Source organism: Actinomycetospora sp. NBRC 106375 (assembly GCF_030269665.1).
Classification (GTDB): Bacteria; Actinomycetota; Actinomycetes; order Mycobacteriales; family Pseudonocardiaceae; genus Actinomycetospora.
Genome location: NZ_BSTS01000013.1, coordinates 1 through 114981, shown reverse-complemented (window position 1 = coordinate 114981; position 114981 = coordinate 1). Strand labels below are relative to the sequence as shown.

The 114981-nt window shown below is 73.2% G+C and carries 98 protein-coding genes, 2 pseudogenes and 1 riboswitch (1 of these 101 only partly in view); of the genes and pseudogenes, 44 read left to right on the top strand and 56 right to left on the bottom strand.

Going from position 1 to position 114981, the window contains the following annotated elements; all coding sequences use genetic code 11:
- Positions 1 to 1685 carry the 5' portion of a phage tail sheath family protein gene (locus tag QSK03_RS21860; RefSeq protein WP_285656627.1) on the bottom strand. 409 nt of this gene lie to the left of the window's left edge, so the window shows 1685 of its 2094 coding nt (coding positions 1–1685); the start codon lies at positions 1683 to 1685; its stop codon lies beyond the left edge, outside the window.
- Between the two features lie 314 nt (positions 1686 to 1999).
- Between QSK03_RS21860 and QSK03_RS21855 the strand changes: the two genes are divergently transcribed.
- On the top strand, positions 2000 to 2776 hold the full coding sequence (locus tag QSK03_RS21855; RefSeq protein ID WP_285656624.1) for an AfsR/SARP family transcriptional regulator: 777 nt from the start codon (positions 2000 to 2002) through the stop codon (positions 2774 to 2776).
- Positions 2777 to 5402: 2626 nt separating this feature from the next.
- Positions 5403 to 6761 (top strand): protein kinase domain-containing protein, encoded by a 1359-nt coding sequence (locus QSK03_RS21850; RefSeq protein ID WP_285656621.1) that lies wholly within the window; start codon positions 5403 to 5405, stop codon positions 6759 to 6761.
- Positions 6762 to 7500: 739 nt separating this feature from the next.
- Here the strand turns inward: QSK03_RS21850 and QSK03_RS21845 are convergent.
- The 3 genes from QSK03_RS21845 to QSK03_RS21835 are packed head-to-tail and all read right to left on the bottom strand — an operon-like array spanning position 7501 to position 11163.
- On the bottom strand, positions 7501 to 8901 hold the full coding sequence (locus QSK03_RS21845) for a BTAD domain-containing putative transcriptional regulator (RefSeq protein WP_285656618.1): 1401 nt from the start codon (positions 8899 to 8901) through the stop codon (positions 7501 to 7503).
- The gene (locus tag QSK03_RS21840; RefSeq protein WP_285656615.1) at positions 8898 to 9674 is read right to left on the bottom strand and encodes a hypothetical protein; all 777 of its coding nucleotides are present in this window, start codon (positions 9672 to 9674) and stop codon (positions 8898 to 8900) included. The genes QSK03_RS21845 and QSK03_RS21840 overlap by 4 nt, the downstream gene beginning before the upstream one ends.
- Positions 9667 to 11163 carry a serine/threonine-protein kinase gene (locus QSK03_RS21835; protein WP_285656612.1) on the bottom strand — a complete coding sequence of 499 codons (1497 nt, stop codon included), beginning with the start codon at positions 11161 to 11163 and terminating at the stop codon, positions 9667 to 9669. The genes QSK03_RS21840 and QSK03_RS21835 overlap by 8 nt, the downstream gene beginning before the upstream one ends.
- A 1077-nt stretch (positions 11164 to 12240) precedes the next feature.
- On the opposite strand from QSK03_RS21835, the gene QSK03_RS21830 reads away from it, so the two are divergent.
- Both QSK03_RS21830 and QSK03_RS21825 read left to right on the top strand, forming a co-directional pair.
- Complete coding sequence (locus QSK03_RS21830; RefSeq protein WP_285656609.1) at positions 12241 to 15018, top strand: cysteine peptidase family C39 domain-containing protein; 2778 nt, start codon at positions 12241 to 12243, stop codon at positions 15016 to 15018.
- Positions 15015 to 17120, top strand: coding sequence for an ATP-binding cassette domain-containing protein (locus tag QSK03_RS21825; protein ID WP_285656607.1), 2106 nt, complete (start codon positions 15015 to 15017; stop codon positions 17118 to 17120). Before QSK03_RS21830 ends, QSK03_RS21825 begins: the two co-directional genes overlap by 4 nt.
- 920 nt (positions 17121 to 18040) lie before the next feature.
- Here QSK03_RS21825 and QSK03_RS21820 read toward each other — a convergent pair.
- From QSK03_RS21820 to QSK03_RS21810, 3 genes are all read right to left on the bottom strand, one after another.
- Positions 18041 to 19060, bottom strand: a complete 1020-nt coding sequence (locus QSK03_RS21820; protein ID WP_285656606.1) for a PASTA domain-containing protein — start codon at positions 19058 to 19060, stop codon at positions 18041 to 18043.
- Between the two features lie 524 nt (positions 19061 to 19584).
- The gene (locus tag QSK03_RS21815) at positions 19585 to 20496 is read right to left on the bottom strand and encodes a toll/interleukin-1 receptor domain-containing protein (RefSeq protein WP_285656605.1); all 912 of its coding nucleotides are present in this window, start codon (positions 20494 to 20496) and stop codon (positions 19585 to 19587) included.
- A 1054-nt stretch (positions 20497 to 21550) separates the two neighbouring features.
- Positions 21551 to 22150, bottom strand: a complete 600-nt coding sequence (locus QSK03_RS21810; RefSeq protein ID WP_285656603.1) for a TetR/AcrR family transcriptional regulator — start codon at positions 22148 to 22150, stop codon at positions 21551 to 21553.
- 49 nt (positions 22151 to 22199) lie between these two features.
- Here QSK03_RS21810 and QSK03_RS21805 point away from each other — a divergent pair.
- A pseudogene (locus QSK03_RS21805) lies at positions 22200 to 23106 on the top strand (SDR family oxidoreductase).
- A gap of 75 nt (positions 23107 to 23181) precedes the next feature.
- Here QSK03_RS21805 and QSK03_RS21800 read toward each other — a convergent pair.
- The 3 genes from QSK03_RS21800 to QSK03_RS21790 all read right to left on the bottom strand — a co-directional run bounded on the left by QSK03_RS21800 (position 23182) and on the right by QSK03_RS21790 (position 26226).
- Positions 23182 to 23958, bottom strand: a complete 777-nt coding sequence (locus QSK03_RS21800; protein ID WP_285656602.1) for a maleylpyruvate isomerase family mycothiol-dependent enzyme — start codon at positions 23956 to 23958, stop codon at positions 23182 to 23184.
- Between the two features lie 68 nt (positions 23959 to 24026).
- A complete protein-coding gene (locus QSK03_RS21795; protein ID WP_285656601.1) occupies positions 24027 to 24743 on the bottom strand; it encodes a DUF899 domain-containing protein in 717 nt (238 codons plus the stop codon).
- A 37-nt stretch (positions 24744 to 24780) separates the two neighbouring features.
- A complete protein-coding gene (locus tag QSK03_RS21790) occupies positions 24781 to 26226 on the bottom strand; it encodes a DJ-1/PfpI family protein (RefSeq protein WP_285656598.1) in 1446 nt (481 codons plus the stop codon).
- A 200-nt stretch (positions 26227 to 26426) separates the two neighbouring features.
- Here QSK03_RS21790 and QSK03_RS21785 point away from each other — a divergent pair, with 200 nt between their 5' ends.
- Positions 26427 to 27422, top strand: a complete 996-nt coding sequence (locus QSK03_RS21785; protein ID WP_285656596.1) for a GlxA family transcriptional regulator — start codon at positions 26427 to 26429, stop codon at positions 27420 to 27422.
- Positions 27423 to 27534: 112 nt separating this feature from the next.
- Positions 27535 to 28428 (top strand): CHAD domain-containing protein, encoded by an 894-nt coding sequence (locus QSK03_RS21780; protein ID WP_285656593.1) that lies wholly within the window; start codon positions 27535 to 27537, stop codon positions 28426 to 28428.
- A 10-nt stretch (positions 28429 to 28438) separates the two neighbouring features.
- Here the strand turns inward: QSK03_RS21780 and QSK03_RS21775 are convergent, their stop codons facing one another.
- The 4 genes from QSK03_RS21775 to QSK03_RS21760 all read right to left on the bottom strand — a co-directional run bounded on the left by QSK03_RS21775 (position 28439) and on the right by QSK03_RS21760 (position 30686).
- Positions 28439 to 28618 (bottom strand): hypothetical protein, encoded by a 180-nt coding sequence (locus tag QSK03_RS21775; protein ID WP_285656590.1) that lies wholly within the window; start codon positions 28616 to 28618, stop codon positions 28439 to 28441.
- A 4-nt stretch (positions 28619 to 28622) separates the two neighbouring features.
- Positions 28623 to 29222, bottom strand: coding sequence for a hypothetical protein (locus tag QSK03_RS21770; protein ID WP_285656588.1), 600 nt, complete (start codon positions 29220 to 29222; stop codon positions 28623 to 28625).
- A gap of 109 nt (positions 29223 to 29331) precedes the next feature.
- A riboswitch (Fluoride riboswitch) is annotated at positions 29332 to 29396 on the bottom strand.
- A gap of 431 nt (positions 29397 to 29827) precedes the next feature.
- Complete coding sequence (locus tag QSK03_RS21765) at positions 29828 to 30184, bottom strand: hypothetical protein (protein ID WP_285656586.1); 357 nt, start codon at positions 30182 to 30184, stop codon at positions 29828 to 29830.
- A 1-nt stretch (position 30185) separates the two neighbouring features.
- Entirely contained in the window at positions 30186 to 30686 is a 501-nt protein-coding gene (locus tag QSK03_RS21760) for a thermonuclease family protein (RefSeq protein WP_285656584.1), read from the bottom strand.
- 16 nt (positions 30687 to 30702) lie between these two features.
- On the opposite strand from QSK03_RS21760, the gene QSK03_RS21755 reads away from it, so the two are divergent.
- The 3 genes from QSK03_RS21755 to QSK03_RS21745 all read left to right on the top strand — a co-directional run bounded on the left by QSK03_RS21755 (position 30703) and on the right by QSK03_RS21745 (position 33639).
- The gene (locus QSK03_RS21755) at positions 30703 to 31035 is read left to right on the top strand and encodes a hypothetical protein (RefSeq protein ID WP_285656582.1); all 333 of its coding nucleotides are present in this window, start codon (positions 30703 to 30705) and stop codon (positions 31033 to 31035) included.
- The gene (locus QSK03_RS21750; RefSeq protein ID WP_285656580.1) at positions 31016 to 32239 is read left to right on the top strand and encodes a cytochrome P450; all 1224 of its coding nucleotides are present in this window, start codon (positions 31016 to 31018) and stop codon (positions 32237 to 32239) included. The genes QSK03_RS21755 and QSK03_RS21750 overlap by 20 nt, the downstream gene beginning before the upstream one ends.
- A 188-nt stretch (positions 32240 to 32427) precedes the next feature.
- Positions 32428 to 33639: a serine hydrolase gene (locus QSK03_RS21745; RefSeq protein WP_285656577.1), complete on the top strand. Its 1212-nt coding sequence runs from the start codon at positions 32428 to 32430 to the stop codon at positions 33637 to 33639.
- Between the two features lie 9 nt (positions 33640 to 33648).
- Here the strand turns inward: QSK03_RS21745 and QSK03_RS21740 are convergent, their stop codons facing one another.
- Genes QSK03_RS21740 through QSK03_RS21715 form a run of 6 tightly spaced genes read right to left on the bottom strand, consistent with a single transcriptional unit; the run spans position 33649 to position 39076 of the window.
- Entirely contained in the window at positions 33649 to 34713 is a 1065-nt protein-coding gene (locus QSK03_RS21740; RefSeq protein ID WP_285656575.1) for a DODA-type extradiol aromatic ring-opening family dioxygenase, read from the bottom strand.
- Positions 34714 to 34727: 14 nt separating this feature from the next.
- Positions 34728 to 35492 carry an SDR family NAD(P)-dependent oxidoreductase gene (locus tag QSK03_RS21735; protein ID WP_285656572.1) on the bottom strand — a complete coding sequence of 255 codons (765 nt, stop codon included), beginning with the start codon at positions 35490 to 35492 and terminating at the stop codon, positions 34728 to 34730.
- Positions 35489 to 35989, bottom strand: coding sequence for an aromatic-ring-hydroxylating dioxygenase subunit beta (locus QSK03_RS21730; RefSeq protein ID WP_285656569.1), 501 nt, complete (start codon positions 35987 to 35989; stop codon positions 35489 to 35491). Before QSK03_RS21730 ends, QSK03_RS21735 begins: the two co-directional genes overlap by 4 nt.
- Positions 35986 to 37260 carry an aromatic ring-hydroxylating oxygenase subunit alpha gene (locus QSK03_RS21725; protein WP_285656567.1) on the bottom strand — a complete coding sequence of 425 codons (1275 nt, stop codon included), beginning with the start codon at positions 37258 to 37260 and terminating at the stop codon, positions 35986 to 35988. The genes QSK03_RS21730 and QSK03_RS21725 overlap by 4 nt, the downstream gene beginning before the upstream one ends.
- Positions 37257 to 38093 carry an alpha/beta fold hydrolase gene (locus QSK03_RS21720; RefSeq protein WP_285656564.1) on the bottom strand — a complete coding sequence of 279 codons (837 nt, stop codon included), beginning with the start codon at positions 38091 to 38093 and terminating at the stop codon, positions 37257 to 37259. Before QSK03_RS21720 ends, QSK03_RS21725 begins: the two co-directional genes overlap by 4 nt.
- Entirely contained in the window at positions 38090 to 39076 is a 987-nt protein-coding gene (locus tag QSK03_RS21715) for an amidohydrolase family protein (RefSeq protein ID WP_285656561.1), read from the bottom strand. Before QSK03_RS21715 ends, QSK03_RS21720 begins: the two co-directional genes overlap by 4 nt.
- A gap of 140 nt (positions 39077 to 39216) precedes the next feature.
- Here QSK03_RS21715 and QSK03_RS21710 point away from each other — a divergent pair, with 140 nt between their 5' ends.
- Positions 39217 to 39927: a FadR/GntR family transcriptional regulator gene (locus QSK03_RS21710; RefSeq protein ID WP_285656558.1), complete on the top strand. Its 711-nt coding sequence runs from the start codon at positions 39217 to 39219 to the stop codon at positions 39925 to 39927.
- Between the two features lie 4 nt (positions 39928 to 39931).
- Here the strand turns inward: QSK03_RS21710 and QSK03_RS21705 are convergent, their stop codons facing one another.
- From QSK03_RS21705 to QSK03_RS21680, 6 genes are read right to left on the bottom strand one after another with little or no spacing between them, the layout of a single operon-like run.
- Positions 39932 to 41593, bottom strand: coding sequence for an AMP-binding protein (locus tag QSK03_RS21705; protein ID WP_285656555.1), 1662 nt, complete (start codon positions 41591 to 41593; stop codon positions 39932 to 39934).
- A 17-nt stretch (positions 41594 to 41610) separates the two neighbouring features.
- Complete coding sequence (locus tag QSK03_RS21700; protein WP_285656553.1) at positions 41611 to 42237, bottom strand: TetR/AcrR family transcriptional regulator; 627 nt, start codon at positions 42235 to 42237, stop codon at positions 41611 to 41613.
- Positions 42234 to 42989: an SDR family NAD(P)-dependent oxidoreductase gene (locus tag QSK03_RS21695; RefSeq protein WP_285656550.1), complete on the bottom strand. Its 756-nt coding sequence runs from the start codon at positions 42987 to 42989 to the stop codon at positions 42234 to 42236. The genes QSK03_RS21700 and QSK03_RS21695 overlap by 4 nt, the downstream gene beginning before the upstream one ends.
- Positions 42986 to 43867, bottom strand: a complete 882-nt coding sequence (locus tag QSK03_RS21690) for an acyl-CoA dehydratase activase (protein ID WP_285656548.1) — start codon at positions 43865 to 43867, stop codon at positions 42986 to 42988. The genes QSK03_RS21695 and QSK03_RS21690 overlap by 4 nt, the downstream gene beginning before the upstream one ends.
- Positions 43868 to 43874: 7 nt before the next feature.
- A complete protein-coding gene (locus tag QSK03_RS21685; RefSeq protein ID WP_285656544.1) occupies positions 43875 to 45227 on the bottom strand; it encodes a 2-hydroxyacyl-CoA dehydratase subunit D in 1353 nt (450 codons plus the stop codon).
- Complete coding sequence (locus QSK03_RS21680; RefSeq protein ID WP_285656542.1) at positions 45224 to 46402, bottom strand: 2-hydroxyacyl-CoA dehydratase subunit D; 1179 nt, start codon at positions 46400 to 46402, stop codon at positions 45224 to 45226. Before QSK03_RS21680 ends, QSK03_RS21685 begins: the two co-directional genes overlap by 4 nt.
- Positions 46403 to 46590: 188 nt before the next feature.
- Between QSK03_RS21680 and QSK03_RS21675 the strand changes: the two genes are divergently transcribed.
- The 6 genes from QSK03_RS21675 (at position 46591) to QSK03_RS21650 (ending at position 51990) form a co-directional block, all read left to right on the top strand.
- Positions 46591 to 47745, top strand: coding sequence for a phosphotransferase family protein (locus tag QSK03_RS21675; protein WP_285656540.1), 1155 nt, complete (start codon positions 46591 to 46593; stop codon positions 47743 to 47745).
- Positions 47742 to 48236 (top strand): hypothetical protein, encoded by a 495-nt coding sequence (locus tag QSK03_RS21670; protein ID WP_285656538.1) that lies wholly within the window; start codon positions 47742 to 47744, stop codon positions 48234 to 48236. The genes QSK03_RS21675 and QSK03_RS21670 overlap by 4 nt, the downstream gene beginning before the upstream one ends.
- A 10-nt stretch (positions 48237 to 48246) precedes the next feature.
- Positions 48247 to 49086: a MaoC family dehydratase gene (locus QSK03_RS21665; RefSeq protein WP_285656536.1), complete on the top strand. Its 840-nt coding sequence runs from the start codon at positions 48247 to 48249 to the stop codon at positions 49084 to 49086.
- Positions 49087 to 49158: 72 nt separating this feature from the next.
- The gene (locus QSK03_RS21660) at positions 49159 to 49959 is read left to right on the top strand and encodes an enoyl-CoA hydratase-related protein (RefSeq protein ID WP_285656534.1); all 801 of its coding nucleotides are present in this window, start codon (positions 49159 to 49161) and stop codon (positions 49957 to 49959) included.
- A gap of 7 nt (positions 49960 to 49966) precedes the next feature.
- Complete coding sequence (locus tag QSK03_RS21655; protein ID WP_285656533.1) at positions 49967 to 51103, top strand: acyl-CoA dehydrogenase family protein; 1137 nt, start codon at positions 49967 to 49969, stop codon at positions 51101 to 51103.
- Complete coding sequence (locus tag QSK03_RS21650; protein WP_285656531.1) at positions 51100 to 51990, top strand: SDR family oxidoreductase; 891 nt, start codon at positions 51100 to 51102, stop codon at positions 51988 to 51990. Before QSK03_RS21655 ends, QSK03_RS21650 begins: the two co-directional genes overlap by 4 nt.
- Positions 51991 to 51992: 2 nt before the next feature.
- Here QSK03_RS21650 and QSK03_RS21645 read toward each other — a convergent pair whose 3' ends face one another.
- Genes QSK03_RS21645 through QSK03_RS21610 form a run of 8 tightly spaced genes read right to left on the bottom strand, consistent with a single transcriptional unit; the run spans position 51993 to position 59698 of the window.
- A complete protein-coding gene (locus tag QSK03_RS21645; protein WP_285656529.1) occupies positions 51993 to 52790 on the bottom strand; it encodes an enoyl-CoA hydratase/isomerase family protein in 798 nt (265 codons plus the stop codon).
- On the bottom strand, positions 52787 to 53839 hold the full coding sequence (locus tag QSK03_RS21640) for an LLM class flavin-dependent oxidoreductase (protein WP_285656528.1): 1053 nt from the start codon (positions 53837 to 53839) through the stop codon (positions 52787 to 52789). The genes QSK03_RS21645 and QSK03_RS21640 overlap by 4 nt, the downstream gene beginning before the upstream one ends.
- Positions 53836 to 54612, bottom strand: coding sequence for an enoyl-CoA hydratase/isomerase family protein (locus tag QSK03_RS21635; protein ID WP_285656527.1), 777 nt, complete (start codon positions 54610 to 54612; stop codon positions 53836 to 53838). The genes QSK03_RS21640 and QSK03_RS21635 overlap by 4 nt, the downstream gene beginning before the upstream one ends.
- A gap of 3 nt (positions 54613 to 54615) precedes the next feature.
- Complete coding sequence (locus QSK03_RS21630; RefSeq protein WP_285656525.1) at positions 54616 to 55374, bottom strand: SDR family NAD(P)-dependent oxidoreductase; 759 nt, start codon at positions 55372 to 55374, stop codon at positions 54616 to 54618.
- On the bottom strand, positions 55371 to 56636 hold the full coding sequence (locus QSK03_RS21625) for an acetyl-CoA hydrolase/transferase family protein (protein ID WP_285656523.1): 1266 nt from the start codon (positions 56634 to 56636) through the stop codon (positions 55371 to 55373). The genes QSK03_RS21630 and QSK03_RS21625 overlap by 4 nt, the downstream gene beginning before the upstream one ends.
- Positions 56637 to 56641: 5 nt before the next feature.
- Entirely contained in the window at positions 56642 to 57397 is a 756-nt protein-coding gene (locus QSK03_RS21620; RefSeq protein WP_285656522.1) for an SDR family NAD(P)-dependent oxidoreductase, read from the bottom strand.
- A 13-nt stretch (positions 57398 to 57410) separates the two neighbouring features.
- Positions 57411 to 58577, bottom strand: coding sequence for an acyl-CoA dehydrogenase family protein (locus tag QSK03_RS21615; RefSeq protein ID WP_285656520.1), 1167 nt, complete (start codon positions 58575 to 58577; stop codon positions 57411 to 57413).
- Between the two features lie 59 nt (positions 58578 to 58636).
- Positions 58637 to 59698 carry an acyl-CoA dehydrogenase family protein gene (locus QSK03_RS21610; protein WP_285656518.1) on the bottom strand — a complete coding sequence of 354 codons (1062 nt, stop codon included), beginning with the start codon at positions 59696 to 59698 and terminating at the stop codon, positions 58637 to 58639.
- Between the two features lie 67 nt (positions 59699 to 59765).
- Between QSK03_RS21610 and QSK03_RS21605 the strand changes: the two genes are divergently transcribed.
- Positions 59766 to 60524, top strand: coding sequence for a FadR/GntR family transcriptional regulator (locus QSK03_RS21605; RefSeq protein WP_285656517.1), 759 nt, complete (start codon positions 59766 to 59768; stop codon positions 60522 to 60524).
- Between the two features lie 5 nt (positions 60525 to 60529).
- Here the strand turns inward: QSK03_RS21605 and QSK03_RS21600 are convergent, their stop codons facing one another.
- Positions 60530 to 61708, bottom strand: coding sequence for an acyl-CoA dehydrogenase family protein (locus QSK03_RS21600; RefSeq protein ID WP_285656516.1), 1179 nt, complete (start codon positions 61706 to 61708; stop codon positions 60530 to 60532).
- Positions 61709 to 61794: 86 nt separating this feature from the next.
- Here QSK03_RS21600 and QSK03_RS21595 point away from each other — a divergent pair, with 86 nt between their 5' ends.
- Positions 61795 to 63480: an AMP-binding protein gene (locus tag QSK03_RS21595; RefSeq protein WP_285656515.1), complete on the top strand. Its 1686-nt coding sequence runs from the start codon at positions 61795 to 61797 to the stop codon at positions 63478 to 63480.
- Here QSK03_RS21595 and QSK03_RS21590 read toward each other — a convergent pair.
- Both QSK03_RS21590 and QSK03_RS21585 read right to left on the bottom strand, forming a co-directional pair.
- Positions 63470 to 64492: a phosphotransferase family protein gene (locus QSK03_RS21590; protein ID WP_285656514.1), complete on the bottom strand. Its 1023-nt coding sequence runs from the start codon at positions 64490 to 64492 to the stop codon at positions 63470 to 63472. The genes QSK03_RS21595 and QSK03_RS21590 overlap by 11 nt on opposite strands.
- On the bottom strand, positions 64489 to 65403 hold the full coding sequence (locus tag QSK03_RS21585) for a DUF7064 domain-containing protein (RefSeq protein WP_285656513.1): 915 nt from the start codon (positions 65401 to 65403) through the stop codon (positions 64489 to 64491). Before QSK03_RS21585 ends, QSK03_RS21590 begins: the two co-directional genes overlap by 4 nt.
- Positions 65404 to 65481: 78 nt before the next feature.
- Here QSK03_RS21585 and QSK03_RS21580 point away from each other — a divergent pair, with 78 nt between their 5' ends.
- Positions 65482 to 66315: a PaaI family thioesterase gene (locus QSK03_RS21580; protein ID WP_285656512.1), complete on the top strand. Its 834-nt coding sequence runs from the start codon at positions 65482 to 65484 to the stop codon at positions 66313 to 66315.
- Here QSK03_RS21580 and QSK03_RS21575 read toward each other — a convergent pair.
- The 3 genes from QSK03_RS21575 to QSK03_RS21565 all read right to left on the bottom strand — a co-directional run bounded on the left by QSK03_RS21575 (position 66312) and on the right by QSK03_RS21565 (position 70326).
- Positions 66312 to 67832, bottom strand: coding sequence for a class I adenylate-forming enzyme family protein (locus tag QSK03_RS21575; RefSeq protein ID WP_285656511.1), 1521 nt, complete (start codon positions 67830 to 67832; stop codon positions 66312 to 66314). The two genes, QSK03_RS21580 and QSK03_RS21575, sit on opposite strands and share 4 nt — an antisense overlap.
- 63 nt (positions 67833 to 67895) lie before the next feature.
- Positions 67896 to 69554, bottom strand: coding sequence for an AMP-binding protein (locus tag QSK03_RS21570; protein ID WP_285656508.1), 1659 nt, complete (start codon positions 69552 to 69554; stop codon positions 67896 to 67898).
- 70 nt (positions 69555 to 69624) lie between these two features.
- Complete coding sequence (locus QSK03_RS21565; protein ID WP_352232023.1) at positions 69625 to 70326, bottom strand: TetR/AcrR family transcriptional regulator; 702 nt, start codon at positions 70324 to 70326, stop codon at positions 69625 to 69627.
- Positions 70327 to 70430: 104 nt separating this feature from the next.
- On the opposite strand from QSK03_RS21565, the gene QSK03_RS21560 reads away from it, so the two are divergent.
- The 10 genes from QSK03_RS21560 to QSK03_RS21515 all read left to right on the top strand — a co-directional run bounded on the left by QSK03_RS21560 (position 70431) and on the right by QSK03_RS21515 (position 83150).
- A complete protein-coding gene (locus tag QSK03_RS21560) occupies positions 70431 to 71585 on the top strand; it encodes an acyl-CoA dehydrogenase family protein (RefSeq protein ID WP_285656507.1) in 1155 nt (384 codons plus the stop codon).
- A 22-nt stretch (positions 71586 to 71607) separates the two neighbouring features.
- On the top strand, positions 71608 to 73209 hold the full coding sequence (locus QSK03_RS21555; RefSeq protein WP_285656506.1) for an acyl-CoA carboxylase subunit beta: 1602 nt from the start codon (positions 71608 to 71610) through the stop codon (positions 73207 to 73209).
- Between the two features lie 45 nt (positions 73210 to 73254).
- Entirely contained in the window at positions 73255 to 75285 is a 2031-nt protein-coding gene (locus QSK03_RS21550; RefSeq protein WP_285656505.1) for an acetyl/propionyl/methylcrotonyl-CoA carboxylase subunit alpha, read from the top strand.
- Complete coding sequence (locus QSK03_RS21545; RefSeq protein WP_285656503.1) at positions 75282 to 76043, top strand: enoyl-CoA hydratase/isomerase family protein; 762 nt, start codon at positions 75282 to 75284, stop codon at positions 76041 to 76043. The genes QSK03_RS21550 and QSK03_RS21545 overlap by 4 nt, the downstream gene beginning before the upstream one ends.
- 1 nt (position 76044) lies before the next feature.
- Complete coding sequence (locus QSK03_RS21540) at positions 76045 to 76854, top strand: TIGR03084 family metal-binding protein (RefSeq protein ID WP_285656501.1); 810 nt, start codon at positions 76045 to 76047, stop codon at positions 76852 to 76854.
- Positions 76851 to 78620: an acyclic terpene utilization AtuA family protein gene (locus tag QSK03_RS21535; RefSeq protein ID WP_285656498.1), complete on the top strand. Its 1770-nt coding sequence runs from the start codon at positions 76851 to 76853 to the stop codon at positions 78618 to 78620. The genes QSK03_RS21540 and QSK03_RS21535 overlap by 4 nt, the downstream gene beginning before the upstream one ends.
- 3 nt (positions 78621 to 78623) lie before the next feature.
- On the top strand, positions 78624 to 80210 hold the full coding sequence (locus QSK03_RS21530) for a long-chain-fatty-acid--CoA ligase (protein ID WP_285656497.1): 1587 nt from the start codon (positions 78624 to 78626) through the stop codon (positions 80208 to 80210).
- Positions 80207 to 81778: a class I adenylate-forming enzyme family protein gene (locus QSK03_RS21525; protein WP_285656494.1), complete on the top strand. Its 1572-nt coding sequence runs from the start codon at positions 80207 to 80209 to the stop codon at positions 81776 to 81778. The genes QSK03_RS21530 and QSK03_RS21525 overlap by 4 nt, the downstream gene beginning before the upstream one ends.
- Complete coding sequence (locus tag QSK03_RS21520; RefSeq protein ID WP_285656492.1) at positions 81775 to 82557, top strand: enoyl-CoA hydratase/isomerase family protein; 783 nt, start codon at positions 81775 to 81777, stop codon at positions 82555 to 82557. Before QSK03_RS21525 ends, QSK03_RS21520 begins: the two co-directional genes overlap by 4 nt.
- A gap of 92 nt (positions 82558 to 82649) precedes the next feature.
- Positions 82650 to 83150: a universal stress protein gene (locus QSK03_RS21515; RefSeq protein ID WP_285656489.1), complete on the top strand. Its 501-nt coding sequence runs from the start codon at positions 82650 to 82652 to the stop codon at positions 83148 to 83150.
- Positions 83151 to 84126: 976 nt separating this feature from the next.
- On the opposite strand, the gene QSK03_RS21510 is transcribed toward QSK03_RS21515, so the two are convergent.
- A complete protein-coding gene (locus QSK03_RS21510) occupies positions 84127 to 85497 on the bottom strand; it encodes a M20/M25/M40 family metallo-hydrolase (protein ID WP_285656488.1) in 1371 nt (456 codons plus the stop codon).
- Between the two features lie 175 nt (positions 85498 to 85672).
- On the opposite strand from QSK03_RS21510, the gene QSK03_RS21505 reads away from it, so the two are divergent.
- The 7 genes and pseudogenes from QSK03_RS21505 to QSK03_RS33185 form a co-directional block, all read left to right on the top strand.
- Positions 85673 to 86797, top strand: a complete 1125-nt coding sequence (locus QSK03_RS21505) for a sodium:calcium antiporter (protein WP_285656485.1) — start codon at positions 85673 to 85675, stop codon at positions 86795 to 86797.
- Positions 86798 to 86844: 47 nt separating this feature from the next.
- Positions 86845 to 87111, top strand: coding sequence for a hypothetical protein (locus QSK03_RS21500; protein ID WP_285656482.1), 267 nt, complete (start codon positions 86845 to 86847; stop codon positions 87109 to 87111).
- Between the two features lie 2 nt (positions 87112 to 87113).
- On the top strand, positions 87114 to 88403 hold the full coding sequence (locus QSK03_RS21495) for an aspartate aminotransferase family protein (protein ID WP_285656479.1): 1290 nt from the start codon (positions 87114 to 87116) through the stop codon (positions 88401 to 88403).
- Between the two features lie 40 nt (positions 88404 to 88443).
- Positions 88444 to 89388 carry a Dyp-type peroxidase gene (locus QSK03_RS21490; protein ID WP_285656476.1) on the top strand — a complete coding sequence of 315 codons (945 nt, stop codon included), beginning with the start codon at positions 88444 to 88446 and terminating at the stop codon, positions 89386 to 89388.
- A gap of 33 nt (positions 89389 to 89421) precedes the next feature.
- Positions 89422 to 90279, top strand: coding sequence for an SDR family oxidoreductase (locus tag QSK03_RS21485; protein ID WP_285656474.1), 858 nt, complete (start codon positions 89422 to 89424; stop codon positions 90277 to 90279).
- Positions 90280 to 90438: 159 nt separating this feature from the next.
- On the top strand, positions 90439 to 91647 hold the full coding sequence (locus QSK03_RS21480; RefSeq protein WP_285656472.1) for a cytochrome P450: 1209 nt from the start codon (positions 90439 to 90441) through the stop codon (positions 91645 to 91647).
- 112 nt (positions 91648 to 91759) lie between these two features.
- A pseudogene (locus QSK03_RS33185) lies at positions 91760 to 91858 on the top strand (YrhK family protein); the annotation flags it as partial.
- Between the two features lie 52 nt (positions 91859 to 91910).
- Here the strand turns inward: QSK03_RS33185 and QSK03_RS21475 are convergent.
- The gene (locus tag QSK03_RS21475; RefSeq protein WP_285656469.1) at positions 91911 to 93284 is read right to left on the bottom strand and encodes a chloride channel protein; all 1374 of its coding nucleotides are present in this window, start codon (positions 93282 to 93284) and stop codon (positions 91911 to 91913) included.
- 126 nt (positions 93285 to 93410) lie between these two features.
- Here QSK03_RS21475 and QSK03_RS21470 point away from each other — a divergent pair, with 126 nt between their 5' ends.
- Entirely contained in the window at positions 93411 to 94106 is a 696-nt protein-coding gene (locus QSK03_RS21470; protein ID WP_285656467.1) for a DUF4386 domain-containing protein, read from the top strand.
- Positions 94107 to 94230: 124 nt separating this feature from the next.
- On the opposite strand, the gene QSK03_RS21465 is transcribed toward QSK03_RS21470, so the two are convergent.
- Positions 94231 to 95112 (bottom strand): methylenetetrahydrofolate reductase, encoded by an 882-nt coding sequence (locus QSK03_RS21465; RefSeq protein WP_285656465.1) that lies wholly within the window; start codon positions 95110 to 95112, stop codon positions 94231 to 94233.
- 152 nt (positions 95113 to 95264) lie between these two features.
- On the opposite strand from QSK03_RS21465, the gene QSK03_RS21460 reads away from it, so the two are divergent.
- Entirely contained in the window at positions 95265 to 96740 is a 1476-nt protein-coding gene (locus QSK03_RS21460) for a class I SAM-dependent methyltransferase (RefSeq protein WP_285656459.1), read from the top strand.
- 2 nt (positions 96741 to 96742) lie between these two features.
- Complete coding sequence (locus QSK03_RS21455) at positions 96743 to 97798, top strand: uroporphyrinogen decarboxylase/cobalamine-independent methonine synthase family protein (protein WP_285656457.1); 1056 nt, start codon at positions 96743 to 96745, stop codon at positions 97796 to 97798.
- A gap of 3 nt (positions 97799 to 97801) precedes the next feature.
- On the opposite strand, the gene QSK03_RS21450 is transcribed toward QSK03_RS21455, so the two are convergent.
- The 9 genes from QSK03_RS21450 to QSK03_RS21410 all read right to left on the bottom strand — a co-directional run bounded on the left by QSK03_RS21450 (position 97802) and on the right by QSK03_RS21410 (position 106355).
- Entirely contained in the window at positions 97802 to 98596 is a 795-nt protein-coding gene (locus QSK03_RS21450; protein ID WP_285656455.1) for an aldo/keto reductase, read from the bottom strand.
- Between the two features lie 22 nt (positions 98597 to 98618).
- On the bottom strand, positions 98619 to 99650 hold the full coding sequence (mtnA, locus tag QSK03_RS21445) for an S-methyl-5-thioribose-1-phosphate isomerase (protein ID WP_285656452.1): 1032 nt from the start codon (positions 99648 to 99650) through the stop codon (positions 98619 to 98621).
- A gap of 46 nt (positions 99651 to 99696) precedes the next feature.
- Entirely contained in the window at positions 99697 to 100716 is a 1020-nt protein-coding gene (locus QSK03_RS21440; protein ID WP_285656450.1) for an amidohydrolase family protein, read from the bottom strand.
- The gene (locus QSK03_RS21435; RefSeq protein ID WP_285656448.1) at positions 100716 to 101486 is read right to left on the bottom strand and encodes an NAD(P)-dependent oxidoreductase; all 771 of its coding nucleotides are present in this window, start codon (positions 101484 to 101486) and stop codon (positions 100716 to 100718) included. Before QSK03_RS21435 ends, QSK03_RS21440 begins: the two co-directional genes overlap by 1 nt.
- Positions 101483 to 102442: a VOC family protein gene (locus QSK03_RS21430; protein ID WP_285656445.1), complete on the bottom strand. Its 960-nt coding sequence runs from the start codon at positions 102440 to 102442 to the stop codon at positions 101483 to 101485. Before QSK03_RS21430 ends, QSK03_RS21435 begins: the two co-directional genes overlap by 4 nt.
- A 2-nt stretch (positions 102443 to 102444) precedes the next feature.
- Entirely contained in the window at positions 102445 to 103545 is a 1101-nt protein-coding gene (locus QSK03_RS21425; protein ID WP_285656442.1) for a 4-oxalomesaconate tautomerase, read from the bottom strand.
- A complete protein-coding gene (locus QSK03_RS21420) occupies positions 103538 to 104221 on the bottom strand; it encodes a 4-carboxy-4-hydroxy-2-oxoadipate aldolase/oxaloacetate decarboxylase (protein WP_285656439.1) in 684 nt (227 codons plus the stop codon). Before QSK03_RS21420 ends, QSK03_RS21425 begins: the two co-directional genes overlap by 8 nt.
- Before the next feature lie 104 nt (positions 104222 to 104325).
- Positions 104326 to 105009, bottom strand: coding sequence for a GntR family transcriptional regulator (locus QSK03_RS21415; protein ID WP_285656436.1), 684 nt, complete (start codon positions 105007 to 105009; stop codon positions 104326 to 104328).
- A 50-nt stretch (positions 105010 to 105059) separates the two neighbouring features.
- Positions 105060 to 106355, bottom strand: coding sequence for an MFS transporter (locus tag QSK03_RS21410; RefSeq protein ID WP_285656431.1), 1296 nt, complete (start codon positions 106353 to 106355; stop codon positions 105060 to 105062).
- Positions 106356 to 106490: 135 nt separating this feature from the next.
- On the opposite strand from QSK03_RS21410, the gene QSK03_RS21405 reads away from it, so the two are divergent.
- Together QSK03_RS21405 and QSK03_RS21400 are read left to right on the top strand one after the other, a co-directional pair.
- Positions 106491 to 107408 (top strand): amidohydrolase family protein, encoded by a 918-nt coding sequence (locus tag QSK03_RS21405; RefSeq protein ID WP_285656429.1) that lies wholly within the window; start codon positions 106491 to 106493, stop codon positions 107406 to 107408.
- Positions 107405 to 108784, top strand: a complete 1380-nt coding sequence (locus QSK03_RS21400; protein WP_285656426.1) for an MFS transporter — start codon at positions 107405 to 107407, stop codon at positions 108782 to 108784. The genes QSK03_RS21405 and QSK03_RS21400 overlap by 4 nt, the downstream gene beginning before the upstream one ends.
- A gap of 15 nt (positions 108785 to 108799) precedes the next feature.
- On the opposite strand, the gene QSK03_RS21395 is transcribed toward QSK03_RS21400, so the two are convergent.
- The 3 genes from QSK03_RS21395 to ypfJ form a co-directional block, all read right to left on the bottom strand.
- Positions 108800 to 109162, bottom strand: a complete 363-nt coding sequence (locus QSK03_RS21395; RefSeq protein WP_285656423.1) for a hypothetical protein — start codon at positions 109160 to 109162, stop codon at positions 108800 to 108802.
- Between the two features lie 118 nt (positions 109163 to 109280).
- On the bottom strand, positions 109281 to 110918 hold the full coding sequence (locus QSK03_RS21390) for a flavin-containing monooxygenase (RefSeq protein WP_285656420.1): 1638 nt from the start codon (positions 110916 to 110918) through the stop codon (positions 109281 to 109283).
- Between the two features lie 123 nt (positions 110919 to 111041).
- Positions 111042 to 112085, bottom strand: coding sequence for a KPN_02809 family neutral zinc metallopeptidase (ypfJ, locus tag QSK03_RS21385; protein ID WP_285656417.1), 1044 nt, complete (start codon positions 112083 to 112085; stop codon positions 111042 to 111044).
- 211 nt (positions 112086 to 112296) lie between these two features.
- Between ypfJ and QSK03_RS21380 the strand changes: the two genes are divergently transcribed.
- Together QSK03_RS21380 and QSK03_RS21375 are read left to right on the top strand one after the other, a co-directional pair.
- A complete protein-coding gene (locus QSK03_RS21380; RefSeq protein ID WP_285656414.1) occupies positions 112297 to 112848 on the top strand; it encodes a potassium channel family protein in 552 nt (183 codons plus the stop codon).
- Positions 112845 to 113417, top strand: coding sequence for a P-loop nucleotide/nucleoside kinase family protein (locus QSK03_RS21375; protein WP_285656411.1), 573 nt, complete (start codon positions 112845 to 112847; stop codon positions 113415 to 113417). Before QSK03_RS21380 ends, QSK03_RS21375 begins: the two co-directional genes overlap by 4 nt.
- A gap of 197 nt (positions 113418 to 113614) precedes the next feature.
- Here QSK03_RS21375 and QSK03_RS21370 read toward each other — a convergent pair whose 3' ends face one another.
- A complete protein-coding gene (locus QSK03_RS21370) occupies positions 113615 to 114640 on the bottom strand; it encodes an amidohydrolase family protein (protein ID WP_285656408.1) in 1026 nt (341 codons plus the stop codon).
- Between the last annotated feature and the right edge of the window lie 341 nt (positions 114641 to 114981).

Genomic DNA, 114981 nt, shown 5'->3' with positions numbered 1-114981 from the left:
AGGGCGTTGACCTCCCGTGGCAGCCGTCCGTGCTCGTCGTCGGTGAGCTCGACCGACAGCCCGGAGAGACCGACGAGCCCGGCCTCCTGTCCGGCCGGGGCCTTCCACACGCCCCGGCGGGCGTCGGTGTCGGCGATGGCGCCGGCCACCGCCCCGCACGGCGCGAACTCGCCGGTCGTCCCGTCCCGCAGGGCATCGGCTGCGCGCACCCGCGGGAAGTACAGGGCCGCGTTGCGGCTCGCGGTGCCGACCAGTCCGTGGGTGCGGGCCCAGGAGCCGATGTCGTCGGCGGACCTGCCCGGTGGCGGATCGACGAGCAGGAAGGCCCGGCGTTGCGCGCAGTAGGCCATCGCGTCGGCCCAGACCGTGTCCGGGAGCTCACCGCCCGGCGTCGACGGCGGGAGGCAGAGGAGGGTGAACAGGTCGAACGCTTCGAGCGCGTAGAGACCCCGCTTCTCGGCGAGGAAGCCGGTGCCGGTGTAGGCGTCCGCGGTCAGCTCGGTGCCGTCGCCACCGCCTGTCACCTCGCCCAGCACCCAGGTAGGAGCGGCCGGTCCGGTGGGGGTGGTCGGTGTGCCCGGGCCCGTGGGGGCCGTGCTCGTCCCGCCCGTGGCCAGATCGGACGGGGCGTCCGCGGCGGCGGTCGTCGTCGCGGGAGTCGTCGCGGGAGTCGTCGCGGGAGTCGTCGCGGGAGTCGTCGCGGGAGTCGTCGCGGGAGTCGTCGCGGGAGTCGTCGCGGGAGTAGTGGCGGGACTCGTGGCGGCCGGCGGGCTTGCCGGGAGCGTCGGCGGATTCGGGTGAACCGACTGGAGGCGGATCAGCCTCGAACCCTGCAGCACGAGATCGACCCGGCGCGGTCCATCGACGAACGTGACGTGCGGGTGCGACTCGAGCACCGTGGGCTGGGGCTCGACCCGGGCGTGGTGCTCGTCGACCGGCGAGCCCGCGAGGACGTCGAGATCCCACAGATCGGCGACGGCGACGCTCTGGCCCTCGGCGATCTCCTCGAGCAACGTGAGGGCGGCCAGGTCGACCGCGGCCGCCTCGGCGGCCTCCTCGGCCTCCGCGTGCTTCGCCCGGGCGGCGTCGACCTTCTGGGGCGCCTCGTCGGCCGCTCTGCGCTTGGTCGTCGCGTTGGATTGCTTGTTCTTGTTGGTCGCGGCGGCCGCTTCGGCCTCGCGTGCCGCGTCCTCGGCGTCCCGTGCGTCGGTCTCGGCCTCCTCCAGCTCCCGCCTGGCGATCTCGAGGGCCTCGGCCGCCTCACCGGCGTGGGAGCGAACCGCCTCAGGCGTGACACCGGGCGCCAGGCTCGGACTGGCTCGCACCACGCGACCGTTGGCCCATTCGCCGGGTTCGGTGGCGCGAAAGGTCACCCCGCCCACGACGGCGGTCGCCGTGACCGGCGCGCCGGTCACGGGGTTGCCGAGGCGCACGACGACCGCGTTGCCGCCGCCGTTGCGGTAGTAGTCGCGCACGGCGTAGCCGAGGCCGCTGTCCCGCCACAGCCCACCGAAGACGCGCTCGAACTCACCGAACGAACCGATGGCGACCGGCGTGTCCAGGGGCCCGGTGCGCGCGCGTCCGAGGAAGGCTGCGACGGCGGTCGCGACGCCGGTGATCGCCCGCGACGCGCTGGGGACCTCCTGGACGTACACACCCGGGGCGGACAGCTGCGGCGTGGTCATGAGGCTCCTCGGGCCGGTGGCGCCTGATGTCGGGGCACGCTCGCGGGCCGGCGTCACTCCGTCGTCACCCCGTTGTCAGCGCTACGTCAGCCAGGAGGTAGGCCAACCCGATGAGAGGCCGACACCACGAGGAGATGTGACTGTCAGTGTACAAATGCGACCTTCACGGGGTCGATCGCTTGCGGCATCACTCTTTCGGATGCTGTTCGTCTCGAACTGGCGGGGCATAGTCGAGGTCGATCACGCTCCGCACTCGGGAAGGACGTTAGGAAATGCGTCGATCGGGGGGAGTCGAAAGGACGTCGATCGCGCCAGTGGCTTTCGTCGAGAGCAAGGCGCGGCGACGGGCCCGGCCGCCCACTGACGAACATCGAACCGAGGCCGTCGAGCTGTCGCTGCTCGGCGTCTTCCGTCTGCGAATCGACGGGCGTCCGATCGAGCTTCCCGGGGCTGCGCAGCGACTGCTCGCGGTCCTCGCGCTGCATGGACGCACCAGCCGAGGCCGATTGGCCGGCACACTCTGGCCGGAGGCACCCGAACCGCGCGCCCTGGCCAGCCTGCGCACCGGTATCTGGCGAGTGAACCAGGCTGCGCCTGCGCTGGTGTTCGCGCGCGGGGACGCGATCGAGGTCGACGCCCACGCTTGGGTCGATGTGCGTGAGTTCGTCGACGGCGCCATGGCCGTCCTGCACGACGCTCCCGGGGACCTACCGACCTGGTGGAGTCCCGGGGACGACCTGCTCGTCGACTGGGATGAGCCCTGGCTGGTCCACGAGAGGGAGCGGTTGCACCAGTTGCGCCTGCACCTGCTCGAGACGATCGCAGATCGTTTAGCCGCTCAGGGGCAGTTCGGGCTGGCAATCGAGGCTGCGCTGGCTGCGGTGCGACGCGACGCGTTGCGCGAGAGCGCCCACCGCACCCTGATACGCGCACATCTCGCGGAAGGCAACCTTGGCGAGGCACGGCGCGCCTACCGCAGCTTCGCCCAGTTGCTCGACGAGGAGCTCGGACTCACTCCGACGGCTGAGATCAGCGCCCTGATCGACGACAAAGGTGATGCGGACGAACGAGCACGCATTATGTCCGGCTGAGCGAGTGCTGCCTCGACCCGCTCGGCGACCTCGCAGCACCATTTCTGTCGCTGGCCGCCCTCTAGGCGGCGCTCCACTAGGCGGTCGGGCTGACCGATGTGTGCGCTTCGCCTTCCACTTGGAGCGGGCCTCTCGACGCTCGCGCACGGCCTCGGCGATCGGTGCAGGGTCCGCGAAACGGCGTCGACCGCTTCGATGCCGCGCTCGTCGCCCAGGGTGTGTTCGATGAGCTTGAGCTTCCAGCGGTACTTGAGCAGCGCATAAATGCCGGGGAGGCCACCACCGCCGCTGATTGCGACGAGCCAGGGCGACATGAGTCCAGGTTTCTTCCCTCACCCAGTCCGGCCCACAACCCCGAAGCTCAAGCGGAACCACACGCGTGTCCGTGTGCTCGTCGAGTGCCGTTGGCCGGGGTGCTGGGAAGGTGTGACGAAGCAGTCGCGAACCTGAGAGATGGCGCTGCGATAGACTCCCGACAAGATGACGTTCTATCACACCCTGGCACCAGTACGGCAGTATATCCGGACGCGCTCAAGGCGACCAGGTCGCGCTCGACCGGGAGCGAGATAACGTGAATTCTCTTCGCCTCAGGGGGGGACTACTCTAGGAGGTCTAGGCGATTCTGACGGTGCCGCGCAAGGAGGATCGTCTCAAGGCGACGATCGACTCCGGACACAAGGAGCATCGATCGATCCGCCGTTTCGTAAGTCAATCCGTTCGTCGCGTCGCGCTGCAACGGTACTTGAGCGGCTTCCCCGCAGGCCTGCTGATCGTCGCCGTCGCGGTGTTCTATGTGTCGGTAATGCGTTTCCAAGTCGGCGAGCCTGGAGTCAACCGTCAGCTCGCAACTTGCCTAGGCGCCGGAGCGATCGGCGCCGTAGTGAGCGTTATGGTTCGTCTCACTCGTGGCCAACAGTTAGATATCGACACCGATCAAACCCACCTGATGACCGCGCTTGCAGGCGCATTCCGGCCCATCATCGGCGCGGTACTCGCGGCAGCCCTCTTCACTTTTATACAGGGTGGACTCGTACCAATCGCAGTACCGACCGTCGGCGCCGTAGCCGACGTCGGACTCTTCTTCTGCGCGCTTGCTTTCCTCGCCGGTTTCAGCGAGCGGTGGGCGCAGGACACAATTGTGCACAGCCTTCCCCCCGTCAGGATTGGCCGAGCCAGCAGTTCAAGGGGTTCGCGGATCAAGCTGATTCTACCGAATAGCCGCCGGCTCCGCGCTGCCGAGGACCGCGCCGTCGGCGGCGGGCGACACGCCGACGGGTCCGCCGAGACCGTCGTCCGCCTCGCCCGCTGGTGCGTGAGGTCCCGACGGGACGTCGCCAAGTGGCGCGCCCACGCCCGTGGCGGCGGGCGCGGTGCTGTGGGTGGGGCGGTCGGCCGTCGTCGCGGACCAGCCTCCACGGTCGCCTTGCTCGGCGTGGGCGCCGACGGCCCGCTGACGGACGCCGAGTCGCCCGCGTACCGGGCCATGGCTGCGGCGAGCAGCAGCGACGCCGGGTCCGGGGCGTCGCGCCGGCGGTGGTCGATTTCGGCGAGGTCGGTGCGCTCGCCCCGGGCCGGCGGCGGCTCTGGTTCCGCGAGGCCGCCCGGCGCGCGGGTCTCCCGAGCCTTCTCGTTCGGCGCTGTCCCGATCACCTCGACGGGGGCCCCTCCCAGTGCGCACCAGCGGATGACGACCCGCACCGCGCTCCGATGCCGCGCGACCTGTACCAGCGGGCGCTGCCCCGCCTGAACGAGATGCGCGCCCGGATCGCGGAGATCAAGCGGCCAACGGGGGTCGTAGCCCCAGCAGCCGCGCGCGCTTCGCCACCCGCCGTCACGGCGGGGGCGGGCGGGCTCGCCGAGGAGCTCGGCAAGCTTGCCGCCCTCCGCGACCGAGGGGTCTTGACCGACTCAGAGTTCCAGTGCGCCGAACAGCGGGTCCTTGGCGCGGATAGCGGACGATGGACCTCCGCTGGAGCCAGCACTGATCACGATCCGGCGACATCGCGATGCTTTGAGCACGAGCAGCGACGTGCCTCGGGCTGCCCTTGGGCACGAGTGTTCGCAAGGTCAATCTTCGCGCGTGACACGCCCCTTCAGTGATCGTTCCGACGCCCACGAAACGATCTCTATCTGGGTGCGGGTTAGGGTGCGAACTGGGGTCGCACCCCGCCGCGGGTGCGAGTTCTGCAACGTGCCCCGCCAGCAAAGTCCCTGGTAGCAGGCCCAGTGCCGGCCGTCCGCCGTCCTCCTAAAGCGGGTTGTCGCAGGTTCGAATCCTGCCGGGGGCACCCAGGTCGAGCAGGGCATCTGGTGCCAGCAGTGCGGCGCCGCGCGTATGTAACCGCGTCCTTGGGTGCGGTGCTTGGGTGCGAGAGTCGCGGCGCCGAGCAGTAGACGCGTGACCGGCCTTCCAGCGCGCCGGTGTCCGACACGGCGGTGGGGTTCAGCCCGGGGGGACCGGGTCAGTCCTCGTCCATCAACCAGGCGAAGGTGAGGGCGTCTGTGTCAGCCCCGATGACATCGCCCGTCGGAGGTGGCTCAGGTGCGGCGCGCCTCTCCGGAACACACGACACGGTCGTTTCCGGCTAGTGTTTCGTTCCGTCAGGTGTGAGCGAGAGGTCGCGCCGTGGTCGCGGTCGGAGAACGGTTCGGGCGATACAGGCTCGACGCCCTCCTCGGTCGGGGCAGCTCTGGGGAGGTCTGGCGCGCGGTCGATACAAGCCTGAACGACCGGACGGTCGCCCTGAAGGTGCTCCGGGAGGAGCTGACCGCCGACGACGAGTTCCGTGCCCGGTTCGCCCGCGAAGCGGAGATCGCGTGCCGGTTGAACGAGCCCCACGTGGTCCCGACCCATACCTACGGCGAGATCGACGGGCGCTTGTTCATCGAGATGCAGTTGGTAGACGGGGTCGACCTCGAGAAGGCGATCGCCGGGCGCGGCCTCACGCCGGAGATGAGCGTGAGCGTGGTCGAGCAAGTTGCCGCAGCGTTGGGGGCCGCGCACAGCGCCGGGCTGCTGCACCGCAATGTCAAGCCGGCCAACATCATGCTGGCGCATGCGCGAGGAGGCGGTCTGTCCGGCTTCGCCTACCTCATCGATTTCGGGCTCGGCCACGGTGTGGGCCATCGGGACGACCAGACGGTGGGCTACTTTGCCGCCAAGCTCTACATCGCACCCGAGGAAGTGCAGGACAGGCCGGTAGATCACCGCGCCGACATCTACGAACTGACGTGTGTCCTCTACGAATGTCTCTCCGGTTGCCGGCCTTTCCGCGGCGAGGCAGCCCTGGACGTCGTGCGGGCCCATCTCGATGCGCCTCCGCCGCGTCCGTCCGACACCTCGCCGGCGTTGAGGGCCTTCGACCAGGTCATCGCCCGAGGAATGGCCAAGACGCCGGAGGGTCGATTCCGGTCGGCTCACGACGTGGCCTCCGCGGCCCGCTCGGCACTGCGCGCGCCGACAGCGGCGGTCTTCATCAGCTACCGCCGGTCCGACACCGACCGTGCCGCCGAGCGCCTCGATAACCTCCTCCGGCAGCGGCTCGGTGATCCCCAGGTCTTCCTCGACGTGCGGTCGATCCGACCCGGAGCGGAATTCCGGGACGACCTCAGGAACGCGATCGCGCGCAGCGCCGTGATGCTGGTGATGATCGGGCGCGGATGGCTGCGAGCCGGGCGCAGGGGGCGGCGCCGCCTCGACGACCCTGCCGACCTCGTCCGGATCGAGATCGAACACGGCCTCCGCGCGCGGCTCCTCGTCATCCCGGTGCTAGTCGACGGCGCGGCGATGCCTCGCGCCGACGCCCTTCCCGAAGCGCTCGCTCCGCTGGCGAGCCGGAACGCCTGTCGTCTCGGAGGGCAGTCGTTCGACGACGACACCGCCGACCTCGTCGACTACCTCAACGGTTACCTCGCGTCGATCGCCGCCCGCGCCGCAGGTGTAACGCCCTCCACCATGGAGGCCTGGGGGCAACCGCGGGCATGAGCGTTGACCTCGGCGGCACTAGAGCACCAGGTCCCGGGACACTTTGCGCGGGGTTCAGGGGGACGATCTCCGATGTGACTCCAAGCCGGCGGAACGCTGCCTACTCGTGACGAGCGCAGCCGTAAAGATCAAATCTGGAGCGGGTATATGGCGCGCGGGCCGCGGGGTCAGTGCGGAGTGCGACCCCGCGGCCCTGGCCCGACGTTCTTCAGGCCAGCGATGCTGCACACATCGCGTGGTTCGATCAGGAGCGCCTGAACGGTCCTGCCTTGATCTCGGTCCGCGTGAACATGGTCACCCCCTCTCCCAATAGATCCATAGGGTCCCTCGGTGTCAGGCCGGTCTCGCCGAGGTCTGCCGCTTCCGACGCCTTTAGGAAAGGAGAACGACACTCGGCGGGCGAAAGGTCCCAGCACCTTGCGCTTTCAACCCTCGGGAGACTCGCATCGGTCCGCGTTCACGGCCTTCGCCTCCCTTTGCTTCGCTCGGTCCCGTTGAAGCATTTAGTAGTGGTAGTGCCATCAGCGGAAGTAGATGGCGGAACTGCATGTAGCGTCAGAATCGGCTGATCCTCGGGCCAGCTTTGACGTTCGTCGTTGCGGTCACGATTTCCTCCCCTCGCGTCCACGATCATCTTTCCGAATCCGCTGGTCTCGGCGACGAACAGAACGGTGCCAGAGGTCGCTGAAAGGGCGTTGAAACCACGGTCGGCACGTCGCCGTAGCAGCCGCGACGACGCTCAGGTCTCGAGTCGGAGCAGTCCAAGGGCGCGGGCCCGGTCAAGGAGGAGGTGATCTTGGTCGGGCGTGGGAGTGTCGGCGACGTCGAACTGTCGTCGCAGCCGGGCGAGCGTAGACGAGACCGCCTCGAGGGTCAGTCCGGTGCGGGCCGCCAGTCGCTGGGAGAGCTGGTGTGAGGTCGCCCTGGTGACATCCGATGAAAGCTCGTCTCGTAGCGCTCGGAGTAGGTCTCGGGACGGTTCGTCGACGTCGGCGTGGCGGGGCAGCGACGCGGCGCTGGTCGGGCTCGACTCCCCTACGACGACGGAGAGCTCGGGTGCGGCCTCCCGGAAGATCAAGACCGTTCGCCCGACCCGGATGACCGAGCCGTCGTGAAGCCGACAGCTACCCTCGACGCGGTCGCCATTGACGAACGTCCCATTGTGGGACGGCCCGTCGTCGACGAGGCCCCAACCGTCGACGCCCGGCTCGAGTCGCGCGTGGCTGCGGGAGACCTGGGAGTCACCGGCGAGGCAGATGTCGTTGGTCGAGCGCCGGCCGATGGTCACCGTCCGTGCCGGGTCGAGCGTCATCTGTCGGGTCTGCCCGTCGCTGTCCCGGAAGTCGACGGTCGCTCCATCCTTGGCGGGGAGAACCACGGCATCGATGACGTCGCCGTGCAGGATCGCCTGGTGCAGGTGGTTCAGGCGCTCACCGGGGTCAACGCCGAGCTCGTCGTGGAGCACGGCGCGGGCCCGCCGATAGACCTCGAGAGCATCGGCCTGGCGCTCAGCGGCATAGAGCGCGGTCATCAGCTGGGCATGGAACCGCTCGCGCAACGGATGCTGGTCGACAAGGCGTGTCAGGCGAGGGATGGCCGAGCCATGCCGTCCAAGGGCCATCTCGGCCTCGAGGCTCGCTTCGATAGCGGCGAGCCGGCTTTCCTCGATTGCCGGGATCTCTGTGGCCGCGAACGGCTGGTCGCCGAGATCTCCCAGCGCCGGGCCTCGCCACCGGCTCAGAGCCCGCTCGAACAACGCCGATGCCTCCGCATGGCGGTGGCGCTGGAGCAGGGCGTGAGCATCGGCAACCTCGGTGAGAAACATTTGCAGATCCAGAGGGTGCGCGCCGAGCTCGAGAACGTAGCCGCCACCTCGGGTACGGATCAGCTCGCGATCACGAGCGGGACGGTCGGGTTCGAGGGTGCGAGCCAACGTCGAGACGTACACCTGCACCGTGTTCTCCGCCGTGTCGGGCGGGCGCTCGCCCCAGATGCCGTCGACGAGCTCGTGTACGGCGACGACCCGACCGGCGTTGAGCAGCAGCATCGCCAGCACCGACCGTTGCTTGGGGCCGCGCAGGTTCAGGCTCTCCCCCTCGCGCACGACCTCGAGCTGCCCGAGGACGCGGAACTCGATCATCGAGGTGAGCGCGCCGGGCCGTGCACGAGCAGGCACACGCTCGCCGCGACATTCCAGATCAGGAACCCGGCGAAGGCGAGGTTCCGCCCGTCGGGGAACAGCACCTCACCCGCCAGCAGCTGCGAGCCAGAGAGTCCCGCGAGGAGTACCCCCAACGGGAGCGAGGCCCAGCCGAGCCAACGCGGAAGGCTACGACCAGCCAGAATGGCCAACCCCGCCAGCGCCACCTCGACTCCGGCCAGGACCAAACTCACCGCATCAGCGAACTGGGAGAGGTCGTCGAGGGCCTGCATGTCGGAGCCAGAGACGGTCATGACTACGGGAGCGGTGAACACTGCCAGCGAGGCGAGCGCCAACAACGAACCCAAGGCGCCGGCTGCGACCAGCACGAACGCGCGGACTCCGCCCGCTGGAGCGACGACCCGGGCCAGCACGACGAGAAACGCGAATTGGAACACGATCCCGACGGAATTGACCAACGTGAGGCGCAGCTGCGCACCCCCGGCGATCGCGAAGAACCGCTCCCACTCCGACGGGGTGGGATGCACCGGGTCGTCCATCTCGACCAGCGGGAACGGCAGAAAGTTGGTGGCGAGGACACTCGCCGCCAGGATCAATCCGCCTGCCGCGGGAATGAGGAACCCAAGGCCGCCACCGCCCGAGGTCAGTCTGGCGGGCGGTTGCTCCTCTCCGGACGTCGCGCCACCGGTGTCCGGAGCAGGCCAACGGCCGCCGGAGGTCTCCGTGGCCGCGTCGTCTCTCGACTCAGACATCAGCCAGCTCCCGCGAGCGGACCAGTTCGGCGACGGACACACTCGCCACCCAGACGACCAGCAGGACGGTCCCAGCACGCCCCGCAGCGAACAGCCGTGGCTCCATCACGGCTTCGACGAGCAGCCCGCACGCCACGACAGCGGCCCCAACGGACAGCACCCGCGAGGTCGTGGCCCGCACGAGCAGGACCATGACGGCCGCGAGCGCGACCGCGGCCGCGGCGTGCACGTGACCGGCGACGACCCAGAATCCGGCGGCGAGATCGCCGCGCCCGCGGGCCGCGAGCCCGAAGCTCGGGGCGACCTCGGCGATGAGCGCGACGGCCTCCAGACCGAAGGCCAACCCACCGAGGGTGCGCACGGCGCGCGCTCCTCGCGTCGACAGGCGGCCTGCGATACCTGCGGTGTCCAGCGTCCACAGGAACGCGAGCAGCGCACCAGCGGCGACGATGGCGGTTCCTGCTTGGGCGAGGGCCAAGCCTCGCTCCTGGGTGAAGAACGCCATCAAGCCCGCCGCGCTCGGGTTCGCGGTGACGTTCACCGACTGCGGAATGGGAAGGGAGGCCTGCACGGTCACGCCGGCGGCGTAGGTCAGGCCGCACAGTGCCGCGATGGACGTGCGTGCCTTCGGGGCGCACGGCCGTGCGGCCGAGATGGCCGCGGTGGCGGGGAGTCGGGGCGGGCCGTCGCCTGCGAGTGCGGCGGTGAGGGCGGCGGACAGGTCGCCGGCCGAGGCGTAGCGCTGCTCTGAAGTCTTCGCCATCCCGCGGCCGATGACCTCATCGACAACGGCGGGCAGGTCGGGGTTGACCGATCGGGCCGACGGCGGCGGATCGCTCACGTGGGCCCACAACACAGCGAGGTCGTTGTCCCGCACGAACGGGCGACGACCGGTGAGCAGCTCGAAAGCAGTGCACGCCAGGGCGTACACGTCGGCGCCCGCGTCGATGTCGTCGCCCTTGATCTGTTCGGGCGCGATGTAGTGCACCGTGCCCGCCCATCCAGAGTTCACGCTGCTGTGCGAGCCGCTGCGGCGGGCCAGCCCGAAATCGGTGAGGTAGGCCCGGTCGAGTTCGGCGTCGAGCAGAATGTTCGCTGGCTTCACATCACGGTGCACCAGACCGGCACCGTGGGCAGCGTCGAGTGCGGCCGCGACGTCCGCGACCACCCGTAGCGCACGGTCGGGCCCTATCGCTCCGCCGCGGCGCAACTCGGCGGCGGCGTCCGAACCGTGGACGTACCGCATCGCCAGGTAGAGCTCGCCGTCGATCTCCCCGGCGTCGTGGACCGGCAGGATGTTGGGGTGCTCGACCGCGGCCGCGGCGAGCGCCTCCCGCGCGAAACGCTCGCGGAATCCCGGATCGTCCACGAGTCCCGCGGAGATCACTTTGATCGCGACCGGACGGCCGAGAGCCACCTGCTCCCCGCGGTAGACCGTGCCCATCCCACCCCGGCCGATCACGCCGTCGAGGCGGTATCCGCCCAGCACGCGGCCTGTGGTCGCCCCCATAACGCGTGATCGTAGCGACGACATCGGCTATACGGGAGCAGTCGCCGGAACCGCTCTGACGGTGATCAACCGGACACGTTGCGTGCGCCCACGATCTCGGCCTGACCCTCCCCGATCGATTTCAGCAGAGCTTCAACGCGGCCAGACACAGTTCTGCCCGTCCAGGGAGATCAGCTCCCAAGTGACCGAGATGGAGGAGGTGATGGATGTGACCACGCTGACGAACGTGCAGGCCGGCGGCCGAAAGAGCGCCTGACGGCGGTCCGCGATCCGATGATTAAGGGAGGAGACGGCGTGACAAGGCTGACGAACGTGCGGGCCGGTGGCCGATACACCGCCTGAGATGGGTCCGATCCGACGAGGGAGACGAGAGGTGGTGAATGGCGTGACGACTCGGACGAGCGTCTGTGCCGGCGGGCGACGTGTCGGCTCCTGAATAGGAAAGTCCTGACGTCGGCTCCGCGAAGCGCCGCTCGCCGCAGCACAACCGGACCGTCAGTTATCTAGGAACGAATTGCTTAGGGAGGGAGGGAAGACGTGACGACCCAGACGAATGTGCAGGCCGGCGGCAGGCGGGCCCCGTAAAGCACAGGAGCTTGAGCATCATACTTCGCGCAGGGAAGGAGGTGAAGGTCATGACGACCCAGACGAACGTGCAGGCCGGCGGCAGACGGTCCCCGTAAAGCCCCGGAGCTCGAGCGCCAGATCCTGCAGGAACGGGAGGTGATGGATGTGACTGCGCAGACGAACGTGCAGGTCGGCGGGAGGCGGTTCCCGTAGAGATGAGGGCTTGAGCGTCAGGTCTAACCCGGGAAAGGAGGTGGATGGCGTGACGACCCGGACGGACGTGCTGGCCGGCGGTAAGCGATTCCCGTGAGAATCGGCTGCGTATGGCGAATTATCGAGCGGTTGACGAAGTGGGCGGCAAGGCGGAACAGACGGCCCTTCAGGTCGACTGTCGACAGTGCCTTGAGCGAACCGCCGTTGTCCGCAGCGAACCACGACGGCGCTGAAGGGAGGTGAGCATGGTGGAGTCACAGACGAACGTGCAGGCCGGTGGCCGACGTCTTCCGCAGGCCGACGGGCGGGGCCAGGATGCGTGAGCGTTGTCGTCGTCCCGATCTGTACCCGGTGGGGCGGTTATGCAAGATTCCCCGTCGAGGACACCGGTGTCGGGGCCGGTGCCCACGGATGGGGAAGGGAAATTCGTCGCGGGCGGGGGGCGTGATGGCGCGAGTACCGGAAGTCGTTCAGCTCTCGGCGATGGACTGCGGTCCAGCGGCCGCGGCAGCGTTGTTGCGTGGCTGTGGCGCCGAGGTCGATGTGGAGACCTTGCGGGCGCGGTGTGCGACCGATGTGGACGGCACGTCTATCGACGCGCTCGAGCTGGTGATCGGTGAGCTGGGGTTGCCGTGCGAGCAGGTGGTGGTCCCGGTCGATCACCTGGTACGCGCGGCGGCGGCGGTGCTGCCCGCCGTGGTGGTCGTGGAGCTGCCGGACGGAGCGACCCATTTCGTTGTGATTTGGCGGCGGCTCTCGCGGGGCCGGCTGGAGATCATGGACCCCGCGCAGGGCCGTCGTGTCGTGGCCGAGAAGCAGTTCGTCTCGCAGGTCTACCGGCACCGCCTCTCGGTGCCCCTCGAGGCGTGGTTCGCCTGGGCCAGCGGCGAGCAGGGACGTGGCGCGCTGCTCGAGCGTTTGGTCGGGATCGGCGTCGACGAGCTCGCAGCGAACGCCACCGTGTCCGCGGCGGTCGCCAGCGGTCCGGACGATCTGTCGACGCTGGACGCCGCGGTGCGGGTGGCCGCGCGGCTGCGCGAGGCCAGCGCGCTGCCGGCGGCCAAGGTCGGTGCGTTCGTCGACCGTCTAGCCGCGCATCCCGAGGACCTCGATGACGAGGACCGCTCCATGCGTCGGCTGCCTCCTGCCCCGGACGGCGATGATGAGGAGGAGCTCGTCGAGTTCCGCGGCGGGGTCGCCGTGCGAGTCACCGGGGCCTACGTCTCCACAGCGAGTCCGGCACGACACGGGGAGACGGGCGCCACGACGCCAGGTACGGAGGCGCCGGCCCGGTCCGGTCCGTGGCGGGCGGCGCTGTCGATGCTGTGGCCGTGGCGCTCGCTGCGCTGGGCGCTGGCCGCTGCGGTGCTCGCCGGGGCGGGCGTGGTCGGTGAGGCGCTCGCGCTGCGCGATGTCGTGGCCGGCAGCGGTCGCGGATTCTGGCTCGCCGTCGCGGTGGTGCTCGGTGAGGTCCTGGTTGGGTGGGCCGGCGCGGCCGCGGCTCGCAGGGCGGGTCGCGGGCTGGAGCAGGACCTGCGGGCCCGGTGGTCGCAGCGGTTGGGGGCGGTGGCGCCGTGGTGGGTCGCGACCCGTCCCGCGTCGGATCTGGTGGAGCGGGTGCACGGGCTGCACCGGGCCCGGAATCTGCCGTGGCTGCTCTGCGTCGCGGCGCGCGCTGCGGCCACCGGCTTGACCGCGGTGGTGGCGGTGCTGTGGCTGATACCTCAGGCGGTGCCGGCGCTCGCGGGGCTGGTAGCGCTGCCGGTGCTGGGGGTTCGCTGGGGCTGGTCGCGGGTCGCCGAGCTCGACCTGCGGTCGCGCACTATCGCCGGGGTCCTGAGCCGCTACCTGCTCGACGGACTGCTGGGACTCTCCACCCTGGCCCACCACGACGCTCGAACGGCGCTGCGCTGGGAACAGGGCCGATCACTGGCCCAATGGCAGACCGCGTCGACGTCACGGGTCCGCGCGAGCGCGCTGCTCGAAGCGGCGATCGGGCTGGCGGTGCTGCTGCCGGCCGCGGCCGCGCTGGGCTGGGTCGCCACGATGTCCGCGCCCGTGGCGACGAAGCTGATGCTGCTGCTGCTGATCCTCTCGGTGCCGGTGGCCATCGATGAGATCATCACCGTCGGGCGGCTGCTGCCCGATGCCCGCAATCGCCTGCTGCGCTTCCGGGACCTGCTCGACGCCACCACCGAGTCCACGCCGACGTCACCGGTCACCGGCGAGGGGCCGATGCCGGTGTACTGCGATCAGGTGTCGGTACAACGGGGTGGCACCGTCGTGATCGACCAGCTGACCCTGGATGTGCCGGCGGAACAACGGGTCGCAGTGCTCGGCCGCTCCGGGTCGGCGAAATCGACGCTGCTCGACGCCGTGGTCGGACTCGCCGAGCTCGTCGCCGGGGCAGTGCACGTTGGTCCGACACGGGTGGCCGACGATCCCGCGGCGGTGCGGCGACGGGCGGTGTGGCTGACCGGACGGACCGACCTGTGGGACCGCGATCCCGACACCAACATCAGCCTTCCCCGACCACCTTCGCGCGAGATCATCGACGCGGAAGCCGCACGAGTCGGAGCCGACAAAGTCCTGAGCCGACTCGCCGACGCCCGCGACCGCCCCGTCGGCCCCGGTGGGCGACGCCTCTCCGGCGGCGAGGGCCAGCTGCTGCGCGCCGCGCGGACCGTGGTCGAGCCGGAACCAGGCCACCCCGTCTCCCGACCGGGCGCACGAACAGATGTAGGCCTGGTTATCGCCGACGAGGCCACGCGCGGTCTCGACGCCCCCGCCCGCGAACGTCTGCTGAGTGGCCTGCTCGAAGCACATCCGCGCGCGACCGTGCTGTGGGCGACCCACGACCCCACCGAGGCCCGACGCTTCGACCGGGTCGTGGTGATGGAAGCCGGGCGGATCATCGAGGACGGCACCCCCGACGAGCTCGCCGCACGCCCCGACGGGCACTTCGCCGCCCTCCTCTGCGCCCACCACGACGCCGCACACCCGCCGGGATGGCGACGAGCCGACCTTGAGGCCGCTATCGGGAGCACCCCATGAGCCGCGACAACGTGCGCGACGGGCACTCCGGCACTGGGTGGCTCTGGCCGGTCGCGTGCTTCGCCGAGGCCCTCGCCGCGCTCATCGGAGCAGCGCCACCACCGGTCACCGACGGCTCGGGCGGGCAGCGGGAACGCCGGGAAGAGGCCGCCGACGGGTACCGGGCCCTGGTCGCGGCCGCATCCGCGGCCGGATACGAGGCGGTGCCGGTGGCGTGGGCCGGCCGACCGAACGCCGCGCTGATCGAGCAGCTCAGCCCCGGATGGTGCGTGCGGGGCGACGAGGTGCTCATGGTGCGCCGCACCGTCGCGGGGTGGGCACAGCTGATCACGCCCACCGGGCGGCGCTGGGCCCGATCGAGCTGGGTCGCGAGCCTGCTCGAGCGCGCCGGTGAAGGTCGCAGCCCTATCTTGGCTTACCCCGAGCTTCGCGCCCATCGCGACCGCGCCGCCACCGCGCTGAGTTCGGGGCGGCCGCTGTCCGACGGCGCCGCGGTGCGACTACGCCCCGGCCCCGCTGCTTCTGTCGCCCGGCACCTGCGCGCCGAAGGCGCCGTGCTGCCGACGCTGGCGACGGTGCTGCTCGTCGTCATGGGCTACCTGCTGCTCGGGGGGTACTGGGCCTGGGCTGGCGACCATCTCCTCGCCGGTGGCGAGGACCTGGGCTGGCTCGGTGTGTGGGTCGCGCTCGCAGCAGCGGGCGTCGCGTCCCGCGCCGTGGCCCAGCTCGCGCTCGGGGTGCTGACCGTGCGGGTCAGCGGTTGGGCCAAGCGCCGGGTCATTGCCCGCGCCGTGCGGCTAGACCCCGAGGACGTCTATGAAGCCGGACCTGGCTGGGTGCTGGGCCGAACCTTCGATGTCGATGCCGCCGAGAGCGGCCTGGCCGGTGGCGGCGCAGCCGCCGGTCTCGGGCTCGCGCAACTGCTCCTCGGCGCGGTCGGGCTGCTGCTCGTCACCGACGGGCAGTTCCTGCTCGCCACCCTGCTCCTCTTCGCTGCCGTGACTCTCGCGCTCGGTGTGCGGTTTCTCCGTCTCAAGCAGGTCTGGACCGACGCGCGGCACACCGCGAGCACCCGGCTCACCGAAGAACTCCTCGCGCACCCCTCACGGCTGGTGCAAGGACGCCCCGCCGGCGACGACTCCGCCGGCGACGACGAGCTGGACGAGATCGCGCGCACCGCCCGCGGCTGCGACCGGCTCGGCGCATGGCTCATCGGCGCCACCGCCCCGGCCTGGCTCCTCCTCGCCCTGCTGGTCCTCGCTGCTGCCTGGCTCGACGCGTTCCCCGGCCCCGGCGCGGCCGCCGCCACCCTCGGAATCGTCCTGCTCGTCGCCTCGGGTTTCGAATCGCTGGCCGTTGCCGCCGACGACCTCACCGACGGCGCGGTCGCCCTCACCCGGGCGCGCACCCTGCTCGCTCCGGACACCGCTGCCGCCGACACGTCCACGACCGACAGGACCACCACGGCGAGACGCACCCTCGAACCCCCCGGTACGGAGTACCCCGGCTCGCCAAGCGAGGGCGAGCCTGCCGTCGAGATCGACGCGGCCGACGTCACCGTCACCTACCCGAGCCGGCAGACCCCCAGCCTGACCGCCTTCACCCAAGTCATCCGTGCTGAGGAGAAGGTGCTGCTCTCCGGTCCCTCGGGCAGCGGAAAAAGCACAGCCATCGCCGCCCTCGCCGGCATGATCAACCCCTCGACGGGCACGATTCTGCGATTCGGCTCAACCGTGGCCGTACCCCAACATCACCGCAACCACATGTTTTCCGGCACGCTGCTGTTCAACCTGCTCCTCGGTCGAGGCTGGCCCCCAACCCTGGACGACATGGCCGAGGCGGAACGCATGTGCCGTGCCCTTGAATTGGGCGCACTGCTCGACCGCATGCCCGGCGGACTCAATCAGCACGTCGGCGAAACCGGATGGCAGCTCTCCGACGGCGAACGCACCCGCGTCTACGCTGCCCGCGCCCTACTGCAACGCCCTGCAGTCGTCCTGCTCGACGAGACCCTCTCCGCCCTCGACCCGCTCACCGCTGCGGCGTGCCGCGACACAATCGCCACCCAGGCCCGCGCGGTGCTCCTCACCCACCATCCGTGATTACAACGAGATCCAACTCAGAAGTCAGCCGTCGGCCTTGCCTCTACTCAAAGGGGCGAAGCGGCTAATCGAGCCCGCAAGAGGAAGGGCGGGCAGCATCGCTGCCCGCCCTTCTGCAGAATAATCGCCTTGCTACGGTCTCACCGACGGCAAGGGCCAGCCTTGATGGTGGTCTTCGTGCTCACGCGATACACCCCCTCGTGCGCGCGCCGGAATCGATCGTCCAGAGAGATCAGCGACGGAACACGCCAGCGCTGATCGTTTCCTTAGTCTCCAGCGAGGACACCGCCCCGCCCCTGGAAGCGCTTCCCGCCGCCCTACACGAACGGCGTTGCTCCCTATCTCGCACCGAGCGCCGCAAGTGTTACGCCTACGACGACCTCCAGTCGAACCGACAGCCGAAGGGGTTGTCCCCCCCTCGGAGGGGGTGGGCGCAGGAGTCACGGGTGGTGCGAGTCGACCTGAATCGCCCCGACGAGTCCGGAGAGCTGCGCTCTTCGCGTCGGCTACAACGCGAGGACCGCGGCCAGTCGAGGGTGCGCGATCCTCATGAACCCCGACAGAAGATGATCTCTGTCTGGGAGCGGGTTTGTGTGCGAACTCAGATCGGGCCGTTCTCGGGCGCGAGTTCTGCGGCATCCAACGCCGGCAAACTCCCTGGCAGCAGGTCCAATACTCCCGATCCGCTGTCCTCCTTGAAGCGGGTTGTCGCAGGTTCGGATCCTGCCGGAGCATCCAGGTCGAGCAGGGCATCTGATGCCTCTAGAGCCGAGCCGCACGCAAACATCTGCGGACTTGGGCGCGGACTTGGGTGCGAGATCGCAGCCCCGAGCGATCGAGGCGTGACTGGCCCTCCAGCGCGTCGGTGTCCGACACGTCGGGTGGTTCATACCGCTGGTGCGCAGGTCACACTTCACCTTCTATGGTCCGTTACTGCCGACGACGACCTGGATAGTGCCACCGGCGTCTACCGTGGTGCCTGCCCCGGGGTTCTGACTCAGGATCACACCGACTTGGGAAGTGTCGGGAACCTGCCGCGGAGTCTGGGTAAGCGTGCCAGTGAAGCCCGCTTGCGACAGGACCGATGCGGCTCGAGCCGGCGTCATCATAATGAGTGAAGGTACTTGAATTCGATTGCCGCGTGAGACTTGCAGGATCACCGTCGAGCCCCGCGATACGGCTGCACCCGGTCCAGGCGAGGTGCCAGTCACTGTTTCTGCGGGCGCGCCGCCATCGACTTCGGACGTTGCGACTCGCAGGCCTAGGGCCCCGAGTGTAGTCGTAGCAACTTGGCGGTTCTGACCGGTGAGGTCGGGCACGTGAACGGTCTCGTGCGAATCATTCGCCACGCTCTCCGTCGGCGTCGACCCCGCCGCAGGTAACGTTCCGGGCGCGGGCGACTCGAAGCTCGATCGGGCGAGGGCCAGCCCGCTGGCAGCCAGCACAGCAGCAAGCACCCCAGCCACGATCAAGGCTGCACGACGTCGTAACGAGAACAAGGGAGACGCCGGCGACGGCTCCGGCGGCGGAGGGGCGGGTGGCAACGGATTCGGAAGAGGAGAGCGATATCCATCGAACCGGCGCACCGCGGTCGCAAGGCGGACACCGCCCGTCGTGGTACCAGCACGGTAGTCAACGATCTGGAGCTCACCGACGACGCGCGGGAGGTCGACCGCCTCACCCACCTGCACCGGAAGAATCGGCCGCCTTGTGGCCAACGCGTAGTTGAATTCGGCGCGACAGGCCGGCGACGCTAGCGAAGCCTCTGAGAGGGCAAAGACAAATAGATCCGCGACCCTGATATTACGAAGAATTTCCTGCCACCACGCCTGACCACCCGCGATTTGCTGATCAAGCCAGACGTCACCGAGCTGGCGTAGGTCCACCACAAGAGCTTGGACCGAGGTCTCGTCCGCACGAGCGTAGCTGAGGAAGAACACGTCCGGCCTCCCGCTCTGTGGAGCTCGGAGAAGGGTAGCAGCGGGTAATCAGAGGGCGGGCAGCATTGGACTGAACAGTCCAGAGCGCTGCCTCGAGGGACTGCGTGTGGGAGTCGAACAGACCGACGTTCGGGCCGAGCGAGCACTCTCGGCTCACACCTGGATCGGCACAGTAGCCAATGACACTGCCATCCAGGGCGCGCGGCCAGCAATCTCGGCTCGCAGGGCGAACTCGCTGGAGCACTTGGGTGCGGTAGGCCTCTTCAACATCGGATTCGAGAATGCGCTACTGAGGTCAGTCTAGTAAAGCGGATCGGTGGGAGCCCGCTCCAGACTTCAGATACCCTCGAAACAACGAGCCTTGAGGCCGTTTGCGGGAGGACCCAAGTCAAATTCACGTCACGGTAAGAACTGACGCTTCCGAGGCAGCCAGCAGTGCTTCTATTCTGCGGGTTTTGGCCAACGGGCCCGACAACCGATGCGATGACCGCCACGATTTCGGCCAATGCTGTGGCGAACTAGGATCACGATACCCGGTCGGCGTCGATTAGCCAGCTACCGTCGGCGCTTCGGATCATGTGGAGCTCGTGGGTCTCCCGTACGCGATCGCGACCTGCCGCCGAGAAGTCCACCGTGGCCGACACCGTGTTCCCATCAATGACGTTGGCGTTGACGACTACCGCAGACGTGACCGTCGACCAGAACGACTGGTACATCGAGAACCCGCCCGTCTGTGCCTGCAGGCTAGGACTGAGGCGAGCCCAGCCCGCAGCTGGGTTGACGGTAACCACTCCATAGTAGTCACGGACCGCCGCCAACATCGCCGCGCGGGGCTCGCTGGCGTCTCCGCCCGGGTCGGAGCTGCTGACTGGGACACCCGTCGGGTTAGTGCTCGAGGAGGAGAGCAGGCTCACGCCAAGCGTACCGCCAACCAGCAGCACGAAGAGCAACACGAGAGCTACACCCGTTGCTCGGCCACGTCGTGAGAGCGACGGCGTGTGGACCGGCCGAGGCTCCGGTGGCTGGGGTTCGGGGGGCAACGGGCTGGGAAGTGGCGGGCGTTGCCTGTCCAAGGCGCGCACCGCGGTCGCGAGGCGGATCCCCCCAGTTGTGGTGCCGACGGAATAATCCACGATCTGAAACTGACCGATATGGCGTGGGACAGACGCGACTTTGCCCACCTGCACCGGTAGGATCGGGCGGCGGGTGGCATACGCGTAGTTGAATTCAGCTCGGCAAGCCTCCGAACTCAGCGAAGCCTCCGAGAGCGCGAAAACAAAGAGGTCACACACTCGAATCTGGCCCAAAATCTCCCGCCACCACGCCTGCCCGCCTGCGATCTGATGGTCGCGCCACACATCACCGAGCTGGCGCAGATCCTCGACAAGGGCCCGTACCGAGGGCTCGTCCGCTCGGGCGTAGCTGAGGAAGAACACGTCGACCTCCTCGCCATTTAAGCCCGGAACGAATGTAGCAGAGAGTGACAGTCGCAGCGGTGATTATCTTCCCACGAGACTAGAGTGAGTAGATACCTGAACTCTGCAACGAAACGCGCGCCATCCGAGGATGCGCCGGGAGTAGGCGTCGAAGACGAAAACGACGTCGACCATCCCCGACAAGGTCGCCGGTTAGGTGGGGTCGGCGACCCAGAGCCAGTCGGGTACCGTCGGGTTGAACTCGCGTCCGACTAGGTCCCGAGCCTGCTGACCACACGCGGGGATAGTGGCACGCACGCGGCGCTCGGTGGACACCTCCACCTCGCGAGTGCACAAGCACGGCGCCACCGCCGCACGACTCGCTGCGGGGTCTTCCTGGATCCCCGCGAGCCCTCGAGCTACACAGGGGGCGAGACCGAATCACAAGAAACGATCACACCGGGTCAGTGACCGGCGCGAGCGGCGGCGCCAGCTCGGGCCGTGACGGCCCGATCAACGTCGCACTGACGGGCCCGGCGACCACGGGATCGGTCGCTCCCGCGGCGGGCTGACCACCAAGACGGACGCCTTGGACGCCTTGGACGCCTTGGACGCCTTGGACAGCGGGTGCGGCCGACCGCTGGTGATCGCGGTGACCCCGGCCAGGCCGGGGACTCCCCCGCAGCTGATTCGGCTGCTCGACGAGCTCGCCGTGGACCGGCTCGGTCCACGTTAGGAAGCGAGAAGCGCGATCGACACCGACATCACCCACTCAGCCCAACCCATGAGCAGCATCCAGTTGTTCATGGGGACCAGCATTCGATCTCGATCGGGGTGCGAGTTTGGGTGCGAACTTCGGTCGAGCGCGGCCGTAGGTGCGAGTTCTGCGACCATCGACGCCAGCAAAGCGCCTGGTAGCAGACCCAGTACCCGTGGTTCGCCGTCCTCCTAAAGCGGGTGTCGCAGGTTCGAATCCTGCCGGGGGCGCACGTCGGATCTCCACGTTCACCCGTCGACCCCGGTCGCCCGCGCGTCGGGCCGCACCGACACGTCCACCGTGTGCGGGCCACGGCCGTCACGCGGGGGCGCCGGTTCCGTCGTCGGCGCGTGACGCGCACACGAGCATCGCGATCAGGGCGTCCAGGCTGCGGGTGAGGTAGTCGGGCAACGAGCTCGACGCGTCGAACGCCCACCACGTGAGCGCCCCTTGCCAGTGCGAGGCCAGCACGTGCCCGATCCCCGACGGCGCGCCGCGGGTGGAGGCGAAGCACTCGTCGAGAGCGTCGGTGAGGGCACGTTCCCAGGCGCTGCCGCGGGCGCGGAGCGATGGATCGCCGAGGTCCTCGTGCAGGACGAGCAGCCCGCCGCGGTAGGTCGCCACGTCGTCGCCGTACTGGCGGGAGAGTCCGATCAGGAGCTCGACGGCCCCCTCGGGAGTCTTCGGCACGGCCGCGGCGAGCTCGGCGGTCGACGCGTCGAGCCGGTCCCAGGCGTGCCATAGCGCGCGGTGGGTCAGCGTGGCCTTCGTCCCGAAGCGCTGGACGAGGGTGGCCGCCGAGAGCCCGCACCGCTCCCCCACCGCCGCCAACGTGAGGCGTTCGACCCCGCCGGCGTGCACGAGCTCGAGCGCGGCGTCGAGGATCTGTTCGTCGGTCCGGGTCTTGGGTCGGGGCATGCCACTAAAGTAACCTACTGTTCGTTTATATATAGGGGGAGTGGCACCCATGTCGCTGACGGACACGGTCGCCCTCGTCGCCCGGGCGACCCGAGGAGGGGGGCGAGGGATCGCGGTCGAGCTCGGGGCTGCGGGTGCCACGGTCTACGTCACCGGGCGCAGCACTCGTGGGCGCCGCTCGGAGTACGACCGCGCCGAGACGATCGAGGAGACCGCGGAGCTCGTCGAGCGAGCCGGCGGTGTGGGCATCGCCGTCCCGGTCGACCACCTCGTCCACGACGAGGTCCGCGCTCTCGTCGAGCGGATCGACCGCGACCAGGGGCGCCTCGACGTGCTGGTCAACGACATCTGGGGCGGCGAGAAGCTCGTCGGGTGGAACCAGTCCGTGTGGGAGCACGACCTCGACGACGGCATGCGGATGCTGCACCTCGCAGTGGACACCCACCTCGCCACCGCCCACTTCGCCCTGCCGCTGCTGATCCGGCGCCCCGGCGGGCTCCTCGTCGAGGTCACCGACGGCACCGCGGAGTACAACGCCACGAACTACCGCATCTCGCCCTTCTACGACCTCGCCAAGGTCGCCGTGAACCGCATGGCGTGGGCGCACGCGCAGCCTGGCGAAACACGAGGCGACCGCGGTGTCGGTGACACCGGGCTGGATGCGCTCGGAGATCATGCTCGACCTGTTCGGCGTCGGCGAGGAGAACTGGCGCGACGCGCTCGCTCGCGAACCGCACTTCGCCATCTCCGAGACCCCCCGCTTCGTCGGGCGTGCCGTCGCCGCCCTGGCGTCCGACCCCGACCGTGCGCGGTGGAACGGCCGGTCGCTCTCCAGTGGTGGGCTCGCCGCCGTGTACGGGTTCACCGATCTCGACGGCTCGCGCCCCGACGCCTGGCGCTACATCACCGAGGTGCAGGACCCGGGCAAGCCCGCCGACACCACCGGGTACCGGTGAGCCCACGCCCCGTCCGCGACGGCAGGCGGGTGCCGGCGACGCCGGGCCCGGGGCGCGAGGTCGCCCCGGCGCAGGTCAGCCGGTGACCCAGTCCATGTGCCCGAGCCAGTGGTCGAGCAGTGCTCGATCCCCCCGCACCTCCACGGTGGTGGCCGCCCGTAGCGGACGACGCCTGCTCAGCACGAGCAGCAGTGCCGCGGCCGGGCCGCGCACCTCGACGTCCGCGGGAGCGTGCGCGCGTGCCAGCACGACCGCGTCCGGTTCCCGGCGGGCCAGCCATTCCCCCGGCGCGTCGGTGGCGTGGAAGTGCAGGGTCTGGCCGTGGCCGCGCATCGCCTCGGCGAAGTCCGGCCTGTTCTCCCAGTAGCCGCGGGACGTCAACGTGTCCAGCCAGTCCTCGACGGCGGCGACGGCGGGCTCCGGCGCCAGGTCGTACGGCAGGCCGAGCGTCGCGGCGGCGTCCGCGCGGTGCACGGAGATCTCGCCGAACAGCCGACGTGACCAGAACGGCACGCCGGCCGAACCCCCGGACGGATCCCACACCGGCGCGTCGTCGGGCACCGCGGCGAACGCCCGCGCCGCCTCGGCGGCGCCGTCGGTCAGCCAGGCGCGCCACCGGGTCGCCTCGGTCGGACCCGGGACGAGGCGGGCGAAGGCCCGGCTCGGCTCGGTCATCCGCTCGCCCACGAGCATGGCCACCATGCGCTGGACCCCGCCGACGTGGTCGACGAGATCGGTCAGCGTCCAGTCCGGACAGGTCGGTACCGGCGCGGACCCGTCCTGGCCGTCCACCCACGCGGCGAGCGTGCTCGTCTGCTCGACGACGGCGTCGACGTAGGCGACCGTGTCCATCGTCGGCACCTCCGGGTGCTCTCGGGCGTGACCGGCTGGGTCGTCCCTCCCCATCATGCCCACGGTCCCTACCGGCTCCGCGCGCGCTCGACCTGGGCGAGGCCCGCAGGCGACGGGCCGGTCTCGGCGTAGGCGTCGTGCCAGTTCCACCACTCGTAGGCGGGGCTCTGCGGGTAGCCCTCGGGCGAGTCCTCCCACTCCTCCTGCCGCCCGAGGGCCGTGATGTCGAGGTAGCTCCAGACGCTGCCCAGGGCCTCGTCGCCGCGGCCGTCGACGAAGTAGGTGCGGTACACGGTCGCGCCGTCGCGGATGAAGGCGTTCGTGCCGTGCCACTGGTCGACACCGAAGTCGACGTCGAAGTCGTCGAGCAGGGTGTACCAGGGCATCGACCACCCCATCCGGGCCTTCAACCGCTCGATGTCGGGCTGCGGTGCCCGGGAGACGTAGGCGAAGCTCGTGTCGCGGGCGTTGAGGTGGGTGAGGTCGCCGACCTGATCGGCCATCATCGAGCACCCGACACATGCGTGGTCGGGCCAGCCGAGCACGTCGGGGTCGAAGAAGGCCCGGTAGACGATGAGCTGGCGCCGGCCCTCGAACAGGTCGATCAGCCCGACCCGTCCCCGGGGTCCCTCGAAGGCGTAGCCCTGGTCCACCCGGAGCCACGGCATCCGCCGGCGCTCGGCGGCGAGGGCGTCGCGGGCCCGGGTCAGCTCCTTCTCCTTGACCAGCAGCTCCTGGTGGGCGGCGTCCCACTCCGGTCGCGGCAGGACGGGCGGTGTGTCCACATCTGTCTCCTGTTCCCACGGGGTCGCGGTCCGCCGGTCATCCGGCGACCGAGGACTCGTTCGCGGCACCCGACCGGGCCGCGGGGTCGCCATCCGGAGGGGGCTCGTCGGAGTGGGCGCGGGGGCGCCGGCAAGCGAGGAGCGACACCCCGACCGCTGCGGCGGCCCCGCTCAGCCCGAGGCCGAGGACCGCGAGCGTGGGTCCCCACGGCCACGCCGGGCCCTCGAGGCGCAGGTCCTCGGGCGGGTACTCGAGGATGACCGCGGCCCACCGCGCGGTGGCCCGGTCCATCGACCGCGACATCACCCGCAACGCCTCGTCGAAGGCGAACCCGCCCGGCGCACCACCGAGGCGCTCCACCGGGGTGCCCTCCCATGCCGCGGCGGTCCCGGCCGCGCTGATCAGGGGACCGCCGGCGCTCGCCGGGACCAGGAGACGGTCGACGTCCGCCACGGCAGGCAGGCCGGCGCGCGGGACGAACGTCAGGCCGTGCCTGGACCGGATCGCGTGATCGCCGAGCGCGAGCGTGCGGGCGGCCTTGACCTCGGCATACGGAGCGAAGGCGGCCGCCAGGTCGAGCTCGCCGACGCCGTCGGTGAGCACGACCCCGAAGGTGGTCGACCCCGACCGGAAGCCGAGATCGAGCACGTGGGTGCCCGCCCGCTCGAGGTTCAGGCCGGAGGGCGGCAGCGCCGACGGCGATCCCGGCGCGTAGTGCGACCAGCCGGCGCGTCGCGCGGCCTCCGCCGCGGCCGGCGAGCCCAGGAGTCGCTCGACGACGCGGAGGGTCCCGTCGACCGACGACAGCAGGCCGCCGGTGGTGACGACGTCGCCGTCGTCGACGTAGCGGATCCCGCGCTGCCACGCCACCTGCGGATGGTCGTCGGCGAGCCCCGCGAGCCGGTACCAGTGCGACGTCGCAGGGCGCCCGTCGATCAGGCCGGCCTCGGCCACGAGCCGGGCACCGGTGCAGACGCCGAGCACCAGGCCCCGGCTCGCCCGGTCCCGGAGCCACACGGTGACCGGCGCGTCGTCGGCGTCGGTCGCGGGATCGATGTCGGGCATCTCGGGGACGACGGTCACGGCCGGCGCGGCGCCGCCGAGCCGCGCCTCGAGCTCGGCGAAGCCGAGGTCGGGGACGAGGTCGAGCCCGCCGAGCAGCGGGACCGGTCGCCGGTCGGGTGCGACGGTGTAGACGTTGAACGCGCCGGTGCCCGCCAGGATGTCGTAGGGCACCAGGGTGTCGGCGACGTTGGCCCCGTGGTCGCTCACGAGGACGACCGCGGTGGGCTTGGCCGGGTCGTGGGGTCGGGGTGGGACGGACGCGACGGCGGCCTGCGCGGCCGGGCCGGGCGCCGCGTAGCGGTACGCGGCGAAGCGCGCGGCGTTGACCGCGAGCACGAGGCCGGGGACGGCGAGGACGGCGAGCAGTCCGGCGAGGCCGAGCACGACCGGGTGGGTCCGGCGTCGTCGCGATGTCATCGGTGCTCTCCCGTCGTGGTCCGCGGTCGACACCCGGACGCCGGACGTCGCCGCGTCTCGGGGCAGGCCGAAGGGTGCGCGGACCGCGGCGGCTGCGGGAGGCCCTCCGCCCCGCCCCGTCCGTTCTGCTGGGATCCCTGTCCCCGGCACCGAGCCCGCGAGGATCGTCCGGTGGGCCTGCGGCGCCCTACGGTGGCGACGTGGACGAACGACTGGTGCTCGTCGTCGGGTTCGCCGGCGTCGAGCTCATCGACGTGGCCTGCGTGACCAGCGCCTTCGACCACGCCAACCGGCAGGGCGCGCGCCCGCCGTACCGTCTCGTCCTCGCGACGCCGGACGGCGGACCGGTCGCGTGCGACTCCGGGCTGGCGCTGTCGGCGCAGGAGCGCCTGGACGCGGTGACGGGTCCGGTGGACACGCTCGTGGTGTCCGGGGGGCTGGGACACGAGGTCGCCGCCGCCGACGCGCGGCTGGTCGGGCAGGTCCGACGCCTGGCCGCCCCCGCACGGCGGGTCGCCTCGGTGTGCACCGGGGCGAGCGTCCTGGCCGCGGCCGGCCTCCTCGACCGGCGTCGCGCCACCACCCACTGGCACTACGCCGACGGCATCGCCGCCCGGTTCCCGCGCGTGCTCCTCGATCCGGAGCCGGTCTACGTCCGCGACGGCCCGGTCTCGACCTCCGGGGGTGTCACCGCCGCGCTGGACCTGACGCTCGCCCTGGTCGAGGAGGACCACGGCGCGGAGCTGACCCGTCGCGTCGCGCTGGGCCTGCTGGCCTACCTGCACCGCGCCGGGGACCAGGCGCAGCGCAGCATCTTCACCGACGTCCCCCGGGGGGACGCGGCGTCGGTCCGTCGCGTCACCGACCACGTCTTCGGCCATCTCGCCGACGACCTCGAGGTCACGAGCCTGGCTGCGCTGGTCAACGTCAGCCCACGACACCTCAGCCGGCTCTTCGTCGCCCAGACCGGCCGCACGCCGGCGCGGTACGTGCGCGACGCGCGCCTGGAAGCGGCCCACCAGCTCGTCCGCGCCTCGGACTGCTCGCTCGGATCCGTTGCCCGTCGCTGCGGCTTCGGCTCGGCCGAGACGCTGCGCCAGGCGTTCGTCGTCCGCTTCGGCGTCACGCCGTCCCAGCTGCGGGACTCCCTCGACACGGCGGTCACCGCACCCGCCGGCCAGGACCGACCGGGGTGAGGCGGACGCCCCGGCGCGGTGGATCGCGACGGATCGCCCACGCCGCTCGGGCTGCTCGGCCGTGTCCGGATCGAGGCCACCGCGGCGGGTTCGTCGGTGGTAGGACGATCTCGTGGACACGCAGGCCGACGCCGGTGCCGTCGTGCTCGACATCGTGGGCGCGCGGGTGCGGACGCTGCGCGGGACGGTCGAGCCGGTGCGGGCCGATGAGGCCGACGCCGTCCACCAGTTCCGCGTGAGCGCCCGGACCCTGCGCACCGTGCTGGCCACCTACCGCCCGGTGCTGCGGCGGGAGGCGACCGATCCGCTCCGGGACGAGCTGCGGTGGGTCGCCGGTGTGGCGGGCGCTGCCCGCGACGCCGAGGTCGCCGAGGACGAGCTCGGCCACCTGCTCGCGGCCGTGCCCGAGGAGCTCGTCCTGGGCCCCGTCGACCAGCGGGTCCACGCGGTGCTGCGGCAGCGCTACCGCCGCGCCCACCGCGAGCTGGTCACCGTCCTCGACGGCGCCCGCTTCGCCGAGCTGATCGCCGGGCTCGAGGGTCTGCTCGTCGACGCGCCGCTCACCGACCGCGCCACGGCGGACGCCGCCACCGTCCTCACCCGCTGCGTACGCCGCGACGACCGACGCGTGCGCGCCGCCGTGGCGGCCGCGGAGCGCGCGAGCACGGAGCACGAGCGCGCCGAGCGGCTGCACGAGGTCCGCAAGACGGCCAAGCGCCTGCGCTACGCCGCGGAGTCGGTCGAGCCGATGCACGGCCGCGACGCCAAGCGCGTGGCGAGCAGGGCCAAGACCGTGCAGACCTGTCTGGGCGACCACCAGGACACCGTGGTCCTCCGCGAGGTGCTGCTCGAGCTCGTCGACCTTGCCCACGAGGCGGGCGAACCGAGCTTCACCTACGGGCTCATGTACGCCGAGGCGGCCCGCCGCGGTGTCGAGGCGTCCGCCCGCGCCGAGATCGCGCTCGCCGAGCTCACCGACGACACCCGCTCGTCGTGGCCGGGCTGACCCTCCGGCGTCACTCCGTCGGCGTGTCCCCGCGCTCGGCCCGGTCGGGCTCCTCGGAGCGGGCCGCCCGCACGCGGACGACGCCGCTCTCGAGGTCGAGCCCGACGAAGCGGGCACGCTCCCCGTTGTCGTCCGACTCCTCGACGCCCTCGAGCTTCGGGGAGCGGAAGATGCCGCCGAACGCCGTCATGGCCTCAGTGTAGGACGGCGACCGAACGCTCGGCGTCGATCAGGACGACCCCGACAGCAGGCAGGCGGAGGTGCCGCCGCGCCCGGGTCACGCTCCTGGCCAGGGCCACCGCGAGCAGCCTGTCGCGGTCCTCGCGGTCGAGGTCGCCGACGGACTCGCACGCCGCCTCGAAGGCACGGTTGCGGTCGGTCGCGCCCAGCGACCGCCGCCCGGAGACGCGGTGGCCGAGGTGCTCGTCGGCGCGGTCGTGGAGGTCGCGCAGCCAGGGGTCGCGCGGCGCCCCCACCAGGCCCAGGGTGGCGAGCTCGCCATAGACCACGGCGCGCACCACCCCCCGCGCGTGGGGGCCGTGCACCCGCGTGCCGACGAGCGCCGGGGCGACGCCGGTCAGCCGGGCGCGGACGGCGTCGCCGACCTGGTCGTTGACGCGCCGGGCCAGCCAGCCCAGCAGCGGGTGCGTGCACCGGGGACGGTCGCCGAACCGCCGCCCGGACAGCACGGAGACGTACTCCATGAGGCAGCTGCCGTCGGCGGGGTCGCGGTGCTTCCCGCGGGCGAGCAACGGGACGCCCGAGGGCGTGGGGTCGTGCGTCGGTGTGGTCATCGTCGGTCTTCCTTCTCCTGGGAGGGGCGGGCACGTGGGAACGGCCCGACAGGAGGTGACCGGGAGCGACGCGAGAGAGGTGGGCGCATGCGGCCTCCTGAACGGTCGGAACCGAACAGGGACCGTCAGCAGGAAGACCTGCGGTTGAAGGCGAGCCCCATCGCCTGTCAGGACAAGGTAGACCCCTCCGGCCGCCATGCACCAGCCCGCGGCCGGAGAGCCGGACCCGGGGCCGTCAGGAGAGATCCCGCAGGTCGGCGCTCTGTCGCGCGGTGACGTCCCCCAGGAACAAGCATGTAGTGAAGACGACGACGTTACCGAGCGGCGGCGAACGGATGCGCAGAGCGATCAGAACAGTTCTCGGTCTCGCCGATGCCGACCTCTCCGTTCCGATCTTTCGGGAGCTTGCCGCCCCTGGCGCCTCTGCGCCTCCTCGGCGACCCGCTGATGCTGATGGCCACGATGCGGCCGATCGGGGTGGTCGTGGGCGCACGGGCACCAGTGGCAGAGGTGCCACGAAGGACAAGCGCCCGGGTGGTCAGGGGGACCGCCGTCGTGGGCGCTCCTGCTGTAGCGACCGATCGTCGTCATCGTCGTCATCGCCGTCACGCCGGGAGCTGCGCGAGGGTCTGCTCGATCTCGTGGCGGTGGTAGGCGCGCGGCGTGATCGCCCAGCCGGTGCGGTGGTCACGGTGCCCCGAGGCCATGCCGCACCACCCGCACCCGCCCGCGGCGTCCAGGACCGCCCGCGACTCGATCTCGTGCCGGCGCGCGACGACCGCCTCCGCGTCGCGCCGGGCACGGCGCTGGGCGGCACGGTCGTACGCGAACCAGATGCCGAACGGGATCGCGAGGATCGCCGCGGTGATCAGGACCCACTTGACGATGAGGATCACGACACCGAGCAGGAGCAGCCCGCCGACCGCCACCGCCGCGGGACTCCCCTGGGACCGCCGGGCCATCTCAGCACCACCACTTGCGCGCGCAGTAGCCGCCGGTCAGCGCGCCGTCGGGGAGGCCGCTGTCGCCGTCGCCGAGGTCCACGTCGACGTCGACGTCCCCACCGCTCCCGCTCTCCGTGGCGGGCGGGGTCCCCGAGCAGTCGCGCTCTCCGTAGTCGGCAGCGCGCAGCTGCGACAGGTACGCCGGGGTGGCGTCGTCGCGGCCCTGGTACACGCCGACCGTGGGGTGGACGACCATGAGCTCGCCCAGGTCGGTCGAGCCCGTGGTCTCGACGCGACGCAGCAGGCGCCCGGAGCTGTCGCGGTCGCGCGCACCGTCCGCGATCAGCCGGACCTGACCGTCCGCGAGGAAGCCCTCCAGCTGGTCCTTGGCCTCGCGCCCGCCGCGGGTGCTCATCTCGCAGGCGTCGATGCCGAGGAGCCGCACGCGCCGGCCGCCGGAGACCTCGAGGGTGTCGCCGTCGATCACGTCGGTGACCGTGACGGTCTCGCCCTCCGCCACCGGAGCGGTCGTGGTGGTGGGTGACGACGACGTCGTCGTGCTCGTCGGCGCGGGAGTCGAGGTCGACGTGACCACCGGTGCCCGCGACGACGCCGCGGTGGGCGTCGGCGAGGCGGTGCTGATGTCCGTGGCCGCGACCACGATGAACACCCCCGCCGCAATCCCCAGCCAGACCTTGTACGCCTGCCGCACCGGACTCCTCCCCGACGAGATCTCCACGCGTTGTGACACCTCGTCGCAGATGTCCGCGTCGGCGTTACGGAGGGCATCGACGGGAGGACATCGAGTCGCTACCGTTTCGAATATTAATTCAAAAGAGGAGGCCGACGATGCCCGCCACGAGCGATGACCTGACCGCCGTCGACCCGATGGACCGGTCCCTGCACGAGCAGGGCCCGCCGCACGAGCTGTTCGCCCGCCTGCGGGGCGGGTGCCCGGTGCACCCCGGGACCGGGCCGGACGGGCACCGATTCTGGTCGGTCACCCGCGACGAGGACGTCACGGCGGTGAGCAAGGACCCGGCGACGTTCTCCAACCACCGCGGCGGCATCTTCCTGCACCCCGACCAGGTCGCGCCGCTGGACTTCCTGCGTCAGGTGCTGCTGTTCAAGGACCCGCCCGAGCACCGGAACTACCGCCGCATCCTCGCGTCGGTGTTCACCCCGAAGGCGATCGCCGCCATGGAGGACACGGTCCGCGCGGTGGTCACCGACGTGATCGACGGCGTCGTCGAGCGGGGCCGCGCCGACCTGGCCCGCGACATCGCCGTGCCCGTCCCGCTGCGGGTGCTCGCGGGGCTGCTGGGCATCCCCGACGACGACGTCGACCAGCTCGACGACTGGACCCACCAGATCGAGCGTGCCCAGCAGTCCGACGAGCCGGCCGGGGCGACGGCGGTGTTCGGCGAGATGGTCGGCTACCTCCACCAGCAGATCGAGCGGCAGATGGCCGCCGGCGGCGACACCCTCGTCACCCGCCTGAGCGGCGCGGAGGTCGACGGGCAGCGCCTGGCCCCCGAGGAGATCCTCACCTTCTTCGGCCTGCTGGTGTTCGCCGGCAACGACACCACCCGCAACACCATCGCGACCGGCACCCTCGCCCTGCTCGCCCACGACCAGTGGTCCACGCTGCGCGACCGGCCCGAGATCGTCCCGCAGGCCGTCGAGGAGATCCTGCGCTGGACGTCGGTGGTGAAGTACTTCGCCCGCACCGCCACCTGCGACACCGAGATCGAGGGGCAGCCGATCGCCGAGGGCGAGAAGGTCGTCACCTGGTTCTCGTCGGCCTCGCGGGACGGCGACCTCAACGAGGACCCGGACCGCTTCGACGTCACCCGGGAGAAGCCCCAGCACCGTGCCTTCGGCGGCGGCGGGCCCCACGCGTGCCTCGGCAACCAGCTCGCCCGGCTCGAGCTCCGCGTCCTGTTCGAGGAGCTGCCCCGGCGCCTGCCCGACCTCGCGCTCGACGGCGACCCCGTGTACCTGGACTCGAACTGGGCCCACGCCCTGACGTCGCTGCCGGTCCGGTTCTCCCCCGGTCCCCGCACGGCGTGAGAGCACGTCCGTCGCCCGGCGAGCCGTCGGCACCGACCGCCGGTCGCTGTCACCACATCAGTCACATGAGTCACTCTTGACTCACGCGTCACAGGCCGCCAGCGTGCGGGGACGTGGGTGCCCACCGGCACCTCGGGGGGTCGTCGGCACCGGCGGGCCGGTGTCAGGCAGGAGGCGGTGGGGCGATCGTGGGGACGGACACGCTGGACGGGGGGCTGACGGCGACGCTGTTCGGCGACGAGCCGGACCTGCACGACGACGGGGACGGCTGGGGCGGCCCCGAGGCGGTGACCGTCCTGCCGCGGAAGAAGATCCGTCGTCGGCCCGCGCGCCGGCCCGTCCGCCGGCCCGTCCGAGGCGGCCCCGAGCTCGCGCGGACCACCGCGCCGTCGCCGATGGACCGGCCGACGGTCCCGCGGACGCTGGTCCCCGCCGAGCTCCTGACCGTCCCGCGGGCCACACCCGCGCCGGTCGTCCCGACGGCGCCGAAGCCCCGGCGGCGCGGGCGACGCCGGGCGGTCCTGCTCACGCTCGTGCTCGGTGCTGTTGTGGCGACGGCGACCGGCGAGCTGCACCCCTGGTCGACCCCGGCCCCGATCCCGACCCCGCCGCCCGCGGCCCTGCCCGTCCCGGTGACGGTCGCGCCGCCGGCCGCGGCCCGACCGGCCGATCCGGCCGAGGTCGCACGCGAGGCGACCGCGCGGATCGACGCCCTGGTGCCGGCGCGCGCCGTCGGGCACGTCTCGGTCGCCGCCGTCGACACCGTGACCGGCCGAACGTTCGGCTACGCCCCCGACAACCCGGTCCCGACCGCCAGCGTCGTCAAGCTCGACGTGCTCGAGACCCTGCTGCTCCAGCACCAGGAGTCCGGCGAACCGATCCCCGCCGCGACCATGGACCTGGCCACGCGGATGATGCAGCAGAGCGACAACGAGGCCGCCTCGGCCCTGTGGGAGGGCGTCGGCGGCGTGCCCGCCATCGACGCCGTCAACCAGCGCCTCGGCCTGCGCGACACCCACCTCGTCGACCACTGGGGCAGCACGACGACGCCGGCCTCCGACCAGCTCGCGCTGCTCGCGGCGCTGACCGGACCCTCGCCGCTCGACGCGGACTCCCGCGCGCTCGCGCACGACCTCATGACGCACGTCGTCGACGACCAGCGCTGGGGCGTCAGCGCCGCCGCCGACCCCGGGACGACCACGGCCCTGAAGAACGGGTGGATGTCGGTCGACAGCGACGACGGCCGGTGGGTCACCGGGTCGGTCGGCATCGTGACCGTCGCCGGCCACCCGGTCGTCCTGGCCGCGATGGTCGGGCAGCAGGCCAGCGAGGCGGACGGGATCGACCTCGTGGAGGCCCTGTCCCGGGCCGCCGCCGACGCGGTGGCGGTCCGGCCCTGACCCCTGCGGTCACGCGTCGAAGATCGCGAAGACCTTGTTCGAGTTGAAGACGTCGGTCTCGACCATCTCCGACCACCGCAGGTCGAGGCCGAGCTCGTCCATCGCGCCGACCAGGCAGAACCAGTTCAGCATCTCGTGCTGCCCGTCGCGGACGATCTCGGCGCCGGTGGTGCGCCGCCACCGCTCGCGGTCGCCGGCGACGAAGGCCGCGTAGAGCTCGCGGTCCGAGGCGGTGTCGGGGCGCAGATGCCAGTCCTTGTCGTTGAGGAAGGCGTGCGACCAGCTCGACGAGGCGACGAACGCGACGCGCTTGCCCCAGCCGCGCATCGCCCGGGCGACGGCGGCGCCGAGCTCCATGCACCGCGCCGGCGTGGGCCCGACGGGGTCGAGCTCCTCGGTCGCGATGTCGGCGAACCGCGCGAGCCCGCCCCGGCGGGCGATCGCGTGCTGGCCGTAGCAGTTCACCGTGATCGGGATGATCGGGTACGGGAACTGCGTGCCCGCGTGGTCGTAGTCGAGGAAGAGCTGGGTGTTGGCGATGGCGTGCGGGAAGTGGGCGCCCTCGCGCTTGCGGTACGAGTACGCCATGTCGATCCCGTCGGCGATCAGCTCGTTCGTCAGCCGCCGGCACCACTGCTTGTTGCCGTGGAGCGTGAACGTCATGTCGTCGGGGCGGCCCCAGGCGTTCGGGTTGCCGTAGGAGTTCATCAGCGAGAACGGGTGCACGTCGATGTCGTCGTAGGCGAGCACGCAGAACGGGGGGACGACCTCCTCGCGGAAGTTCTCGTACTGGTCGTCGCCCCACACGACGAGCACGTCGGGGGCGAACGCGTCGAGCCGTTCACGGCACCGGGCCAGACCTTCGACGAGGGCCTGGCGGTGGCCGGGCGCGGTGGCGCGGCCCTCGTCGTCGCCCCACTCCCGGCGCATCAGGTCCGGCCAGTGCGCCGGGTCCTTCTCCGCGGCCGGGATGTCGGGATCCGTGAGCGTGCCGCGCAGCAGCACCGCCATCATGTCGTCGCGCCCGCCGAGCAGCGGGTAGTGCGTCAGGCCGAGGCCCAGCAGGTCGCTCATCGGGTCCTCCCTCGCTAGCTCATGCTGCTGCCGCCGTTGACCGACAGCGTCTGTCCGGTGACGAACCGGGAGTCCTCGCGCGCCAGGTAGGCCACCGCGGCGGCGATCTCGTCGACCTCGGCGGGCCGGCCCTGCGGGATCAGCCGCACCGCGTCGTCGACGACGGTCCGCAGACGCTCGGGCAGGCGGCCGGCGGCGAACGCCGCGTCGAGGGCGTCGGTGCGGGTGTAGGACGGCGCGACGGTGTTGACGGTGATGCCGTCGCCGGCGAACTCGCGGGCCAGGCCGGTGGCCAGCGCGTGCACCCCGCCCTTCGCGGCGTTGTAGACCGCGTGGTCGGTGAGGCCGTTGCGCACCGACTCGGCGCCGATGTTCACGATCCGCCCGTAGCCGCGGGCCCGCATCGCGGGCAGGAACGCGAGGCAGCAGCGCAGGGTGGTCCACAGATTGTTGTCGATCGTGGCCTGCAGGGTCTCCTCGGTGTGCTCGAGGGTCGGGCGGATGACGCCTCCCCCGGCGTTGTTCACCAGCACGTCCACCGCGCCGAACGCCTCGACGGCCTGGTCGCGCAGCCGGTCGGCGACGCCCGGCGCGGCGAGGTCGCCGGCGACGCCGATCGCCGGTGTCGTGAGCCCGGCGACGGCCGCGTCCACCTCCTCCTTGCCGAGCCCGGCCACGACGACCGCGGCGCCGTCCGCGGCGAGACGGCGGGTGATCGCGTGACCGATCCCGGTGGCGCCCCCGGTCACCACCGCCACCCGTCCCGCGAGCGCGCTCACAGGATGATCGCCACGTCGTTGGCCGGGCGCAGCGAGGACATGTCGAGCTCGACGCGCTTGCTGCGGATCCGGAGCTCGCCCGCCACGGCGACGAGCCGGTAGGTGTAGCCGCCGACCCAGGTCGACTCCTTGCCGTTGCGCGAGCGCCACACGATGAACGACGCCCGGACCGGGATCTCGCCGTCGACGGGCTCGCCCACACGCACGTTCGTGACCAGGTGGCGGCATGCGGAGTGGGGGTACTCGCGGTGGGCCTTCCGGCTGTTGAGCCGGTCGACCCGCAGGCGCATCCGCAGGCGGTCGTCGTCGACGAGCACCAGGTCGGTGGTCGGGTCGCCGTCCGGGGCGTCGGTTGCCGGGATGACGTAGTGCGCGTCCTCGGTGTAGAGCGTCAGCCAGGTGTCGAGGTCCCACGCGTCGAGCAGCTCGGCCTCTTCGAACAGCAGGTCCTCGACCTCGGCGCGGGTCGGCCTGCGCACCTCCGCCGGGGCGCTCACGGCTGGTCCATGTCGTGGCGCCAGCGCCGCCAGAACGCGCGCATCTGCGCCTCGTCGTTGGCCTGGGGCTCGCGGGCCATGCCGCGCGAGATGTCGTTCCACTCGACGCCGCCGCTGGTGAAGCCCTGCTGGCAGGACTCGAGGGCCTCGATGTCGTCGGGGGTCGCGAACCCGCCCGGGCCGAGGAAGGTCAGGAAGCTGTCGAGGCGGCGCTGCCGGACGTCCGGCTGCTCCTCGCGCGGGGCCATCTCCCAGGCCGTGATCTCCATGTGGCCGGGCGCGGTCGGCATGAAGGTGCGGACGGTCAGCGCCATGATGTCGTTCACGACGAGGTTCGGGTAGATCAGCATGTTGCGGTTGAGGTCGGCCATCCGGTGCGCGCGCTCCTCGCCGAACCGCTCGACCAGCCCGGCCCGCAGCCCGTCGATCGACGGCTTCGCGTCGTCCCCGAACAGCGGCTCCCACTTCGCGACCGGGCGCCCCCACGGCGCCTCGTACTCGAGCACGGCGTGCCCGTTGCCGAGGTCGTGCGCGGTGCCCTTCACCCCGACGGAGAGGTCCGTGCCGAGGGCCACCAGGTACTTGAAGTACGTGTCGTGGGTGGAGACCGCGTGGTAGCCGTCGATCGAGTTCTCGACCAGCAGCTTCCAGTTGGCGTCCATCCCGTAGTGGTTGGTGCCTCGGACGATCTCCATGTCGGCCGGGGCGGCGTCGATGATCAGGTCGAGGTAGTCCTTCGCGCCGGCGAGGTACTCGACGAGCCCGACGACGTCCGGGTCGAAGCAGCAGAAGACGAACCCGCGGTAGCTCTCCACCCGGGCCACCGACTTCAGCCCGAGCCGTTCCCAGTCCAGCGTCCCGCCGTAGGCCTCACGGTCGGGAACGCCGGCGAGCTTGCCCTCCGAGTCGAAGGTCCAGGCGTGGTAGAAGCACTGGAAGACCTTCGCGTTGCCCTGGTCCTGCCGGCACACGACGGCGCCGCGGTGGGTGCAGGAGTTGTGGAAGACGTTGACGTCGCCGCTCTTCACCCCGCGCACCATGAACAGGGGCCGGCCGCCGACGCGCCGCCGCACGTAGTCGCCGGGTTGCGCGATCTCCGACTCGTGGCCCACGTAGAGCCAGTTGTGGTCGAAGATCTTCGCGTGCTCCTCCGAGAGGATCGCCGGGGAGACCATCGAGTCGCGGTGCACCCGGAAGCTCTCGGTCTCCTCCACGACCAGCCGGGATCCGGTGCCGGCGAGGTCGGTGGGTCGGTCGTTCAGCAGGGTCACGACGCCCTCCCGAGGAAGTCGGCGACGGTGGTGTTGAACTCGTCGGCGCGCTCGATCTGGGTCCAGTGCCCGCAGCGGGCGAACACGCGCAGGTCGGCGTCGGGCAGCAGGTTGACCATCGTCCAGGACACGTCGGCCGGCACGACCCGGTCCTCGCGGCCGTGGACCAGCAGCGAGGGGACGGCGGTGGCGCGGACCTGCTCCTCGGTGATCCCGAGGTTGCCGCCGTCGTGCCGGGGATCGTGGAACATCGCGGTGTAGGCCTCGTGCACGCCGGGCGCGGCGCTGGCCTCGTAGCGGATCCGCACGAGGTCGTCGGTGATGAGGTCCGGGTCCACCGCGAAGTAGGTCCTCAGCAGGTCGCGCATGTTCCCGGGCGACGGCGTGTAGGCCCGCAGCGCCCTCAGACCCTCGGTGACCGTCATGCCGACCCCCGGCGAGCCCATGAGCACCATGCGGGCGACGCGCCCGGGACGCTCGTGCGCCATCTCGAGAGCGATGCGCCCGCCGAGGGAGTTGCCGACGATCGAGAAGCGCTCGAGGCCGAGGGTGTCCGCGACGTCCCAGACGTGGTCGGTCCAGCTCCGCAGCGAGTAGCGCACGTCGTCGGGCCGCTCGGTGCTGCCGAAGCCCACGATGTCGGGCGCGACGACCCGGAACCGCTCGGCGAGCACCGGGAGGTTGAGCCGCCAGTTCGCCCAGCCCGAGACCCCGGGGCCCGACCCGTGCAGGAACAGGACGGGGTCACCGGTGCCCGCGTCGTGGTAGTGGGTCCGCACGCCGCGGACGTCAGCGTCCCGCCCGTCGGCGAGAGCAGGGGTGGTGGCTGTCATCGGGTCTCCGTGAGGGACGGGGTCAGCAGGGTGCGCGGGTTGTCGACGCCGATCGCCGGGCGCCGCGCGTCGGTGAGGACGGCACCGGGGGGCTGCTCGCGCGCGGCGAAGGGGTAGTCGGTGCCCAGCACGACGTGGTCGGCGCCGAACCGCGCGACGGCGAGCTCCAGGCTCGCGGGGTCGTAGGTCAGCGAGTCGCACCAGAGGTCGCGCGCGCGGTCGAGCGCGGTGGCGGGAGCGCCGGCGAGGGTCTGGCCGTGGGCGACGCGCGGCAGGATCGACGGCAGCGCACCCCCGCCGTGGGCGAGGCAGAGCCGCACGCCCGGGCGGTCGGCGAGCGTGCCCGCGGTGAGCAGCGACGCCGCGGCGGTCGCGGTCTCGCACGGCATGCCGACGCCGAAGGCGAGCCCGGCGCGCGCGAGACGCGGGTCGAGCACCTCGTCGACGGGGTGGACGAACACCACCGCACCGAGCTCGTCGGCGGCGTCGAAGAACGGCGCGAGCTGCGGGTCGGCGAGCTCGAGGGCCCCGACCCGCCCCCCGATCTCGACGCCGGCGAAACCCAGGTCGAGCACGCAGCGGCGCAGCTCGCCGACGGCGGCGTCGACGTCCTGCAGCGGGACGGCGCCGAGCGCCCGGAAGCGGTCCGGCGCCTCGGCGACCAGTGCGGCGAAGAACGCGTTCTGGGCGCGGGCCTGCTCGAGCGCCCCGGCCGCGGGCGCGGTGTGGTCGAGCGTGACGGGGACCGGCGAGACGACCTGGACCGCGACGCCCTCGGCGTCCATGTCCCGCAGCCGCGCCGACGGCGACCAGCAGCGCGCGTCGATCATCCGGTACCGCCGGTCGCCGACGTGGACGGCGGCGGTGTGCTCGTCCTCGCGCGCCACCCACGCCCAGTCGTGCCCCTCGCGCGCCGCCGGCGGCGCCAGGTCGGGCGCGATCGCGTGGGTGTGCACGTCGACGAGGCCGGCGACGGTCTCCATGCCTGGCCTCCTCGCCGCGCTGCGCTGTGACCGGGACAACGTACGAAACCTTCATGAAGATTGGCAAGAGATGGCCCGTCACACGACCAAGCGCGGCGTGAGACGCGCTAATGTGCGTGCATGTTGTCCAGGAAGCGGCCATGAGCGAGCCGGAGGTCCGCCGCGGGCGCTCCCGCGCGGAGGCCGTGGCGGAGGCCGTGCAGGAGGACATCGCCGCACGGGGCGCCGCCACCGGCGACCGCCTCGGCCTGCGCACCGAGCTCATCGAGCGCCACGGCGTCAGCCCTTCGGTGATGAACGAGGCGCTGGGCCTGCTGCGCGACCGCGGTCTGGTGACGGTGCGCCCGGGACCCTCGGGCGGGGTCTTCGTCGCCGCGCAGCCGGCCCAGGTCCGCCTCGGCGCCATCGACCTGTGGTTCTCGGCCGCGGTCCCGGACCCGCGCGAGCTCTTCGCGGCCCGCACGTTCTTCGACGACGCCTTCGCCGCGGTGGCCGTCGACCGCGCCGGGCCCAACGACGTCCGCGCCCTGGAGTCGGCCGTCCACGACATGCGGACCCACGCGGGGGACGCCGCCGCCTACATGCGGGCCACGGTCGCCTTCCACGCCGCGGTCGCCCACGCGACCAGCCTCACCGTCGCCGTCGGGCTCTACGAGACCGTGCTCGCGCTGCTGCGCGCCGGGATCGTGCGCGCCACGTTCGTCGAGCCCCGCGACGAGATGGTCGCCCACGCCCTGGCGATCCACGAGGGCATGACCGCGGCGATCCGCGACCGCGACGCCGAGGCGATGACCAAGCTGCTCGCCCTGCACGCCGGCGACCTCGAGCGGGTCCAGGACGGTCACGGCTAGCCCGTCAGGCGATGACGGTCTGGTCCGCCGCGCCGGGCGCCGTGGTGGGCCGGACCTCGTCGAACGTCAGCAGCCCCTTGACGACCTCCTCCCGCAGCAGGAACTTCTGGATCTTCCCGCTCGGGGTCATCGGCAGCTCGTCGCGGAACGCCCAGAACACCGGCGCCTTGTGCGGCGCGAGGGTGCGGCGCAGGAAGGCGGTCAGCTCGTCGACCGAGGGCCGCTCGTGGCCGGCACGGACCCGCAGGACGGTGCCCACCTGCTCGCCCCAGGTGTCGTCCGGGACGCCGATGACGGCGGCGGTCTCGATCGCCGGGTGGTCGGTGAGGACACCCTCGATCTCGGCGGGGTACAGGTTCATGCCACCGCGGACGATCATGTCCTTGATCCGGCCGGTGACCCGCAGGTAGCCGCGCTCGTCCATGTCCCCGACGTCGCCCATGTGCAGCCACCCGTCGGCGTCGACCGTCGCCGCGGTCTCCTCGGGCCGGTCGTAGTAGCCGAGCATGTTCTGGTAGCCGCGGCAGCAGATCTCGCCCTGCTCCCCCACCGGCACGGGCTCGCCGGTCACGATGTCGCGGATCGTGACCTCGAGCCGTGGCAGCGGCTGGCCGACCGTGCCCGCCTGGTCCTCGGGCTCGTCGGTGACCCGCGTCTGGCTGATGACGCCGTGGGTCTCGGTCTGCCCGAACAGGATGCTGAACCCGCAGCCCAGCTGCTCGACGGTGCGGCGCACGAGGGCGGCGGGCACGGCCGCCGCCCCGGACAGGACGGTCTGCACGCTGGAGAGGTCGCGGTGCGCGCGGTCCGGGTGGTCGAGGATCGTGATCAGCATCGTGGGGACGAGCAGGGCGTGCGTCCCCCGGTAGGTCTCGAACGCCTCGAGGACGAGCCCGGGATCGAAGCCGGGGAGGATGACGAAGGTCCCCCGCTTCGCCCACGCGCCGAACGACGTCACGGCGCCGCCGCCGATGTGGAACATCGGCATGGCGTTGACGTAGACCCCGCCGTCGCCGAACGCGGCCCGTTCGGCCACGAACGTCGCCTCGTTGACCAGGCCCTTGTGGTGCAGCATCGCGCCCTTGGGGAAGCCGGTGGTGCCCGAGGTGTACTGGAGCTGGAGCAGGTCGGTGGGGGCGAGCTCCGGCAGCACGGTGGCCGGGTCGCCGGAGTCGAGGAACGCGTCCCACGCCGCGAACGAGAACACCTCGCGCAGCGCGGGGAGGTCGGGCCGCAGCTCGTCGACGAGCGCGCGCATGCCGAAGTCGCGGTAGGAGTCGACGCAGAACAGGCCGACCGTGCCCGACTGGCGCAGGACGAACGCGAGCTCGCGGGCGCGGTAGGCCGGGTTGAGCGCCACCACGACCATGCCGGCCATCGCGGCGCCCTGCTGCAGCACGATCCAGTCGGCGCTGTTCGGCGCCCAGATCCCGATCCGGTCGCCGGACGCGAACCGCGCCAGCAGGGCCCGCGCCGCGCGCTCGATGTCGGTGAGGAACTCGGCGTAGGTCCACTGCCGGCGTGCCGCGGGGTCGGCCACGCAGTCGACGAGCGCCACCCGGTCCGGGACGGTCGCGGCTGCGTGCCGGATAGTCTCGCAGACGGTGACGTCCCTGATCTCGTTGCCCTCGCCCGCCTCCGCGGGCCAGTAGGACTCGGTGCGCATGAGGGCGGACCCCTTCGTCAGCTCGGGTGGCTCGGGTGGCTCGGGTGCGCGGCCATGCCGCGGTAGATGACCGTCGTGATGCCGTCGGTGGTGCGGTCGGTCGAGAACTCGCCCTCGCCGCGCAGGTAGGCCCAGGCCTGGTGCTCGATGCCGCCGAAGACCATGTCGCGCAGGAGGTCGATCCCCACGTCGTCGCGCAGGTCGCCGCGGGCCACGGCGTCGCGCAGCACCTGGCTGACGATCCCCGTGAAGCGCCGGTTGGACCGGAAGATGCTGGTGGCCCGGAACTCGGGGTCGGGACGCAGCTCGTTGAGGATGTAGCGGGTGAGTGTCGGCTCCCGGCGCACGACCTCGACGGCGTAGCGCACGACGTAGCGCAGCTGCTCCTCGGTGCCGTCGTGGACGACGACGCCGGGGTCGAGGGCGTCGAGGATCTCGTCGAACCACTGCTGGGCGACGCGCACGAGCAGGGCGTGCCGCGTCGGGAAGTAGCGGTAGACCGTGGCCTCCGAAACTCCGCAGCGCCGGGCCACCTCGGCCGGGAGGAAGCGTTCGTAGCCGACCTCGCCCAGCAGCTCGCGGGCGGCCGAGACCAGCTCGGCGGTCCGCTCGTCCGGCCGCAGCCGGGTCCCCGTGCGCGTCATGCGACCGAGATCCCCCCGTTGACGCTGATCACCTGGCCGGTGATCAGCGCGGCGTCCGGACCGGCCAGGAACGCGACCAGACCCGCCAGGTCGTCCGGCCCGGTCGGGCCGAGGTGCGCCTGCGCGCGCGCCTTCTCGAACAGCTTCTTCGAGAAGCCGTCGCTCATCACCCGCTCGCCGGTCGCGGTGCCCTCGATGAGAGACGGCGTCACGGCGTTGACGCGGATCCCCTGGCGCTTGGCCTCGACGGCGAGCGTGCGGGTGAACGTGACGATGGCGGCCATCGCCGCGCCGATCACGGTCTCGCCCGGGGTCGGCACCTTGGCGGCGTCGGAGGCGACGTTGACGATCGAGCCGCCGCCCCGCGCGACCAGGGCGGGCAGCAGCGCGCGGCACATGTGCATCGGCCCCAGCGCCTGGCCGGTGAGCGTGCCGGCCACGTCCTCGATGGGCATGTCGCGCAGCAGCGCCGGCACGTACGTCGCCGTCGTCGAGTTCACCAGCACGTCGACGCCGCCGAGGAGCTCGGCCGCAGCCGTCGCGGCTGCGGTCGCCTGCGCGGGGTCGTTCGCGTCGCCGGCCACGTAGTGCACCTCGGCGCCCGCCGCGGCGGCGCGGACCGCGGTCAGCGCCTTCGCCCCCCGCTCGGCGTCGCGCCCGACCAGCACGAGCGCGTCGCCCGCCGCCGCGAAACGCTGGCTGCACGCCAGGCCGACCCCGGAGGTGCCGCCGACGATGACGACGGCGCTCACGGCACCCGTCCCGGCATCGCCGCGGCCACCTCGCACGTCGCGCACGAGCGCGCAGGCTCCCGGGCGTCGGCGATGGTCTCCCCCGCCCCGCGCGCGCCGCGCCCCGCGCCGTCCCGGGCCAGCAGCGCGGCCCCGTAGGCGCCGGTGATCTGCGGCGAGGACGGCACGGTGATCTCCTCGTGCAGCGCCTCGGCGAGGAAGTGCACCGCCGCGGTGTTGCGCGCGACGCCGCCGGTCATGACGACCGGCGCGCGCCGCCCGACCTGGGCGACGAGCCCGACCGTCCGGGTGGCGACGGCGCGGTGCACCGAGGCCGCGATGTCCTCGCGGTCCTCCCCCTGGGCCAGCAGCGAGATGAGCTCGGTCTCGGCGAAGGTCGCGCACATGCTCGAGACCTCCAGCTCCTTCCGCCCGGCCAGGGCGAGGCCCGCCAGCTCGTCGAGGTCGCACTCGACGGCCCGGGCGAGGACCTCGAAGAACCGGCCGGTGCCGCTCGCGCAGCGGTCGTTCATCGCGAAGTTCTCGACGATGCCATCGCCGTCGACCGCGATGGCCTTGCTGTCCTGGCCGCCGATGTCCACGACGAGCCGCACGCCCGGGCACATCGCCGCCGCGCCGCGTGCATGGCAGGTGATCTCGGTGAAGGAGCGGTCGACGCCCGGGACGAGGCGGCGGCCGTAGCCGGTGGCGACGGCCGCGGCGACCTCGTCGCGGGGGATCCCCGCCGCGCCCAGGGCCGTCTCCATCGCCTGCGCGCACCCCGCCCGGCTGACCGCGCCCATCTGCACGACCTCGGCGGCCCGCATCTCCCCCGCGGCGTCCAGGATCACGACCTTGGCCGTGGTGGAGCCGAGGTCGACGCCCAGGAAGTGGGTCACGGCGCGGTCACCCCCGCGCCCGCCGCACGTCGATCCCCTCGAGCACCGCCGCGAGGCGGCTCTCGAGGACCTCGTCCTTGTAGAAGGACGCGTCGGCGATGTCGCCCTCGAAGAACATCGTCGCCAGGCCGCGCTTCTCCTGCGCGGCCTTGGCCATGAGCCGCTGCGGGTTGGTGAAGGCGCGGCACGTGCGGGTGGAGTGGAACACGATGCCGTCGACGTCGTAGAAGTCGCAGTCGCGCAGCACGAGGTCGGTGGTCGTCCGCGTGGCGTGGTTCATCGGGCAGAGGAGGTTGTTCTGGGCCTGCCCGAGGAACGGGTCGGCCGCCTCGGGGTCGAGGAGCTGGGGCTCCTGCCAGAACGCGTGGTGGGTGTAGCGCCCGGCGACCACGGCGACGTCGTGGGCGGCGAACTTCCGCGAGAGCAGCCCGAGGTGGTTCCAGTTCATGAAGCCGTCGAAGTACACGCGGTAGCGCTCGTCGCGGACGGCTGCGACCCCGTCGGCGACGCGCTGCTCGACCTCGGCCAGCACGCCGGCGAAGAAGTCGACCAGCTGCTGGTTCGCCGGCAGGAAGTTGATGTGGGCGACGTTGCCGATCCAGTCCCAGAACGTCGCCGGCGCGGGCGTGTGCCGGCAGAGCTTCATGGCCTTCTGGCGCAGCTCCGAGGCCTGCTTGATGTAGGCCATGTTCTGCCGGTAGGCGGCCCAGTCGAACGGCTGCCCGGTGATCGACTCGAGGAACGGCACCAGCTCGTGCAGCTGGTCGGACACGTAGCGGGACGACTGCTCCCACTCCTCGCCGGCCATGTAGCCCTCGCCGGGCCGGTTGCTCCACAGGTAGGGCATCGAGACGTTGAAGATCGGCACGTCCTTGCCGAACACGCGGAAGGAGATGTCGTCCCACTGCTGGCCGGTGCTGCACCCGGCGTACGCGTTGACGAAGACGTCGGGCGTCGGCAGGCGGCTCGCGAGCTCCTGCTGCTCCGGCAGCCCCACCATCCCCGGGCCGTTGCCCGCGCCCGCCGAGCGCTCCTGGGACAGGACCGCGCAGCCGAGGTGGGTGCGCGCGTAGGAGCACAGCTCGCCGACGTAACCGTACTCGGAGCCCGCGAGCTGGGCGGGCCCCTCCAGGTGCTGCGCCGCGAGCCGGGCGGAGAACGCCTCGCCGTGGCACCACGCCATCCCGGCGGCCTGGAAGATCGGGTTGAGGGCGGAGCCGTTGTACCAGACCACCTTCTGGCCCCGCTCGCGCGCGAGGAAGACGTCCTCCCAGTAGTCGGCGACCATCCGGCCGCCGGCCTTGTTGATCGCGAGGCGGTTGAGCTTGTCGGCGGCGTCGCTGCTCGTCGGCGCGGTCATCGGATCGCCTCCAGGGGCGCGTTGCGGCGGATGCGCTCCAGGAGCGCCTCGACGCGGGTCTGCACGGTCTCGACCGGCAGGCCCTCGTGCTCGGTCTCGATCAGCAGGTGCGGGATGTCGCGCTCGTTCAGGCGCTTGCGCAGCTCGGGGTAATAGAGCATGTGCGGTTCGCAGAAGCGGACCATCAGCACGACGACGCCCTCGGCGCCCGAGGCGTCGACGGCCTCGACCAGCCGCTCCTCCCAGTCGGTCTCGTGCTTGACCAGCGTCGGGCACGGGGCGACCGCGTCCCGGCGGAGGTACCAGTCGGCCAGCGCCGCGACCGGATCGCCGTCCTCGGGCACGTCGGTGGAGATGTGGCGGCCACCGGTGAACAGGTCGTCGTCGACGACGATCGCGCCGCACTCCTCGATCGCCGCCAGGAGCTCGGGCCGCGGCGCGTGCGAGAGGTGACCGGACAGGTACAGACGGACCCGGTCGTCCCGCGGCCGGGCGGCGAGGCCGGCGACGACCTCCCGCAGCAGCGCGGTGTGCTCCCGCGTGTCCATCACCATGCTGGACTTCACCAGCACCTGCATCTCCGGGGACGACAGCGCGGCGTTCCCGGCCCGCCGCGCGGCGTAGACCTCGCGGAGCAGCCGCCGGTTCTCGTTGTGCACCGCGATGGCGTCGGCCAGGGCCGCCGCGGTGACCGGGGTCCCGGCGAAGCGCCCCATCTCCTCGACGAACGACCGCATGGTCGCCAGCGCCCGCTCGCCGGCCCAGCTGTCGGACATCGACGTCGGGAGCTGCCCGAAGAACACCGGCGCGTCGGGCACCTCGGCCCGCACCACGTCGACCGCGCCGAGCAGCTGGGTGCAGTGGTCGGCCTGGAAGAAGGCGTCGTAGATGTCCAGCGTGCCCTTCGCCGCCTGGTCGGCGAGGTTGCGGGTGTAGCCGCAGTAGAACTCCGCCAGCAGGTTGCGGCCGAGGCTGTCCGGCTCGCGGTTCTCCTGGATGACCACTGGCAGCGCGCCGCCCGCCGCGGCGATCTCGGACGGGAAGTTCATCGGGAACACCCCGATGGCCCGGCCGCCGGTCCGCTCCTTCCACCGTACGACGTACGCGTCCGGGTCGTCGGCGACCGCGCACAGCGCGGCGAGCGCCTCGCGCGCGGTGTCCGGATCGACGGACATGACCCCTCCTCGCGGTCCGACGGCGTCCTCTCTGCCCGACGCTAACTGAGTGCGACTCAGCCCACAAGGTTCGGACTGACCATTCGAAGGTCGGCCACTCGGCGGCTTGACGACCTGCGACTCGTCACTACCGTCTTCCCGCAGGTCGGGCCGCCGTGGGCCCGACGACGAGAAGCAGGTGATCCGCCGTGACGCGCACCGCCCCACCACCGTCGACGGCCCCCGAGGCCGGCCTGGACCGCCTCCTCGAGCGCCGGGCCCGCATCCGCGAGGGCGCGGTCACCGAGGCGCCGGCACGCGACGACGTCGCCGGGCGGCTGGAGGCCTTCCTCGCCGCGCACATCGGCGGCGCGTTCACCCTCGGTGCGGTCGAGCGGATGTCGGGCGGCGGGGCGAACGAGTGCCACCGCTTCGTCCTCACCCGCGGAGGGACCTCCGAGGACCTCGTGCTGCGGATCAAGGTGCCCGGCGCGATCTGCCCCACCAGCGCCGAGCGCGAGTTCCAGGCCATGGCGGCGACCCGGGACGTCCTGCCCGTCCCGGGCGTCCACTGGCTCACGACCGACCCGGCCCACTTCGGTGCGCCGGCCCTGATCAGCGACCTCGTCCCCGGCGTCACGGCGCCGACCGACGCGGTCCCCCTCGCGACGGGCCTGGGCACCGTGTACGGGCCGCGGCTGCGCGACCTGCTGGTGCCGCAGTTCGTCGGGCACCTGGCCGCCCTGCACGCCTTCGACTGGTCCGGCGCCGACCTGTCGGCCTTCGACGTCCCGCGTCCGGGGACCACCGACGCGATCGACCGGCGCCTCGCGTTCTGGGACCGCGTGTGGGCCGAGGACGCGCTCGAGGCGCACCCGACCGTGATGCTCACGCAGCAGTGGCTCTGGGAGCACCGGCCCGTCGTCGACCACGTGTCGTTCCTGCACGGCGACTACCGCAACGGCAACTTCCTGTTCGACGAGGACACGGGGCGGATCCAGGCGGTGATCGACTGGGAGCTCTGCTGGCTGGGCGACCGCCACGCCGACCTCGCCTACGCGATGCTGCGCGCCTGGGGGCACGAGGACGACGCCGGGGTCTTTCGCAACTCCGGGCTCCCCGACACCGCGACGTTCGTCGCCGAGTACGAGCGTCTGTCCGGGCTGACCGTCGACCCCGCCCGCCTCGAGTACTACGTCGTCTACAACCTCTACTGGGCCGTGGTCTCCCTCGTGGGCACCGGGCCCCGCAACGCGGCGGCCCGGATGACCCAGCTGGACGTCATGTACGACTTCATCTCCGGCCTGGGCGCGCAGTTCCTCGGCGAGCTCACCGACCTCCTGGCCGAGGAGCGTGCGTCGTGATCCCCACCGTCACCCAGCAGCTGCGCGCGATGCGCGTGCGGCTCGAGGAGACCGTCGTCCCGGCCCTGCGCGACGACGCCGGCTTCGCCCGGGAACAGGCCCTGCTGATGATGGCGACGCTCGACTGGCTCACCGACACCCACGAGCACGAGTACCGCTACCAGGTCACCGAGAACGCCGAGTACCGCGCGGTGGTCCGCGAGCTGGCGTCCGACGACGCGGAGGCGCGGACGGTGCTCGACCGCCCGGCGCCCTCCCCCGCGGACGTCGCCGTGCCGCTCGCCGACGTCGCCGAGCAGAACCGCCTGCTCAAGGACATCGTCGCCCGGGCCCACGCCGCGGCGGTGCAGGACCCCGCGACCCGCGGGCGCGCGCACGACCTCGTGGCCGCCGTCGCCCGCCGCCAGCGCGACCGGGAGCTGTCCTGGTACCGGATGACCGGCTTCCCGGGGGCGCGGTCCGGGATCGCCGACGTTCTCGGCGCTTCGTAACCTGCTGCCCATGGCACTGAGGCCGGACCTGGTCGGCACGCGCAGCGACGCGGCGGAGTTCTCGTGGACGGCGGACGACGTGATGCTCTACGCCCTGGCGGTCGGGGCAGGGCAGGGCGATCCGCTCGAGGACCTCGCGTTCACGACGGAGAACACGGAGGGCGCGCCGCTGAAGGTGCTGCCGACGTTCGCGAACATCATCACGCGCGCGGCGACGGTCGACCTCGGCGAGGTGGACCGCACCCAGCTCGTGCACGCCGAGCAGACGTTCCTCCTGCACGCCCCGCTGCCGGTGGCGGGCCGCGCACGGGTCGCCGCCACGGTCACCGCGGTCGAGGACAAGGGGCGCGGCGCGATCGTGCGCACGCAGGCCGACGCGGTCGACGCCGCGACGGGGGCGCCGCTGGTGACCTCGGTGCAGTCGGTGTTCCTCGGCGGCGAGGGCGGGTTCGGCGGCCCGCGCGGCGAGAGCGCGCCGTCGGCGATCCCCGAGCGCGCCCCGGACCATGTCGTCACCGTCGCCACCCGGCCCGAGCAGGCGCTCCTCTACCGCCTGACCGGCGACCGCAACCCGCTGCACACCGACCCGGCGTTCGCCGCCCGCGGCGGCTTCACCCGCCCGATCCTGCACGGCATGTGCACCTACGGCCTCGCCGCCCGCGCGGTGATGTGCACCGTCGCCGGCAACGACCCCGACCGCGTCACGGGCATGACCGCGCGCTTCACCCGGCCCGTGCTGCCGGGCGACGAGCTGACGGTCGCGATCTGGTCCGACGGCGGCGCGGCGCACTTCCGCACGACCTGCGGCGACGACGTCGTCCTCGACCGCGGTCGCCTCGACGTCGCCTGAACCGGGTCCCGCCAACCGCTGTTCAATGGTACAAAGGTCTGGCCAAAACGAGCCGCGGCGGGAAGAGGTCCGATGAAGCCCGAGGAGTTCACCGACGTCATCTACGAGGTCGAGAACGGCCTCGCGTGGATCACGATCAACCGGCCGGACCGGTTCAACGCGTTCCGCGCGCGCACCGTCGACGAGCTGGTGTTCGCGTTCAAGCTCGCCTGGGCCGACGACGAGGTCGGCGTCGTGGCCCTGACGGGGGCCGGGGAGAAGGCGTTCTGCGCCGGCGGCGACCAGAAGCAGCGCATGGAGACCGGGGATTACGGGCCGTCGGAGACCGGCCTGTTCGAGGTGGAGGCCCTGCACCGGGTGATCCGCGACGTCCCCAAGCCGGTCGTCGCCGCGGTGAACGGCGTCGCCATCGGCGGGGGCCACGTGCTGCACGTGATCACCGACCTGAGCATCGCCGCCGACACGGCGACGTTCGGCCAGAACGGGCCGCGGGTGGGCTCGTTCGACGCCGGCCTGGGCTCGGCCTACCTCGCCCGCGTGGTGGGCGAGAAGCGCGCGCGGGAGATCTGGTTCATGCTGCGGCGCCTGTCCGCGCAGGAGGCGCTGGACTGGGGGCTGGTCAACCGGGTGGTGCCCGCCGCCGATCTCCGCGACGAGGTCCGCCGGTACGCCGACACGATGCTGTCCTACTCGCCGACGGCGCTGAAGGTGCTCAAGCAGTCGTTCAACACCGACACCGAGCACATGATCGGCATCGGCACCATGGCCTACACGACGCTGAAGCTCTTCGGCGAGACCGCCGAGGCCCAGGAGGGCATCACGGCGTTCAACGAGAAGCGCGAGCCGCAGTTCGCGTCCTACCGCACGCACTGAGGCGACCGTGCGGTTCAGCGCCGAACAGCAGGGGTTCGCCCGCGAGATCCGGGCGTTCTGCGCGCGCGAGTGCGGCACCGCGGCCCAGCGCGACGCGCTCACCGCGGGCGGCACCGACCACAACAGTCCCGACCTGCTGCGGCGGTTCGGCGAGCTCGGCTGGCTCGGCATCTCGCTGCCGGCCGAAGACGGCGGGGTCGGCGGGTCGTTCGTCGACGAGACCCTCTTCATCGAGGAGGCCTCCCGCGGCCAGGCGATGATCGACGCCTACTGCACCGGCCTCACCGCGGCCCAGACCTACCTGCACTGGGGTGACGCCGACCAGCGGCGCACGGTCGTGGAGACGCTGTGCGCCGGGGGCATCGAGGCGATCGCGCTGTCCGAGCCGGACGCCGGGTCGGACCTCGGCTCGGCGCGGCTGCGGGCCCGCCTCGAGGGCGACGAGTACGTCATCGACGGCCAGAAGACCTGGACCTCCGCGGCCCACCTGGCGCAGCACGTCCTCGTGCTGACACGCACCGACACCACGGGCGGCAAGCACGACGGGCTGACGCTGCTCACGGTGCCCGGCGACGCCCCGGGCCTGGAGATCCGCGGCATCGACACGATGGGCGCCCGGGTCGTCAACGACCTCTTCTTCACCGGCGTGCGGGTGCCGGCGTCGGCCGTGGTCGGCACCGCCGGCAACGCCTGGAAGCAGCTCATGCGCGGGCTCGGCGTCGAACGCGTGATCATCGCGGCGATGCAGGTCGGTGCCGCGGAACGGTCGCTGGACGACCTGCTCGCCTACGTGACCCGCCGCGAGCAGTTCGGGCGCACGATCGGCAGCTTCCAGGCGATCCGCCACCGCATCGCCGACCTCGCCACCGACGTCGCCGTCGGCCGCGCGTTCCTCTACGACGTCGCCGACCGCATCGACGCCGGCGAGGAGGGCGACCTCGCCCGCGACAGCTCGATGGTCAAGGTGCGCGCCACCGAGACCGCCAAGCACGTCGCGCTCGAGGCGATGCAGATGATGGGCGGTTACGGCTACGCCCGCGAGTACGGGATGGAGCGCCAGGTCCGCGCCGCGCTCGCGCCGCCGATCTACGGCGGCACCAACGAGATCCAGCGCGAGATCATCAGCCGGAGCCTGGGCCTGTGACCAGCCCCTTCCGGCCGGACCTGCTCGCCGGTGCGCGCATCCTCGTCACCGGGGGCGGCACCGGGCTCGGCCGCGGCGTCGCGGGTCACCTCGTCGCGCACGGCGCGGAGGTGCACCTGTGGGGCCGGCGGGCCGCGGTGCTCGCGGAGGCCGCCGACGAGGCGTCGGCGTCGCGGCCCGGGTCGGTGCACACCCAGACCGTCGACGTCCGCGACGGCGACGGCATCGACGCGGCGATGGGCGCGCTGTGGGACGCGCACGGACCGCTCACCGGCGTGCTCAACAACGCCGCGGCCAACTTCATCGCGCCGACCGAGTCGCTGAGCCCGCGGGCGCTCGAGGCGGTCACCTCGACGGTGATGAAGGGCAGCTTCCACACCACCCACGCCGCCGGCCGTCGGTGGATCGCGGCGGGGCTCCCGGGCGCGGTCCTGTCGACGCTGACGACGTGGGTGTGGACGGGGTCGGCGTTCGTGACGCCCTCGGCGATGGCCAAGGCCGCGGTGCACTCGATGACCATGTCGCTGGCGGTGGAGTGGGCCCGGTACGGGATCCGTCTCAACGCCGTCGCGCCGGGCCCGATCCCCACCGACTGCGCCTGGGAGATGCTCAACCCCACCGACCAGAGCTCGGTCGGCGCGACCCAGACCGACCGGATCCCGATGGGCCGCGCCGGCACCGTCGCCGAGCTGGCGAACCTCACGATGTTCCTGCTCTCCGACGCGTGCGACTACCTCACCGGCCAGACGATCGCGATGGACGGCGGGCAGATGCTCGCCGGCCCCGGCACGTTCGCCGGCCTCACCGCGATGAGCGCCGAGGACTGGGCCGAGGCGCGGGAGAGGAGCACGGCGGCCTCGGCGGCGAGCAAGGCCCAGCGCGGCTAGCGTCAGTCGCCGACGAACGTCGGGGGGCGGCGTTCGCGCATCGCGGCGAGCGCCTCGGCCATGTCCTCGGTGCGGGTGAGCAGCGCCTGGCCGCGGTTCTCCAGCTCGAGCGCCGCGGCGTAGGAGGGGATCTCCGCGTTCGCCTGCAGCGCGCGCTTGGACAGCATGACGCCGCCGGGCGAGTTGGCGGCGATCTGCCCGGCGAGGTCCAGCGCCGCGTCGAGCAGCTCCTCGGCCGGGACGACGCGGTTGACCAGCCCCGTCCGTTCCGCCTCGGCGGACTCCACGGTGCGCCCGGTGAAGACGAGCTCGGCGGCCACCGCCGGGCCGACCAGGCGCGGCAGCAGCCACGACGTGCCGAGGTCGCCCGCGGAGAGCCCGATCGTCACGAAGGCGGCGTTGAACCGGGCGGTGGGCGCGCCGAGCCGGATGTCGGCCGCCAGGGCGAGCGCCAGGCCGCCGCCCGCGGCCGCGCCGTTGACCGCGGCGATGACCGGCAGCCGCATGCCCCGCACGGCCACGAGGGCGCGCGCGGCCCGCTCCTGCAGGTCGAGCATGCCGAGCGCGCCGAGGGTCGGTAGCTCCGCGGCGTCGGCGAGGTCGTAGCCGGCGCAGAACGCGCGGCCGGCGCCGGTGACCACGACGGCCCGCAGGCCGTCCTCCCGGTCCAACGCGCGCGCCGTCTCCTCGAGCTCGGCGAACATCGTCGCGGTCATCGCGTTGAGGCGGTCCGGGCGGTCGAGGGTCAGCACGACGACGCCCTCGCGCGGGCGGTCGAGGCGCAGCGTCGTCGGCGTCACGACGCCCCCGCCAGGGCGGGCGTCAGGGCGTCGACGATCCGTCCCGTGGCGTCCTCGAGCTGGTCGTCGTCCAGCCCCCACGGCGGGGCGCAGAGGTCGAGGTGGTCGAAGGGGGCGGCGTGCCGGGCGACGAGTGCCGGCAGCTCGGCGGGCCGGCACGCGACGGCGATCGTGTCGATCGCCTCGTCGGGCACCGCGGCCGCCATCGCCTGCGGGTCGCCGTCCTTCGCGGCGGCGCGGATGCGCTGCTGGGCGGCCTCCCACCCGTGGATCGCGAACAGGCGGTCGTAGACCCGCGAGGCGGCGTACTGGGCGATCGCGACGGCGATCCGCCACCGGGCGGCCTCGACGTCGTCGTCGACCGCGCACATCCGCATGCCCTTGACGACGAACCCGTCGAGCGAGCGGCCTGCCTGCTCGGCGCCCCGCGCGAGCTCCGGGCGCAGGACCTCCTCGACGTACGCCGGCGTCATCATCGGGTGGCCGACGAGACCGTCGGCGACCCGTCCCGCGACGCGCACCATCGCCGGGCCGACGCCGGCGGTCCAGATCGGGAGGTGCTCGCGGAACGGCGGCGCGACCGTGGCCGGCGGGGCGAGGTGCACGCGGTAGAACCGGCCGTCGTGGTGCACCGGCCCCTCGTGCAGCCGCCACAGGGCCCGCAGCACGGTGACCAGCTCCTCCATCCGGACGGCCGGCGACGCGCCGTCGGTGGACAGCCAGTTCTCCATCATCCCGCTGGTGCCGTTGCCGAGGCCGAGCACGAGGCGGCCCTCGGTGAGCTCGTCGAGGTCGCGGGCCTCGACGGCCCACACCATCGGCGCGCGTCCCACCCCGTAGGCGATGTTCGAGCCGACCGTGACGCGCTCGGTCGCGAGTCCGAGCGCGGCCATCGGGATCGTGGCCGAGCGGCTGTAGAGCTCGCCGGTCCACACCGCGCCGAGCCCGGCGGCCTCCGCCCGGCGGGCGAGGTCGCCGGCCCGCCGGAACCGCTCCCGGCCGCGGCCCCCGGCGAAGATCGTCAGGCCGAGACGGGCGTGGCCGCTCATCGGGCGAACTCCGGGGGGCGCTTCTCGAGGAACGCCGTGATCCCCTCGGTGGCCTCGCCGTGCTCGAACAGCTCCTGGATCTGCGCCACCTCGTAGCGCAGTCCCTCGGCCAGGGGCCGGTCGGACGCGGCGTCGACGGTCCGGACGACCGCCGCGAGCGCAGGGCGCGACGACGCCGCCAGCGTGCCCGCGAGCTCCAGCGCGGCGTCGCACGCCGCTCCCGCCTCGACCAGCCGGTCCACCAGCCCGATCGCGGCGGCCTCGGCGGCGGGCACCTGCCGGGCGGTGGCCATGATGTCGATCGCCCGGCCCCGGCCGACGAGCCGCGGCAGCCGCTGGGTGCCCCCCGCGCCCGGGATCAGACCGAGCCGCGCCTCCGGGAGACCGCAGCGCGCGTCGGCGCCGGCCACGCGCATCGTCGCGGCCATCGCCAGCTCCAGCCCGCCGCCCAGGGCCACGCCCTCGATCGCGGCGATGCTGACGAGGTCGGCGGCGGCCAGCCGCTCCACGACGGCGCGCAGACGGTCGCCGTACGCCGTGAACGAGGCGGCGTCGACGGCGCCGAGGTGCTTGATGTCGGCGCCCGCGACGAAGAAGCCGGGGATCGCCGAGGTCAGGACGAGCACGCGGGTCCCGCGCGCGGCGGCCGCGTCGAGGGCCGCGTCGAGGCCCTCGATCAGCGGTGGTCCGAGCGCGTTGGCGGGCGGCCGGGCGAGGGTGACCCTCAGGACGCCGTCGGCGGCGTCGTCCCAGGTGACGGGGGAGTCGCTCATCGGTCAGGCCATCGTCAGGCCGCCGGAGACCGACAGCGTCTGGCCGGTGACGTACCCGGCGGCGTCGGAGGCGAAGAAGGCGACCGCGGCCGCGACGTCGGCGGGCTGCGCGAGCCGGCGCATCGGGACCGCCCGCGTCATCCCGGCGAGGACCTTCTCCGCATCCTGGCCGGAGCTCGCGGTGAACGTGCGCAGCGCCGGGGTGTCGGTCGGGCCCGGGCAGACCGTGTTGGCCGTGACGCCCTGCGTCGCGACCTCGCGGGCGAGGGTCTTGGTGAAGGCGATGATCCCGCCCTTGGCCCCGGAGTAGACGGCCTCGAGGGAGGAGCCCACCCGGCCGGCGTCCGAGCCGATGGTCACGACGCGCCCGAACCCCCGCTCCGCCATGCCCGGCACCACGGCCTGCGCGACGCGCAGCGCGCCCTTGAAGTTGATGTCCAGGATGCGGTCCCAGAAGTCCTCGGTGGTGTCGAGGAACGGCATGAAGTCGTCCCACCCGGCGTTGTTGACCGCCACCTCGACCGGGCCGAGCTCCTCGGTGACGGCCTTGACCGCGGCCTGCACCGAGGCGGTGTCGGTGACGTCGGCGACCACCGCGGTCGCCGTGCCGCCGGCCTCGGCGATCGCCGCGGCCGTCGCCTGCGCGGCCTCCTGGTTCAGGTCGACCACCGCGACCCGGAATCCCTGGGCGCCCAGGGTCGTGGCGATGCCCCGGCCGATGCCCTGGGCACCGCCGGTGACGAACGCGGTCCTGCTGCTCACGGTGATCCTCCTGTCGAACCCGATGGTCCAGCTCCGCTGCGCCGCGCGTCCGCCCGCCGCAGCGCCTCCCGGTGCTCCGGGGCGGCGATCGCCGCGAGGCGGCCGGGCCGGTCGGCCAGCGGCACCCCCCGCAGCCACGCGGTGCCGTGCTCGGTGACGACGACGTCGACGTCGGCGCGGGCCGTCGTCACCACCCCGCCGGGCAGCGCGGGGACGATCGCCGAGCCGCCGTCGGGGGTCCGCGCCCGCAGCGCGATCAGCGACCGCGCGCCGGTGCGCGCCGCCGCCGACGAGAAGTCCGCCTGGCCGCCGACCCCGCCGAGGTAGCGCCCGGTGCCCCCGACCTCGGCCCCGATCTGCCCGGTGAGGTCGACCGCGAGCGCGGAGTTGATCGCGACGAGGCCGCCGAGGCGCGCGAGGACGCCGGGGTGGTGCGTGTGGCTCGCGGGGCGGAACTCCACCGGCGTCTCGCCGAGCCGCGCGTAGAGGTCCGCGCTCCCGATCGCCGTGCCGGTGACGACGAGCCCGGTGTCGATCTCCTTGCGCGCGCCCGTGATCACGCCCTTCTCGACCAGGCGCAGCACGGGGTCGGTGAGCATGCCCGCGTGGAACCCGAGGTCCCGGTGGCCCGCGAGGCCGTCGAGGACCGCCGACGGCAGCGACCCGACGCCGATCTGGACCGTGTCGCCGTCGTCGACGAGCTCCGCGACCCGGGCGGCGATCGCCTCGTCGACGGCGTCGGGCGCCCGCTCCGGCGCGGTCGGCAGCGCGCGGTCGGTCTCCACCACGGCGGCGAACCGTTCCCGCGGCACGCCCGGGGTGCCGGCCGTCACCGGCATCCGGTGGTTGATCTCGCCGAGCAGGACGCGGCTGTGGCGCAGCGCGTCGGCCGCGTAGTCGGCCCCGATCCCCAGGGAGCAGCGGCCGTCGGGTCCCGGGGGCGACACCTGCAGGAGCCCGACGTCGCCGGGCAGCCGGTGCTCGGCGAACAGCCGCGGGAGCGCGGAGTAGTGGGCGGGGACGACGTCGAGCCGCCCGGCCGCGTGCGCCGCGCGCAGCTCCCCCATCGCGCCGTACGACGTCAGCGCGAGCTGCGGCGGGGGCTCGCGCAGGCGCGGGTTGAACGTCAGCCCGCCGAAGGCGCGGACGGGGCCGATCGCGGGGAGGCCGTCGAGCAGCGCGTCGACCAGCGGGGTCGCCTCGGCGCCGGCCTGGCTCCACCAGACGCCGTCGCCGGCACGGACGTGGGCGCGCAGGTCCATCGGGGTCAGATCACCGTCCCGCCGTCCACCGGCAGCACCTGCCCGGTGATGTAGGAGCCGGCGTCGGAGGCGAGGAAGACGAAGCTCGGGGCGATCTCCGCGGGCTCGGCCCAGCGGCCGAGCGGCACGCGCTCGAGGGTCTTCGCGGCGAGCTTCTCGTGGCTGCGGATGTTCTCGGTCATCGGCGTCGCCGCGAGCGGGGCGAGCGCGTTCACCGTGACGCGGCGCCGGGCGAGCTCGCGGGCCAGGGACATGGTCAGTCCGACGACCCCGGCCTTGGCGGCGCCGTAGTTGGCCTGGCCGATGGTGCCGACGAGCCCGGCGGCCGAGGTGACGTTGAGGATCCGCCCGGTGCCGTCGTCGGGCAGGTGGGGCAGGACGGCCTGCGAGCAGGTGTAGGCGCCCAGGAGGTGGATGTCGATGATGCGCCGGAAGTCGTCCTCGGCCAGCTTGTCGAACATCGCGGGCGCGATCGCCCCGGCGTTGTTGACCAGCACGTGCACCGTCCCGCCGCCCATCTCGGCGGCGAGGGCGGCCGCGGCGTCGGCGGCGGCGCGGTCGCGGACGTCGAGGGCGGCGCTGCGCGCCCCGTCCCCGATCTCCGCGGCGACCGTTGCCGCGGCGTCCCCGTCGACGTCGGTGACCAGCACCGCGGCGCCCGCGGCGGCGAAGGCCGACGCGACCGCGGCGCCGATGCCGCTGCCGGCGCCCGTGACGAGCGCGGTCCGCCCGTCGAGGGAGAAGACGTCCAGCCCCGGCATCAGTAGCTCCCCATCAGTAGCTGCGCGGCAGGCCGAGGACGTGGGACCCGAGGTAGTTCAGGACCATCTCCTGGCTCAGCGGGGCGATCTTGAGCAGCCGCGCCTCGCGGAAGTAGCGCGCGACGTTGTACTCCTCGGAGTAGCCCATGCCCCCGTGGGTCTGCAGCGCGCGGTCGGCGGCCTCGAACCCGGCGTCGGCGCACAGGTACTTCGCGGTGTTGGCCTCACGTCCGCACGGCTCGCCCCGGTCGTAGAGCCAGGTGGCCTTGCGCAGCGCCAGCTCGGCGCCGTCGAGGCGCGCGAGCGAGTCGGCGAGCGGGAACTGCAGCCCCTGGTTCTGGCCGATGGGGCGGCCGAACACCTCGCGGTCGTTGCCGTAGCGCACCGCGCGGTCGAGCGCGACGCGCCCGATCCCGAGCGCCTCGGCGGCGATGAGCATCCGTTCCGGGTTGAGCCCGTCGAGGATGTAGGTGAAGCCCTTGCCCTCCTCGCCGACCCGGTCCTCCACCGGCACCATCAGGTCGTCGATGAACAGCTCGTTGGACGAGACCGCGTTGCGGCCCATCTTCGGGATCGGGCGGATGTCGACGTGCGCGCGGTCGAGGTCGGTGAGGAAGAGCGTCATGCCGTCGGTCTTCTTCGCGACCTCGTCGAGCTTCTGCGTCCTGGTCAGCAGCAGGATCTTCTCGGACTCCTGGGCCTTGGAGATCCAGACCTTGCGGCCGTTGACCCGGTAGTGGTCGCCCTCGCGCTTCGCGTAGGTCGTGATCCGCGTGGTGTCCAGCCCGGCCTCGGGCTCGGTCACCCCGAAGCACACGTGGAGGCTGCCGTCGACGATGCGGGGGATCGTGCGCGCCTTGAGCTCCGCGGAGCCGTGCTTGATGACGGGGTGCATCCCGAAGATCGACAGGTGGATCGAGCTCGCGGCGTTCATGCCGCCGCCCGAGCGCGCGACCTCCTCGATCAGCAGGCAGGCCTCGGTGATCCCGAACCCGTGGCCGCCGTACTCCTCGGGGCTCGTGATGCCCAGCCAGCCGCCCGTGGCCAGCGCGTCGTAGAACTCGGTCGGGAACGCGTGGTCGCGGTCCTTGGACATCCAGTACTCGTCGTCGAACTTGCCGGCGAGCTCCGCGACCGCACTTCGGATGGTCGCCTGGTCGTCGGTGAGGTCGAAGTCCACCGCGCCACACCTCCTCGCTTTGGACCAACACTAACAAAGGACTGACCAAAAAGGCGAGATCAGGGCACGAGGTCCAGCGACGCCGCCAGGCGTTCGTTCCAGGCCGCGGGCGCGCCGAACAGGTGCTCGTCGAGCTTGGCGCGCTTGTAGGACAGCTGCAGGTCGTGCTCCCAGGTGTAGCCGATCGCGCCGTGCAGGGTCAGCGCCGTGTCCGCGGCGCGTGACGCGCCTGCCGTGACCTGGGCCTTGGCCGCGGCCACGTGGGCCGACGCGTCCGGGTGCCCGGCCTCCAGCGACGCCGCGGCCAGGTAGACGATCGAGCGTGCCGACTCGACGGTCACGAGCATCTCGGCCGCCGCGTGCTTGACGGCCTGGAACGAGCCGATCGGCACCCCGAACTGCCGGCGCTGCCCGGCGTGGGAGACGGCCGCGTCGAGCATCCGCTCCGCGGCGCCGAGGGCGTCGGCCGCCACCAGCACCGCGGCCCGCAGCGCGCCCGCCTCGAGGGCGACCGCCGCGTCCCCGGGCACCGACCGGCCCCGCGCACCGTCGAGCACGACGTCGGCCACCGACCGGCTCCGGTCGGTGAGCACGCGGGGGCGCACCTCGACACCCGCGGCGTCGGCCTCGACGAGCACGAGCGACCCGCCGGCGACCGGGACGAGGAGCCGCCGCGCCCGGTCGGCGCCGAGCACCCCCGCGATCACGCCCGTGACCGCTCCCCCGTCCGCCGCGACCGCCGGCGCCGCGCCCGGGACCGCGTCGGCCGGGACGCCGAGCACGGTGACCACACCGTCGGCGAGCAGCGCCTTCGCCTCCTCCGGCACGGCGAGCAGCCCGGGCAGCGCGGCCATCGCCCCGAGCCAGCCGGCGGTGGGGGCGGTCACCCGCCCCAGCTCCTCGGCGGCCAGCACCGTCTCGACGAGGCCGCCGCCCTGGCCGCCGACGTCCTCGGGCGCCCCGACGCCGAACCAGCCCTCGGCGAGGAACCGGTCCTCGAAGGCCGCCGGGTCGCCGGCGTCGAGCCACGCCCGGACCTCGGCCGCGCCGCACCGGTCGGTCAGCCAGCCTGCGAGCACGTCCCGGAAGTCGGACTGCTCCTGCGAGAGTTCCCAGCGCACGGCGCGCTCCCGTCGACGTCTCGATGCTAAATTGGGTCTGACCTTTGGACCAGTGAACGGGAGCCCGATGACGTCGAGCGAGGCCCGCCCCTCGATCCGGCTGTCGCCGATGGAGGTGCCGAAGGCGTCGGACGTCCTCGCGAACGAGCTGCGCGAGCGCATCCTCTCCGGCGAGTACCCCGAGGGCACGCCGCTCCCGCCCGAGCGCGAGCTCGTGGTGCAGACCCGCATGAGCCGCACGACGGTGCGCGAGGCCCTGCGCATCCTCGAGGTCCAGGGCCTGATCCGCATCAAGGCCGGCCGCGCGGGTGGTGCCTTCGTGCAACACCCCGGCGAGGAGTCGGTGGCCGACTCCCTCGAGCTGCTCATCCGCGGGCGGCGGCTGCGGCTCGCGTCGGTGCACGAGACGCGCGAGGCCATCGAGCCGTCTTGCGCCCGCCTCGCGGCCCAGCACCGCACCGCGGACGACCTCCGCGCGCTCACGGCCGCGAACGAGACCATCGCCGCCAGCGCGAGCCTCGAGGAGTTCCTGCAGGCCAACGTCGACTGGCACGTCGCCGTCGCCACGGCGGGCCACAACGAGATCCTGACCGGGATCATGATGGCGCTCTCGCGGGCCATCTACACCACGACGCACAACGAGGGCTTCGTCGACGAGGACGTCCGCCTGATCACCGTGCGGGCCCACCGGTCGGTCACCCGCGCGATCCGCGACAAGGACCCGGACGCGGCGGCGCGGCGGATGACCCGGCACGTGCACGCCTACGCCGAGGCCGCCCTCGCGGTCGACGACCGGACGGCGATCACGCTCCCCGACGGGGAGTAGGCCCCTCATCGCGGCATGCCGAGGAGCCGCTCGGCCAGGATGTTGCGCTGGATGAAGGTCGATCCGCCGGCGATCGCGGTGCCGCGGGCCTGGTAGGCGAGCCGCTGCCAGCGGCTCTCGGCCGCCGTCTGCTCCTCGGGGGCCAGCTGCCCGCCCAGGGGCGAGAGCGACTGGCGGAAGTCGGCCAGGTCCTCCACCAGCGGGCAGAAGTACAGCTTGCCGATGGAGGTGGCGGGTCCGGGCGCGCTGCCGTCGGCGGCCGCGGTGAGCACGCGCTGGCCGATGGCGTGGTGCACGAGCGCGCGGCCGTACAGATCGGCGACGCGCTGCCGGACCGCCGGGTCGGCGCCGAGCGGACGCCCGGCCGCGTCGGTCATCGCGCGCACCTCGGCCACGATGTCCTCGACGGCCCGGCGCGTGTTGACCCGCCCCGTGGCGATGCCGACCCGCTCGAACCCGAGGGTGGCCATGGCGACCGCCCACCCGCCGTCGACCTCGCCGACGACCAGGTCGTCGGGCACGAACACGTCGTCGAGGAAGACCTCGTTGAACTCGGCCTCGCCGAGCATGTGCCGCAGCGGCCGCACGGTGACGCCGGGAGTGTCCATGGGCAGCACGAAGTACGTGATCCCCCGGTGCCGCGGCTTGTCCTCGCCTCCGGTGCGCGCCAAGAGGATGGCGTGCGCCGCGAGGTGCGCACGGCTGGTCCAGATCTTCTGGCCCGAGATGCGCCACCCGCCGTCGACCCGCGCGGCCCGGCTGCGCAGCGAGGCGAGGTCGGAGCCCGACTCCGGCTCGGAGAACAGCTGGCACCACAGGTCGTCGCCGCGCAGGATCGGCGCCAGGAAGCGCTCCTTCTGGGCGTCGGTGCCGAAGGCCGCGAGGGTCGGGCCGGCGAAGTCCTCGCCGATGGTGTTGAGCCGCTCGGGCGCCCCGGCGCGGTCGGCCTCCTCGGTGAAGACCGCGCGGAACCTCGCGTCGAGCCCCTGGCCGCCGTGCTCCCGCGGCCAGGTGAGGCCGGCGTACCCGGCGTCGGACAGCGCCCGCTGCCACTGCCGCCAGAACGGCACCTTCCCGACGAGGTCGACGGGCTCGGGCCACGGGAGCCGCGGGAGCGCCTCGGCGAGCCACGCGCGGACGCCGGCGCGGAAGGCGGACTCCTCCGGCGAGTCGGCGAGCTCCATCGCGCCTCCCGGGATCGTTGCCACTTTGGCCTGACCATTGTATCTTACGACCGAAACCAGTGATCTGCGACACCTGGGGACGATCGATGGGGATTCCCACCGTCAACGACCGCTTCTCGGCGGCGGACATCGAGAGCTACTACTCCTCGGGCCTGTGGGCCCCGGAGCTCTTCGACGACCTCCTGGCGCGCGCCGCCGGCGAGCGGGGCGACAAGGTCTTCGTGACCGACGGCCGGGAGTCGATGACCTACCGGGCGGTGCACGAGGGCTCGCTGCGCCTCGCCGGCGGCCTGCGCGACGCCGGGGTGCGCGCCGGGGACCGCGTCGCGGTGCAGCTCCCGAACTGGGCGGAGTTCGTCGTGGTGGTCGCCGCCCTGGCCCGGCTCGGGGCGATCACCGTGCCGATCATGCCGATCTACCGCCGCGAGGAGGTCGGGCACGTCCTCGACGACGCCGAGGTGACCGCGGTCGTGACGCCGGGGACGTTCCGCGACTTCGACTTCCTGGCGATGTACCGGGCCCTGGCCGCCCACCGCCCGGCGATCCACACGGTCGTCGTGGTCCGCGACGACGCGGCGGTCGCGGAGGCCCGCGCGACCGGTGGGGAGACGGTCCGCAGCCTCACCGAGGTCACCGCCGCCGCGGTCCCGGACGACCTCGGCGCGCCGGTCACGGCGGACGACCCCTTCGTCATCGTCTACACCTCGGGCACCACGGCCCACCCCAAGGGCTGCGTGCACACGTTCAACACCTACGTCTCCGGGGCGCGCGCGCTCGGCGTCGCCTTCGCCTACACCGAGGACGACGTGCAGTTCGGCCCGTCGCCGGTCACGCACACCACGGGCCTGGTGACGAGCGTGCTCCTCCCGTTGATCCACGGCGCGGCCACGCACTTCATGCCCGACTGGGATCCGGTCCGCGGCCTGGAGGAGATCGAGCGCTACCGCTGCACGGCGAGCGTCACGGCCACCGCGTTCCTCCAGATGCTGCTCGACGCCTACGACCCGCAGCGCCACGACGCGTCGAGCCTGCGGCTCTGGGTGTCGGCCGGCGCCCCGATCCCCCGCGCCGTCGTCGAGCGCGCGCGGCGGCTCCTGCCCGGGGCCGGGATCCTCAGCCTCTACGGCCGCAGCGAGAACCTTTGCACCACGACGTGCACCGCGGTCGACGACCCGGAGCGTGCCCTGACCTCCGACGGCGCCGCGCTGCCGTTCAGCGAGGTCCAGGTCGTGGACGAGCTCGGCGCCGAGGCGCCACGCGGCGAGGAGGGCGACATCGCCTACCGCGGCCCGTCGCACATGCTGGGATACCTCAACCGTCCCGAGGAGACCGCGGAGCTGTTCACCCCCGGCGGGTTCTCCCGCTCCGGCGACCTCGGGCGCATGGACGCCGACGGCTACGTCCGCGTCACCGGGCGCACCAAGGACATCATCATCCGCGGCGGCATGAACATCAGCGTCCGCGAGATCGAGGACCTGCTCGCCGACCACCCGGGCATCGCGCGCGCCGCCGCGGTCGGCATGCCCGACCGGCGCCTCGGCGAGCGGGTGTGCGTCTACCTCGTCCCGGCCGACCCGGCGGCCCCGCCGAGCCTGCACGCGCTGAAGGACTACCTGCTGGACAAGGGCGTGGCGCTGCAGAAGGTGCCCGAGCGCGTCGAGGTGGTCGACACGCTGCCGATGACGGCCACCGGGAAGGTCCAGAAGCACGTGCTGCGCCAGGACATCGCGCAGAAGGTGGAGCCCGCCGACCGGGAGCCGGTCACGACGTGAGCCCGGCGGCCGCACGCCCGGCGTCGAGGAACGACCGGACCAGCGCGGGGTCGGCATAGTACGGGTCGCCGATGCCGTCGCCGAGCCGCCGGCGGCTGTACTCGTAGAGCACGGCGAGCTTCCAGGAGACCAGGGCGGTGTACCAGGCGAGGCCGGAGAGGTCCCGTCCCGTCGCGGCCGCGTAGCGCGCGGCGAGCTCGTCGCGGGCCGGCCACCCCGGCTCGAGCACGGCGGTCGCCATCGCGGCCGTCGGCGTGAGCGGCTCGCCGGCGACGGGGTGGCAGGCGAGGAGGTATGCGACGTCGAGCAGCGGGTCGCCGAGCGTCGCGAGCTCCCAGTCGAGCACCGCGGCGACCCGGCCCGGCGGCTCCGGGGCGAGGACCAGGTTGCCCAGACGGAAGTCGTTGTGGATCACCGTCGCCTCGCCGTCGGCGGGCGCCCGGGCGTCGAGCCACGCGTGGAGCCCGGCGAACGGGTCCGGGAGGCGGCCGTCGTCGTCGGCCACCAGCCGGGCCATCCGGTGCAGGTGACGCCGGGCGAAGCCCTTCGGCCGTCCGAGCTCCGCCAGCGGCGTCCCGCGCCACGGCACGGCGTGCAGGCCCACGAGCGCGTCGACCACGGCCTCGCCGAGCTCCCGGCGGGTGCGGGGTGCCGCGAGCGCGTCCGGCGTCGCGGTGGTGACGACCGGGCCCGCGACGTGGCTCATCACCAGCAGCGGGGCGTCGACCACCTCCCCGGGCCCCGCGGTGGCGAGCACGGCCGGCACCGGGACGCCGGTGCCCGCGAGACCCCGCATCAGGGCCGCCTCGCGCAGCACGTCGTGGGCTCCGGGCGGGACCGGTGGCGGCGGCGGGCGGCGCACGACGACGCGGCGGGTGCCGTCGTCGACGAGGTCGGTGAGGTTGGAGTGACCGTCGCCGATCGGCCGCGTCGTCACCGGCCCGTCGACCAGGCCGTGGCGGCGCAGGAACCCGGTGAGCGCGTCGTGCTCCGCGGCCGACCAGCGGCTCACCGGTCGCCGACCAGGTGGGCGAGGTAGGCTCGGGACCACTGGGTCTCCCACTGCCCGGCGCCCGGCTCGCCGTCGATGGTGGCGTCGCAGGCCGACTCCCAGATCTCGGTGCCGGTGCGCTCGTTCGTCGGGAGCTTCACGAGCCCGAAGCGCTCGAGGACGACCTCGGTCCGGCCCCCGGAGACGTCGACGACCGTCGCGTCCAGGCGCCGCTGCGTCATGTCGTCGTCGTAGGTGGCGTGCTGCTCGATGTGCGCGATCGGGGTGGTGACGCCGTCGCGCGCGACGTAGCCCGCGAAGCCCCACTCGCCCCGCGCGATCCAGAGCCAGCCGTTCACCGCGCGGCCGCCGGGCGTGTAGGCGACGAACCACTTCCAGTGCTGGGGCACGCCCCAGTCCCGCGGACCCCACGAGTGGTCGCGGTGGCCCATCCGGCCGTCGAGGGCGATCCGCCGTCCCCCGACCTCGAGGTCGCCGTGGACCCGCCCGCTCTGCTCGAGCCGGTTGATCGCGAACCACGCCGGGAGCCCGTCGGGGTTCTCGTGGTAGCTGAAGGCGTCGTGGACGGCCTCGAAGGCGTAGTGCAGCCGCAGCGCGTCGGAGGCGTAGGTGACGACGGCCGTGCGGCGCAGCTCGGGCTGCGTGACGTGCAGCCCGTCGATCGTGAGGTCGTCGAGGTCGGCCGCCGCGTCGACGGTGCCGCCGCCCAGCTCCAGGGCCAGCGGCTCGGGCTCCGGGCCCCAGACCGTGACGTTGTAGCCGGTGCGGCCCCGGTCGGTGAGGTACAGGTAGACCTGCAGGCCGAGCCGCTCCTCCGGGAGGACCACCTCCCAGAACAGGGAGTCGCGCATCCGGCCGCCCGCGGCGGCGGGCCGGTGGCGCAGGTCGTCGCGCGTGCCGAAGATCGCCACCGGACCTCCCGCGGCGTGGTGTGCCAGGGTCGGGACGCTACCGTACGAACGGCGAATGGTCAGGCCAAAGGAGGCCGCATGGGCGGCGACGCGACGATCCCGGTCCGCGGGCCGCTGCTCATCACCCCGCGCGGGACGCCGGAGGTGCTGTTCGGGCTCGCGCCGGTGGAGGCCGACGGCGACGTCGCCCGCGGCAGCATGCGCACCGCGCCGTGGATGACCGACGCCCGGGGCCGTCCGTGCGCGGGCATGGTCGGCGTGCTGGTCGACGACGTGGTCGGGCAGGCCACGCTCACCGCCCGCCCCGACGCGCACTGGCCGGTGACGACCGAGCTGTCCGTCGACGTGGTCTCCGAGCTGCCCGCCGACGGCACGGTCCTCACCGCGGAGAGCCGGCTGCTGGCCGCCGGAGCCCGCACCGGCTCCGCGCGGGGCGAGGTCCGGGACGCCTCGGGCGCCGTGGTCGCCGTCGCCACCGTCGCGGTGCAGTACGTGCCGGGGGTGCCGGAGCTGACCGAGGCCGCCGACGGCGGCGACGGGACGGCCGCGTCCGGGCGGCGCCTCCCGGACGTCCTCGGCGCGACCGTCGGCAGCCGGCCCGGGCGCGACGCGCGGCTGACGGCACCGCCGGGTCCCGCCCTCGCCAACACGGCCGGCCACGGGCACGGCGGCGTCCTCGCCGCACTCGCCGACGTGGTGGCCGCCGCGGCGGTCGCCGACGACGCCCGGCCCCTGCGCACCGCGGGCCTGCGGGTCGCCTACCTCCGCCCGGCGGTGCTCGACGGCCCGATGTGTCTCGACGCCCGCGTCGTCCACCGTGGGCGCACCTCGGCGCTGACACGCGTCGACGTCGTCGGCGGCGACGGGAGGCAGTGCGCCGCCGCCACGGTCACGGCCGCGGCGATCGGCTAGCCGAGCGACCGCCGCAGCGCCGGCCGGTCGAGCTTCCCGCTGCCGGTGCGCGGCAGCGCCTCGACGATCTCCACGCGTCGCGGCGTGAGCATGCCGCGCAGGTTCGCGTTGGTCGCGCACCAGCCGAGCACGTCGTCGACGGTGACGCCGGGCCGGGTGGGGACGACGACGGCGGTGACCTGCTCGATCCAGCGCTCGTGGGGCGTCCCGACGACGGCGACCTCGGCGAGGTCGGGGCAGTCGGCGAGGTGCTCCTCGACCATCTGCGGGAAGACGTTCTCCCCGCCGGAGACGATCATGTCGTCGATCCGGTCGACGTAGGACAGCCAGCCGTCGGCGTCACGGCGCACGAGGTCGCCGGTGCGGAACCAGCCGTCGACCCACTTCTCCGCCCCCGTCGCGGCACCGGGGTCGCCGCCGTTCCAGTAGCCGGGCGTCACGGCGTCGCCGCGCACCCAGAGCTCGCCGACCTCGTCCGAGCCGGGCGGGACGTCGTCGCCGCCGGGCGGCACGACCCGGACCTGGACGATCTGCTCCAGCGGGTGGCCCATCGCGCCCGCCCGGCGGGGCTCGCCGGACCCGCGCGACACCGCCAGCCCGTTCTGCTCGGTCTGGCCGTAGATCTCGATCGGCGGGACCCCGATGCCCTCCTCGAGGCGGCGGACGACAGCGCTGGGCGTGCGCGACCCGCCGTACATGAAGACCCGGAAGGAGTCGAGCACGACCGGGCTCCCGGCGGTGCGGTTGCCGATGTCGACGGCCATCGTCGCGACCGCGATCCCGTAGGTGGGCCGCAGGCGGGCGGCCAGCTCGAGCCACGCGACCGGGTCCCAGCGGGCCATCATCGTGATCTCGCCGCCCCGCAGCAGGACCGGCAGGCTCACGAGCTGCAGCCCGCCGACGTGGAACAGCGGGGCGCAGTTGAGGGCGTGGTCGTCCGGGCCGATCCCGTAGAGGTCGATCACCGCCTCGACCTGGGCGACGACGTTGCGGTGCGTCTGCCGCACGCCCTTGGGGACGCCGGTCGACCCTGACGTGTACATGATCAGCGCGTCGTCGCCGTCGAGCCGCGGGACGACCGGCCCGACCGCCTCGTGCCCGGCCACCGCGGCCGGGAACCCGCCGCCCGGACCGGTGGTCAGCAGGTGGCCGGCCACGGGCAGGCCCTCGAGCAGCGCTGTCAGCCGGGGGACGTCCCCGGGCGGGACGACGAGGTGGGTGGCGCCCGAGTCGGCGATCGCGTGCCGCAGCGCGGCGTCGCCGAACAGGTGGTTGAGCGGGACGCCGACCCCGCCCGCCTGCCACACCCCGAGCAGCCCGACCAGGTACTCCGGGCCGTTGGGCAGGAAGAAGCCGACGCGCTGCCCCGGCGCGGCGCCCTCGCCGAGCAGGAAGCCGGCGAAGCGCGCCGCGTCGTCGGCGAACCGCCGGTAGGTCAGCTCCTCGTCGCCGAGACGCAGCGCGACGCGGTCGGCGTGGTCGCGCGCGGCGCGCCGCAGGAGGGTCGCGATGTTCATCTCCGGCCTCTCGTCCGTGACGACAGCGGGGGCTACAGCAGTGCCGCGGCGAGCGCGGACACGTCAGCTCCCGTAGTGCCCGGCGTGGGCGGCCCGGAGCTTGTACTTGAGGATCTTGCCGCCGACGGTCTCGGGCAGGGCGTCGGCGAGGACGACCGCCTTGGGCGTCTCGTAGCCGGCGAGGCGGGACCGGCAGTGGGCGACGAGCTCGTCCTCGGTGACCTCCGCGCCGGGCGCGGGCACGACCACGGCCGTGACCGCCTCGCCCCACCGGTCGTGCGGGAGCCCGATCACCGCGGCGCGGGCCACGCCGGGGTGCTCGTAGAGCACGGCCTCCACCCGCAGGCTCGAGACGTTCTCGCCCCCGGACTTGACGATGTCCTTGATCCGGTCGACCGCGATGCGCAGGCCGTCCTCGTCGACCGCCGCGCTGTCCCCGGAGTGGAACCATCCGCCGCGGAAGGCCTCGCGGGTGGCCTCCTCGTTCTTGTAGTAGCCGGCGGTGATGATCGGGCTGCGGTAGACCGCCTCCCCCGCGACCCCCGGCTGGTCGCGCAGCGACTCCCCGACCTCGTCGACGACGTCCGAGGCGAGCAGCGGGCTCGGCAGGCCGACGTAGTTGGTGGCGGGGGCGGTGCGCTCGTAGGTGTCGGGCCACCGGCTCGGCCAGAACCGGTGGCAGGCGATCGCCTCGGTCTGGCCGAAGATGCCCAGCACCACCAGGTCCTCGCCCGCCTGGTCGAGCAGCGAGCGGTAGGTCTTGGGTGGCAGCGCTCCCCACCCGTACACGAGCACGTCGAGGCACGTGACGTCGTGGCCCCGGGCGGCGATCTCGCCGGTCAGCGCCGTCACGAACTGCGGGGACCCGGCCCAGAGGGCGGTGATCCGCTCCTCGGCGACGGCGGCGGCGACCTGGTCGGGCACCGGGCGGCGGCCCAGCACCAGCGAGCCGCCGGACAGGAACGCCGAGAACGTGAAGATCAGGTCGCCGACGTGGTAGATGATCGGCAGGTAGGTGCCCACCCGCAGGTCGCCCTCGAGGCGCGCGCCGCGGGACAGCGAGAGCGCGAAGTTCATCGCCGCCAGGTGGCTCGAGGCGTGCGAGGTCATCACGCCCTTGGGCATCGCCGTGGTGCCCGAGGTGAAGAGCATCTCCCAGATGTCGTCACCGTGGATCTCGACGTCGGGCTCGTCGTCGCGGCCGTCGCCAACGAGGTCGGTGAACGACGGGCTGCCCGCCACCGGGCCGCCGCCGAGGGTGATCGTCGCGCCGACCGCGAGACCGGTGGCGGTGAACGCGGCCTCGGCGCGCGGCCACAGCTCCGCGTCGACGATCGCGAGCGCGGGCTCGGCGTACCCGATGAGGTACTCGACGACGTCCTGGGCGAGGTTCGGGTTCAGCGGCATCGCCACCATCCCGGCCTTCGCGATCCCGATCTTGGCAAGGTACGCCTCGACGGAGTTCTCGCAGAACAGCAGCACCCGGTCCCCCGGCTGCAGACCGAGGTCGGCCAGGGCGTGCGCCACCGCGTTGGCCACCCGGTCGGCCTCGCGGTAGGTCAGCGACGCGAAGCGCTCGTCGGCGTGGGCGCCCGGCCGCCCCACGATCGCGGTCTTGTCCGGGTAGCTCCACGTGAGCCGCTCGAAGACGTCGCCGATCGAGGTGCGCTCCCAGCGCTGCACCGCGCGGCGCCCGCGCAGTGTCGTGACGTCGAACTCCACGAGAGGCCTCCCTGCCGCCGGGTGTGATCCGCAGCATTCCGGGAGCGCGCCTGCCGGCGCAAGACCCGAGTCATCCGCGGTTCACTACGACCGGTGGGGCGACCGCCACGTCGGGGGTGAGGCCGAGGCACTCGCGCCCCATCCGCTCGAGGAGCTCGGCGATGCGCTCCGCGGGCAGGCCGCTGTGGTGGAAGAGCACGGCCTGGGTGGTCCCGATGGCCGCGTGCACGGTCAGCCGGACCTCCGCGTCGGAGAGGTCGCGGCGCAGGGGGGCGAGCACCACGACCCACTCCTCGACGTAGTGCCGCTGCGCGCGGCGCAGGCGCCGGAGATCCTCCTCGGGCAGGTTGTGCGCCTCGCGGTGGTAGACCTGCAGCACCCGGCGCTGCTCGATGGCGATGCGCACGTGGTTGACGACGAGCCGCTCGATCGCCTCCCGGTCGTCCGCGGCCTCGGTCACGATCGCGGCGGCGGTGCTCTCCAGCTCGTCCATGACCTGGCCCAGCAGGGCCGCGAGGAGCGCGGACTTGCTCGGGAAGTGCCGGTAGATCCCCGAGCCGACGATGCCGGCGGCCGCGCCGATGTCGGCCATGCCGACCGCGTGGTAGCCGTGGCGCCCGACCAGGTCGGCGGCCGCGGCCAGGATGCGGTCCTTGCGGGCGGGGTCGCGCCGCCGCCGCGGCCGTGTCTCGCCGGGGACGTCGCGGGGCAGTTCGGCGACCTCGCCCCCGGGGCGCTCGGGGCCCGGGGGACCTCCCTCGGGTTCCGGCACGGCGCCTCCTCGGTGTCCCGTCGTCCCACGACCGCCTCTTGCGTGGCCGTAGTGAACGATGATGCACTATCGCGGCCGTCAACGACAGCGAGGGAGCGTCCGGCGTGGACCTGCAGGAGACCGACGAGCACCGGGCGCTGCGCGCGACGGTCCGCGACATCGCCGGGAAGTTCGGCCCCCGCTACTACGTCGAGCGCGCCGAGGCCGGCGAGCCCTGCACCGAGCTGTGGCAGGCCCTCGGCGACAGCGGCTTCCTGGGGATCAATCTCCCCGAGGAGCACGGGGGCGGCGGCGCCGGGCTCCTCGAGCTCGCGATGGTGGTCGAGGAGACCGCCGCCGCCGGCTGCCCCCTGCTGCTGCTGCTCGTGTCGGCGGCCATCTCGGGCGAGGTCATCGGCGCCTTCGGCACCCCCGAACAGCAGCGCACGTGGCTGCCGCGGATGGCCTCGGGCGAGTCCAAGGTCGTCTTCGGGATCACCGAGCCCGAGGCGGGCTCGAACAGCCACCGGATCGGCACCACCGCCCGGCGGGTCGGCGACGAGTACGTCGTCACCGGCACCAAGCACTACATCTCCGGCATCGACGAGGCCGACGCGGTGCTGCTCGTGACGCGCACCGGCACCGACGAGGGATCCGGGCGCGCGCAGCTCTCGCTGCTGATCGTGCCCACCGACGCCCCGGGTCTGGTCGCCACCCCGCTGCCGGTGTCGGTGACCCTGCCCGAGAAGCAGTTCGTCCTGCACTTCGACGACGTCCGGGTGCCCGCCGACGCCGTGGTCGGCGAGGAGGGCGGCGGGCTGCGGCAGGTGTTCCACGGCCTGAACCCCGAGCGGGTCACGGGCGCGGCGCTCTGCGTCGGCATCGCCCGCCACGTGCTCGAGCAGGCCGCGGACTACGCCAACACCCGCAGCGTGTGGTCCACCCCGATCGCCGCGCACCAGGGCGTGGCCCACCCCCTGGCGAAGACGAAGATCGAGACCGAGCTGGCCGCGCTGATGACCACCAAGGCCGCCTGGTCCCACGACCGCGGGCTGCCCGCGGGCGAGGCCTCGAACATGGCCAAGTACGCCGCCGCCGAGGCCGCGCACGGCGCGGCCGAGGCCGCGATCCAGACCCACGGCGGCAACGGGCTCGCCACCGAGTACGGGCTGCTGCCCTACTGGGGCCTCGCCCGCCTGCTCCAGATCGCCCCGGTGAGCCGGGAGATGGTCCTCAACTACGTCGCCCAGCACAGCCTCGGCCTGGCCCGGTCGTACTGAGAAGTCCCCGAGGAGACCGCGCGTGACCACCGTCCTGTCCTCCCAGCTGCGCACGTCCGACGAGACGTACGTCCAGAACCGCAAGGCCCAGGAGCAGATCCTCGACGAGCTCGACGAGCAGGTCGCGGCCGCGATCGCGGGCGGCGGCCCGCGCTACCAGCAGCGCCACCACGACCGCGGGCGCCTGCTGGCACGCGAACGCATCGAGCTGCTGCTCGACCGGGACGCGTCCTTCCTCGAGCTCTCGACGCTCGCCGCGTGGGGCTCGCAGTTCGTCGTCGGCGCCAGCATCATCACCGGCATCGGGGTGGTCTCCGGCGTCGAGTGCGTCCTCATCGCCCACGACCCGACGGTGCGCGGCGGGGCGATGAACCCGTACTCGCTGAAGAAGACGCTGCGCGCCCTCGAGATCGCGCGGGTCAACCGGCTCCCGGTGATCAACCTCGTGGAGTCCGGCGGCGCCGACCTGCCGAGCCAGTCCGAGCTCTTCGTGCACGCCGGCAAGATCTTCCACGACCTCACCGAGCTGTCGTCGATGGCGATCCCGACCGTCGCGCTGGTCTTCGGCAACTCCACCGCGGGCGGCGCCTACGTGCCCGGGATGTGCGACTACGCGGTCATGGTCGACCGGCAGGCCAAGGTGTTCCTCGGCGGTCCGCCGCTGGTGAAGATGGCCACCGGCGAGGACGCCGACGACGAGGAGCTCGGCGGCGCCGCGATGCACGCCAGGGTCTCGGGCCTCGCCGACCACTTCGCCGTCGACGAGCGCGACGCCATCCGGATCGGGCGCCAGATCGTCGCGGAGCTGCACTGGCGCAAGCTCGGGCCCGGCCCGTCGCTGCCCGCGGACGAACCGCTCTACGACCCCGACGAGCTGCTGGGCATCGCGCCCGCCGACATCAAGGTGCCGTTCGACCCGCGCGAGGTGCTGGCCCGCGTCGTCGACGGCTCGCGGTTCGGCGAGTACAAGCCGCTCTACGGCACGAGCCTCGTCACCGGCTGGACCTCGATCCACGGCTACCCGGTCGGGGTCCTCGCCAACGCCCGGGGGGTGCTGTTCAGCGAGGAGGCCGAGAAGGCCAGCGAGTTCATCCAGCTCGCCAACCAGACCGACACGCCGCTGATCTTCCTGCAGAACACCACCGGCTACATGGTCGGCAAGCAGTACGAGCAGGGCGGGATCATCAAGGACGGCTCCAAGATGATCAACTCGGTGGCCAACAGCCAGGTCCCGCACATCACGGTGAACATGGCCGCGTCGTTCGGGGCGGGCAACTACGGGATGTCCGGGCGGGCCTACGACCCGCGCCTGATGTTCTCGTGGGCCGGCGCGAAGCTCGCCGTCATGGGCGCCGCCCAGCTCGCCGGCGTGCTCTCGATCGTGGCGAAGCAGTCGGCGGCCGCGAGCGGACGCGAGTTCGACGCCGAGGCCGACGAGCGCCAGCGCGCGGCGATCGAGGCCCAGATCGCCGAGGAGTCGCACTCCTTCTTCGTCACCGCCCGCCTCTACGACGACGGGCTGATCGACCCCCGTGACACGCGCACGGTCCTGGGCATCGCCCTGTCGGCCGCGCACTCCAACCACGTCGCCGGCCAGCGCGGCTACGGCGTCTACCGGATGTAAGGACCCACGGGGGCTCCGCCCCCGTGAACCCCCGAAAGGCCATCCATGATCACCAAGCTGCTCGTGGCCAACCGCGGCGAGATCGCCGAGCGCGTGATCCGGTCGGCCCGCGCGCTCGACGTCGCGACCGTCGCGGTCTTCTCCGACCCCGACGCCGACGCGCCCTTCGTCGCCCTGGCCGACGAGGCGGTGCACCTGCCCGGCGCCGCGCCGTCGGAGACCTACCTGCGGGTCGACGCGATCGTCGCCGCGGCGCGGGCCACCGGCGCCGACGCCGTCCACCCCGGCTACGGCTTCCTCTCGGAGAACGCCGGCTTCGCGCGCGCCTGCGCCGAGGCCGGCCTGTGCTTCGTCGGGCCGCCGGTCGAGGCGATCGAGGCGATGGGCTCCAAGATCGCGGCAAAGGAGCTGATGGCGAGGGCCGGCGTGCCGGTGCTGCCCGGCGCGGTCGTGGACGCCGGGGACGAGCCCTCCGCCGACGCCCTGCGGGAGATGGCCGAGGGCATCGGGTTCCCGGTGCTGGTCAAGGCCGCGTTCGGCGGCGGCGGGCGCGGGATGCGCATCGTCCGCGACGCCGGCGAGGTCGCCGACGCGGTCCAGGGCGCCCGGCGGGAGGCGGCGTCGGCGTTCGGCGACGGCACCGTGTTCCTCGAGCGGTTCGTCGAGAATCCGCGCCACGTCGAGGTCCAGATCTTCGGCGACACCCACGGCACCGTCGTGCACCTCTTCGAGCGCGAGTGCTCCATCCAGCGCCGCTACCAGAAGATCATCGAGGAGGCGCCGTCGCCGGCCGTCGACGACGCGCTGCGCGACCAGCTCGGCAGCGCCGCCGTCGCGGCCGGCAAGGCCATCGGCTACACCGGCGCCGGGACGGTCGAGTTCGTCCTCGAAGGTTCGTCCGGGGGGGACTCGGGGGGCGGAGCCCCCCGAGGGTTCTTCTTCCTCGAGGTCAACACCCGCCTGCAGGTCGAGCACCCCGTCACCGAGGAGGTCACGGGGCTCGACCTGGTCGCCCTGCAGCTGCAGGTCGCCGAGGGCGACCCGCTGCCCGCCGACGTCCTGGGCGCGTCGCTGCACGGGCACGCCATCGAGGCCCGGCTCTACGCCGAGGACCCGGCGCGCGACTACCAGCCGGGCAGCGGCACGCTGCACCGCTTCACGGTGCCCGACCTCCCGGGCGTGCGCGTCGACACCGGGGTGCGCAGCGGCTCGATGGTCGGCACCCACTACGACCCGATGCTGGCGAAGGTCATCGCGCACGGCGCCACGCGCGGCCAGGCCGCCCGGCGGCTGGCGCGGGCGCTGGCCGAGGCCGAGGTGCACGGGCTGGTCACCAACCGCGACCTGCTCGTCGGCGTCCTGCGCGAGCCCGAGTTCCTCGCCGGGCGCACCGACACCGGCTACCTCACGCGGCACGACCCCGCGGCGCTCGCCGCCGGCCCCGCCGACGTGGCCGCCACCCGCCGCCGGGTGCACGCGGTCGCCGCCGCGCTGGCCGACCAGGCGGGCCGCCGCGCCGACCCCCGCGTGCAGCGCCCGGTCCCCAGCGGCTGGCGCAACGTCGTCAGCGCGCCCCAGGTGGCGACGTTCCAGCTCGGCGAGCAGGAGGTCGTCGTCGCCTACCGCCGCACGCGCCGCGGGTGGTGGGCCTCGGTCGACGGGGAGCCGCTGACCGGCCTGCTCGTCCACGACGCCGCCGCGGACGCCGTGGACCTCGCGGTCGACGGCGTCCGGCGCACCGTGCGGCTGCACCGGGTCGGCGCCGCCGTCCACGTCGACAGCCCGCTCGGCGCGACCGACTTCGACGACGTCGAGCGCCTGCCGGTCCCCGGCACCGAGGCCGCGCCGGGCTCCCTGTTCGCCCCGATGCCCGGCACCGTGGTCCGGGTCCTCGCCGAGACGGGGCAGCCGGTCAGCGCGGGCACCACCGTGCTCGTGTTCGAGGCGATGAAGATGGAGCACCAGGTGAAGGCGCCGGTGGACGGCGTGGTGGCCGATCTGCTGGTGTCCCTCGGCGACACCGTCGACACGGGCGAGGTGCTCGCCGTGATCACCGAGGAGGAGGCGGCCGCATGAGTGCCGTGCGCTACGAGGTCACGGACGGCGTGGCCTGGCTGACGATCGACCGGCCCGAGGCCCGCAACGCGCTCTCGAAGGACGTCCGCGACGGGCTGTTCGACGGGGTGCACCGGTTCAACGCCGACGCCGAGGCGAGGGTCCTGGTGCTCACCGGCGCCGGGGACAAGGCGTTCTGCGCGGGCGGCGACCTCAAGGAGATGTCCGCGAGCGCGCTGCAGGTGCCCCCGCCGGACTTCCTGCCCCAGTTCGGGCGCAACGTCGACGTCGCCAAGCCGACGATCGCGGCGGTCAACGGCGTCGCCTACGCCGGGGGGTTCCTGCTCGCCCAGCAGTGCGACCTCGTCGTCGCCGCCGACCACGCCCGCTTCGCCATCACCGAGGTCAAGGTGGGGCGGGGGTCGCCGTGGGCGGCGCCGCTGTCGTGGCTGGTGCCACCGCGGATCGCGCTGGAGCTGCTGCTCACCGGCGACCCGCTCGACGCGCAGCGCGCCCGGGAGGCCGGCCTCGTGAACCACGTGGTGCCCGGCGCCGACCTCGCGACCCACACCCAGCAGCTCGCCGAGCGCATCGCGGGCAACGCCCCGCTGTCGGTGCTCGCGGGCAAGCGCACCGCGTACCTCTCCGCGACGCACCCGCGCGAGGAGGCCTACGCCCGCGCCGAGGAGATCTGGGAGCTCGTCTACCTCTCGGCCGACGCCCAGGAGGGGCCCAGCGCCTTCGCCGAGAAGCGCACGCCCGTCTGGCAGGGGCGCTGACGTGGCCGTCGACATGACCGCGCTGCTCGCGGACCTGCAGGCCGAGACCGACGTCGTCCTCGCGCTCGTCGAGCCCCTCGACGACGACGCCCTCGGCACGGCGACCCCGGCCGCGGGCTGGTCGATCCGCGACCAGCTCACCCACCTCGCCTACTTCGACGAGACCGCCGCGCTCGCGGCCACGGACCCCGAGCGGTTCCGCCGCGAGTCCGCGGCGCTCGTGGAGCGCGGCGACGACTTCCCCGACCAGGTCGCCGCGGAACACGCGCACCTCGCCGCGGACGCCGTGCGCGCGTGGCTCGTCCGGGCTCGGGCGGGCTACATCGACGTCTTCGCCGGCCTCGACCCCTCGACGCGGCTGCCCTGGTACGGCCCGGACATGAGCGCCGCGTCGTCGGCCACCGCCCGGCTGATGGAGACCTGGGCCCACGGCCAGGACGTCGCCGACGCCCTCGGTGCGGTCCGCGAGCCCACCGACCGGCTGCGCCACGTCGCCCACCTCGGTGTCCGGACCGCCGGCTTCGCGTTCGCGCTGCGCGACCGCCCGGTGCCCGAGGCGCCGGTGCGCATCGAGCTGGACGCCCCGTCCGGCGACCGCTGGACCTGGGGCCCCGAGAACGCCGCCGACCGCGTCGAGGGCACGGCCCTGGACTTCTGTCTCCTCGTCACCCAGCGCCGCCACCGCGACGACACGGGCCTGCGCGTCCGCGGCCCGGTCGCCACGGAGTGGATGTCCATCGCCCAGGCGTTCGCCGGCGCCCCCGCCGACGGACGCGCCCCCGCCGCACCGACCCACGGGAGCCCCGCATGACCCGGCCCGTCCTCATCGGCAACTGCTCCGGGTTCTACGGCGACCGCCTCGCCGCCGCCCGGGAGATGGTCGACGGCGGTCCGATCGACCTCCTGACCGGCGACTACCTCGCCGAGCTGACGATGCTGATCCTGGACAAGGCGCGGCGGAAGGACCCCTCGGCGGGCTACGCGAAGACCTTCCTCACCCAGCTCGAGGAAGTCCTGGGCACCTGCCTGGACCGCGGCATCCGGATCGTCGCCAACGCCGGCGGGCTCAACCCGGGCGGGCTCGCGGGCGAGGTGACCGCGCTCGCCGAGCGCCTGGGCCTGCACCCCCGGGTGGCCCACGTCGACGGCGACGACATCGTCGACCGGCTCGAGGAGCTGCAGGCCGCCGGCCACGACCTCGCCCACCTCGACACCGGCCGCAAGCTCGGCGAGAGCGCCGTGCACCCGGTCACCGCCAACGCCTACCTCGGCGGCTTCGGCATCGCCGACGCGCTGGGCGCGGGCGCCGACGTCGTGGTCACCGGGCGGGTCACCGACGCGTCGGTGGTCGTCGGACCGGCCGCGTGGTGGCACGGCTGGGCGCGCACCGACCTCGACGCGATCGCCGGAGCGATGGCCGCCGGGCACGTCATCGAGTGCGGTCCCCAGGCCACCGGCGGCAACTACGCGTTCATGGACGAGGTCACCGACCGCCGCTACCCCGGCTTCCCGATCGCCGAGGTCGCCGCCGACGGCTCGAGCGTGATCACCAAGCACCCGGGCACCGGCGGGCTGGTCTCCGTCGGCACCGTCACCGCCCAGCTGCTCTACGAGATCGCCGACCCCGCCTACGCCGGCCCGGACGCCGTCGCGCACTTCGACAGCCTCGCGCTCACCCAGGAGGGCGAGCACCGGGTGCGGATCGCGGGCACCCGCGGCAGCGCGCCGCCGGAGACGCTCAAGGTCGCGCTCAACCACGAGGGCGGCTACCGCAACACCATGACCATGGTGCTGACCGGCCTCGACATCGAGGGCAAGGCCGCGTGGGCCGAGCAGGAGCTCTTCGAGCTGCTCGGCGGCCAGGACCGCTTCGCCGAGGTCGACGTGCGGCTGCTGCGCTTCGACCACCCCGACGCCGGAGGCAACGAGCAGGCCACCGCCCACCTCAAGATCACCGTCAAGGACCCCGACCGGACCAAGGTCGGGCGCGCGTTCTCCAACACCACCATGGAGCTCGCCCTCGGCGGCTACCCCGGCTTCCACACCACCACCCCGCCCTCGGACGCGAGCGCGTTCGGCGTCTACTGGCCGACCCTGGTGCCGGCCACCGAGGTCGAGCACCGGGTCACGCGGCCCGACGGCACCGTCGTCACGATCGACCCGACCCCGCCGTCGGCGGCGGCCACGGCCCCCGCGCCGACGGCGCCGGCGGCCCCGGCGCCGAGCGGCCCCACGCGCCGCGCCCCGCTCGGCGCGGTCGCGGCCGCCCGCTCCGGGGACAAGGGCGGCAACGCCAACGTCGGGCTCTGGACCCGCACCGACGCGGAGTACGCCTGGCTGCGCTCCTTCGTCACGCCCGAGCGGGTGCGCGAGCTGCTGCCCGAGGCCCGGGACCTGGCCGTCCAGGTCCACGCGCTGCCCAACCTGCGGGCGGTCAACGTCGTGGTCGTCGGGATCCTCGGCGAGGGCGTCGCCTCCGCCACCCGACCCGACCCCCAGGCCAAGGGCCTCGGCGAGTACCTCCGCTCCCGGGTCGTCGACGTCCCGGAGGACCTCCTTCCCGCCCACCAGGAGTAGACGATGACGCCCCTCGCCCCCGAGATCGCCGAGAACCTCGTCCACCGCGTCAACGTCGGCGACTCGCTGACCCGCACCGCGTCGCGGCACCCCGACCGGACGGCGATCGTGGACGGGGAGCGGAGCTGGACCTACGCGGCGTTCGACGCGTGGGTGAACCGCCTCGCCCGGGGCCTCGCGGCCCGGGGGTACGGCCGCGGTGACGCTCTGGCCCTCGCCGCGGGCAACAGTGCCGAGTTCCTGGTCACCTACTACGCGTGCGCCAAGCTCGGCGTCGTCTGCGTGCCGGTCAACCTCGGGTGGCGCTGCGACGAGGTCGCCTACGTCCTGCAGGACTCCGGGGCCCGCGGGATCGTCGTCGAGGCGCAGCTGGTCGACGCGCTCGCGTCCGCCGTCGAGCAGTCGCCGGGCGTCGCGGACGTGATCGTCGCGCCGGGCACCGGCGCCCCGGCCGGCGGTCACCTGCTCCTCGAGGACGTCCTGGACGCCGACGACGGCGCGCCGGAGGTCCTCGTCGGCGACCGCGACCCCATCACGTACCTCTACACCAGCGGGACGACGTCGGCGCCGAAGGGTGTGATCGGCAACCACCTCGCGATCTACCTCGAGTCGATCACGATGGCCCTCGAGGCGAAGTTCGACGAGAACGACCGCTTCGTCGCGATGCTGCCGATGTTCCACACCGCGCAGCTCAACACCCACTGCACGCCCGCGATCATGGTCGGCGCGACCATCCACGTCCTGCGGGCCTTCGACCCGGCGACGCTGCTCGCGATGATCGAGCGCGAGCGCATCACCCAGATCTTCGGGCTGCCGATGATGTACCGGGCGATGCTCGACCACCCCGACCTCGCCACGCGCGACGTCTCCAGCCTGCGCCGGGCGTGCTACGCGATGGCGCCCATGCCCGAGGCGCAGGTCCGGCGCGCCATCGAGGCGTTCGGCTGCGACTTCTACCTGCTGTTCGGCCAGACCGAGATGAGCCCGACCGCCACCCTGTTCCGGCCCGAGCACCAGCTCACGCACCCCGGCGCCGTCGGCACGCCGGTGGTCAACGTCCAGATGGCGATCATGGGCCCGGACGGCGAGCTCCTCCCCCGCGGCCAGGAGGGCGAGATCGTCTACCGCGGGCCGCACACGATGACCGGCTACCTGCACCGGCCCGAGGCCACCGCGGAGGTCTTCGCCCACGGCTGGTTCCACTCCGGCGACATCGGCCGGGTCGACGACGACGGCATCCTCTGGTTCACCGACCGGTCGAAGGACGTCATCAAGACCGGCGGCGAGAACGTCGCGTCGCTCGAGGTCGAGCGCGCGCTCTACGCCGACCCGGTCGTCGGCGAGGTCGCGGTCCTCGGCCTGCCCCACGAGCGGTGGAGCGAGGCGATCACCGCGGTGGTCGTGCCGGCGACCGGCGCCGACGTCGACCCCGAGACGCTCGTGAAGGAGCTGGGCGGCCGGCTCGACCGCTACAAGCTGCCGAAGTCGGTCATCGTCGTCGACGAGCTCCCGCGCACGTCAACCGGCAAGATCCAGAAGAACGTGCTGCGCGAGCGCTACGCCGGCCACTACGAGGGCGAGGGGTCGTGACCGTCGGGCCCGGTGACGTCGAGGCCGCCACCGGCATCACCGTCGACGCCCTCTTCCGGCGCGCGATCCGGGTGTTCGCCGACCGGGTCGCGGTCACCTCCGACCGGCCCGAGGACGGGACGCCGTGGACCTACCGCGAGCTCGGCGAGCGCGCCGACGCCCTCGCGGCCGGCCTGCACGACGCCGGGCTGCGCCGGGGCGACCGGCTCGCGGTCCTGTCGGAGACGCGGCCCGAGTACGTGGAGCTCTACGTCGCGGCCGCGCGGCTCGGCGTCGCGCTGATCACCCTGAACGTCCGGCTGCACCCCGACGAGCTCACCGCGATCGTGCGCTCCGCCGGCCCGGTCGCCGTCGTGACCACCGGGGCGCTCGCCGACGCCGCCGCGGCGATCCGCGACCGCACGCCGTCGGTGAAGGCGTGGTTCTGCACCGAGCCGCGGTCCGGGTTCCGCGACCTCGCGGAGCTGCGCACCGCCGGCGCGCCCGTCCCCGAGCCCGCGGCCCGGCCCGACGACCTGCACGTCGTGCTCTACACCTCGGGCACCACCGGGCCGCCCAAGGGCGCGATGATCACCCAGCAGGCCGCGGCGGTCCGCGGGCTCCGGCTGGCCCAGTGGTTCGCCCTGACCCCCGACGACGGGTTCATCGGGTGGCTGCCGATGTTCCACTGCGCCGGGGACGAGTCGCTGTACGGCACGCTGCTCACCGGCGGCCGCTTCGCCTGCCTGCGCCGCGCCGACCCCGCCCGCATCCTCGACCTCGTCGAGCGCGACCGGCTCACCTGGACGCTGCTGCTGCCCGGCGTGATCACCGACGTCCTCGCCGAGCCGGTCGGCGACCGCGACGTCTCGTCGTTCCGGTTCGCGATCGGCTACGCGAACATGATGCCCGGCGTCGTCACCCAGCTGACCGCGAAGTACGACATCGACTTCGTCGACGCGTTCGGCCAGACCGAGACCAGCTACGTCCTCGTTCACGGGTGGAGCGGGCCCGGCGAGACGCCCCACCTGCGCAAGACGCCCACCCCGCTCGTCGAGGTCCGGCTCGTCGACGCGGACATGGCCGAGGTGGACGTCGGCGTCCCCGGCGAGTGCGTCGTCCGCGGTCCCGGGCTGATGGCCGGCTACCTCGACGATCCCGACGCCACGGCCGACGTCTTCCGCGGGGGCTGGCTGCACACCGGCGACGTGCTCGCGCGCGCCGAGGACGGCACCCTCGCCTTCGTCGACCGCGTGAAGTACCTGATCAAGACCGGCGGCGAGAACGTCTACCCGGCCGAGGTGGAGCAGGCGCTCGCCGGCCACCCCGCGGTGCAGGAGGTCTGCGCGTTCGGCGTCCCCGACCCGCGCTGGGGCGAGACCGTGAAGGTCGCGATCGTGCTGGCCCCGGGCGGCGAGATGAGCGTCGACGAGGTGGCCGCACGGTGCCGCGAGCGGCTCGCGGGCTTCAAGCGGCCGCACTACGTGCAGTTCCTCGCCGCCGAGGAGCTGCCGCGCAGCACGACCGGCAAGCTGCAGCGCCACGTCCTCGCCGAGCGGGGCGCGACCGCGGAGGAGTACGTGGGATGAGACCCGCCACGACCGACCTGCAGATCACCGACCGCGGACCCGTCCGTGTGCTGGCGATCGACCGCACCGCCCGCCGCAACGCCCTGAGCACCGGCACCGCCGCGGAGCTCGAGGCCGCCGTCCGGGCCGCCGGCGACGACCCCGCGGTGCGCGCGGTCGTGCTCACCGGCACCGGCGGGCACTTCTCCGCGGGCGGCGACGCCGACGACATCCTCACCCACATCGCCGAGGACGACCCGGAGCTCCTGGCGCTGATGCGCGCCTTCCACCGCCTGGTGGTGGAGATCTGGGAGAGCCGCCTGCCGATCGTCGCCGCGGTGTCCGGGGTCGCCTACGGCGGCGCGGTGAACCTCGCGCTGGCCTGCGACCTCGTGGTGCTCAGCGCGGACGCCCGCCTGTGCCAGGTCTTCGTCCGGCGCGGCGTCGTGCCCGACGTCGGCGGCGCCTGGCTGCTCCCGCGCCTGGTGGGCCTGCAGAAGGCGAAGGAGCTGATGCTGCTCGCGCCCGAGATCGACGCCGACCACGCCGCCCGGCTCGGCCTCGCGAACGCCGTCGAGCCCGACGCGGAGGCCGCGCTCGAGCGGGCGGTCGCGCTGGCCGAGCAGCTCGCCGCCCTACCGCCCTACACCGTCAGCCTGGGCAAGAAGCTGCTCAACCACTCCGCGGACGACGACCTGCGCGGCTCGCTCGAGCGCGAGGCCGTCACCCAGGCCGCGGCGCTGCGGTCCCGGCCCGCGCAGGAGGGGTTCGAGGCGTTCCGCCGCAAGAGCGCCCGCTGAGGGCCGGCGCACGACCTCACCGCGCCCCGACACCGGCCTGCCGGGGTCTAGCGTTGCCGTCGACGACACGCGACCACGAAACCGGTGCTCCCGTGACCCGCTCCACGCCCGACGGCTCGTGGTCCCCCGACCCGGCCGAGTTCGAGCTGGGCACCGACGGCCACGGCACGGTGGTCGTCGGGGTGGACGGCTCACCGACCTCCCACCGCGCGCTCGCCTACGCCGCCGGACAGGCCCGCCGCCAGCACGGGCGGCTGGTGGTGGTCTACGTGCGCTCCCACGCCGGCGGCTGCGGGTTCGAGGCGGGCCTGGTCAACCAGGCGGACATGGCCACGGCCGCGCTGGTGACCCAGGAGGAGATCGCGGCGGAGCTGCGCGCCGAGGTCGCGCACCTCGCGCGGGCCTGGCACGTCGCCGGCACGCTCGTGCTCGGCACCGGCGACCCGGCGAAGGAGCTGGCGAAGGTCGCCGACCGGGAGCACGCCGACCACGTGGTCGTCGGCTCCTCGACCCGCCTCGGGCACCGTCTCGCGGGATCCATCGCCATTCGGCTGGTGCGCAACTGCGGCTGGCCCGTCACCGTGGTGCCCTGACGACGCGGGAGGGGCGGTCGCATGGCACCCACGGCCAGGTTCGCCCGCCTCCGCGCCCGCACCGAGGGGACCGCCGCGCACCGCGTCGTCATCGGCGTCCTCGCGCTCGGGCTCGTCGTCGAGGCCACCCACCAGATCGTCTCCGGGCCCCACCCGGCCGACCTGCCGATCGTCGACGACTGGCTGCACAGCGCGCTCATCCTCGCCTCGGCCGCGGTCTGCGTGCGGGGCGCCCGCCGGCGGCGCACGAGCGCGGCCCGGGCGGCGTGGTGGTGCTTCAGTGCCGCGCTGGTCCTGTTCGGCCTCGCCGAGGTCCTGTGGAGCGTGCTGTACGCCGACGGCGGCGACGTGCCGACGCCGAACCCCACCGACCCGCTCTACCTCGCCACCTACCCGCTGTTCATGGCCGGCCTCGTGATGATGATCCGGGCGCGGGTGGACGGCGGCATCCCGTGGCACCGTTGGCTCGACGGCTTCATCCTCGTGCTCGTCGTCGCGACGCCCGGCGTCCTGGTCGTGATCGTGCCGGTGCTCCAGGCCGCGCCGATCGATACCCTGGGCAAGGTCGTGACCGTCGCCTACCCCCTCGGCGACGTGCTGCTGCTCGGCGCGATGCTCGGCACGCTCCCGCTGATGTCGTGGCGCCTGGCGGGCAGCTGGCCGTGGGTGAGCACCGGGCTGATCTGCCTGACCGTCGCCGACGCCGCCTACAGCCTCACGGCCGCCGACGTCGTGTCCCACGACGGGCCCTACGACTTCCTGTGGAGCGCCGGCGCGCTCGCGTTCGCCGTCGGCGCGACCCGGCTGCCCGCCGGGGCCCGGCCGCCCCGCGAGATCACCGGCTGGGGGGCGATCGCCCTGCCGCTGGGCGCGCAGGTGGTCGCCGTGGCCACGCAGGTCTACGGCTGGTTCCGGCCCCTGCCCGCCGCGGAGCGGCTGCTGACGATCATCGTGCTGCTCGTCGGCATCGTCCAGATCATCGCGTCGCGCCCCCGGCCAGCGTATGCAGCAGCATGGTCTCGGCGAGCACGCAGCGTCCGAACATCCCCAGGTGCAGGCTCTCGTCCACCCCGTGCCAGCGACTTGCCGGGTCCCCGACCCCCGTCACCATGACGCTCGCCCCGGGGAAGGTCCGCGCGAACTCGGCGATGAACGGGATCGACCCGCCCATCCCCATCTCCACGACATCGTTGCCGAACGCCGCCGCCAGGGCGTCACGCGCGAGGTCGTAGACGTCACCGGTGGGCTCGAGCGCGAACGGCTCCGCCGACGCCTTCGTCGACACCGCGAGGTGCGCGCCCCACGGCACGTGGCGGCGCAGGTGCTCGGTGACGGCCTCCACGGCGCGCCCGGCGTCGTCGCCCGGCGCGAGCCGGACGCTGACCATCGCGCGGGCGCGGGGCAGCAGCACGTTCGCCGAGCCGTCCACCGCCGGCGCGTCGATGCCGAGGACGGCGATCGCCGGCTTGTGGGCGAGACGCTCGGGGATCGTGCCGGTGCCGAGCAGCTCGACGCCGTCGAGCAGGCCGGCGTCCCCGCGGAACGTGTCCTCCTCGGTGTCCGGGGCGTCGGAGGAGCCCTCGACGAGCCCGGGCACCGCGACCGAGCCCTTGTCGTCGTGCAGGGTGGCGAGCAGGCGGCACAGTGCGGTGAGGGCGTCGCCGGCCGGGCCGCCCCACATGCCCGAGTGCACCGCGCGCTCGAGCATCGAGACCTCGACGACGATGTTGGCCAGGCCGCGCAGGCTCGTGGTGAGCGCGGGGACGTCGACCGCGGCGTTCGCGGCGTCGGCGATGACGATGACGTCCGCGGCCAGCGACGCGCCGTGCTCGGCGAGCAGCGCCGACAGCGTCGGCGAGCCGGACTCCTCCTCGCCCTCGACGAACAGCACGACGCCGACCGGTGGCGTCCCGCCGAACGCGCGCAGCGTGGCGAGGTGGGTCATCACGCCGGCCTTGTCGTCGGCGGCGCCGCGCCCGTAGAGGCGGCCGCCGCGCTCGTCCGGCTCGAAGGGCGCCGTCGTCCACAGCTCGTCGCCGCCGGTGGGCTGGACGTCGTGGTGGGCGTAGAGCATCACCGTCGGCGCGCCGTCGGGCGCGGGCCAGTGCGCGACCACCGCCGGCGCCCCGCCCTCGGCCTCGGCCTCGAGGACGTCGACCGTCGCCGCGCCCGCCTCCCGCGCCAGCGTCGCGACGGCGTCGGCGCTGCGCCGGGTGTCGTCGGCGTGCGCCGGGTCGGCCCAGATGCTCGGGATGCGCACCAGCGCCTCGAGGTCGGTGCGGGCGCCGGGCAGCACCGCATCCACCGCGGCGCGCAGGCCGGCGGGCGGTTCCGGGAGGGAGGACATGCCCGCCAGCCTAGATTCGCCTGCCTCATCGAGCCCGTGATCGTCACGGTCCGAACGGAGAGTTTCGCCCGGGCGAAGGATGGACCAGGGTCGACCTGTTGCGCGTTCGGGTGGTCCCGATCACCATCGTGCCCGACGCGATCTCATCCGACATCGGCGTAGCTGGGAGTGGCCCGTGATACCTGTGCTCGAGTTCGTCCTCGGCATCGCGGTGCTGGTCTACAGCGCCGAGAAGCTCATCGGTTATCTCGTCGGCGTCGCGAGCCGATGGGCCATCTCGCTCTTCCTCATCGCCGTGGTCTTCACCGGCATCGAGTTCGACGACCTGGCCTTCGGCATCGTGCTGAACCTCGAGGACCTCAGCAACGTCGCCCTCGGCACGGTCATCGGCACAACGGTCGCCATGACGGGCGTCGTGCTCGCCATCGCCGCGATCGTCGCGCCGACGCCGGTCGACGTACCGACCAGCTACCTCGTCCTGTTCGTCGCCGCGCCGGTGGTGATGTACGCGTTGGCGCTCGCCGGCGTGCTCACCATCCTCACCGGCGTCGTGCTGGTGCTGCTGTTCGTCGCGTTCGTCGGCTGGGTCGCGTACCGCGAGTACTCCTCGCGGCGACCGGTGTGGCGCAACGCGGAGCTCTACGAGCAGATCGACAACGTCAAGGTCGGCGCCGCCACCGGTGGCGGCGGGACGGCCACGGCGACGCTGACCGGGGGCGGCGACCGCAGCAGCGACGACGCTCCGTCGAGCACCGGCGGCGGGCACCGCGGCTTCGACCTGCCGGAGGACCTCAAGGTCGACCAGGGCTTCCTCAAGGCCCGGGCGCAGTCGCCCGCCGTGACGATCCTGTTCGCTGTGATCGCGCTGATCGGCCTCGTCGTCGGCGCCGTGGTCGCCGGGCAGGGCACCGAGGGGATCCTCGACGAGTTCGCCATCGACGGCACCGTCTTCGGGGTCACCATCGCGACGCTCGCGCTCTCGATCGAGGACATCTTCCTCACCGCCGAGCCGCAGCGCCGCGGCGCGCCGGAGATCGCGATGGCGAACGTCGTCGGCAGCGTCGTGTTCTCCGTGACCGGCAAGCTCGGCATCATCCTGCTCGTCGGCGGCGCGATCACCGTCGACCAGTCCGTGCTGGTCTGGCACCTGCCGGCGCTCATCGCCATGACGCTGATCGCCGCGCTGTTCATCTCGAGCGGGCGGCTCCTGCGCTGGCACGGGTTCGTCCTGCTGGGCCTGTACGTCATCTACTTCATCACCAGCCTCGTGTCCTTCGGCGGCGTCCCCCTCGACGACTGAGCTGTACCCGAGCAACCCGAACCCTGGAGAAAGGGCGTAGTGCCGTGATGACGAAGGACCGCATCGGGGCCGGACTGGCGGTCGTCGCCGCGATCATCGGTCTCGTGCTGGTGTTCAGCTACCGCGACGTCAGCGCCGCGGCCGGCGGCGACGACGATGACGACGGCCCCGCCGCCCCGCCGTCGGTGAGCCAGATGGCGCCGGCACCGGCCGTCCCGGGCCAGGTGCAGCAGCCCGCGCCGGGCCAGCCCGCGCAGCCGGCCCAGCCCGCCCAGCCGGCCCAGCCCGACAACGACGGGGACGACGACGGCTGACGATGAGCGCTCCCGATCCCACCGAGCACCTCGTCCGCTACGGGGTCCCGTTCGCGCCCGAGCTCGTCGAGCGGGCGGTGGGCTCGCGAGTGGTCACGCGCGGCGGCCTCGAGCTGGTCGACTTCACGTCCGGCCAGATGAGCGCCGTGCTCGGTCACGGGCACCCGGAGATCGTCGAGACCGTGTCCCGGGCGGCGGCGACGCTCGACCACCTCCACAGCGGCATGCTCAGCCCGCCGCTGCTGGAGTTCGCCGCCGCCCTGACCGGCACGCTCCCGGCGTCGCTGTCCAAGGTCCTGCTGGTCAGCACCGGCGCGGAGTCGAACGAGGCCGCGCTGAAGATGGCCAAGCTCGCGACGGGCAACTACGAGATCGTCTCGTTCGACCGCTCGTGGCACGGGATGACGTTCGGCGCGGCCGCGGCGACGTTCTCGGCGGGCCGTCGCGGCTACGGCCCGACGATCCCCGGCAACCTCGCGCTGCCCACGCCCGACGCGTACCGCTCGCCGTTCCGCCACCCCGACGGCGGCCACGACTGGGAGACCGAGCTCGACCACGGCTTCGACCTCGTCGACCGGCAGTCGACGGGCAGCCTCGCGGCCTGCCTCGTCGAACCGATCCTCTCCTCGGGCGGGATCATCGAGCTGCCGCCGGGCTACCTCGCGAGGCTGCGGGCGAAGTGCGCCGAGCGCGGCATGCTGCTGATCGCCGACGAGGCCCAGACCGGGCTCGGGCGCACCGGCACGATGTACGCGTTCGAGCGCGACGGCGTCGCCCCGGACATCCTCACGCTGTCGAAGACGCTCGGCGCCGGGCTGCCCGTCGCCGCCGTCGTCACGTCGCCGGAGATCGAGCAGGTCTGCCACGAGCGCGGCTTCCTCTTCTACACGACCCACGTCTCCGACCCGCTCGCGGCGTCGGTCGCGCACACGGTGCTGCGCGTGGTGACCCGCGACGGGCTCGCCGAGCGCGCCCGGGTGCTCGGCGATCAGATGCGGGCGCGGCTGCTGGCCCTGCAGGACGAGGTCGAGGAGATCGGCGACGTCCGCGGCCGCGGCCTGCTGCAGGGCGTGGAGCTGGTGACCGACAAGGAGTCGCGCACCCCGGCGGTCGAGCTGATCGGCGAGCTGACCGAGGACTGCCGGCGCCGCGGCCTGCACGTCAACATCGTGCAGCTGCGCGGTCTCGGCGGGATCGTGCGCATCGCCCCGCCGCTGACGATCTCCGACGACGACCTGCACCTCGGCCTCGACGTCCTCGGCGAGGCCCTGCGCGCGGTGACGAAGCACTAGCGCCTGGGATCACCGCCCGAGATCGGGCAGGGTGAGCGCCATGGGTTCACCCACCACGAGCTCACCCGAGCCCCAGGCGATCCTCACCCCGCTGACCGAGGCCTCGATCTTCCTCACCTTCGTCGTCGAGCCCGGCGCGGAGGACGCGGTGCGCGACGTCCTCGCCGACGTGTCGGGCCTCAAGCGCTCCGTCGGCTTCCGGCTCCCCGAGGGCGCGCTCACATGCGTCGTCGGCGTCGGTGCGGCCGTCTGGGACCGCCTGTTCGGCACCCCCCGGCCCGCCGGGCTGCACGAGTTCCGGGCGCTCGACGGCGACCACCACGCGCCGTCGACGCCCGGCGACCTGCACGTGCACCTGCGCGCCCGCCGCCTCGACATGTGCTTCGAGCTCGCCCAGCTGCTGACGACGCGGCTGCGCGGCCACGCCCGGATCGTCGACGAGGTGCACGGGTTCCGGTTCTTCGACGAGCGCGACCTGCTCGGCTTCGTCGACGGCACCGAGAACCCCGACGGCGCCGCCGCGGCCCGCGCCGTCCTCGTCGGCGACGAGGACCCCGGCTTCGCGGGCGGCAGCTACGTCGTGACCCAGAAGTACCTCCACGACATGGCCGGCTGGAACGCCCTGTCGACCGAGGAGCAGGAGAACGCGATCGGGCGCACGAAGCTGCAGGACATCGAGATGCCCGAGGACCGCAAGCCGCCGGACTCGCACATCGCCCTGAACGTGATCGAGGACGACAAGGGCCAGCAGCTGCAGATCCTGCGGTTCAACATGCCTTTCGGGCACGTCGGCACCGACGAGTACGGGACCTACTTCGTCGGCTACGCCCACGACCCCGCGGTGATCGAGAAGATGCTCGAGAACATGTTCCTCGGGACGGCCGACGCCCACCACGACCGGATCCTCGACTTCTCCACCGCGACCACCGGCAACCTCTACTTCGTGCCGACCGCGGATTTCCTCGACGACCCGCCGAGCCCTTGACCTGAACCTCCGTTCGCCTCCGAGGGTCGGGGCATGAACGGACAGCAGCCACGGACCGTCCTCGTCACCGGCGCGACGGGCACCGTCGGCCGGCACCTCGTCACCGCTCTGCTGGACGCCGACGTGCGGGTCCGTGCGCTCGTCCGGCACCCCGGCACCGCCCGGTTCCCCGCCGCCGTCGAGGTCGTCCGCGGCGACCTCCTGGTCCCCGACGACGTGGCCCGCGCGGCCGCCGGCGCCAACGCCGCGTTCCTGCTCTGGCCGGGGCTCGACGGCACCGGCGCGGACGCCGTCGCCGGTGCCCTCGCCGCGCGCGTCGACCGCGTCGTGTACCTGTCGGCCGCCGAACTGCAGGACGATCGGGTGGGCCCGAAGGACGGCGCCTGGGCCGACGTCGAGGCCGCCCTCCGGGCGACGGGGGTCGGCGCGACGTTCCTGCGCGCCGGCGGGTTCGCCGCCAACACCCTCGGGTGGGCGCCGGCGATCCGCGCGGGCGAGCCCGTCGCCCTGCCCTTCCCCGAGGCCGTGCGGTCGCCGGTGCACGAGCGCGACATCGCCGACGTCGCCGCGGCCGCACTGCAGGACCCGCGCCACGCGGGGACGGCCTACGAGATCACCGGACCCGAGCAGCTCACGATGCGCCGCCAGGCCGAGATCGTCGCCCCGGGTGGCATCGTCCGCCATCAGGCACGGGCGGAGGCCGAGGCGGAGATGGCCACGATCATGGGGCGGGAGTACGCGAGCGCGGCGCTGGCGTACTGGGCCACGCTGGAGGCCTCGCCGGAGCGCGTGAGCGACGACGTCGAGCGCGTCCTCGGCCGTCCGGCGCGCACCTACGCGGCCTGGACCCGTGATCACGCCGACGACTTCCGGCTCGCCCACGCGAAGTGAGGACGGGCAAGATCCAGATTTGGTGAGCAGACGTTCCGCTGAGCGGAGCGTTCGCTCACCAGCTCCGGATCTTACTGAGCCTCGTCACCCACCGCACCCTCGACGTCACCCCTAGCGATTAGTTAGCCTATGCACATAGTCGCGAGCGGTGGAGGTGCCATGAGCGTCGAGGCGCAGGTCGACACGCCGGCCTACCCGATGGCCCGGCAGTGCCCGTTCGACCCGCCGGCCGAGCTGGACACGATCCGGGAGCAGGAGCCGGTGCGCCGGGTGCGGCTGTGGGACGGCAGCACGCCGTGGCTGGTGACGCGGCACGACGACGTCCGGGCGGTGCTCGCCGACCCACGACTCAGCTCCGACGCCACCCGCGAGGGCTACCCCGCCACGTCCGCGGGTCTCGCCACGCGGCGGCGCGCGGTGCCGTCGTTCATCTCGATGGACGACCCGGAGCACGCCCGCTACCGCCGCATGCTGATCCCGGAGTTCACCGTGCGGCGCGTCGAGGCCCTGCGCCCCTCGATCGCCGCGATCACCGACGACCTGCTGGACGGGATGGCCGCGGCGACGCAGCCGGTCGACCTCGTCGAGTCGTTCGCGCTGCCGCTGCCCTCGCTGGTGATCTGCCGGATGCTCGGCGTGCCCTACGACGACCACGCCTACTTCCAGCGGCTCTCGCACTGCCTGGTGGACACGCGGTCGGCCGCCGACGACCAGCTCGCCGCCGCCGTCGAGCTGAAGGACTACCTCGCCGGCCTCGTCGCCGACCGCGAGGAGGACGCGCCCGACGACGTCCTCGGGCGCCTCGCGGGGCAGGTCGCCGCCGGCGAGCTCACCCGCGAGGAGGCCGGCGCGATGGGCATGCTCCTGCTCGTCGCCGGCCACGAGACCACCGCGAACATGATCGCGCTCGGGACGCTCACGCTGCTCCAGGACCCGGCGCAGGCCGCCGTCGTCCGCGACGGCGAGGACGCGACCGTGCGCACCGCGGTCGAGGAGCTCCCGCGGCTGCTCACCGTGGTGCACCTCGGGCGTCGGCGCGTGGCGGTCGAGGACGTCGAGCTGCGCGGGGTCACCGTGCGCGCGGGCGAGGGCGTGATCGCCGCCGGCGAGGCGGCCAACCGCGACCCGGAGACGTTCGACGAGCCCGACCGGCTCGACGTCCACCGCGCGCCGAACCCGCACGTCGCCTTCGGCCACGGCATCCACCAGTGCCTCGGCCAGCAGCTCGCCCGCATCGAGCTCCAGGTCGCCTACCCGGCCCTGCTGCGCCGCTTCCCCGGCCTGCACGTCACGGCGCCGGTCGACGACCTGTCCTTCCGCGACGACATGGCGGTCTACGGCCTGCACGCCCTGCCCGTCGCCTGGTGATCCGCGCCGGTGTCACCCCGCGCGGGTGAGGCCCCAACGGCCTGATCCGGCGACCGTTCCGCACGTGCTCCTGTTCCTGTACCTGCGCCACATCAGCAGGACCGCCCACGACATGCCCTGGGTCCACCTCGGGATCGGGCTCATCGGCAACTTCGCCTTCGTCGTCGGCAGCATCTTCTTCCTCTATCCCTCGCTCACCCGGGCCGGGACGTGGCTCTTCGTCGTCGCGTCGTGGGGCCTGCTGATCGGGGTCCTCGGCGAGATCATGGTGCGGGTCGAGGCGAGGCGTCGGATCGCGGATCGGGTCGAGCACCTGATGGCGGAGCCGACGGGTCTTCCCGTCGAGACGCGCTCGGCCGAGGGGCCCGCAGGCGTGCCGTCGCCAGATGGGACACCACGACCGCCACGATGACCACGGGGGTGACGGCGAGCCCGTCGGCCCCGAGCAGCAGCACCGCCAGCAGCACCGAGGTCAGCGGCAGCCGCAGCATCGCGACCGCCATGGCGCCGATCCCCATCGCGACCGCGGGCACCAGCGACATCCCCGGCAGCGGCGCGACGGCGATCCCGCCCGCGGCGCCGAGGAACATCGCCGGGAAGATCGGGCCGCCGCGGAAGGCGGACAGGGACACGGCGTAGCCGACGGCCTTGGCCGCGAGCAGGAGCAGCAGGGCGCCCGTGGAGTAGGTCGCGGCGCTCGCGAGCAGGCCGGGCAGCTGGTCCTGGCCGGAGAAGAGCACGTCGGCAACGGGCTTGCCGGTGAGCAGGCCGTAGAGCCCCGCGAGCAGCGCGACCACCACGCCGACGGCGCCCGTGAGCAGCACCGGGGACCGCTCCACGATCGTGCGCACGCCCAGCGCGGACCGTGCGATCGCCGTGCCCAGGACGGCGGCCGCGATGCCGATGACGACCGCCCACCCGAACTGCGCCAGCTCGGGGCGCGCGAACGCGGGCAGGTCGGGCAGGGCGAGCGACACCGGCCCGAACCCGGTGAGCGTCCCGAGGCCCACGAAGATCAGCGAGCCGATGCCGGCGGCGAGCAGACCAGGGAGCAGGACCAGGCCCATCATGCCGCCGCCGATGCCCGCCGCCTCCATCAACAGGAAGGCGCCGAGCAGCGGCGAGCCGAGCAGGGTGCTGATCGCGGCGAAGCTGCCGGTGCTCGCGACGACGGCGACGACCCGCTGGTCGGGCGTCCCGCGGGCGGCGCGCAGGGCCAGCACGGCCAGCCCGCCACCGATGGCGATGAGCGGCGCCTCCGGCCCGAGCACGGCGCCGAACACGAGCGTCGCGAACGCGGCGAGGATGACGCCGGGCAGCTCCCGCGGGGTCGGCGGCGGGTGCTCGCCGAAGCCGTCGGCCGGCGAGGCGCCGCCGTGGCCGGGGAGGTAGCGCACGGTCGCGCCGACGAGCAGCCCGCCCACCGCGAGCCACGGTTGCGGCCACCAGAGCGGGGCGACCGCGAACCCGAGGGCGGATGGGAGGTCGGTGAACAGCAGGTCCTGCAGCGCGTGCACGGCGGCGAGGAAGCCGTACGCGAGCGCCGAGATCGGGATGCCGAGCAGCACCGCGACGAGCAGGAGGCGCAGGTAGGCGGGCGAGCGGAGCAGGTCCGCCGGGGAGCCGTCCGGGTCCATGGCGCGACTCTCGCGGCCCGGACCCGGCCCGCCATCACCCGCGACGGGCGAGACGTTGACAGACCGTGCTCACCTCGTAATCATGACAACTTGTCATGATGACACACAAGAACGGAGATGGTCGCCATGACCACGACGACGGCCGACACCGCCGCAGACCGCACGGCGCGCCCCGGCACGGGCGGTCCGCCGCTGTGGCTCCCGGCGCTCGCCTCCCTGGTCCTCACCGTGGCGGGGGCGGCGCTCTACGCCGGCCCGCGCCCCGGGGCGGCGCCGGGGACGGCGCTGGCGCTGCACCAGGCGGGCGGTCTCGGCGCCGCGGTGTCGACGCTGCTCCTCTTCTCGTCCGCCGCTCCGCTCGCCGTGCTCGCCGCCGCGTTCCACCAGCGCCTGCAGGTGCTCGGCGTCCGGGTCGCCGGCCCGACCATCGGGCTCGCCGGCGGGCTGCTGGCCGCCGCCGCGATGGCCGCGAGCGGGCTGGTCGGCGCGACCGCCCTCGCCGTGGCCCCGGCCGGCGACGCGGGCGTCGCGGCCGCGCTCGCGCAGCTGAGCTTCCTCGCCGGCGGCCCCGGCTTCGCGGTGCCGTTCGCGCTGCTGCTCGCCGGCGTCGCGGTGCCGTGCCTGGTGCTCGGTCTGCTGCCGCGCTGGGTGGCCGTCGCCGGGCTGGTGCTGGCGGGGCTCGGCGTCGTCGCGGTGCTCGTCCTCGTGCTGCCCGCCCTCGCGCCGGTGCTGCCGGTGGTCCGGTTCGGCGGGCTGCTCTGGCTGATCGGCGTCGGTGTCGTCCTGCCGCGCCGGCGCGCCGCGGCACGGCGAACCGGCTGACCCGCATCGGAGGAGCGTGTCCTCGGGACACGGGTCGCCACACCGCTGTCAGGGCGCCCTCGACGACCGGGCCGGGACCGGGACGATCCGGGAAGTGCGTGGTCGGTACCGCTCGCTCTGCGTCTCACTCCCCGTCCGTGACGGGCCCGCCCTCCGCGATCGCGCGGGCCCAGCGGGCCGTCGGCACGACGGCACCGAACGGGAAGAAGTGGACACCGGAGATCAGGTTCTCCGGGTCGGCGGCGACGGCCCTGGCCAGCCCGAGCAGGGTCTCCGCGGGTCGGTAGGTCCGGGTGGTGGCGAGCTTGAGCACGCTGCCGGTCTGCTTGCGCAGCACCGCGAGCGACGGCCCGACGCCGCACGAGAGGCCGAACTTCAGCAGCCGCGCCGGGGACGTCAGCCCGGGCAGCCCCACCCGGACGGGCAGCGTGATGCCCGCGTCGCGCATCCGGCGCTCCCACCCCAGGACGGGGTCCGCGGCGAAGGCGAACTGCGTGACGACGTAGAGCCGCAGACCCTCCTCGCGGGCGATCTTGTCCTTGCGCGCGAGGGCGTGGTCGACGGCGCCCTCGTCGACGCCGGGGTTGCCCTCCGGGTGGCCCGCGACGCCGACGCTCGCGAAGCGCCGGCGCCGGAACGCCTCCGACTCGAGCACCTGGATCGTGTTCTCGACCGCCCCGGCCGGCGCCCGCGACCCGGCGATCAGCAGGAGGTCCGCGACCCCCGCGTCGGCGAGCCGCCCGAGCGTGCGGTCGAGCGCGGGCAGGTCCGGGATCGACCGCACGGCCAGGTGGACGACGGGCCGCAGGCCGTGCCCGGCGATCCGGCGGGCGGCGTCGAGGCTCGGCTCGAGACCGAGCGGCGCCAGATCGGTGACGAACACCGAGGTGCCGGCCGGGAGCACACCGGCCACCTCGTCCAGGGTCGCCGTCTCCCGCGGGGTCACCTCGATGCTGGCGTCACCCGTCAGCCGTTGGGCGGCCGCAGCGACCGGGTCGTTTCCCATGGTCGCGAGTCTCGCCGTCGGGACCCGCCCGCGTCGTCGTGCGCAGCCACAACACCGCACGCCCGTTTCCTGTGGTCGCCGACGATGACGCACGCCACACCGCGGCCGCAGGCTGTCGAGGAAGGACCGCCCGGGGAGACGAGGAGACGCGGATGCTCGTGGACTTCCGCCCGCACGCCCGCCTGCGCAGCCGCACGAGCCCGGTGACGGTCGAGGAGTCGCTCGGCCCGGTGGTCGGCGCGCTCGGCGAGAGCGACACCGACCTGTCGCGCGTCCGCGTCGTCTGCGACTGGGTGCAGTACAAGCAGAACTTCCGCGACGTCGTGGAGGTGCGGCCGATCCTGTCCTCGACGCCGGACGCACCGCTCCCCGAGGGCGTGCGCGACGACGACCTCGAGGTCGCGGTCGACGTGCGCCGCGCTGCCGGCGTCGACCTCCGGGCGACCACGCGCGCTGCGCTGGAGACCCGCGAGACGCCGGACGTCGTCCTCGAGGACTGGGGCCCGACCCGCGAGAGCTGCATCTGGGGCTTCAACGCCCTGTACTGGACCGCGCTCGAGCAGTGGGAGAAGGCGACGGGCCAGGCCTACGAGCAGGCGCTGCCGGGCGGGGAGAGCGACGCGCGCAACCACGACGCCGCCCGCGGCGTCATCCGCGAGCTCTTCGCGGTCTGGGACGGCCTGGCCGACCGCGGCGCGCTGCCGCCCGAGCTCTACGTCGTCGAGATCGGCGTCGGCAACGGCGCGCAGGCCCGGGTGTTCCTCGACGAGCTCCGCGAGCTCGACGTCGAGCACGGCCGCGGGTACTACCGGCGCCTGCACTACCTCATGTGCGACTACTCGCCGCACGTCCTCGACCTCGCCCGCGAGACCGTCGCCGAGCACGCCGAGCACGTCAGCTCGTTCGTCATGGACGCCTGCAAGCCGCGGTCGGTGCTGGCATTCCTGCAGTTCCGGGTCTTCCTGATCTACATCTCGAACGTCTACGACAACCTGCCGACCGACGAGGTCGCCCAGCTCGGCGGGCGCACCTACCTCGTCGAGTCCCGCGCGTTCCTGCCCGCCGCGGACGCCGCCGAGATCGCCGCGTCGGTGAACGCGCGGCCCGACCAGCTCGGCGGGCTCGTCCACGCGCTGCTGCGCCTCGGCCCGACCCTGCTCGCCGAGGCGCGGCCTGACCACGTCTCCAGCCCGGAGGACGCGGTCGAGTTCTGGCGCCGGACGTGGTCGGCGGTCCGCCTCGCCGAGCGCTACGCCGGGCTCGCCGGGCTCGACACCTACGAGCTCTCGCCCACCGTCAACGGCGAGGCGCTGCGCCCGCTGCTGGAGTCCGGCGCGGACGTCCGCATGCACGTCAGCAACGGGGCGGTGGCGAGCTTCACCGAGACGATCGGGCTGCTCCACCCCTTCGGCAAGCTCGTGTGCCACGACCTCTTCGCGCGGGACGTGGGCGCGTACCGCACCGGGTTCCGCGGCCCGGGCAAGTACGACGGCTCGGTCGTGAACTGGGTGAACGGTCCGCTGCTCGCCCATATCGGCCGGCGGCGCGGGTTCGACGTCAGCTACGCGCCGTTCGCCCACCGCACCGGCACCAACATCGTCACGATGACCGCGCAGGTGAGGGACTGATGATGCCGACCTCGCTCCTCCCGACCACCGTTGTCGGCTCCTGGCCCGTGCCGGAGTGGCTCGAGCGCCTCAAGACCGACTGGTTCCGCAGCCGCATGAGCCGCACCCAGCTCGACGGGGTCCACGACTGCGCGGTGACCGCCGCGATCAAGGACCAGGAGCTGACCGGGCTCGACATCGTCACCGACGGCGAGCTGCGTCGCGACAACGACGTCGACTACCTGCTCGCGCGCATCCCGGGCATCGCGATCCCGCAGCCCGCGAAGGACTTCTACTACGACTACTACGACGCGTGGGTCCGCACCTCGCCGGTCGCGCCGGTCCCGCCCGACGACGCCGGGCTGGGCCTGGACGCGGACCTCGCCTTCACCCGCGCGCGCACCGACCGGCCGGTGAAGTTCTCGCTGACCGGCCCGTTCTCGCTCGCCCACCGCGTCAGCGACACCGTCCACGACGACCCGGCGGAGCTGGTGCGCGCGATCGCCCGCGTGCTCGGCGGGGTGGCCGGGGCGCTCCGGGACGCGGGCGCCGACGTGCTGCAGATCGACGAGCCGTTCCTCGCCGGCTACCCCGAGCAGGTCGGCCTCGCCGTCGAGGCGATCAACATCGTCACGCGCGACGTCGGCACGACCGGCAGGGACGTCACCTGGGCACTGCACGTCTGCTACGGCAACCGCTACGCCCGCCCCCTGTGGGAAGGGCACTACGACTTCCTGTTCCCCGCCGTGCTCGACGCGCACGTCGACCAGCTGGTGCTGGAGTTCGCGCGCAAGGGCGACGAGGACCTGCCGGTGATCGCCCGCTCCGGGTGGGACCGCGCGCTCGGGCTGGGGGTCATCGACGTCAAGTCGCACACCGTCGAGACGCCCGAGCTCGTCGCGGCGCGCATCCACCGGGCGCTCGACCTGGTGCCCGCCGAGCGTCTGGTCATCAACCCCGACTGCGGCCTGCGACACCTGCCGACGGCGGTGGCGACGGCCAAGCTGCGGGCGATGGTCGAGGGCACGGCGCGGGTGCGCGCGGAGCTGGGGGCCGTGCCGGGGCTGGTGCCGGCCTGACCCTCAGAACCACCGTCGCATGGCGCTGAGCTCGAGCACGTCGCGGCGCGAGAGCGTGAACTCGGTGGCGCCGAGGTTCTCGCGCAGCCGCTCCGGGCTCGACGCCTTCGGGAAGACGATCAGCCCCTGCTCGAGGTGCCAGCGCAGCACGACCTGGGCCGGGGTGCGGCCGACCCGCGCGGCCACCCGCCGGGCGACGGGGTGGTCGACGAGGCGGCCCTCGCGCAGCGGCCCCCACGACTCGGTCGCGATGCCCCGCCGGCGGTGGTGGGCGCGCAGGGCCCGGTGCGGCGTGCGGGGGTTGACCCGGATCTGGTGCACCGACGGCACGACGCCGGTCTCCGCGACGAGGTGGTCGAGCTGCCGGCGCTCGAAGTTGGAGACGCCGATCGAGCGCACACGCCCGTCCGCGCGCAGCGCGGCCATGGCCCGCCAGGCGGCGACGTCGCTGTCGGGGCCGTCCGGGCCGGGGCGGTGGATGAGGAAGAGGTCGACGTGGTCGGTCCCGAGCCGCTCGAGGCTCGCCTCGAGCGCGGCGATCGCGGCGTCGTGGGAGTGCTCGGCGTCGTGGAGCTTCGTCGTGATCCACACGTCGTCGCGCGGCACACCGGCGTCGCGCAGGCCCTGCCCGACCCCGGCCTCGTTGCCGTACTGCTGCGCGGTGTCGACGTGGCGGTAACCCGTCGCGAGGGCCGCGGCGACCAGCGCGGCGGTGTCCTCCGGGGGCACGTGGTAGACGCCGAGCCCGAACTGCGGGATCGCGGTGCCGTCGTTGAGCGTCAGGGAGGGAGTCGCCATCACGGGCCTTCCTACCCGCCTCCTACCGACTCAGCGCCTTCTCCCCCGCCCAGGCCCCGCCGCGGAAGGTCGAACCCTCGGTGACCACCGCGGCCAGCAGCGCCGCGGGCGTCACGTCGAAGGCGGGGTTGTAGACGGGCGTGTCCGGCGGCGCCGTGACGACGCCGGCGAACCCCCGGACCTCGTCGGCCGCGCGCTCCTCGATGACGATGTCCGCGCCCGAGGCCGTCGTGCGGTCGACGGTGGCCTCGGGCGCGACGACGACCACCGGGACGCCGTGCTGCGCGGCGGCGCAGGCCAGCGCGTAGGTGCCGATCTTGTTGGCGACGTCGCCGTTGGCGGCGATGCGGTCGGCACCGACCACGACGGCGTCGACGAGCCCCCGCGCCATCGCCGACGCCGCCGCCCCGTCGACGAGCAGGCGGTGGGCCACGCCCATCTCGCGGAGCTCCCACACGGTCAGCCGCGCGCCCTGCAGCAACGGGCGGGTCTCGCACGCGAGGACCTCCGCGACGCGGCCCCGCTCGGCGAGCTCGCGGACCGCCCCCAGCGCGGTGCCCCAGGTGACCGTGGCCAGCGCGCCGGCGTTGCAGTGGGTCAGCAGGCGCAGCGGGCAGTCGGGACCGAGCGCGGTCAGCACGTCCGCCGCACGGGTACCGAGGCGGCGGTTCGTGGCCTCGTCCTCGTCGAGCACCGCGCAGGCCTCGGCGACCACGGCGTCGGCGCCGTCGTCGAGCCGGGCGAGCGCCCGCTCGACCCCGCGGCGCAGGTTCACCGCCGTCGGGCGGACCGCGGCGACCCGTTCCGCCTCGGCCCGCACCGTGTCGGGGTCGCCGGGATGCCGGCGGGCGGCGAGCGCGACGCCGAGCGCCCCGGTGGCGCCGAGCGCCGGGGCGCCGCGGATCGTCAGGTCGGCGATCGCGTCGATCAGCGTGTCCACGCTCGCCAGGCGCCGCACCCGGTACTCGCCGGGCAGCGCGCGCTGGTCGATCGCCAGGACGGCCGCCGCGCGGTCCGGGCCGTCCCCCTCGTCCCAGTCCACCGTCCTCGCCATGCCGACCAGCCTCGCCGCCCGCCCCGCGCGGGCACCAGCCCCGGGGTCAGCGGCCCTGCTCACGCAGGAGGGCGTCCAGCCGGGGGTAGACGCGGCGGGCGTTGCCCTCGTAGACCCGGGCGCGGTCGTCGGGGGCGAGGTCGAGGGCGTCGACGTAGCGGCGGGTGTCGTCGAAGTGGTGCCCGGTCTGCGGGTCGATCCCGCGCACCGCCCCGACCATCTCGGAGCCGAAGAGGATGTTGGCGTGGTCGATCACGCCGAAGAGCAGGTCGATGCCGGGCTGGTGGTAGACGCAGGTGTCGAAGAAGACGTTGCCCATCAGGGCCTGCTCGACCGCGGGCCGGTCGAGCATGTCGGCCAGGCCGCGGAAGCGACCCCAGTGGTAGGGCACCGCGCCGCCGCCGTGCGGGATCACCAGCCGCAGCCCGGGGAAGTCGGCGAACAGGTCGGCCTGGAGCAGCTGCATGAACGCGGTGGTGTCCGCGTTGAGGTAGTGCGAGCCGGTGGCGTGGAAGTTCGGGTTGGTCACCGCCGAGACGTGCACCATCGCCGGCACGTCGAGCTCGACCATGGCCTCGTAGAACGGGTACCAGGCCTTGTCCGTCAGCGGCGGCGCGGTCCAGTGGCCGCCCGAGGGATCGGGGTTGAGGTTGACGCCCACGAACCCGAGCTCGGAGACGCAGCGGCGCAGCTCGCCCACCGCGTGCTCGATCGGCACGCCGGGCGACTGCGGGAGCTGACCGACGCCGGCGAAGTGCCGCGGGAAGAGCCCCACGACGCGGGCGATCAGGTCGTTGCAGGCGCGGGTCCACGCGGCGCTGACGGCCTCGTCGCCGACATGGTGGCCCATCGCCGACGCGCGCGGCGAGAAGATCGTCAGGTCGATGCCGCGCTCGGCCATGAGCCGCAGCTGGCTGCCCTCGACGCTCTCCCGGATCTCCTCATCGGTGATCTCCGGGTAGAGCGGGGCCGGCGTTCCCGCGTCCGCCGCCGCGGTCTGGGCGGCGCGCCAGTCGGTGTGGGCCGCGGGGGCCGTCGTGTAGTGACCGTGGCAGTCGATGATCATCAGGATCCTCCGTCCCGCAGCGCGGCGAGCAGGTCGTGGGCGGCGGTGGCGCTGCGGGGCGCGACGCCGAGCTCGCGCAGCTGCTGTGCGGCCGCGGCCATCTCGTCGGCGCGCCGGCGCGCGTGGCGGCGGGTGCCGTCGACGAGGCGGTCGATCGTCGCGGCGTCGAACCCGGCGAGCTCGGCGGCGACGTTGCCGGCGAGCCACTCCTCGCAGCCCGCCGCCCGCGCCCCCTCGAGCGCCTCGACCACCGCGGCCGCGAGGCCCTTGTAGAACACGCTGCGCAGCAGCTTGCGGGAGATCGCGGTCCCGGCCGGGCCCGGCTGCACGGTGACGTCGGCGCCGAGTGAGCCGAGCAGATGCGCGTACCGCGCGGCGCCCTCCCCGCTGACCAGCATCGGCGTGCGCAGGCCCTTGCCGGGCACCGGCGACATCAGGGCGACGTCGACCACCGCGACCCCGTCCGGCGCCGCGTCGACGAGCGCCGCCTTCGTCCCGGGCGAGGCGGTGTTGAGGTCCGCCCAGACCGTGCCCGGACGCAGGCCCGCGGCGGCGTTCGCCAGGGCGTCGAGCGCGTCGTGGGAGCTGTTGACCGACAGCACGAGGTCGGCGTCGCGGACCGCGTCGGCCTCGTCGACCCGCGCGCTGATCATGTCAGCCGGTGTCACCTTCGGGTCGTAGCCGCGCACCTCGGCGCCGGCGGCGACGAGGTCGGCGGCGATCTCCCACCCCGCCTCACCGAGGCCGAGCACGGCGACGGCGGTGCTCACGAGGCGACGCCCTCGACCGGCGGCGTGCCGTGGGTGTGGAACGACGCGATCGTCTGCAGGCCCCAGGCCTGGCCCTTCGCCCGCTCGGCCTCGGTCCAGTCGACCGGCTCCCAGTCCGGCGCGAGGACCAGCCGCGCGCCCGCGTTGCACAGCTCGATGCGGTTGCCGGCGGGCTCGTAGACGTAGAGGAAGACCGTCTGCTGGATCGCATGCTTGTGCGGGCCGGTCTCGATGAACACGCCGTGGTCGATCGCGATGTCGGCGGCCCGCAGGATGTCGGCGCGGCTGTCGACGGCGAAGGCGATGTGGTGCAGGCGGCCGGCGGTGCCCGTGCGGTCGCGGGTGTAGACCGCGTCGTAGCCCTTGTTCGTGAAGGTCGTCCAGCTGCCGGCGACCGACCCGTCGTCGAGCACGATCTGCTCGGTGACCATCGCGCCGAGCGTGTCGCGCAGGTAGTCGCGGTTGGTCTCCACCTCGACACCGAGGTAGTTGACGTGGTCGAGGCGCCGCACGCACACCCCGCGGCCGGGGTAGGCCTGGGCCTGGTTCTTCAGCGACGGCGCGAGCTCCGCGGGCGCGCGGTACCACTCGCTCTCGTAGTAGATCCCGACCTCGTGGCCGTCGGGGTCGGTGAACAGGTACGTCGGTCCGGTGCCGGGGTCGCCGTCGACCCAGCCGAGGCCGTGCCCGGTGGCCTCGATCGCCGCCACCCGGCGGTCGAGGGCCTCCGGGCTCGCGGCGCGAAGGCTCGTGCGCCCGATCCCGGAGGTCGCGTGCGGGGTGAGCTTGAGCGTCGTCTGCTCGTAGTCGTCGAACGCGCGCAGGAGCACCGAGTCGCCGACGGTGCCGTTCACCGTGAGGCCGAGGTAGTCGGTGAAGAACGCGACGCTCTCCTCGAGCACGGGCGTGCGCAGCTCGAGGTGGGCGAGGTGGGCGACGTCGTGCAGGGGCGGCACGGCTAGACCTCTCCGTGGTCGGGGGCGGGGCGGGGGAAGGCGACGCCGTCCATGAGCGTCCGGGCCGTGCGCACGACCCCGGAGCGGACGACCCGCGGCGGGCTCACCGAGGTGTCGACGGCGACGTCGACGAGGAAGTGCCCGGTCGGGTGCTCGACGTCGATCCGCGTCGCGCCCGCGGGCCACGTCTGCGCGATCTCGTGGCCGACCGCGCCGGGCAGCAGCATCCCCGTGACCACGCTGACCGCGGCGAGCACGCCCACCGCCGTGTGCGGGCGGACCGGGATGAACGAGCGGGTCGCCACGTGGCCGCCGTCGGCGGGCGGGGCGAGCAGGACGGTCTTGGGCACCGACGACGCCGTCACGTCGCCGAGGCCCATGAGCGCGCCGGCCTTGGTGCGCAGGCCGTCGATGCGCGCGGCGAGGGCGGTGTCGGCGGCGAGGTCCTCGTGGCTCTCGTGGCCCGTCAGGTCGAAGGCCGCGGCGAGCGCGAGCACCACCGGCATCCCGTTGTCGACGCACGTGACCTCGACGCCGTCGACGGTGTCGCGCACGCGGCCGGTCGGCAGCAGCGCGCCCGTGGCCGAGCCCTCGGTGTCGGCGAACGCGAGCGTGATCCCGGCGGCGGTGCAGGGGACCCCGGCGATCGCGACGTCGCCGGCGAACGTGACCCGCCCGCCGGGGGTGGCGACGGTCGCGACGGCGGTACTGTCGGAGTTGACCATGCGGATGCGGACGTCGGTGGTGCCGTCGGTCGCGGCGACGAGACCGCGCCCGATCGCGAACGGGCCGACGCCGGCGAGGATGTTGCCGCAGTTCTGCTGGTCGGAGACGGTCGGCTCGTCGACGCCGAGCTGGAGGAACAGGTAGTCGACGTCCGCGTCCGGGTGCGCCGACGGGCCGACGACGGCGACCTTGCTCGTCAGCGACGTCGCCCCGCCGAGCCCGTCGATCTGGCGCGGGTCGGGCGTGCCCATGAGGCGCAGCAGCAGGTCGTCGCGCGCGGCCGGGTCCGCGGGCAGGTCGGACGCCTCGACGTAGAGCCCGCGCGACGTGCCGCCGCGCATCATCGTGACGCGGACGCCGTCCTCGTGATCACTCATGCGCCACGTACTCGATCCCGAGCTCCTTCAGCCGGTCCCGCAGGCCGTAGCGGTCGAGCCCGAGCTCGCCGGCCCGGAGCGCCTCCCGGGTCGCGGCCTCCTTCTCGACGCGGGCCTGCGACGCCGTGAGCGCCCGCCCGACGTCGGCCCGCGGCACGACCATGACGCCGTCGTCGTCGCCGAGGACGACGTCGCCGGGGTGCACGACCTGCCCGCCGACCGTGACGGGCACGTTCACCGCGCCCGCTGTGGCCTTCACCGAGCCCTGCGCCGAGACCGCGCGCGACCAGACCGGGAAGCCCATCGTCCGCAGGTCGGCGACGTCGCGCACGCCGCAGGCCAGCACCACGCCGCGCACGCCGCGCTGCGCCAGCGAGGTCGCGAGCAGCTCGCCGAAGAGGCCGTCGGTCGACGGCGACGCGGTGGCGACGACGAGGACGTCGCCGGGGCGGCACTGCTCGACCGCCACGTGGATCATCAGGTTGTCGCCCGGCCAGCACAGCGCCGTCACCGCGGTCCCCCCGGCGCGGGCGCCGGCCCAGGCGGGGCGGAACTCCGGGCCGAGGTACCCGACCCGTCCCAGCGCCTCGTGGACCGTCGCGACCCCGTAGTCCCCGAGCGCCGCGGCGTCGCCGGCGTCGGCGCGTGGCGAGTCGGTCACGACCACCGTCCGCATGGGTTCCTCCTCCCGCGAGCCTCTGGTCCGAGCGTCGAATGTGTCGCCAAGATTGTCAACATTTTTCGCGACAGTTCAGGGCTGCGATGGGCGTGGCGTCGACCTCAGGAGCCGGAGGTGCCCTGCGCGACCTGGGGCAGCGTCTCGATGACGCTGGCGAGGTGCGTCCGCATGGCCGCCTCGGCACGGTCGGCGTCGCCGGCGCAGATCGCGTCGACGATCTCGAGGTGCTGGGGCAGGGACACCGAGGCCCGTCCCGGCAGCAGCGCCAGCCGGAACTGGTGGCGCACGTTCTGCCCGCGCAGCCGCTCGAGGACGCCGTCGGCCACCGCCTGCCCGCCGACGGACCGTACGGCGGCGTGCAGGCGCCGGTTGAGCTCCGAGTAGCCGAACACGTCGCCGCGCTCGACCGCGGCGCGCATGCCGGTGGCGATCTCCTGCAGCGCCGCGCGGTCCTCGTCGCTCGCGCGCTGGGCGGCCTTCGCCGCGCAGAGGCCCTCGACGACCATGCGGACCTCGGAGATCTCGATGGCCTCCTCCAGCGACACGGCCCGCACGCGGGCCCCGCGGTTCTGGACGCGCTCGACGAGGCCCTCGGCGGCGAGCTGCACCAGCGCGGTGCGCACGGCCGCACGGCTCGCGCCGAACTGCACCGAGAGGTCGGCCTCGACGAGCCGTTGGTTCGGGGCGAAGTCGCCCTCGTGGATGGCGCGCCGGACCAGGTCGACGACCTCCACCGGCCCGCTCGGGACCCCGGCCGGCCCGGCGGCGTCCGGTGCGGAGCTCATCGCCGACCTCCCCGGTGCGTGGTGTCCCGTCGCTGTGGTGCCGCCGAACACTACGCGAGCGCCGGTGTCGCGAGCTCCGCGCGGACGGCGCGGCGCCGGGGCACGAGGGCGACCGCGACGGCCCCGAGGACGCCGGCGACCGCGAAGACGGCGAACCCCCACGTGGACGCCCCGGCCGCGACGAGGAACCCGCCGAGGCTCGGCCCGACGACGGCGCCGACCCGCCCGATCCCGGCGGTCCAGCCGAGCGCGGTGCCGCGCGCGGCGGGGCCGAACGAGCTGCCGACGAACGCGTAGACCATGACCTGGGCGCTGAAGAGCCACGTGCCCGCGAAGAACACCACGGCGTACGTCGCGAGCACCGGCATCCTGATCGCCATGAGCGCGACGCCGACCGCCGTGAGCGCGAACCAGGTGATCGCGACCGGCCGCGGCCCCACCCGATCGGCCACGGGACCGGCGATGAGCAGGCCGACGATCCCGCCGATGTTGATGACGACGAGGAAGGCCACCGCCGAGCCGAGCTCGTAGCCGTTCGCGCGCATCATCGTCGGCAGCCAGGTGCTCATCCCGTAGACCAGCAGCAGGCCGAAGAACGAGGCGACCCAGAACAGCAGCGTGGTCCGGCGCGCGCCGCGGGCGAACAGCGCGCGCAGACCGACCTCCTCGGAGCGCTCCTCCTCCGCCGGCAGCAGCGACGCCGCGTCGACGCCGTGGCGCCGCGCGATGGCGTCCACCTCGGCGCGACGACCGCGGGCGACCAGGAAGCTCGGCGACTCGGGCAGCCACGCCAGCAGCGCCGGGACGGCGACCACCAGCGGGACCGCGCCGAGGAGGAAGACCCCGCGCCAGCCGATCGACGCCGCGAGCCCCAGGCCCAGCGCACCGGCGAGGGCGCCCCCGGCCTGGTGCGCCGTCATCACCACCGCGACGCTGAGCGCCCGGCGACGCGGCGTCGCGTACTCCATCGCCATGGCGATCGCCGTCGGCAGCAGCCCACCCAGTCCGAGCCCGGCCACGAAGCGCGCGGCGCCGAACACCGCGATCGAGGGCGCCAGCGCCGTCGCGAGCGAGGCCAGGGAGAAAACCGTGACGCCCAGGACCAGCCCCCAGCGGCGTCCGAGCCGGTCGGCGATCGCCCCCGACCCGACGGCGCCGAGCAGCATCCCGAAGGTCGTCAGGCTCCCCATCTCCCCGGCCACGGCCGGGGTCAGGCCGAGCGCGTGCTCGGAGAGCAGACGGGGCAGGACGGCGCCGAAGACGAAGAGGTCGAGGCCGTCGAGCAGGACGACGAACCAGCACAGGGCCGTCACCCGCGTGGCGAGACGGGCGGTCGGGGTGGACATGGTCGAGGGACGCTAGCGCTCACCAATATCGGCAACAAGAGTCACCACAAAATTGTTGACAATCCTTGCGCCGATCCGGGTCGGCAGGGAAGCTCACCCGGGTCACCACGACGACGGGAGAGCAGAGTGGCTCCGATGCCGACGACGCCGAGCCCCGGCTGGCTGACCTGGGACCCGACACCGTCGCGTCCGACGATCGCCCTGCCCCCGGGTGCGGTCGACGCGCACTGCCACGTCTTCGGGCCCGGCGACGTCTTCCCGTACGCCCCGGAGCGCAAGTACACCCCGACCGACGCGGGCCGCGAGCAGCTGTTCGCCCTGCGCGACCACCTCGGGTTCGACCGGCAGGTCGTCGTGCAGGCGACGTGCCACGGGGCGGACAACCGGGCGATGGCCGACGCCGTGCGCGCCGCCAGCGGGCGGGCCCGCGGGATCGCCACGGTGCGGCCCGACGTCACCGCGGCCGAGCTGCGCGAGCTCGACGACGCCGGCGTGCGGGGCGTCCGGTTCGCCTTCCTGAAGCGCCTCGTCGACGCCGCCACGCCCGACGAGATGGCGGCCGTCGCCGCCGCGGTCGCGCCGCTGGGCTGGCACGTCGTGGTCTACCTCGAGGCGGCCGACCTGCCCGGGATGGAGGACGTCCTCGCGCGGCTCCCGGTGCCCGTCGTCGTCGACCACATGGCCCGCCCCGACGTCACCGGCGACCCCGACGGCCCCGAGTTCGCGCGCTTCCTGCGGTTCGTCGAGCGCCACGACGTGTGGGTCAAGGTCGGCTGCCCGGAGCGCCTGTCGGTCACCGGGCCGCCCGCCGTCGACGGCGAGCGGCACGCCTACACCGACGTCGTGCCCTTCGCCCGCCGCGTCGTGGCCGAGCACGGCGACCGCGTGCTGTGGGGCACCGACTGGCCCCACCCGAACCTCACCGACCACATGCCCGACGACGGGCTGCTCGTCGACCACGTCGCCCACCTCGCGCCGGACGCCGACGCGCGGCGCCGCCTGCTCGTCGACAACCCGATGCGCCTGTACTGGCCCGAGGAGGGCTCGTCATGACCACGCCTGACTCCCCCGCGGCGCCGACGGCGCAGCAGCGGCTCGACCGCCTCCCGATCGGGCGCTTCCACCTCGTGACGCTGGTGGCGGTGTCGTTCGCGTACTTCTTCGAGTTCGCCGACATCAACACCTTCGCCGTCACGGCGCCGCGCCTGCTCAAGCTGTGGGGCGTCACCGTCAACCAGGTCGCCTACGTGACCTCGACGTCGTTCGTCGGCATGTTCCTCGGGTCGATCGCCGCCGGCGCGCTCGCCGACCGCGTGGGACGCAAGCGCGCGCTGACCGTCACGGTGGTCCTCTTCGGCGTCTTCTCGCTGACGTCGGTGTTCTCGTGGGACGTCGTCTCGCTCGGCGTGTTCCGGTTCCTCACCTCCGCCGGGCTCGCGGCCATGACCGTCGTCGCGGTGATCTACGTCAGCGAGCTGTTCCCGGCCGCGAAGCGCGGCAAGTACCAGGCGTACGCGATCGCCATCGGCATCTGCGGCACCCCGGCCACCAGCCTCATCGCGAGCTTCGTCGTGCCGATGTCGGACTGGTCCTGGCGCCTGGTCTACCTCTGGGGCGCGCTCGGGCTGTTCTTCGTGTTCTTCCTGCGCCACCTGCGCGAGTCGCCGCGCTGGCTGGAGAGCCGCGGCGAGCACGAGCGCGCCGACGCCGTCCTGCGCGACATCGAGTCCTCCGTCGCCGCCGAGAAGGGCCCGCTGCCCGAGCCGGCGGCGCTGCCCGAGCAGCCCGCGGGCACCGCCCCGGACGGCGACCCGTGGTACCGGGTGCTGCTGCGCCGCCGCGTCCTGCTCCCGGTGCTGCTGCTCTGCGTCCTGTGGGTCACGCAGACCATCGGCTTCTTCGGGTACTCGAGCTGGGCCCCGACGCTGCTCGCGAAGCAGGGCTTCAGCGTCGAGAACTCGATCTTCTACGTCGCCCTCACCACCGTCGGCGCGCCGCTGGGCTGCCTGCTCGCGGCCGCCGTCACCGACCGGTTCGAGCGCAAGTGGTGCCTGGCGGTGTTCGGCGCCGTCATCGGGGTCTGCGGGCTGTTCTACGGCCTGACCTTCGACCCGGTGCTCATCGTCGTGTTCGGCTTCATGGTCAACCTCGTCGAGCGCGGCTACACCGCCCTGGCGTACGCCTACTCGCCCGAGCTGTTCGACACCCGCACCCGCTCGCTGGGCACCGGCATCTCGTACGGCGTCGGCCGGCTCTCCAACGCCGCCGGGCCGCTGATCATCGCGGCGCTCTACAACGGCAGCGGCTACCAGAGCGTCTTCGTGTTCATCGCCGCGACGTGGGTCGTCGGCGCGATCGTCGTCGCCCTCTTCGGGCCGCGGACGAAGCTGCGCCGTACGGCGACGGCGCCGGAGCCCGCAGCGGCCTGATCAGGCCTTGTCTCTTCAGGCCGTGCGGATCGCCTCGAACGGGGCGGTCGGCTGGTGGGTCGCGAAGCGGCGGGGCTTCGGGCCCGCGGGCGGCTGCGCCGTCGGCGTCGTGGGCAGGCACGGGAACGCCGACGGGTTGCCGCGGGTGTCCGCCGAGGCCAGCACCTCGACGCCGAACGGCCAGCCCGTGCGGCGGGCCGCGCGGGCGGCGTCGGCGAGGTCCTCGAGGTCGCGGCCGCCCACGCCGCTCGCCGTGCTCGGCGCCGGCCGGGCGGGTGCCGCGGGGGCAGGCGCTGGAGCGGGCGGCGGTGCGGGCTCGGGATCGGGTGACGACGGCACGGCGCGGCGGCCCGGCCGCCCCTTGCTGTGGTGTCCCATCGCCGACGCTCCCTCGCGGGTGAGGACGCCCGCACGAACCGGCGTCACCCGGTGAACGAGCGACGCGGCCGGAGGCAACGACGGTTCCTCCCGTGCGGTCAGGCGGCCTCCCCCGGGCTCAGACCGCCGCCGTCGCGCCCGCCCCGCTGAGCGCGAACCCCTCGTAGCCCTTGGCCGCGACGTCGTCGCAGATGCCCCGGTACACGCCGACGCCGCCGACGTACGGGTACAGGCTGCGGTGCTTGCCCGGGATGTTGGCCCCGACCCACCACGAGTTCGCCCGCGGCAGCAGCGTCGCGTCGGTCACCTCGTCGTGGTGGGCGACCCAGCCGTCCTCGGCCTCGGCGACCGGCTCGATCTGCTCGACGCCCTGCTCGCGGAGGTGGCGCAGGCAGTCGGCGACCCAGTCGACGTGCTGCTCGATCGACACCACCATGTTGGAGAGCACCGACGGACTCTGCGGGCCGGTCAGCATGAACAGGTTCGGGAAGCCGCGGCTGGCGATCCCGAGATAGGTCCGGGGTCCCCCGGCCCACTTGTCGGCCAGGCCCAGCCCGTCGCGCCCGGTGATGTTCAGCCGGAACAGCGTCCCGGTCATCGCGTCGAAGCCGGTCGCGTACACGATGGCGTCGACCTCGTACTCACCGTCGGCCGTCCGCACGCCGGTGGGCGTGATCTCCTCGATCGGCGTGCGCCGGGCGTCGACCAGCGTCACGTTCTCCCGGTTGTAGGTCTCGTAGTAGCCGTTCTCCAGCGGCGGGCGCTTGGTGAAGAACGGGTGGTCCTTCGGCGCGAGCATCTCGGCGACCTCGGGATCGTCGACCCGCTCCCGGATCTTGCTGCGGAGGAACTCGGCGGCCGTCTCGTTGGCGTCGGCGTCGAGGAGCAGGTCGTTGAACGTCGTCCCGAGCCGGAAGCCGCCCTGCGCCCACGCCTCCTCGAAGATCTCCCGGCGCTCGTCCTCGGGCACCGAGAGCGCCGTCCGCTCGGCCACGTCGTAGGGGAAGCCGAAGGCCGTGTCGCGCGTGCGCGCCCAGATCGCGCGGTACTCGTCCTTGATCCGCCGGTCGAACTCGGGGGTGACCGGGTGGTTCCCGCCCGCGATGTCGTAGTTCGGGGTGCGCTGGAAGACGGTGACGTGCGCCGCCTGCTCGGCGACCTCGGGGATGAGCTGGACGCCCGTGGCGCCGGTGCCGATCACGGCGACCCGCTGCCCGGTGAAGTCGACGCCCTCGTGCGGCCAGAGCCCGGTGTGGAACGTCGGGCCGCGGAAGCTGTCGCGGCCGGGGAACTCGGGCAGGTTCGTCGTCGACAGGCAGCCGACCGCGGTGATCAGGAAGCGGGCGGTGAGGCGGTCCCCGGCGTCGGTGTCGACCTGCCAGCGGCCGGCGTCCTCGTCCCAGGACGCGGCGGTGACGGTGGTGCCGAAACGGATGTCACGGCGCAGGTCGAAGCGCTCGGCGACGGTCTGGAGGTAGCGCAGGATCTCCGGCTGGCCGGCGAAGCGCTCGGTCCAGGTCCACTCCTCGAGGAGATCCTCGGAGAGGCGGTCGGAGAAGCTGTAGAAGTAGCTCTCGGAGTCGCAGCGCGCCCCCGGGTAGCGGTTCCAGTACCAGGTGCCGCCCACGTCGTCGGCGGTCTCGATCACCAGCGCCGACATCCCGAGGGTGTCGCGCAGGCGGTGGAGCATGTAGAGCCCGGAGAACCCGGCTCCCACCACCACGGCGTCGAGATCGGTGGACACGGCCTCGGACATCGGCGTCCTCCTCGTCGTCCCGGCGCGTGACGCGCCTCACCCCCGAGGGTGCAACGGGACGTGGTCGGTCGACTACCGCCCGATGGCCCCACCGCATCGGTCAAGCCGGCGGATCGGCGGGAGTCACCCCAGGTCGTTCGTCCGGAACGTGTCGCACCGCGTGGGGTCGCCGGTCGTGTAGCCGGTCGTGAGCCACTTCTTGCGCTGGGCCGAGGTGCCGTGGGTGAACGAGTCCGGGTCGACGGTGCCGCCGCCGAGCCGGCCCTGGATGTAGTCGTCGCCGATGCGCTGCGCCGCGTCGATCGCGCCGTCGAGGTCGGCCTGGGTGATCTCGGTGAAGAACGCCGGCCGGCCGGCCGCGGGCTGCGCGGCGTGGTTCATCCAGACCCCGGCGTAGCAGTCGGCCTGCAGCTCGAGGCGCACGGAGTCCGACGTCGCGCCCTGCCGAGTGCGCACCGCCGCCTCGGTGCCGAGCAGGTCCTGGACGTGGTGGCCGTACTCGTGGGCCAGGACGTAGGCGTTGGTGAGCCCGCCGCCCTGGGCCCCGAACTGCTGGCGCAGCTGGTCGTAGAAGCTCAGGTCGATGTACACGAGGTCGTCGGCCGGGCAGTAGAACGGCCCGGCGCTCGAGTCGGCGCTGCCGCAGCGGGTGTTCACCGTGCCGGTGAAGAACTTGGTGTCGACGTTCGTGTACCGCGGCTGCGCGCCGCGCACGGTCGGGGCGACCGCGGCGTAGCCACCGCCGGTCCAGTAGGCCTGGATCGAGTTGATGTCCGCGACGATCGCGCAGTCGGGGTTGCGGTTCGCGTCGGCGCCCGTGCGGCAGGTGCTCGCGAGCTGCGAGGTGCCGGCCACCGCCGGGCCGCCGGGCTGGCCGAAGCCGCCCGTGACGGACGAGCCCGTGGAGTTGGTGGTGCTTCCCGTGCCCCCGCCGAGGAACTGGAACGCGAGGAAGCCGACGACCACCACCACGATGAGGACCCAGCTGACCTTGCCGCTGCGCCCGCGGAAGAGCAGCCCGAGGAGCAGCGGGAGCAGGCCGCCGCCCATCCCCCCGCCGCCCCCGCCGCCGAACCCGCCGCCGAACCCGGCCGAGCCGCCGCCGCCCTCGCCCCGCGCGTCGGTGACCTCGGACGCGTCGAGCTCGGCGTCGTCGTTGTAGCGCATCCGTCGTCCCTCGGGTCGGTCGTTGTCCTCGCGGCTGGTCCGCGATTTCCCTGCGGCTGGCGTTCTGTTCCGCGACTTCTCTGCGACTGCTCCGGCGATGATCCTGGCGCACCGACGGCCCGTGCCGGGACATCCTGCGGGTCCGGATCGTCACGACACGCGCCGCCGCGGTTGCTGGTGTCGACGGTCCGCATGCGGTGCGCTGCGGGGTGTGAGCAGCCCGGGGCACCCGCCCTTCTCCCTCGCCCCGCGCCGGGACACCGCCCTGTCGCTGGTCCGCGCCACGCTGACCGTCACGGCACTGGTGGTCGTGTACTACCTGCTCCCGCTGACCCTGGAGTCCGCCGCGGTCACCGGGCTGACGCTGGTCGCGGGCCTGGTCGCGCTCGGTGTGGTGCTCGTGTGGCAGCTGCGGGCCATCGTCCGGGCCCCCTACCCCGGCCTGCGGGCGTTCGAGACGCTCGCGCTGGCGATCCCGGCCTTCCTCCTGCTCTTCGCGGCGGTCTACGTCCTCGCCTCCGATGCCGACCCGGCGGCGTTCACGGAGCCGCTGACCCGCACCGACGCGCTCTACTTCGCCGTGACCGTGTTCGCGACGGTCGGGTTCGGCGACATCGCGGCGCTCGCCGAGTCGACGCGCATCGTCGTCACCGTGCAGATGGTCGGCGACCTGCTGATCATCGGCCTGGTGCTGCGCGCCGTGCTGGACGCCGTCGAGCGGGGCCGCCGGCGCCGCAGCCAGGGCCCGGAGGCCGGCCCGTGAGGCCCGCGGACCTGTGGGTCGTGGCCGGGGCGCCGGGCGCGGGGAAGAGCACGGTGGCCGACCGGCTGCTGGCCCTGCTGCGGGATGTCGGAGGCCCGGTGCCGGCGCTGCTCGACAAGGACACGCTCTACGGCGGGTTCGTCGCCGCCACGCTCGCGGCGGCCGGGCGCCCGGACGGCGAGCGCGAGGGCGACTGGTACGACGAGCACGTCAAGGCCCACGAGTACGGCGGGATGACGTCCGTCGCGCGGGAGATCCGCGAGCGCGGGTGCCCCGTGCTGCTCAGCGCGCCGTTCACGGGCCTCATCCGGGACCCCGCGCGGTGGTCGGCGTGGGTGGACGAGCTCGGCGGCGACCCCGTCCGTCTCGTCTGGGCCTCCTGCGACCCCACCACCCTGCGCCGTCGCCTCGAGGCCCGGGGCCGCGCGCAGGACGCCGGCAAGCTCGCCGCGTTCGACCTCTTCGTCGCCCGCATGCGCCCCGCCACGCCCCCGCCGGTCCCCCACCTCGCCGTCGACACCACCGCCCCCCTCGACCCCCAGCTCCGCGCGGCCCTGGCGGGGTCCTGAGGTGTTCCGGGGGGGGGTCTGCGAGGCCCGGGGTGTTCGAGCAATGCGGCTTTGCTGGCGTGTGACGCCAGGATCGCCACATCCTCGCCGACGCGACACGCCGTGCTCTCGTGCGGTCGGCGCGCCGGCGGGGTTGTCAGCCTGGCGTCCACCCTGACGCTCAGCGTCAGGAAAGCCGCCACGATCATCGGCGACGGTCAGAGCCCGAGCAGGGCCTTCGCGTTGCCGTGGGTGACGGCGTGGCGCTCGTCGTCGGTGAGGTCGGCGCCGTCGAGGAACCCGCGGGTGCCGTCCATCGTCAGGTACGGGTGGTCGACCGACCACATCACGCGGTCGAGCCCGACGACGTCGCGGACGAACGCGAGCTGGCCGGCGTGGAACATCCCGCTCGGCGTGACCCAGACGTGCTCGCGGTAGATCTCGCTGATCGACCCGGAGAGACCGGTCGCCCGCGACGGGAGGGCATCGTCGAGGCGCGGCAGGAACCACGGCACCATCTCGCCCCAGTGGCCGCTGATCACCTGGAGGCCCGGGATCCGCTCGAACACCCCGCCCAGGATCATCCGCAGGACGTGGACGCCGGCCTCGTGGTGCCAGCCCCAGCCGGCGAGCGAGAGGGTCGCGGACACCTCGTCGGCGAACCCGCCGTAGTACGGCTCCTGCACCTGCGGCAGGGGCGCGAACGGGTGCAGGTAGAGCGGGACGCCGAGGGCCGCGGCCTTCTCGAGGGCGGGGCTGTGGCGCGGGTCGTCGAAGAACGTCGTGCCCGGTCGTCCGACGATCAGCGCCCCGCACATCCCGAGCTCCCGCACCGTGCGCTCGAGCTCGTCGGCGGCGGCCTGCGGGTGCTGCCATGGCAGGACGGCGAAGCCGGCGAGCCGGTCGGGGTACGCGGCGGCGGCCGCCGCGAGGCGGTCGTTCGCGGCCCGCGTCAACCGGACGGCATCGGCGTCGGGCACGAGCTGGGCGGGGCTGCTGTACGACACGACCTGCACGTCGATGCCGTGCGCGTCCATCGCCGCGATGCGGCCCGCGCCGAGGTCCTGCGCCCGTTCGAGGGCCAGGTCCATGCGCACCGGGACGGGGCGGTCCGCCGTGGTGTCGTCGCCGGCGCCCGACCCGAGCTGGCGGTCCAGGTAAGGCGCCTCGCGCTCCAGCGCCGGCCCGGCGGCCGCCCGGATGTCGCCGTCGACGGTGTGCTCCTCGATGCAGATCAACTCCATGACGCCACCCTGCGCTCGTTCGGACCGTCCGGCAGGGCCGGCGTCCGGCTCGTGCTCGGTTGCCCGGCCGCGGCCGTGGCGGGCGGCGTTGTCGGTGCGCCGGGGACGCGAGCGGCACGTTCGGCAGGTCCGAGAGTGGATCGGGGTGCGGAACGTGCTGCCCGCGTGGTCGCCGCTGTCGCGTACGTAGGTGTTTGTCGTCCTGCGTCGCGTCTGTCGCCGGTGTCGGGTACACTCGAACACATGAGCGACGACCTGGGGGAGCGGGAACGTGCCGCGCTCGCAGCCCTGCAGGTCGCCGAACGCTCGCGGCGCCGGGACTGGTTCGCGCGGCTGGAGCA

Coding starts and splice junctions, on each gene's coding strand:
- QSK03_RS21500 (WP_285656482.1), top strand. CDS start 86,845: ATGACGAAGGACCGCATCGGGGCCGGACTGGCGGTCGTCGCCGCGATC.
- QSK03_RS21845 (WP_285656618.1), bottom strand. CDS start 8,901: ATGATCGAGTTCCGCGTCCTCGGGCAGCTCGAGGTCGTGCGCGAGGGG.
- QSK03_RS21680 (WP_285656542.1), bottom strand. CDS start 46,402: ATGTCCGTCGATCCGGACACCGCGCGCGAGGCGCTCGCCGCGCTGTGC.
- QSK03_RS21395 (WP_285656423.1), bottom strand. CDS start 109,162: ATGGGACACCACAGCAAGGGGCGGCCGGGCCGCCGCGCCGTGCCGTCG.
- QSK03_RS21710 (WP_285656558.1), top strand. CDS start 39,217: ATGAGCGAGCCGGAGGTCCGCCGCGGGCGCTCCCGCGCGGAGGCCGTG.
- QSK03_RS21605 (WP_285656517.1), top strand. CDS start 59,766: ATGACGTCGAGCGAGGCCCGCCCCTCGATCCGGCTGTCGCCGATGGAG.
- QSK03_RS21475 (WP_285656469.1), bottom strand. CDS start 93,284: ATGGACCCGGACGGCTCCCCGGCGGACCTGCTCCGCTCGCCCGCCTAC.
- QSK03_RS21640 (WP_285656528.1), bottom strand. CDS start 53,839: ATGAGCGGCCACGCCCGTCTCGGCCTGACGATCTTCGCCGGGGGCCGC.
- QSK03_RS21775 (WP_285656590.1), bottom strand. CDS start 28,618: ATGACGGCGTTCGGCGGCATCTTCCGCTCCCCGAAGCTCGAGGGCGTC.
- QSK03_RS21405 (WP_285656429.1), top strand. CDS start 106,491: ATGCCGACGACGCCGAGCCCCGGCTGGCTGACCTGGGACCCGACACCG.
- QSK03_RS21660 (WP_285656534.1), top strand. CDS start 49,159: ATGAAGCCCGAGGAGTTCACCGACGTCATCTACGAGGTCGAGAACGGC.
- QSK03_RS21665 (WP_285656536.1), top strand. CDS start 48,247: ATGGCACTGAGGCCGGACCTGGTCGGCACGCGCAGCGACGCGGCGGAG.
- QSK03_RS21810 (WP_285656603.1), bottom strand. CDS start 22,150: ATGCCCCGACCCAAGACCCGGACCGACGAACAGATCCTCGACGCCGCG.
- QSK03_RS21575 (WP_285656511.1), bottom strand. CDS start 67,832: ATGAACATCGCGACCCTCCTGCGGCGCGCCGCGCGCGACCACGCCGAC.
- QSK03_RS21535 (WP_285656498.1), top strand. CDS start 76,851: ATGACCCGGCCCGTCCTCATCGGCAACTGCTCCGGGTTCTACGGCGAC.
- QSK03_RS21740 (WP_285656575.1), bottom strand. CDS start 34,713: ATGAGCGACCTGCTGGGCCTCGGCCTGACGCACTACCCGCTGCTCGGC.
- QSK03_RS21490 (WP_285656476.1), top strand. CDS start 88,444: ATGGGTTCACCCACCACGAGCTCACCCGAGCCCCAGGCGATCCTCACC.
- QSK03_RS21455 (WP_285656457.1), top strand. CDS start 96,743: ATGCCGACCTCGCTCCTCCCGACCACCGTTGTCGGCTCCTGGCCCGTG.
- QSK03_RS21705 (WP_285656555.1), bottom strand. CDS start 41,593: ATGCGCACCGAGTCCTACTGGCCCGCGGAGGCGGGCGAGGGCAACGAG.
- QSK03_RS21770 (WP_285656588.1), bottom strand. CDS start 29,222: ATGACCACACCGACGCACGACCCCACGCCCTCGGGCGTCCCGTTGCTC.
- mtnA (WP_285656452.1), bottom strand. CDS start 99,650: ATGGCGAGGACGGTGGACTGGGACGAGGGGGACGGCCCGGACCGCGCG.
- QSK03_RS21550 (WP_285656505.1), top strand. CDS start 73,255: ATGATCACCAAGCTGCTCGTGGCCAACCGCGGCGAGATCGCCGAGCGC.
- QSK03_RS21495 (WP_285656479.1), top strand. CDS start 87,114: ATGAGCGCTCCCGATCCCACCGAGCACCTCGTCCGCTACGGGGTCCCG.
- QSK03_RS21465 (WP_285656465.1), bottom strand. CDS start 95,112: ATGGGAAACGACCCGGTCGCTGCGGCCGCCCAACGGCTGACGGGTGAC.
- QSK03_RS21400 (WP_285656426.1), top strand. CDS start 107,405: ATGACCACGCCTGACTCCCCCGCGGCGCCGACGGCGCAGCAGCGGCTC.
- QSK03_RS21600 (WP_285656516.1), bottom strand. CDS start 61,708: ATGGAGCTCGCCGACTCGCCGGAGGAGTCCGCCTTCCGCGCCGGCGTC.
- QSK03_RS21520 (WP_285656492.1), top strand. CDS start 81,775: ATGAGACCCGCCACGACCGACCTGCAGATCACCGACCGCGGACCCGTC.
- QSK03_RS21450 (WP_285656455.1), bottom strand. CDS start 98,596: ATGGCGACTCCCTCCCTGACGCTCAACGACGGCACCGCGATCCCGCAG.
- QSK03_RS21790 (WP_285656598.1), bottom strand. CDS start 26,226: ATGACATCGCGACGACGCCGGACCCACCCGGTCGTGCTCGGCCTCGCC.
- QSK03_RS21825 (WP_285656607.1), top strand. CDS start 15,015: ATGAGCCGCGACAACGTGCGCGACGGGCACTCCGGCACTGGGTGGCTC.
- QSK03_RS21840 (WP_285656615.1), bottom strand. CDS start 9,674: ATGTCTGAGTCGAGAGACGACGCGGCCACGGAGACCTCCGGCGGCCGT.
- QSK03_RS21480 (WP_285656472.1), top strand. CDS start 90,439: ATGAGCGTCGAGGCGCAGGTCGACACGCCGGCCTACCCGATGGCCCGG.
- QSK03_RS21800 (WP_285656602.1), bottom strand. CDS start 23,958: ATGGACACGGTCGCCTACGTCGACGCCGTCGTCGAGCAGACGAGCACG.
- QSK03_RS21390 (WP_285656420.1), bottom strand. CDS start 110,918: ATGTCCGAGGCCGTGTCCACCGATCTCGACGCCGTGGTGGTGGGAGCC.
- QSK03_RS21370 (WP_285656408.1), bottom strand. CDS start 114,640: ATGGAGTTGATCTGCATCGAGGAGCACACCGTCGACGGCGACATCCGG.
- QSK03_RS21460 (WP_285656459.1), top strand. CDS start 95,265: ATGCTCGTGGACTTCCGCCCGCACGCCCGCCTGCGCAGCCGCACGAGC.
- QSK03_RS21470 (WP_285656467.1), top strand. CDS start 93,411: ATGACCACGACGACGGCCGACACCGCCGCAGACCGCACGGCGCGCCCC.
- QSK03_RS21425 (WP_285656442.1), bottom strand. CDS start 103,545: ATGAGTGATCACGAGGACGGCGTCCGCGTCACGATGATGCGCGGCGGC.
- QSK03_RS21580 (WP_285656512.1), top strand. CDS start 65,482: ATGGGCGGCGACGCGACGATCCCGGTCCGCGGGCCGCTGCTCATCACC.
- QSK03_RS21485 (WP_285656474.1), top strand. CDS start 89,422: ATGAACGGACAGCAGCCACGGACCGTCCTCGTCACCGGCGCGACGGGC.
- QSK03_RS21700 (WP_285656553.1), bottom strand. CDS start 42,237: ATGACGCGCACGGGGACCCGGCTGCGGCCGGACGAGCGGACCGCCGAG.
- QSK03_RS21635 (WP_285656527.1), bottom strand. CDS start 54,612: ATGAGCGACTCCCCCGTCACCTGGGACGACGCCGCCGACGGCGTCCTG.
- ypfJ (WP_285656417.1), bottom strand. CDS start 112,085: ATGCGCTACAACGACGACGCCGAGCTCGACGCGTCCGAGGTCACCGAC.
- QSK03_RS21620 (WP_285656522.1), bottom strand. CDS start 57,397: ATGCCGGGGCTGGACGTCTTCTCCCTCGACGGGCGGACCGCGCTCGTC.
- QSK03_RS21440 (WP_285656450.1), bottom strand. CDS start 100,716: ATGATCATCGACTGCCACGGTCACTACACGACGGCCCCCGCGGCCCAC.
- QSK03_RS21720 (WP_285656564.1), bottom strand. CDS start 38,093: ATGACAGCCACCACCCCTGCTCTCGCCGACGGGCGGGACGCTGACGTC.
- QSK03_RS21750 (WP_285656580.1), top strand. CDS start 31,016: ATGCCCGCCACGAGCGATGACCTGACCGCCGTCGACCCGATGGACCGG.
- QSK03_RS21415 (WP_285656436.1), bottom strand. CDS start 105,009: ATGAGCTCCGCACCGGACGCCGCCGGGCCGGCCGGGGTCCCGAGCGGG.
- QSK03_RS21510 (WP_285656488.1), bottom strand. CDS start 85,497: ATGTCCTCCCTCCCGGAACCGCCCGCCGGCCTGCGCGCCGCGGTGGAT.
- QSK03_RS21715 (WP_285656561.1), bottom strand. CDS start 39,076: ATGGAGACCGTCGCCGGCCTCGTCGACGTGCACACCCACGCGATCGCG.
- QSK03_RS21545 (WP_285656503.1), top strand. CDS start 75,282: ATGAGTGCCGTGCGCTACGAGGTCACGGACGGCGTGGCCTGGCTGACG.
- QSK03_RS21530 (WP_285656497.1), top strand. CDS start 78,624: ATGACGCCCCTCGCCCCCGAGATCGCCGAGAACCTCGTCCACCGCGTC.
- QSK03_RS21765 (WP_285656586.1), bottom strand. CDS start 30,184: ATGGCCCGGCGGTCCCAGGGGAGTCCCGCGGCGGTGGCGGTCGGCGGG.
- QSK03_RS21410 (WP_285656431.1), bottom strand. CDS start 106,355: ATGTCCACCCCGACCGCCCGTCTCGCCACGCGGGTGACGGCCCTGTGC.
- QSK03_RS21625 (WP_285656523.1), bottom strand. CDS start 56,636: ATGGACCTGCGCGCCCACGTCCGTGCCGGCGACGGCGTCTGGTGGAGC.
- QSK03_RS21685 (WP_285656544.1), bottom strand. CDS start 45,227: ATGACCGCGCCGACGAGCAGCGACGCCGCCGACAAGCTCAACCGCCTC.
- QSK03_RS21595 (WP_285656515.1), top strand. CDS start 61,795: ATGGGGATTCCCACCGTCAACGACCGCTTCTCGGCGGCGGACATCGAG.
- QSK03_RS21420 (WP_285656439.1), bottom strand. CDS start 104,221: ATGCGGACGGTGGTCGTGACCGACTCGCCACGCGCCGACGCCGGCGAC.